Consider the following 114,133-nt stretch of genomic DNA (forward strand, 5'->3'; position numbering starts at 1 on the left):
CAGGTGCAGGATAAGGATCTGTCTCATTTTTTGCACAGTAAAAATAGAACAGCGCCTTTTCAAGCTCAGGAATGCTTACGCTTTCAGTTTCATTTAAAAGATAATTAAATGCAAACGACCATTCATTTTCAGATAAAAGCAAATCATTAAGACAGAGCGCTTTAAAAAAAGAACTGTCAACATGCTTTGCCTTCAGTGTCTTTTTACACATATCTTCAGCTAATCCAATATCTATTGAAAAAAGAGCATTGAGGTAATCAACCACCTCACTAACTGGATCTTCAAAAGATTCAATATCGGCACAGCCATTAATTAAATAGCTGTTTATACCTTTTATTAAAGCTTCTTTGTCCTTATTGCTTATCATTTGAATGCTCCTGTTTTAACAGTAGCTAATCGCTTTGATCCATCAGGTAGAAGTTTCCACGTCGCATATATCCTGACATTTCCACCTGGACCAGAGACTACAATAGATGTTTCTCGATTAGATGGTGTAACACCACTCGCAGAATTCAATAAGTTATCCATAATCATGGCATTGTTCTTTGCATTATCTTGTATCCCTGCATTATTCAAAACTCGAGCCATTTCTTGTGATCTTTCAACATTATGAATTTGATCATTGAGCTTGTTAAGTTTCTCTCTCGCACCAAGTGTTTTAGCAAACTCTTTCTGATTGCTAATCTGCAAATCCTTTAATGAGTTATATTCTTTCTTCAATAACTCCAAATCACCAGACGCTTTTCCACGCATATACAGTTCAATTTTATCAACAGGTATTTTTGCATCGCCTTTTACAGCAGTGATGTGATTTTTCCCATTAGCATCTGGAAGTGAGCTAACTTCAAAACTATTAGACAACCGTTGTTTACCAGCCAGAGCTTCTATCTTACTGGCCGCAGCAGAACCTATTACCGGCGTCATCGAAGCGGCAACAATTTTCATCCCGTCATAAGTCGAGACGTATTGCTCGGCCTTTGCCTTGTCCAGACCAAACTGCGACATGGCATAGTTAACCATCGCATCCTTAACCTGCTGCTGATTCTGCGCATCAACACTGGTGATATTCAGCAGGCTGACAATCTGCCCGTAAGCATCCGGATACATATCGCTTACTTTGTTATTGTAGTTTCCGGTTTCATACTCATTTTTGGCCGAATAAGCTTCGAGCCTTGCCGAAGCACATCCGGGACTGGCAGCCCTGCCATTACCACAGGCATCCATCACTTTCTTATCACGACTGATGTCTTTCTCACGAAGGTCGTTTATCTTCTGCTGTGCCTGCTCACGCTCTGCCGGGTCGTTGCTCCTGAGTTTTTGCTTCGCTATCTCAAGCTCTGTCTTTTCGTTAACGTGCAGCCAGTTATTCTCAACCGCATTTTTACCCGCCTGCGCGCCCGCCACCGCACCGCCCGTGCTGTCTCCGGCCACGCCGCCCGCAAGGCCCGCCGCCAGCGTCCCCAGCGCGCTGATGGTCTGCCGCTGCTCCTCACTCAGGTCTTCGCGCTTAACTCCCGGATACATCTGCTGCGCGATGTACTCGCCCATCGCCGCGCCAGAAGCACCCGCAAGTGCAGGATTACCCGACGCGTATGACGTCACCGCGCCCACCACCGCATGCGCAATCAGGTTCGCCTGAACGTTCACCACCTCTTTGCCGTCCGGGCCTTTCGTGGTCGTCAGCGTATGTATCTGCTCCGCCAGATACGAGGCGGCCGCCCCGCTCACCGCCTGGGCAATGTTGCCCCCCGCCAGCCCCTGAATCGCCGCCGTCGCCGCGCTGATGCCCTGCTGCACCGGCCCGCCGGTTCCCATTCCGCCGGCCAGCATCTCCCGGTTGTACAGCGTCTGATAGACCTGTCCGGTGATGTCGGCCGCGGTCGGCTCCTGACCCGGATTCGCTTTGCGCCACTGCGCTTCAGCGTCCTTCTTCTGGTCCGGCGAGATGTTCTTCATCTTCTCCGTGGCCGCTCTGGTCGCCGCAATCTCGCCCTGCGTCCGCGCGATGTCGCCCGCCTGGCTGCCGATTTCCGCCAGCAGCTGCGCCGTCTCCATCCGCCGCTGCTCTTTCTCCTTATCGAAGATTTTATCCAGCCCCGGATCCGCACCCGCCGCGTCGCGGCTCAGGTCCGCCACGTCCATAGCAGATCACCGAGTTTATTCAGGTGATCGCAGGGCCGCAGAAGAGGACGGATAAGGTATAACTGACTGAATGAACAGTAAAATCCCAGCCTGATGGCTGGGATTTTTTTTAATTATCTCATTAAGGTATTCCACTGAACGGATATATAAGGTTTTAACCTAATCTCTATTCGTGTTACGGATTCTCCAAAGGAGATATCAGATGACAGATATTCGCCTTTTATTTCATTCTTTATTTCAAAATAGCTCACACCTTCGCTAAGGTGTTGAGATATTTTCTCTCCGTTAAATTCAATGATAGTTTGGATCCAGCCTTCTAAAGCGGCGTATGAGAAGATCAATTTCATACCATTACTGTCGGTATATTCATATCCATAATGATGATCTATTTCATTAGAAAAAAAAGGCTCACTTTCAAAAAATGACAAGAGATCTATAGGATCTGGAAGTTTTTCGATAAAGTTCATTTTTTGCCGTCCTTCGGTATTGTAGTTACAAATCGACGTGAGCCATTATCCATTATTTGGAATGATGTTTCTAACTTAGCAGCTTTACCTGATGGCCCCATTAGCAATGATTCCCTGACTTCAAATTTACCGAATTGATTAGTATAAATATTTACAATATTACCCGATATTTTAGGAACCTGAGAAATATGCTCCATTATTAACCTGGCCCCTGCATCATCCAAAGGTATACCAAGACGATACATTGATTGGGCTATCCGGTGAGACGGCGCGGATCACCGGCGTAATTGGGAAAACAAATCAAAGGCAGGTTAACGCGGGTTCACAGCATGAAAGTCCACCCGTAACAGTTAATACAGAAGGCTACACGATGAAAAAATGAACGAAAGCCAGACCCGAGAAAACTATCTGCTTTTCAGAGACAGCTCGCAATTTATTACTTAGCTTTCAGCGAGTTCACCTGGCAGGTGGTGTATATTTAAACAGGTAAAAACAGAACAGGAAGCACATAACGAGAGATTTTTTAGCGCGGGCTGAAGGTGCTACCAACACCAACAACCCGCTGACCACAACCAACTAAGCAGGAGTTGATCATGGCTGCACACGATACTAAGCCAGAAGTGAGAATTTCCAAAGGATTACGCCACTATAAAGTCGGGTACGTCAGTGTCCAGCATATTAAGCGGGCTACCGGTATGACCACGTACTACAGCCGCACGCCCAGCCTGCACCTTAAGGGCGACTGGCTGGCAGAGGCAGGGTTCAGGACCGATACTCCGGTTATCATTGCTGTTGAACGCGGGCAACTGGTGATCCGGCCTGCTGAGTGACGGGTAAAAAGATCCCGGCTCGGCCGGGATCTTTAGTTTATTTGCCTGATTCTTTTTTGTCTTTATGCTCTTGAAGTCTGGCTTTTATCCAGAGGCTTATGCCCAGAATAAAACCAGCAATACATCCTTTTTTTAAAGCGATATTTAGCGCATCTCCCCATAAAAAAAGAAATTGACCGTCGCTAAAATAAAAAACTGCTGATACCCCTAACTGGCATATAAAAAGAACTGTAGATACCAGAAAAGAACAATAAAAGAGCAAAAAAAACAGCCACGCAATGCCTACTTTTTTAAAGGTTTTCATTGCGCTTTATCCCTTTTATCCAATTCGCTTTTTACAGCATTTCCGGTTAGCTCTGAAGTGGCAGATCCCGTAACGGCACCAACAACATCCTTTGTTACTTGATTAGTTACTGGAGACAAGGCGTCAACAACTTTGCCGCCAACACTACCAGCCACACTACCGAAGCCAGCCCCAATGACAGAGTTAGTTGGATCTTCTCCTTTGATTCCACTACCAATGGCTGCACCGCCCATATTTATTACAGCCGATGCTCCGATACCTTTTCCTGTTGTCGCAGCCGCTGTGACTCCCGCCATAATCGCATCCACATAACTGAACGGATCTTTCCCGCCAAGCTGAGATACTGAATTAACGGTGGTTCCTATGGCTGCATTGATTGCAATAGTTTCTTTTATCGTACTGCCGAGAACCGAACCACTAAATGTCAGTGGTAAATCACCAATACTGGCATTCGATTTATGGTAGCCCCAGGTATTCATTATTTTCTGAGCGCTGGCCATCGCCTCTGAATGAGGAGTTCGTTTTATATAATCCTGCCCGGACAGCAACCCCTTAACCAGCTCCTGCGAGATGGCTGAACCATATTCTTTCTCCATCTCAGCCGCATAGACCCGCAGATAACCCGCCAGTTCAGCGCGTTCCGTGCTGTTCATCTGTGAAGGGTCTCTGGTGAATTTAGATACCAGCGCATCACTGCGCTTATCGGCATTTTCCAGCTTAATAAGCTCATTTGCAGCAGCCAGCGATTTATCGCCCTGTTTGATTTTTTCAACGGCTTTATCGAGTTTGTCAGAGGATGTCGCACCGAGGAAATTATTCTCAGTCGAATTCTTACCTGCCTGCGCCCCGGCAACCGCGTTACCGCTGCCGTCTCCCACAACACCGCCTGCAAGACCTGCCGCCAGCGTTCCCAGCGTGCTGATGGTCTGCTTCTCCGTTTCCGTCAGGTCGCTCACTTCCCTGCCCGGATACAGCTGCTTCATCACCAGCCTGGCCATCTGTTCCCCACTGACCGCGCCCGCGGCACCCGCCAGCGCACTGTTACCGGCAGCATATGACGTTACCGCCCCGACCACCGCATGGGCCATCGCTTTTGCTTCCGGGTTGCCTTCCGTCAGCTTGTGTATCTGCTCCGCCAGATACGGCGCTGCCGCGCCGCTTACCGCCTGGGCAATGTTTCCGCCCGCCAGGCCCTGCACCGCCGCCGTCGCCGCCTGCATTCCCTGTTGCAGCGCGCTTCCCGTGCCGAACGGCGCCATCGCGGTGTTGTAGGCCTGCGTCGCCACGTCCGCATCCGTAAACGGTTTGCCCGAAGCCGCAAGCTCTTCTCTGGCCGCCTTCAGCGCTTCCGAGTCTTTCTTCGCCTTCTCCCCGGCTATCTGCCCTTCCGTCCGCGCGATATCCATTGCCTGACCGCCGATTTCCCCGATAAGCTGCGCCTCCTTCAGCCGCTTCTGCTCACGTTCCTTATCAAAGATAGCATCCAGCCCCGGATCCGCACCCGCCGCGTCGCGGCTCAGGTCCGCCACGTCCTGCGTCTGCTTCGCCTTATCCCGGATAATGAGGGTGCCGTCGCTCACCGCCGCCTTCGTCACCGACGAGGCGCTGCCGCTGCCGTTCAGCCCCGCCAGCAGGCCGTTCGCCATGTTGCCTTCGAACTGGCTGCCGATGCTGCCGCCGGTGCTCATGCCCACGCTCTGGTGCTCGGTTTTATAGTCCGCGTGGTTCTCAATATTGCTGAAGCCCAGCGTGCCGGTGTCGAGACGGTTCTTATCGGCGGTGGCGGTGGAACTGATGACCGCGCCGTTCAGCTGGGTGTGCTCACCCGCCGTCACGTCAAAGCCGCCCTTCCCGGCAAAGATGCCGGTCTGCCAGTTGCTGTGCATCTTATCCTGGCTGAGGTTGACGCTCGCGGAGCCGGTCATCGAGCCGAAGGTGAAGCTGCCGCCCGCGCTGGCGTTCTGCTGCCTGCTGTCGTAGCGGTCGCTGTCCTGCTCCGAGGTCAGCGTCAGGTTGCGGCCGGTATCCACCTTCACGCTGTCCCCGCGCACCTGTGCGCCGGTCAGCGTGGTGTCGCGCCCGGCGTTCAGGCTCAGCCCGTTGCCCGCCGTGAGCGTAGTCTCGGTATGGGTCAGCCCGCTGCCGTTCTCCCGGCCTTTGCCCGCGTTGACGCTGGCTGAAACGCTGATGCCGTAGCCGCCCGACCCGGCGGTCAGGCCGATACCCAGGCTGCCACCCTTGCTGCTGTTAGTGCTGTCGGTGCGCTCGCTGTTCTGCGCTGAAAGCAGGCTGATGTCGTTTTTCGCCGTCAGCCCGAGGTCGCCGCCCGCCTGAAGCTGGCTGCCCTGCACGAGGATGTTGCCCGCGCTGCCCGGCTGTGCGCCGGTGGCGGTGATGTCCAGGTTACCGCCCGCACCCAGCGTACTGCCCTGTGCCTCGTGGCTTTCGGTGCGGGTCTCGCTTTTCGACGACTGGCTGCCGTAAGAAAGACTGATGCCGACCGAGTTGGTGGAGCCTTCTTCATAACCTTTGTCGCCCGGCTTCAGGCCTGCGGCGGTGTTTCTGGCGTTCGCCGCACCGGTCTGCGCACCGTCCATCTGATACGCCTGCGCGGCCTGGGCCGCCGTCAGCGCCGCTTTGGTGCCCTGCAGCGCCTTCAGCCGGTCATCGCCGCTCTCATCGGCGGTACGGGCGGTCTGCACTGCCGTGTTCAACGCCGCGCCCACCGTGCCGGACAGCGCCAGCGTCAGCCCGCTCTGCTTCTGCTCGGTTTTTGTCAGCGCGGTGTGGCTGTTTTCGGCCGCACTGAGGGTCACGTCGCTGCCGCTCAGGGAGAGATCTTTACCGGCGATCACGTCGCTGCCGTGCACGGTAAGCTGGTTACCGGCGCTGAGGGTAACGCTGCCGTCGCTGCTGCCCACCGTGCTGCCGCGGCTGAGTGCGCCGCTGGCGTCGGTGCTGCTCTTCTGCATCGCCTGACCCACGGTGAAACCGATGCCGCCGGTGCCCATCAGGCCCGATTTTTTCTCCTCGCGCTGATGCACTTCATCACGCGTTTCTGTGGCGGTCGCGATGCTGAGATCGCGGCCCGCGGTCAGGGCAACATCCTGCGTACCGGCGACGTTGCTGCCGGTCACGGCAATGTCGCGGCCCGCCTGAAGCCGGACGCTGTCGCCGCTCAGCGTGGTACTGAGCGCCTCGCTGCTGTGCAGTTCGTCGTGGGTTTCCAGACTGCTGCCCGACAGCAGCCCTTTGCTGGACTGCCTGCTGTGTTCGGTGAGATCGGTATGGCTGTTGCCCGCGCTGAGCACGATGTCGCGTCCGGCGCTGGCGGTCAGTGCCCCGCCCGCCGTGACGTCCGCTGCCGTAGCGCGGATATCCTGTCCGGCACTCAGCTGCAGCGCGCCGCCGGCGGTGATGCGCGTCCCGGCATCGCTCTGCTGTGACAGGCGACGGTAGTTGCTGCTGTTCCAGCTGTCATTTTCAGTGTGCTGCGTGCTGAGTGTGCCGAGCGTCAGGTCATTGCCCGCCTGAATCTTCGTGGTGCTCTTCTCTCCGGCGTTGCCGATATCGCTAGCGGCCAGGGTGATGTTGTTCAGCGCGCTCAGCGTCAGCGCACCGTCGGTGCCCTGCACGTAGATACCGGCCGGACGATCTATCCAGCGGCCGGTGCCGTCGCCGCGCAGCGTTGACTGGCTGATAATATCCCGACCGGCCAGCAGCGATACCTGCTTATCACCGCTGATGACGCCGCCCAGGTTAGTGATATCCTGACGGGCGGTGAGACTGACCGTGTTGCCGCTGATGTAGCCGCTGTTGGTCAGCGACTGCGCCGTCAGCTGCGTCACGTCGCGGCCCTTAATGGCCCCGCTATTAGTGATGTCGTTGCGGGCATTCAGCGCCACGCTACCGCCCCCGATCAACGCGCCGTCGCCGGTTAAGTCACCCTGCTTCACCTTCGCGTAAACCTGCGGTACCAGCACGGTCTGCTGTGTGCCATCCGGCAGCGTCACGGTCTGATTCACCAGCCAGACGATATCGCTGGTGAGCAGCGCCATCTGCGCCGGGGTCAGCGCCACACCGAGTTCCAAGTCGTAGGCTTTGCCGAAGACTACCCCATTATTCATCAGTCCGCGATACTGATCTTCATCACTGCCATACCCGCTGATATAGCGGTTGCCGGTCAGCTGGATAATCTGATCGCGCACCAGTCGCTGCTCGTAATAACCATCGCCCAGCCGCTTCAGGATCCGGCTGCTGTCGGTGGTCAGAGCGTTCTGCATATAGTCGCTGCTGAGCCACTGCTTCTGATTCACAAAGCGCGGATCGGTCTCGACCAGGTAATGGCTGTCACTGCCAGGTTGCAGCTGGTACAGGCTGTTATCCGGCAGCCGGATATCAGGTGAGACGGCGCGGATCACCGGCGTAATCGTCTGTCCGTCGACGACCGTTGCTGGCAGCGTCAGCGAGAACTGCTGCCCGGCCGGTAACAGCAGCGGCCGGTCTTTAAGGCTGCCGAGCTTATCCAGCGTCAGCGCACTGTCATAGCGTAATCCGGCTGGCAGTAACGCACTGCCGCTATCCGTGGCACTCAGCGCAACCGCCGCAACCGTCTGCTGGACGGCTGGTGTGCCGATGCGGTCAGCCTGCGCGGTGACGCCCTGCAGCTGGCGGTTGCCGGTCTGATAGCCATTACCCTGCGGCGCAGCATTCGCCTGCCAGCTCAGCGTCTGTAAATCGATGGTTTCCGTCACGGGCGCAGGGCGATACGTTTTCTTGTCTTTGCCCTGCGACGTTTTGGTTCCACCCAGTTTCTTTTTCTTCTTCTTCGCGTACCAGCGAACCGATTTCCCGTCGTCCGTGGTAACGCGCGTTCCTTTTGTCGCCTGATTATTCAGCTCGCCTATCTGACCGCCCAGCATAGCACCCGCGACAATCTGGCTGTCGTGATTGTTAAGACGGCCGGCGCTAAAGGTCATGTTACCGCCCGACAGAATTTTGCCCGGATCGCTCTCTTTGATCTGGGTTTCCTTCACTATCCGCCGGTAGTCATATTCATAAAACTCGCTGCCGCTGGTGCCGTCCGGCATTTTTGCCGTGTGCACGCCATATTTGTTTTTTTTGCTGGTATCCACGTCGGCCCAGTCAAAACGATCGGTGTGGCCTTTAAGTACCGCTTCATGATGCTGGCTATCTTCGGTCGTAACGACCTGCGTGGTCAGATGACGGTTGGTATTGTTGATTTCCGCCATGCTGATCGTGGCATCCTGCCCGGCCTCAATTGTTGCCCCGTCATTGTTGAGCTGCTGCCCCTGTCCGGTGGCCTGATTGTTCGCGTCCAGCTGGCCGCCTATATGCAGATCGCCATCACTGTAGATCAGCGCGTGGTCACGGTTGTTCAGCGTGCCAGCCGCAATATCCAGTCGCTGCCGCGCCGCAATCACCGCTGATTTGCCCGCTTCGCTGAGGTTGTTGAGCAGCGTGGCTGCAATGGCAATGTGATCGCCATAGATACGGCCGGTGCCGCTGTTATTCAGGACGCCCGCTACCAGGTGTGTCAGTCCGCCGTCAATCAGACCGCGATTGTTCAGGGTGTCAGTTGCCGTAATTTCAGTCTGCCCGCCGCTGATCTCGCCATTTGCCTGATTACTGATATTTTGCGCGATAAGGAATAGCGCCTGCTGAGCAGCGAGGGTGCCATCGTTGGTCACGTTTCCGCCCGCCGTCAGGCGCAGCGTGCCGTTGGCTTTGACCTCTGAGAGATTATGAAAATCACCTGCCAGCGTGATGCCAAGATTCCCCTGCGACAAAACCTGTCCGTCGCCACTCAGGGAAGCTGCGTTGATCTGTGCCTCTTTATCAGCAATCAGCGTACCCTGCTGATTGTTGATGGCGAGCGCCTGCCCCTGGGCTGAGTCCTGAATAGTCAACGTATCCGCTGACGAGATCAGCCCGCTGACGTTATCCAGCGCCTGTTGCACTGTGAGTGCCAGCCTCTGTTTTGCGCGCAGAGCACCCTGACTGTTGTCCAGCGTGCCGGTTTCGAGGGTTAAACTATCCGCTTCAATCCCTTTGCCGCTCTGTCGGGTATCGCGGTTGATTAGCGATGGCGTAGAGATCGTCATCTGCTGGCCGCCCTGAATCAGCCCGCTGCGGTTATCCAACTGCTGGCTCAGAGACAGGGTGCCGTTGCCGACGCTTTGCACCAAGCTGTCATTGTTGACCAACTGACCCGCCGTCAGCGATAGCGTGCCTGCTGAAAGGAGTTTACCCGACTGATTGTGCAGTGCGTTCTGTCCCGCATTGAGCGTCAGATCGGTGCCACCCTGGATCTGTCCCTGCTGGTTATCCAGCGCGCCGCTTTCAATATTGAGGTTACCGGCACCGGCAATGAGTCCGTGCTGGTTAGTCAGCGTCTGACCTGCCGTGGTGAGGGTGATATCCCCCGCCGACTGCAGTTTACCGTCATTGTTGTTCAGCGCCTGACCGTAGAAAGTCAGCCCGCCATTGCCTGCGATCTGCCCCTGGCTATTGTTCAGTTCACTGGCACTGAGTGATGCCTGCTGTCCGGCGGCAATGAAACCCGTCTGGTTATCAATTGCCCCGCTGCGCAGATGCAGACTGTTGAGGGCAACGATACCGCGCTGGTCACCACTGTCGCGATTGATCAGGGCGTGACCCTGAGTGTCCAGCGTCATGTCGCTGCCAGCCTGTAACAGGCCACCCTGGTTTTGCAGCTCCCCGCTGGTGAGATCGAGCCGCCCTTTGCCACCCGTCAGCGTGCCGGACTGGTTGTTGATATCGCCCGTCACAATCTGCGCGCCGCTATGACCGGTGATGAAGCCGCGCAGATTATCCAATGCGCCGCTGTAGAGCTTCAGCATGCCCGCACTGAACAGGCCGCCTGCGGCTCCGCTGTCACGGTTGATCAGGCTGTTGCCGTGGGTGTCCAGATGCAGATCGCCACCCGACTCAATCCTGCCTGCCCGGTTGTTGAGGAGTCCGCTATCCAGTTGCAGGGTGCCTTTAGCACCCAGTTGACCCTGCTGGTGGTCGAAGGTCTGCTGATGAGTATCGATGCGAATATTCTGTCCCAGCATCACCCCGCTACGGCCATCAATCTGGCCACTGGAGAGCAGCAGATCGCCGCCTGCAATAATACCGCCGCGTTCGCCGCTGTCGCGGTTATTCAGTTCGCCGCCCTGGGTGTTGACTGACAGCGCCTCACCCGACTGAAGCAGGCCGCGCTGGTTATCCACGCTGCTGCTTTCCAGCGTTAGTCCATGATCGGCATTAATAATCCCATCGACGTTGTTCAGTCCACCGCTGGTGAGCCGCATAGTGCCCGCAGAGACCAGCGAGCCCGTTCTGTTATCAAGATCACCACTGCTGATATGCAGATTAGCCCCAGCAATAACGCCGCCTGATGCCGTGTTATTCAGCACCTCTCCGTGCGTATTAAGCTGCATATCACCGCCGGACTGCAGTCGTCCGCCGCTGTTATCCAGCGCGCCACTGTTCAGCAATAATTCACCCCTGGCGCTGAGCAGAGCAGCTCTGAAATCAGCGGACTGGCCCTGCGTATCGATCACCAGGTTTTGTCCCTGAATGACGCCGTGATCGCCCGCTAACTTTCCGGTTGAGAGTTGCAGATTGCCACGCGCCACAATGCCGCCGCGATCGCCGCTGGCGCTGTTGTTCAGCTGTGCGCCGTGAGTATCCAGTGAGAGCGCCTGACCCGATTGTAATAAACCTCGCTGATTGTCGAGCGCGCCGGTCTTCAGCGTCAGCGCCTCATCAGACATCAGTGTGCCGTCAATGTTGGTCAGCAGGCCGCTGCTGATACTGGCCGCCGAGGCAGCGGCGATAACGCCGTTCTGGTTATCCAGGTCGCCACTGTTAAGGGCAAGTGCGCCACCGCTGATTATCCCTGCTTTACCGCTGTCACGGTTAATCAGCGCCTGGCCGTGGGTATCAAGTGTCAGACCGCCGCCTGACTGGATCAGACCGGTGTGATTGTTCGTTGTCCCGCTGGAAATGCTGAGATCGGTACGGGCGACCAGGTTGCCGCCAGTATTGTTCAGTTCACCCTGCTGCGTGTCGATGGTCACGCCGCGGCCGAGCAGGGTTCCACGCTGATTCTCCAGCGCCTGACTGCGCAGGGTGACCTGCTGACCCGCTTCGATGCGACCCTGGATGTTATCAATAGCCTCACGGGTTAACAGTGCAGCCTCACCGCCAGTTGAAGCAATCAGGCCCTGCTGATTATTCAGGCTTGCGCTGGTGAGCTGCAGATTGCGACTGGCCTGCAGCGCACCCTGCGTGTTCGTCAGGGTCTCCTGAACCTGCAGTTGCAGATCACCGCTACCCGCAGCCAGCAGCGTGCCCCCGCTGTTATCCAGGCTGCCTGATGCAAGATGCAGATTACCGCCGCTCTCAATCCGTCCACCACGGTTGTCTGTGTCACCCGCAACCGCAATCGCCATCTCGCCTGCGCCACGCTGCGACAGCAGACCCTGATGGTGATCCAGCGTGGCCGCCGTCAGCGTCAGCGCCTCTGCCTGGGTGTGTCCCTGTGAGAGATCGAGCCTGTCGCCGCTGAGCGTTAACGCACCCGCTGACAGCAGATTGCCCTGATTGCCCTGCAGCCGGGCAGCATTGAGGGTCAGCGCGCCATTATTGCCCGCCAGCTGCACGGTGCCGCCCTGATTATCCAGCCATGGCGTATCAAGCTGCAGTGAGTCACCGTTACCTGCGATGAGTCCGCTGCGGTTTTCAATATGCTCTGCCTGCAGCCGGGTATCGCCTTCATTGCTGAGCGTGCCCTGATTGTTAAGCAACGAACCCGTGGAGATCGTCAGGGCTTCGCGGTTTTGCTGGCGCAGCAGGCCGCGATTGTTACTGATGTTGTGTGCTGCGACAGCGAGGCTGCCCGCCGCCAGTTTGCCGTCATCATTGTTAAGTGCTGTCGCAGCCTGAATCCCGAGTGTACGGCCCGCCACCGTGGCGCCCTGAGTGCTGATATCCGCCTGCGTAGAGGTCAGCGCGATGGCATCTGCAGAGGTCTGGCTCCCGGCAAGATCGACCCGGCTGCCCCGCGCCTGAATCTGGTCGTGCGCCAGGTTTTTACCCCGCGCTTTAAGCTCACTCTGGCTGGTCAGCAGCAGATTACCGGGCTGGCTCAGCGTCTCATTGCCGCCAACGCCTGCCGCCAGCGTACTTTCAGCGGTGCTCTCAATGGTACTGGCGGAGAGCGTAGCATTACGGCCTGCGCTCACCAGCCCGCTGTTGCGCAGCATGCCGCTGGAGGTCAGCGTGACATCCTGCTGTGACACGATTTTCCCGCGGTTTTCCTGGTCGCCAGTGTTGGCTATCTGCATTGATGCCTGACTTTGCAGCGTGCCGCTGTTTTCCAGTCTGCCATCCACGGTCAGGTGCAGCTCACCGGCGCTGGCACCCAGTTCACCGGCATTACGCACGCCAACGCCCTTTTCAGTGCCGGTCAGGGTGATTTTATGGGCATACATGCCGCCAATGGCCGCGACGTCGAGCGCAAATTCAGGCCGTGTCGTTCCATTATCCGCTTTCACCGTAGTGACGGTACCTTCAGCCGCAACCTGGTTCCTGCCTGTGACCACATTGAGTTCGCGGGCATGAACTTTTGCGTTAACCGCTACCGACTGCGCAATGATCTGGGTGTAGTCAGCATCGCTGTCATTCAGGCCCTGACCTTCGATATTGATTCGGCCGCCATTAACATCGAAGCCTTTGAGCTGGCCGTTTTCAATCAGTGCCTGTCCGGTGGTCAGCGTATTGCGGCTGGCGTTGATAAATCCGCAACCATTACAGGTAATCCCTGACGGGTTAGCAATCACCACCGCCGCCCGCTTGCCGGCCACTTCGATAAAACCATTTAGCTGGCTGGGATTACGGCTGTTGACTTCGTTGAGGATAACGCTGGCTTCCTGCTTTGAAAGCCACGGGTTAGCCGCGACCATACCGCCAATCTGCGTCTGGCTATTCTGATGGCTGTTGTTCAGGATAGCGCCCCGCGCATCCACATCCAGCTGACTATACTGGTTGCGCGATACGCCCTGGCTGTTTGGCGTCTGGATATTGATCTGCGGCAGTCCGTTAGCCGTAGACATGACCGTTGGCTGCTGGCTGGCTGGCGCGTGACTGTCCGCCACGATATTCGCCTGCACCGGCAGGCTGACCATGCCCGCGGCTAGCCATAGTGAGAAGCTCAGCGGTGAGATACGCAGTCGCGCTTCTGCACGTGCGGCGCGTTGGCGGCGACGGGCCACCGGTGAGTAACCGCTGCGGGTGATATCAGACACCACCATCAGCATGCCGCGAACCCGGTTGAAGATAATGCGATAGCAAAGTTTATTCATAATGCGCACAGTCCATTGTCAGCAAGAGAGATAAGAGGCCTAATAGTTCCAGTTAACACTGAAACCAAAGGTGACCGGATCGGTTTTAAAGCCATCGGGTTTAGATAACGGCATACCGGCAAAAAAGTCATAGCTGAGACTGGCGGGCGTGATTGCGCCGCGCAGGCCGACAACGCCGCCGGCAAGATGACGTCCTACTGGCCCGCCCTGGGTTACGCTGTTGCCCCCGACCTCGCCGTAGTCAACACCCAGGTAGAGTTCCTGGGCAGGGAGCGGTGTCTGCCAGGCCAGGGTGTTTTGCACCGTCCAGCCCCGGCTGGCGCTGAGGGTGCGCTCACCATCAAAACCGCGCACCGTCCAGCGGTTGCCAATCGCGAATTCATCCTGCGCGGTCAGCGGGGTATTGCTCATCTGCCGCCGATATTGGATGTTGTAACTTAAACGCTGTTTACCCAGCGTAAACGGGGTAATCAGCCCGGCCTGCCAGGTGAGAATTTTTGATAGCGCAGTGGCATACGTTGAATCCTGCCATGACTCTTCCCAGGCAGGCAGCGCGCCGAACCAACGCGTACCGCGCTGATAGCTGACGCCTGCATCCAGCGTCGCCGGACCGATATAGTGACGGTGCGACAGCCCCAGTCGCCAGGCACTGGTGCGTCGCTGCTGGCTGACTATCTCCGTGTCATCAATGAAATTACGTGACTCCCTCACCAATACATCTGCGCTGACGGTGGTTTTGGACGCAGCGTTGCGGTGCAATACCCGGCTGACCTGGAGATCCAGCGAGCGGCTTTTACCGGCGTAGAGAAAGTCGCGGCTGTAACCGGCCACCGTCTGATGATAATCGTAATCGCTGGCGGTCACGCCCAGCAGCCAGTAGCCCAGCGGCACCGAATAGTGTCCCGACAGGCTTTTGCTGCTTTTTCGGCCAGCAAAGCCGAGATCGCGGCTGGCAGTGAGATAAAAGAGATCGCTGAGTGAGGTGGGATTATCCAGCGCCAGCATCAATCCGCCCTGATAACGTCCGGTGCTTTCGGTACCCGAATCGTCCACCCAGGCACCTAAACGCCAGAAGCGGCGCTGTGTACGCTCGATAACGATGTCGCTTTCACCTGGAATATCGCCCGGACGGAGCGCCATGTGCGCTTCCACACTGGGCAGTCGCTGCAGATTCTCCAGCCCTTGTTCTATGTCTCGCAGGTCCAGCAGATCGCCCGAGTGCGCCGGTACGGCAGACCACAGGCTGACATAGTGTGAAGAGGACGGTGACAGCTCTATCCGGCGAACTTTACCGGGCACAATCAGAAAATGCAGTTCACCCTGACGCAGATCCTGCTGCGGTGCCAGCACACGTGACGTCACCCATCCGTGGTTTATCAGCCGGTTCTGCAGGGTAGCCATTAACTGACTGATGCCCTTTACGCCCAGGCACTGGCCATTCGCCTGACTGGCAAGGCGCTGCAACGGCACCCAGTGCGGCAGAGCCTCCTGACCGGAGAGCGTGACGTGGCGGATCACAAAACAGGGAGATTCCTGCGGGAAACGGAGATGAGAAGGCGACGGAACCAGCTCAGACAATCGGATGTCCGGTGCCTCAGGCTGTAAACGTTGCTGTCGCGCTTTCTGTTGTTCCTGCTGATGCTGCAACTGCGCATCGCCTGGCGCAGCCTGGGTAATACCGGTGAACATTCCGCATAGCAGAAGCGCTGTCGCTGAAAATCGTCCTTTATTTTCTGGCTGCATAATAGGTCCATTTAATAGCTGTAACCGAATATGTCAGTCCGCATATTCGCTGTTTATTATGCAGCCAGCCGGTAAAATCTCAAGAAAAATAAGCAGAAAACTTACACAAAATTTACAATAAATAACGAAACTCGTTACTGATAAAAGTACCAGTAATTACCAGCAATAGCGGTTGATCGCCCATTACGACGTAAAAGCGTCCTCAATACTAACCCCTCTCACCAGGTGCTTTTTGATATGTCCGATTCCGATAACCGCCCTTGACTCCGCTGCCTGTAATATCGGCTAATTCCCTATCTACTGGCGGACCTGAAATACGCCTTCCGCCCTTCACACGCATGTACGAAAGGTTAAAATTCGCTAATCAACCGGGTTTTCTGCCACTGATGCCAGGGTGGATCGGTTTCCTGCCCGTAAAACGCTTCAGAAAGTGTCAGCCCACGGCAAAAAAAAAGCCCCCTGGTATGGGGGCTTGATAGTACGCAACAGACAGCGATTTGAATCACCGGCGTCCGGAGATCAGTGCAGTTTTAACCGCGGGCGGATCACCCGGTTGATACTGCCAACCAGCATCATCAGGCCGGTCTTAAAATAACCGTGCAGGGCAATCTGGTGCATACGATACAGCGAGATGTAAACAAAACGCGCAATACGTCCTTCGACCATCATCGATCCGCGCATCAGGTTCCCCATCAGGCTGCCTACGGTACTGAAGCGTGACAGCGAGACCAGCGATCCGTGATCTTTATAGACGTAGGCTTTCAGCGGCTTGCCCTGACGTTGCGCCAGAATGTTTTCCATGGCGCGTGACGCCATCTGGTGCGCAGACTGGGCTCGCGGTGGCACGAACCCGCCGCCTGGCAAGGCGCAGGAGGCGCAGTCACCAATCGCATAGATGTCATCATCCAGCGTGGTTTGCAGCGTCTCTTTGACCACCAGCTGATTGATGCGGTTGGTTTCCAGCCCGCCAATCTCCTTCAGGAAGTCTGGTGCCTTGATGCCGGCGGCCCAGACCATTAAATCGGCCTCAATAAACTCACCGCTTTTGGTATTCAGGCCGTGACGTTCAGCGCTGGTGACCATGGTCTGCGTCAACACCCGCACGCCCAGCTTGGTCAGTTCCTGATGTGCGGCAGCCGAAATGCGTGGCGGCAGTGCAGGCAGAATGCGCTCACCCGCCTCGACCAGCGTGACGTTCAGCGCTTCACGGCCCAGGCCCTTGAAGCCATAGCTGTGCAGCTGTTTTACCGCATTGTGCAGTTCCGCCGATAGCTCAACGCCGGTCGCGCCACCGCCGACAATCGCGATGTTAACCTTCTCGACCTTGCCTTCGCTGGCCGAGAATTTCAGAAACAGGTTAAGCATCTCATTGTGGAAACGACGGGCCTGATGTGGGTTGTCGAGGAAAATACAGTGATCTTTGACGCCCGGCGTACCGAAGTCATTGGAGGTACTGCCCAGCGCCATCACCAGCTGGTCGTAGGCCACTTCACGTTGTGGCACCAGCACGTCACCGTTCGCATCCAGCACTTCTGCCAGCTGGATCACTTTGCGCGTGCGGTCAATATCGGTCAGCGATCCCAGCTGAAACTCAAACCCGTGATTACGCGCATGCGCCAGGTAGCTTAACGCGTCAATGCCTTCATCCATTGAGCCAGTCGCCACTTCATGCAGCAACGGTTTCCACAGGTGGCTGTGGTTACGGTCGACCAGAATGATTTCGGCTTTCTTTTTACGGCCGAGTTTATGACCCAGCTGCGTCGCCATTTCCAGGCCGCCAGCGCCCCCTCCAACGATAACAATTTTCTTAACAGATGTAGTCAACAAAGACCCCCTCAAATTGTGAACCAAAAGTTAATCAATGGTTAAAATAAACCTTAATAAACATAGGGTTGGCGAAGTTAAAATCGCAATCTGATGGCAGAATAACATGACGGGAAGAGGAGAACATAAGAAAATTGATATACATCAAAGCAGGCAGATGAAACTCAGATAATTACGCAGTGAAAACAGGCACCTTGCGGTGCCTTATCGCTTAACTCAATGTTTTAAAAGCTTTTATCCGCTGAAGATGTGGGGATATATTTTTGAATTTATGCCCTTCGTCCTCATCCCAGACAATTTCATAGTAGGGACGCAGTTGATCGGCGATACGCTGACTGTCGAGCGCCTCATCCTGCCGGGAGAGAAAGGTCAGGCAGCGCTCGCGGTTACGTTCGCGAAAATCACTGACGCACTTAGTGGCGATATCCTGATACTCCTCAGGACGATCGATCTTCCCTTCCATATTTTCATACGGATAGAGATTAGGATTAAAAATCGCCTGGCGGATACCACACAGAAAACCGATGCGCTCTGACCAGTAGCCACCCAGACCGACACCGCAAATCAGCGGCCGGTCGTCGTCGCACAGGCTCAGCATTTTATCGGTCTCTTTCAGCAGAAACTGCATGTCATGTTTAGGATGACGGGTGCTGTAACTGATTAACCTGACATCGGGATCGATGAACTGCAGCTGCAGCACCTTTTCGTGATTGCCCGGACTCGTGGAATCAAAACCGTGCAGATAGATGATCATGATAATCCTCAAGGTAAAGATGGCGCCGGGCAGTCACTGCTTACCGCGACGCTTTATAAGCCAGCCAGCGTTCCTGAAGCGCACTCAGTTGCTGTGCATTGCTTTTCCAGCGACTGCTTGCCTGCAGGCTGTCGCGGGTAAAAGTGCCCCGATGATACAACTGTGTCACCCGCTCTGCCCCGATCAAGGTCAGGTTATCTAACACACTGATCGCACCCTGACGATGATTGCAGACCAGAATCATGTCACATCCGGCGGAAAGCGATTGCTGCGCCCGCTCCGGATAGCTTCCCATCACCGCCGCGCCCTCCATTGACAGATCGTCGGAGAAGATCACCCCATCAAAGCCCAGCTGCTGACGTAACACCGTTTTGAGCCAGTAAGGCGACCCGCTGGCGGGCAACGGGTCGATCTCGCTGTAGATCACGTGCGCCGGCATAATCGCATCCAGCACCTGCTCACTAATCAATGTGCTGAAGATCGACATGTCATGCTCACGCAGCGTCGCTTCATCACGCGGATCGCGTGGCGTCTCTTTATGCGAATCGGCACTTACTGCACCGTGACCGGGAAAATGTTTACCGGTGGTTTTCATGCCGGCTTCCTGCATTCCGGCGATAAAGCGACGGGCAACCGCCAGCGCAATTGCCGGATCGGCATGAAACGCCCGATCGCCGATCGCCGCGCTGATGTGGCCAATGTCGAGTACCGGCGCGAAGCTGATGTCGATATCCATGGCGATCATCTCGGCCGCCATCTGCCACCCCGCCTGCTGTGCCAGTTCCCCGGCGCTGGTGAGATCGTGTAACGCGGCAAAAGATTGCATCGCGGGTAACTGGGTAAAGCCGTCACGGAAACGCTGTACCCGTCCGCCTTCCTGATCGACCGCCACCACCAGCCGGGTGTGCGATGCCGCGCGGATTTGCCGCACTAACTCCGCCAACTGCGTCGGATCGTGATAATTACGGGCAAACAGAATTAATCCGCCCACCAGCGGATGCTGCAAAATCTCGCGTTCTTCGCCGTCCAGCTCGTAGCCTTCAACGTCGAGCATCAATGGGCCGGGTAAATGTGATGTCATAACCTGAATCCTGTAGCTTTGCGTCACAGCGCAAAACGATTAAATCTGTTCCCAGCTCTGTCGAGCCATCTGTTGCAAAGTTTCATCGCCACTTTGCTCGGCGCGCAGTTGATACCAGCTGGCCATCAATAGCCGCAGCCACGGCTGCCAGCGTGCCACCTGCCGCTGTAGCGTACTTAACGGCAGCCGTGCTGCCTCGGCATACTCACTCAGCCAGTCAGCCTGATGATGCGGATCGGCCGCGCACACCGCCGCCAGTTCCAGCGCCACATCGCCATCTGCCGCATACTCCCAGTCGATTAAACGCAGCCCCTGCTCACCATCAATCAGGTTGCCAGCGTGGACATCCATATGTAGCGGTGCCAGCCTCAGCGGCTGGGGTTCGCCGTGGCGGGTTAATGCCTGCAGCGCACGCAGCCAGCGGGAATGGCGCAGCTGACACTGCTGCCAGTAGTGCCACAACAGCGGTTGCAGTAACAGGCGATAACCGGTCAGCGGCTGCTGATGTAACTGCAGTAGCAGCGCGATAATTGCCGGACGCTGCTGGCTGAACGCCGCGCTATCCAGCGCCTCGCCAGTCGACCACGCCAGCAGCACGCCATGACGATCGCCCGCGATCGGTCGCACCGCTCCACCAGCCGGCTGCAGTTTGCGTAACAGACGAAACTCACGCTGCCGATCGACAAACGGAATGGCGGGCTGTGGCGCAGGCCGCGCGATAAAGATGCCGCGCGGCGTGACAATTTTCTGGCTCTGACCGGTCAGGCCAGCCAGCGGTGTGACCGATAGAGAATCGGTCTCACCCATCACCTGCTGAATAATCCGCTGGAAGGCCGGATTAATTCTGTGCAACGCCGTTGCCGGACCAGATGATCTCGCCAGTCTGTACCAGCATCAGCTGCATCTGCAGCGTTGGCGTTTTCACATCGCCCTGCGCATTGCTGTAAAGCACATACTGCGCGTTAACGTTGCGCGCCAGGCCGATCGCTTTACTGCGCGAATTGAGACTGTCATCGGGCGATAAGCCCAGCGTCTGCTTGGCCTGATTCAGTTGATCAGTCGACACCAGCGTGAACTTACCGTTGTTGTTGAGCGCATTCTGGATCGCATCCGTGGCTTTCTCACTTTGCAGTGCGCCGTTGGTGCTGTTTTTGATGCGATCCACCAGCAGTACGCTGCCCGGCTCGGCGCTGGCGGCACGCAGCATTTGCGCCACTAAAGGCTGCACGCTGGCATCCCAGTTAATGGTTTTCAGCTTCGGCGGCTGCGGGATAGGCTGCGGCTGCGGCACCGGTTCAGGTTGCGGGACCGGCTGTACCGGCGGCTCAGTCGGCTGCGTCGGTTCGACCGGCGCAGGTTGCTGCTGTTTCACCACACAACCGCTCAGAATGAGCGCCATCAGTAGCGCTCCAGTACGATTAACACTGCGTATCACGTAAACAATCCTTAAAGATAGAGATAAAGGCGAACCTTGCTGGCAGTCAGGTTACCCAGTTGCGACATCACGACAATGCTGCCCTGCGCCGGAACACTGACGGTTTGTGCCGGTTCCTGCGGGGTAATTTCCAGCCCTTTGTCGTCGTACCAGTAGTAACGATAGTGCACAATCACCGGCGTTTCGCGCTGATTATAGAGCACGCTGGCGGCACGCATCTGGCCATCCTTCTCATCCAGCGTCGGTTCATCGGTAATAATGCCCGCCGATAAGACGGATGACTCCATCACCAGTGACTGCGAGGTATTGATCATCGGTTTATCGCTGCTGCAGCCGGTCAGGCTGAGCAGGAACGGCAGGCCAATCAGCCAGGATCGCATAGCACGTTTCCGTTAGAGGTTCAGTTTGACAGCATCGGGCCCAGCGGTTCGCCGCCCAGCAGATGCATATGAATGTGGTAAACCTCCTGACCGCCGTGTTTGTTGCAGTTGACAATCAAACGGTAGCCATCCTGATCGATGCCTTCCTGACGGGCAATTTTGGCGGCGATGGTGAACATGCGGCCCAGCGCATGTTCATGTGCAGCCTCCACCTCATTGACCGTCGGGATCAGCACATTCGGTACGATCAAAATGTGGGTCGGCGCTTTCGGCGAGATATCGCGAAAGGCGGTGACCAGTTCATCCTGATAAACCACATCAGCGGGGATTTCGCGACGGATAATTTTACTAAAAATGGTTTCTTCAGCCATGGTGCAATTCCTTTAGCCAGGGTCGTAATCAATCAGTATGCGGGAGAAATTTGTTTTCTTTCAACCTCAGGTCCACTTTTCTTGCATTGTTCGTCTCTCTTTACAGCAACCTCTGCTGCCTGCGCTTCCGCTCACCTTTACAGGTCGATATTGATGCGCGCCACCGCACAAAAATGAAACGCCGTTTTATAAATTAGATTTTAGCCGCCCTTTTCTTTGTATCATTGCCACATCATCCCGGACCCTTGCCAGATTACGAAGGTTAACCCGGCGTCGCAGTTCTACTTTGCTATTCAGTCCGGCTGAGATGCCCGGCGTCGTCATGAGGGATTTACCGACATTCACCATCAAGGAGCACGCACCATGCGCTCACGTAAGATTGGTCTTGGCCATTATCTGGCCTACGGGTCCGGGGATTTTCTTGGAGCAGGCACCACGGCGCTGACTGCCGCCTGGCTGCTCTATTTCTATACCACTTTTTGTGGGTTGACCCCGATTGAGGCGACCCTGATTTTTGCTGCCGCCCGGGTACTGGATGCGGTCGTCAGTCCGCTGATGGGCTTCCTGACCGATAACTTTGGTTCGACCTGGCTGGGCAAACGCTTTGGCCGCCGCCGCTTTTTTATCCTGCTGGGCATACCCTGTGTCTTTAGTTACAGCCTGATGTGGATCAGCGACATGAGTTTCTGGTGGTATCTCTGCACCTATCTGCTGTTCGATATTATCTACACCATGATTCTGGTGCCTTATGAAACGCTGGTCCCTGAGATGACCGACGATTTCCGGCAGAAAACCCGCTTCTCTGGCGCACGGATCGGCCTGGCTCAGCTTTCGGCGATCCTGGCGGCTTTTTTACCCGGCATCCTGCTGGGGGCGCTTGGCAAAGACAACCCGCACTCCTTCTTTTATGCCAGCCTGGTGTTCTCGATCATCTGCGCCCTGGTGCTGACGCTGGTGTGGTTCTTTACCTGGGAACGTCATCCGGATGATTTCTCCGCCGAGTCACGCCGGGCAGAACAGGAAAAACAGCAGCTGACGCTGCTGCAAAATCTTAAACGGCTCTATGTTGAGCTCTCCTCGACCTTACGCGTTCGTATCTTCCGTCAGCATCTGGGCATGTATCTCGGCGGCTATATCGCTCAGGACGTGTTTAACGCGGTCTTCACCTGGTACGTGGTGTTTGTCCTGATGCAGAGCGCCCAGATTGCCTCAAACCTGATGGGCACCATGGCGGTTCTACAGTTTATCGCGGTGATGGGGATGATTCCGCTTTGTATCCGCATGGGACCGGCTCCCGCCTATCGCCTGGTGGCGGTGCTGTTCGGGCTGGCGGCGCTCTCGTATGCCGGGCTGTGGTATGCCGGGATGAACGATAACCTCGCGCTGCTGTTACTGATCTCCGCAGTAGCGGGTCTGGGCCGTGGCGGCATCAACTACGTCCCCTGGAACACCTATACCTATATCGCCGATGTCGATGAGGTGATCACCGGTCAGCGTCGTGAAGGCATTTTTGCTGGCATCATGACCTTAACCCGCAAAGCTTCGCAGGCCGGTGCGGTGATGCTGGTAGGTATTGTGCTGCAGCTCTCTGGTTTCGTCTCGGGTCAGGCGACCCAGGTACCGGGCGTCAGTCATACCATTCTGGCAATCCTCAGCCTTGGCACCGTGGCGGTACTCACCTGCGGTTTCCTGGTTTCACTGCGCTTCAAGCTGAATCTGCAGACGCATACCGTGCTGCGTGAAGAGACCCTGAAGATGCGCGAAGCGGGACGCATTGTGCCGGAAAAAATCACGCCTGAAGCGCGACAGATCGTCGAAACGCTGGCCGGCATGCCCTATGAAAACCTGTGGGGCAACAATAACATTGGCTTCCTCAATCGCATGAAGCCCGCTGCGCCACCGTTACCCTCGCATCGCCCTTTACTCTCATCTATCAACCCGACCTTAAAATGACAGGAATAAACCATGACTGTATTTCCCGTTAAACACAGCGCGCTATTGTGCCAACCTGAACATCTGCTGCCACGCAGCGAACTGGTCCAGCTGATCCACAAGCTGACACAAAATCTGGTCAACATCACCGACGAAACCGGCGAATTTTTGCTGCGGCTGGACGATGGCCGGGTGATCGATACTAAAGGCTGGGCGGGTTGGGAATGGACACACGGCATCGGCCTGTATGGCATGCTGCACTACTATCAGCAGACCGGTGATCGGCAGACGCTGGCGATCATTGATGACTGGTTCGCCCAGCGTCTGGCGGAGGGAACGCCCACCAAAAACGTGAATACCGTTTGCCCTTTTCTGACGCTGGCTTACCGCTATGAGGAGACCGGCAATGCCGCATGGCTGCCGGTGCTGGAGCGCTGGGCAGAATGGGTGATGTATGAAATGCCGCGCACGGAACAGGGCGGGCTGCAACACATTGTCTATAACAATGAAAACACCCAGCAGCTTTGGGACGACACCCTGATGATGAGCGTGATGGCGCTGGCGAAAATTGGTCAGTTACTGAAGCGTGACGAGTGGGTTGAGGAAGCGAGCTACCAGTTCCTGCTGCATACCCAGTATCTGATGGATCGTGAAACCGGGCTGTGGTTCCACGGCTGGAACTTTGACGGTCGGCATAATTTCGCCAATGCTCGCTGGGCACGCGGCAACAGCTGGCTGACCATCGTTATTCCCGATTTTCTGGAGATGATGAACTGGCCTGAGCATCATGCTACCCGCCGCTTTCTGCAGCAGGTGCTGGCGTCGCAGGTGAAGGCGTTGCAGGCGTGCCAGCACAGCAGCGGACTGTGGCATACCCTGCTCGATGACCCGCAGAGCTATCCGGAAGCCTCGGCTACCGCAGGATTCGCCTATGGCATTCTGAAAGCGGTGCGCAAGCGTTACCTGCCGGCGGAATATCGTGAGATGGCGGAAAAGGCGCTGCGCGGCGTGATTGCCAACATCGATGCCGACGGTGAGCTGAAGCAGGTATCGTTTGGCACGGCGATGGGCAGCGATCTGGACTATTACCGCACCATTCCACTGACCTCAATGCCGTACGGCCAGGCGATGGCGCTGCTGTGCCTGACCGAGTATCTGCGCGTCTATCTGTAAATCACGCGCATAAAAAAAGCCCCGCTGAGCGGGGCTTTTTATCATTCCGCTGGCATTACATGCTGCGGATATAATCATCCATATCGGTTTTCAGGTTATCGGATTTGGTACCGAAAATCGCCTGAACACCTGAACCTGCCACTACCACGCCACGTGCGCCGAGGTTTTTCAGTTCAGTCTGATCCACCTTCGCGACGTCAGCCACGCTGACACGTAAACGGGTGATACAGGCATCAAGGTTGGTGATGTTCTCTTTACCACCAAACGCCGCCACCAGTTTGCCCGCCATTTCAGTGCCGGTCGCAGTGGACTGCTCGCTGCTGGTCTCTTCACGGCCTGGTGTTTTCAGGTCCAGTTTAGCGATCAGCACGCGGAAGATGGTGTAGTAAACCAGACCGTAGATGATACCGATAATCGGGAACAGCCAGATTTTACTGCTGTTACCGCTCAGCACGATAAAGTCGATCAGACCGTGCGAGAAGCTGGTACCGTCACGCATTCCGAGCAGAATACAGATTGGGAAAGCCAGACCGGCCAGCAGCGCATGGATTACGTACAGGATCGGCGCAACGAACATGAATGAGAATTCAATCGGTTCGGTGATACCGGTCAGGAATGCAGTCAGCGCAGCGGAGATCATGATACCGCCCACTTTGGCGCGATTTTCAGGCTTCGCTGAATGCCAGATAGCAATCGCTGCCGCTGGCAGACCGTACATTTTGAACAGGAAGCCACCGGAGAGTTTGCCCGCGGTCGGGTCACCCGCCATATAACGCGGGATATCACCATGGAACACCTGACCTGCCGCATTGGTGTATTCACCGATCTGCATCTGGAAAGGAACGTTCCAGATGTGATGCAGGCCAAACGGCACCAGCGAACGTTCTACCACACCGTAGATACCAAAGGCGACAACCGGGTTCTGATAGGCGGCCCACTGTGAGAACTCCTGAATCGCGGAACCTATCGGTGGCCAGATAAAGGAGAGCAGTACGCCGAGAATGATGGCTGCCAGACCGGAGATAATCGGTACGAAACGCTTACCGGCAAAGAAGCCGAGATATTCCGGCAGCTTGATGCGGTAAAAGCGATTGAACATATACGCGGCAATCGAGCCGGCGATAATACCGCCCAGTACCCCGGTATCCGCCAGGTGTTTCGCCTCAATTTCTGCCGCTGGCAGATGCAGCACCAGCGGAGCCACCACCGCCATGGTTTTCACCATGATGCCGTAAGCGACTACCGCGGCCAGTGCTGATACACCGTCGTTATTGGTAAAGCCCAACGCCACACCGATGGCAAAAATCAGCGGCATATTGGCGAACACCGATCCGCCCGCTTCTGCCATCACATGCGAAACCACTGCAGGCAACCAGCTGAAATTGGCCGAACCGACACCTAACAAAATCCCGGCAATCGGCAGAACCGATACCGGTAGCATGAGCGATTTACCGACCTTTTGCAGGTTGGCAAAAGCATTTTTGAACATAGCGTGAAGCTCCTGAGTATGAGTGCATTTTTTCGCGCATTGCGCGTGGCAAAGAGGGAGGATTCTTTACCGGGTTGGCGGTGACCGCCTTTTGATTTATTACGAAGGGTAAAATAAATCGTTATTTGTTACTTTGACGGTTATCACGTTTCGACAATCGCAAGCGTGCACTTTACGAAATTTCTTACTGACCCGCACGAATAATCAGCAATAAAAAGCTGGCCTTGTTGGAAAAACAAGGCCATATGTGCAGATTACAGATTAATTACAGAGTATGAAATAAACGAGCGACTCAGGCACCCAGCCGGCTCATTGGGATGTGGAACAGCGCCGAGAAATTGCGGGTCGTGGTGGCGGCTAGCGTGTCAATATCCACGCCTTTCAGCACCGCCAGATAATCGGCGACATCGCGGGTGTAGGCGGGCTGATTCTCTTTGCCGCGATAAGGAACCGGGGCCAGATAAGGTGAATCGGTTTCAACCAGCATCCGATCCAGCGGAACGTAACGCGCCGCTTCACGCAGCTGCTCCGCATTACGGAAGGTGACGATGCCGGAGAACGAAATATAGAATCCCATATCCAGCAGTTTAGCCGCGGTAGGCTGATCCTCGGTATAGCAGTGCAGCACGCCGCCGCAGCGCTCAACCTGTTCCTCACGTAAAATTGCCAGCGTGTCTTCCCGCGCATCACGGGTATGCACAATGATCGGTTTGTTCAGGGCGATGCCGGTACGGATGTGCTCACGGAAGGAAGCCTGCTGCTGCGCTTTGGTCTCCTGCTGATAGTAATAATCGAGCCCGGTTTCCCCCAGCGCCACCACCTGTGGATCGGCAGCCAGACGGCGAAACTCCTCTACGTCATACGCCTCCTCCTGATTCAGCGGATGAACACCGCAGGAGAGCGCGATTTCGGGGCGGTTACCAACCAGCGCTTTCAGGGTATGAAAACCGGGCAGCGTGGTGGCAATGGCCAGCATAAATTTCACATCACGCGCAGCCGCTTTGGCGATCACATCATCCAGGTCGCGATGGTTTTTCTCATAGTCCAGGCCATCAAGGTGGCAATGGGAATCAACAATAAACATAGTTACTCTCAGAAGGTTTAGCCGATCAGCGCAGGCTTCATATTATCAGCCCAGCTCAGGAGCTGATCGGTCAGCAATAATTCGCGGTTAACCGCCGCCACGTGCAGCAACTGCTCGCGACAGCGCATCCAGCCCTGCGCACTGCTGTTCAGCGCAGTCGGGGTAAAGTGTTCTGCCAGCAGCGTCACCACGTCCTGACGATCGACGTTACTCAACCACTGTCCTGCATTCTGCTGCCATTTCATCGCATCCAGCAGCAGCGAGAGCAGCCAGCCAATGCGCACCGCCGCGTCGTCGCCATTGAGCACCGGCAGCAGTTGCAGAATGTCCTGCTGCAGTGCCGCGGGCAGCGCATCGCACAATTTCTGTCGCGCCTGCCACGGGCCTGCCGCCAGCAGATTGAGCGCCGCTTCCGGCGCGCCAGCGCTGAGTCGCAACGCGGCGACCAGCATCGCTTCATCCTGCGACGTCTGTTTCTTCAGCCAGTTCAGGCTGAGTCCTTCCTCCGGCGGTGAAAGATGCAGCGTCATGCATCGGCTGCGCAAGGTCGCCAGCAGGCGCGACGGGTCACGGCTACTGAGGAAAAACCAGCTATTGGCCGGCGGTTCTTCCAGCGTTTTCAGCAGGGCGTTGGCCGCAGCTTCAGAGAGCTGAGCCGCATCAGGCAGCCAGACAATTTTGGCACCGCCCTGCTGACCGAAATGATACATTTTCTCGGTCACCTGACGAACCGCATCAATGCCGAGGGTATTTTTACCTTTCTCTGCTTCCAGCCGGTACCAGTCCGGATGGGTATTGGCCTGCATCAGCTGGCAACCGTGGCATTGCCCGCAGCTTTTCAGGCCATCGGGCTGCTGGCACATCAGCCAGCGGCTGATTCCCCACACCAGCGCATCATCGCCCATCCCGGCCATCGCCTGAATCAGCAGCGCGTGATGACTCCGGCCCTGCTGATGCTGCGTGATCAGCTGGCGATAGGGCTGGTTGAGCCACGGGAACCAATTCATCACGCCTGCTCCGCCAGCCAGCCCTTCAGGGTGGACTGAAGTGACGCCGTCACTTGTTGCAGCGACTGGGTGGCATCAATTGTCAGAATAGTGGGATCGTCCGCCGCCAGCGCCAGATAACGGTCGCGGGTGCGCTCAAAAAAGCGCAGCGACTCCTGCTCAATGCGATCCAGCGCGCCACGGGCACGGGCGCGTTGCAGGCCGATGTCTGGCGTTACGTCGAGATAGAGCGTCAAATCGGGGCGAAAATCGCCCAGTACTGCATCGCGCAGGGTACGCATCAGTTCACTGTCGAGTCCGCGTCCGCCGCCCTGATAAGCCTGCGAAGAGAGATCGTGCCGATCGCCAATCACCCAGGCCCCGCGAGCCAGCGCCGGTTTGATCACCGTTTCGACCAGCTGCACGCGCGCCGCGTAGAGCATCAGCAGTTCCGCTTTATCGGTCACCTGTTCACCTTCAATGCCCTGCTTGACCAGCACCCGCAGCTGCTCCGCCAGCGGCGTTCCACCAGGCTCGCGGGTGAAGACGATATCTTCAATCCCGCGTTCGCGCAGCGTGGCGACAATCGCATCGCGCGCCGTGGTTTTACCGGCGCCTTCCAGGCCCTCAATGACGATAAACTTACTGTTCATTTTTTTCCTTCAGCGTTTGCCGGTAAACCTGCACCGCCCGGTTATGGCTGGCAAGATTGGTGGTAAAGGTGTGTCCGCCCTTTCCATCCGCCACAAAATAGAGATAGTTGCTCTTTTCCGGATGAGCCGCCGCCTGCAGCGACGCTTTGCCCGGCATGGCAATCGGGCCTGGCGGCAGACCATTAATGATATAGGTATTGTAATCGGTTGCCGTCTCCAGATCTTTACGCGTCAGGGTACCGTTATAAGCCGGGCCCATGCCGTAAATCACCGTCGGGTCGGTTTGCAGTCGCATGCCGGTTCGCAGTCGATTAATAAACACCGAGGCGACACGGGCGCGCTCTTCACTGACGGCAGTCTCTTTTTCAATGATCGAGGCCATGGTCACCAGATCCTGCGGCGTTTTATACGGCAGATTATCCGCCCTTTCCTGCCAGACCTGATCGATGGTTTTCTTCATCCGCTCATGGGCGCGCTGCAGGATCGCCAGATCGCTGGTATTAGCGGTATAGAGATAGGTATCCGGGAAGAAGTTGCCTTCCAGCTGCTGCGGATCAACCTTCAGCTCGCTGGCCAGCGTCGCAAACTGGTCATCTTTCAGCGTATGCCGGATATAGGGCGCTTTGCGCAGCTCGCTCAGCCACTCCGTCAGGCGCTGACCTTCGACCAGGCGCAACGGAAACTGTGCCTCTTTGCCGCTGGCCAGCAGCTGCAGCAGCGAACGCACCGTCATGGTCGGTTCGAGGCGGTAGGTCCCGGCTTTGAAAGTCGCCAGTTCGGGTTCTACCTTCAGTAACGCGCCAAACCAGATGCTGTGCGGAATGATGTTCTGACTTTCTAACTGCGCTTCAAGCGCCACCCGGCCAGTACCGGCGGGCAGCGTGTAGATCGTTTCCTGGTGCAGGGTTAACGGGGTGGACGCGAACTGTTTTATCTGCCAGTAACTTAAGGCAGCCGCGACACCCACTATCGCCACAATGCTGGCGAGAATTTTTTTACTTCGGCTCATGATGCATCCATTATCTTTTTACAGCTTGCGTGCAACTGATTAAACAGCGTGCGTTGAGTAAAGTTCACCGCCTCCAGCTGTCGTACCGGTAAAACCGGCATCAGGGCGTTACATATCACGATTTCATCGGCAGCCAGCAACGCGTCAGGTTCACACTGAACAACCCGGCAAGCCTGCCCTGCAGCGGCGAGCTGTGCCATCAGACTGCGTCGCATAATGCCATCGACGCCCGCCCAGCGCAGGTCAGGGGTAAAAATCTCCGAGCCCCGGCGCCAGAATAAATTGGCCGCACAGCATTCCACCACCCAACCTTCAGTGTCAAGCACCAGCGCTTCGTCGGCGTCTGTCTGGTCAAGATGAGCCCGGATCATCACCTGTTCCAGCCGGTTGAGATGCTTCAGACCGGCAAACTGCGGATTGCGCGCCAGCCGAATCGGGCTGAGAGCCAGCGACGCGCCGCGCTGCTGTAAGTCAGCATAATGTTGCGGCCACGCTGCCAGCGAAACGATACGCGTCGGCTCACCTCCCCCTTTCCGGCTGTAACCGCGTCCGCCGCTGCCGGCGCTGAGTATTACTTTCAGCACAGCCTGCCTCTGATCCCGGGCTGCCTGACGCATTTCATTTTCCAGCTGCAGCCAGTCGATGCCGTTGATTAACAGCCGCTCACAGCCCTCTCTGAGACGCTGAATGTGGCGTTCCAGTAACAGGATCTTGCCCTGCTGCACCGCCGCGGTGGTAAAGCAGCCATCCCCGAACTGCAGTCCGCGATCGCTGGCCGCCAGAGTTGTTTGTTCGATGCCGTTAATCCACATGGTTATCTCCGGTTGGGCAGCGATCGGCTGCGCCGATGCTGACTGTTTTGAATTATCAGGATAAAAAAAGGCCCGCATTGCGGGCCTTTTTAGCAATCAACTGCGATTACACTTTACGGAAAATCAATGATCCGTTGGTGCCACCGAAGCCGAAGGAGTTACACAAGGTGTACTCCAGTCCGGAAACCTGACGCGCGGTATGCGGCACGAAATCGAGATCGCAGCCTTCATCCGGGTTGTCGAGGTTAATGGTCGGCGGTACCGCCTGGTCACGCAGAGCCAGAATCGAGTAGATCGATTCAACGGCACCCGCAGCACCCAGCAAATGCCCGGTCATCGATTTGGTTGAGCTCACCATTACCGTACTGGCTGCTGCCCCGAATACCGATTTCACTGCACGTGTTTCCGCTTTGTCACCGGCTGGCGTCGAGGTGCCGTGCGCGTTGACATAGCCGATTTGCTCTGGCGTAAGCTGAGCATCACGCAGCGCATTGATCATCGCTGCTGCTGCGCCCGAGCCATCTTCCGGCGGAGAGGTCATGTGGTAAGCATCGCTGCTCATACCAAAGCCGACAATTTCCGCATAGATTTTCGCGCCGCGCTGCTTAGCATGTTCGTACTCTTCGAGTACTACAATACCGGCACCGTCACCCAGCACAAAACCGTCACGATCTTTATCCCATGGGCGGCTTGCTGCCTGTGGGTTGTCGTTACGGGTGGAGAGTGCACGTGCTGCGCCAAATCCGCCAACGCCTAATGGCGTACTGGCTTTTTCAGCACCGCCTGCCAGCATCACGTCAGCATCGTTATAGGCGATGATACGTGCGGCGTGGCCGATATTGTGCACGCCAGAGGTACAGGCAGTCGCAATAGAGATGCTCGGACCTTTCAGGCCGTACATGATAGTGAGATGACCCGCTACCATGTTTACGATAGTCGAAGGCACAAAGAACGGGCTGATTTTACGCGGGCCACCGTTTACCAGTGAAGTATGATTGTCTTCAATCAGACCTAAACCACCGATGCCGGAACCAATCGCTGCGCCCATACGACCTGCATTTTCTTCGGTCACAACCAGACCGCTATCCTGCATAGCCTGCATGCCGGCAACAATGCCGTATTGGATGAAGTCATCCATCTTGCGCTGATCTTTGCGCGAGATGTAGTCATCACAATTAAAACCTCTTACCAGACCTGCAAAACGGGTTGCATAGGCACTGGTATCAAAATGGTCGATCAGGTTAATGCCGCTCTGACCGGCAAGGAGAGCACTCCAGGTAGACTCTACGGTATTGCCGACAGGAGACAACATGCCAAGACCGGTCACAACTACACGACGCTTAGACACGTTCGTCCTCCAGGGAGGGGAAATAGGGAACTATGTGGGACAAACATAAAAATCAGGCGGTCGAGCGACCGCCTGAAGATATTCATTAGCCTTTGTGGCTATTGATGTAGTCGATCGCTGCCTGAACGGTAGTGATTTTCTCAGCTTCTTCGTCTGGAATTTCAGTATCAAACTCTTCTTCCAGAGCCATTACCAGCTCAACGGTATCAAGAGAATCGGCACCCAGGTCTTCTACGAAAGATGCAGAGTTGGTCACTTCTTCCTCTTTCACACCCAGCTGCTCACTGATGATTTTCTTAACGCGTTGTTCGATATCGCTCATACTATTTAATTTCCTATCAAAACTCGCTTACGCGATGGTTTTCGTAGTGTATAAAATGGTGAAAAAGATGCAACAAAATCCCGGCTGGTCGAACCACGATTTTACGCTATTTTGCGGTTTTAGCCGCAAATAATGCAAATGTTTTCGTGATTTATCAGACCATGTACATGCCGCCATTGACGTGCAGCGTTTCACCTGTGATGTAGGCTGCTTCGTCAGAGGCTAAGAATGCCACAGCATTGGCGATTTCTTGCGCTTCGCCTAAGCGACCCGCAGGTACTTCCGCCAAAATACCAGAACGTTGATCTTCGTTCAGTGCCCGCGTCATGTCTGTCTCAATAAAACCTGGAGCCACGACGTTGACGGTAATGCCACGTGACGCGATTTCGCGCGCCAGTGATTTGCTAAAGCCAATTAAACCCGCTTTTGCTGCCGCGTAGTTTGCCTGGCCCGCGTTACCCATGGTTCCAACAACGGAACCGATGGTGATGATACGGCCCACGCGCTTTTTCATCATGGCACGCAATACCGCCTTAGAAAGGCGGAAGACAGAAGTGAGGTTGGTATCAAGGATATCCTGCCACTCATCGTCCTTCATGCGCATGAGGAGATTATCACGCGTAATGCCTGCATTATTGACTAAAATATCCACTTCGCCAAATTCTGCGCGAATATTCTCTAAAACACTGTCGATCGATGCAGCGTCAGTCACGTTCAGTAACAGGCCTTTACCCTTGTCGCCAAGGTAAGCACTGATGGCGTCAGCGCCATTCTGGCTGGTCGCGGTACCTACAACTTTAGCGCCTTTTGCCGCCAGCGTCTCTGCAATCGCACGACCAATGCCGCGACTCGCGCCGGTTACCAGCGCAACTTTACCTTCAAAGCTCATGATTTTCCTCTTATTCCTTTCCGAGTGCAGCCGTCAGTGATGCACTATCGTTGACGGCAGCCGCTGTCAGGCTATCCACAATGCGTTTGGTCAGACCGGTCAGCACTTTGCCTGGACCGATCTCCAGCAGTTGGGTCACACCCTGTGCCGCCATCGCTTCCACGCTTTCGGTCCAGCGAACCGGACTGTAGAGCTGGCGCACCAGCGCATGGCGAATCGCGCCAGCGTCAGTTTCGGCTTTGACATCGACGTTATTGATCACCGGCACCGCAGGCGTATTGAAGGTGATGGACTCCAGCGCCACGGCCAGTTTGTCCGCCGCTGGCTTCATCAGCGCGCAGTGAGACGGCACGCTGACCGGTAACGGCAGCGCACGCTTAGCTCCGGCAGCCTTACAGGCTGCGCCGGCACGCTCTACCGCTTCTTTGTTACCCGCGATGACCACCTGGCCTGGCGAGTTAAAGTTAACCGGCGAGACGACCTGACCTTGCGCACTCTCTTCACAGGCTTTGCGGATTGATGCGTCATCCAGGCCAATAATCGCCTGCATTGCGCCAGTACCTTCCGGCACGGCTTCCTGCATCAGTTGGCCACGCAGCTCAACCAGCTTGATCGCATCGGCAAAATCCAGCACGCCAGCACATACCAGCGCGGAATATTCACCCAGGCTATGACCGGCCATCATTGACGGCTGCTCACCGCCCTGCTGCCGCCAGACACGGTAAATAGCGACCGAGGCGGCTAACAGCGCTGGCTGGGTCTGCCACGTTTTGTTCAACTCTTCAGCCGGCCCCTGGCTGACTAACTGCCATAAGTCATATCCCAGTACCGCAGAGGCTTCACGGAAAGTCTCTTCCACCTGCGGATAGGTAGCGGCTAAATCAACCAGCATACCGACCGTCTGTGAACCCTGGCCTGGGAAAACAAAAGCAAATTGCGTCATCTTACGTTCCTGTCAATCAAAAGCGAACCAGTGCAGAACCCCAGGTGAATCCACCACCAAAGGCTTCCAGCAAAATAAGGTGTCCGGGTTTGATGCGGCCATCACGGACCGCTTCATCCAGTGCGCTTGGCACCGATGCGGCAGAGGTATTGCCGTGGCGATCAAGGGTAACCACTACTTTATCCATGGTCATACCCAGTTTCTTCGCCGTCGCGCTGATAATGCGCAGGTTGGCCTGATGCGGTACCAGCCAGTCCAGCATTTCGCGGTCGAGATTATTGGCCTGCAGCGTCTCATCAACGATGTGCGCCAGCTCGGTGACCGCAACTTTGAAGACTTCGTTGCCAGCCATGGTGACGTAGGCGGGTTGGTCCTGATGCGCGCGATCCTGATAAGGCAGGGTCAGCAACTGGGCGTAGCGGCCATCGGCGTGCAGGTGGGTCGAAATAATCCCCTGCTCTTCACTCTGGCCAAGTACTACCGCGCCGGCGCCATCGCCGAACAGAATAATGGTGCCGCGATCTTCCGGGTCCAGCGCACGTGCCAGCACGTCAGCACCAATCACCAGCGCATGCTTAACCGCGCCATTTTTGATGTACTGATCGGCCACGCTCAGGGCGTAAGTAAAGCCCGCACAGGCGGCAGCAAGGTCAAACGCCGCGCAGTCTTTGATCTCCAGCATTTGCTGGATCATGCAGGCGGAGCTGGGGAAGGCATGGCTGGAAGAGGTTGTGGCGACAATAATCAGCCCAACATCGTTCGCCTCAATGCCGGCCATTTCGAGGGCGCGTTGAGCCGCGCTGAATCCCATGGTGGCGACCGTTTCATCAGGCGCAGCAATACGGCGCTCACGGATGCCGGTGCGGGTGACAATCCACTCGTCCGACGTCTCCACCATTTTTTCCAGATCGGCATTGGTGCGAACCTGGCTAGGCAAATAACTGCCCGTACCGATAATTTTGGTATACATCTAGGCTTTGTCACTCCTGGCTAATACAGCATCAAGGCGCGCAGCAATTCGTTCGGGAACCTGCTGCCGCACCGCCTGCTCTGCCTGTTCTATCGCCACGGTGAAAGCATGTTGACTTGCTGCACCGTGACTTTTGATCACTGTCCCGCGCAATCCTAACAGACAAGCGCCATTGTACTGGTCAGGGTTGAGATGCCCGAAACGCTTCGCCAGTCGTTTCTGGATCCAGCGTCCCAGCAATCTCAGCCACCATGACCGTTTTTTGCCTTCCCCCGACGACTTCAGCAGGGAAAGGAACATTCTTACCACGCCTTCCATGGTCTTCAGCGTGACATTACCGACAAACCCGTCACAGACCATCACATCCGTTTTACCGGTGAGTAGCTCATTACCTTCAAGGTAACCAATATAGTTGATCTGCGGTGATTCTCGCAGGATTACCGCTGCGTCGCGAATGGTTTCCAGCCCTTTGGTCTCTTCATGACCAATATTGAGCAGCGCGACACGCGGCCGGGCAATGCCGAGCACATGTTCCGCCATCACCGATCCCATCACCGCAAATTGCACCAGCATCGCACTGTCTGAGCCGACGTTAGCCCCCAGATCCAGCACCACGGTTTTACCCTGCTGCTGATGCGGTAAAACGGACATTAACGCCGGACGTTTAATGCCATCCAGCGGCTTTAATATCAGCGTGGCCAGTCCCATCAGGGCACCGGTATTGCCTGCGCTTACGCAGGCCTGCGCACGTCCCTCTTTGACCATCTCCAGCGCCACACGCATTGAGCTGCCGCGACTGTTTCGAATAGCCTGAGCGGGTCGCGCATCACTTGCAATAACCGATTCGGCAGGAATGACCTGCAAACGCCCCAGTAAGGAGGAATCCGCTTTGGCAAGCAATGGCGTGAGAATGTCGGGATTTCCGACCAGAAGAAGGAATAGCTGCGAATGAGAGGCCAGTGCCTGCAATGCTGCAGGCACTGTCACGCAAGGACCGAAGTCCCCGCCCATGGCATCAATAGCCAGGGTCAAACGTGTCAAGGTATCGCCTTGCTAAGCAAGAAACTTACTTAACGATAACCTTGCGACCGCGGTAGTAACCATCCGCAGTAATGTGGTGACGCAGATGAGTTTCGCCAGAAACTTTATCTACTGACAGAGCAGCAGTGGTCAGCGCATCGTGCGAACGACGCATACCACGCTTAGAACGGGTGGGTTTATTCTGTTGTACGGCCATGGACCTTACTCCTATTACTTACGCTTTAAACTGGCTAATACGGCAAATGGATTTGGTTTCTCCGCCTCTGCAGGCAGTTTGCCAAAGACCATGTCCGCCTCGGACACTTCACAGTGTTCAGAATCATGTACCGGAACGACCGGCAGCGCGAGAATGATTTCGTCCTCGACGACTGCCAGCAGATCGATCTCACCAAACTCGTTGACATCGATCGGCTCGTACGCTTCCGGCAATGCCTCGGCCTGCTCTTCAGAAGAGACAGGACTGAAGCAATAACTTACGTGTACGTGATGAGGAAAGGTCTGGTTGCAGCGCTGACAACGCAACGTCACTTGTACTTCAGCTGTACCCGTCAGTACCGCCAGACGTTGACTGTCAACCGCAAACGACATGGCACAATCCACATCACTGTCCACACTAACCACTGACTCGGCCACGCGCTCCACCTGTGCAGATGTGTAGACACCTTGATAATCAAGGCGTTTTTGAGCGGTGCGGACGGGGTCCAGTGTTAGGGGTAATTTTACCTTTTGCATAGGGCGCGCATATTAACTTTGTAATGTCATAGAGTCAAAGAAAAAGGCCGTTAAACAGCATCTTTCAACCACTATTCGCATCCAGTGCGGCGCACAGTTTAAAATGACTGTCACCAATTCGCTATCACTATTGAAAAAAAATGACCACATCGATTCTTTTAGCCTCAACCTCGCCCTTTCGCCAGGCATTATTGCAAAAGCTGGGCCTGCCCTTTATCACCGCCGCGCCCGAGGTGGATGAAGCCCCGTTGCCCGGCGAAACCGCGTCAGCGCTGGTGACACGCCTTGCGATAGCAAAAGCGCAGGCGCTGGCGCAGGCCTTTCCCGATCACTGGATCATCGGTTCCGATCAGGTCTGCGTGCTGGATGGGGTGATTACCGGTAAACCGCACAGCGTGGAGAACGCCCGGGCGCAGTTACGCGCCGCCAGCGGTAACCGCATCACCTTTTACACCGGCCTGGCGCTCTATCATCCTGCCAGTCAGCAACTGATGCACTGCTGCGAACCGTTTGTGGTGCATTTCCGTGAAATAACCGACGCGGAGATTGCGGCTTATATAGAGAAGGAACAGCCGCTGCACTGCGCCGGCAGTTTCAAAAGTGAGGGACTGGGGATTTGTCTGTTTGAGCGGCTGGAAGGACGGGATCCCAACACGCTGGTGGGACTGCCGCTGATCGCGCTGAACGGCATGTTACGGCAAGCCGGCATCAATCCGCTGTCGGACTGATGCCGGGATAATTATGCTTTCAGCTGGCGTAGCCTGATCAGACACTGCTTCAGGCCGTCATCCAGCGGCGCTTCCACCCGCATCACTTCGCCGGTGCCAGGATGGGTAAAGGTCAGCGCCGCGGCGTGCAGGAACAGCCGCTTTAAGCCGGTTGAGGCTAACTGGCTATCAAACTCACGTTCGCCGTAGCGATCGTCGAAGGCGATTGGATGACCCGCATGCAGGGTATGAACGCGAATCTGATGAGTACGACCGGTTACCGGGCTGGCTTTCACCAGCGTAGCAAAGGCAAAACGCTCCTCAACCTTAAAGCGGGTTTCAGAAGGCTTACCTTCACTACTGACGCGCACAATACGTTCGCCGCTCTGCAGAATATTCTTCAGTAACGGCGCCTGCACCACTTTCAGATGTGAAGGCCAGTTACCGCGCACCAGCGCCAGGTAATCTTTCTGCATCCCTTTTTCGCGCAGCTGTTCGTGCAGGGAACGCAGCGCTGAGCGCTTCTTCGCCACCAGTAAAATGCCGGAGGTATCACGATCCAGTCGATGCACCAGCTCCAGGAAGCGGGCTTCGGGCCGCAACGCACGTAATCCTTCGATCACCCCGAAGCTCAGCCCGCTGCCGCCGTGTACCGCGGTGCCTGACGGCTTATTCATCACCAGCAGGGATTCATCTTCATACAGGATGGCGTCAGCCAGCGAGGCGACTTTGGCCAGCTTCGGCGACACCGCATCTTCATCACGCTCCGCCACCCGCACCGGCGGAATACGGACCTCATCGCCCGCCTCCAGCTTATACTCCGGCTTGACGCGTTTTTTATTCACCCGCACCTCGCCTTTACGTACGATGCGATAAATCATGCTTTTTGGCACACCTTTCAGTTGGGTGCGCAAAAAGTTATCAATTCGTTGTCCGGCATTTTCAGCCGTGATGGCGACAAGTTGTACGCCCGGATTCTCTGTTTTCATGGCGGCGATTCTAAATAGTGTCCCCTGATAGCGCCACCCCTTTTTCTGTGCTTAACTCTGGGGTTAGTGTCGCGATAAGCGCTTCGGCTGCTGGCTTTTTCAGCAACCGGATGTTTTCCCCGACACCGTATAGCGTTAAATGTAAAGAAACTTCACAAGCTGGCTAAAGTCGCCTTGCTATATGAAGGTTAGCAATGGAATAATGCTTAAGTTTCTTACCTGAAGGGTTTCAGGGCAGAAAAAGAGCGAAATTGTCATTTTGCCGGATCGAGCAGACACGCAGCAATGGCGTAAGACGTAATGCGAAATCAGGCACTTAGCGGGCTGCGGGTTGCGGCCTGGACAGCAGTATGGAGTGCACGAGTTTTTTATTTGTCTCAGGCATTTCCACTATCTGGTGCTGTTTTCCCTTATGAAAAACAGGCCACCGACGTTATTTGCGCCCCTCGCGCGGTCGACAGCCGTGAGGTTGACGACATTGCACTAAGTCACGGGGCCATCGGTTGATACTCGTCCAGGGTAACTATGCCCGCAGCTGTAATCACTCATGAAAGAATAACGAGTAAGTCACGATGAAAAGAATGTTAATAAACGCAACTCAGCAGGAGGAGTTGCGCGTTGCCCTGGTTGACGGTCAGCGTCTGTACGATCTGGATATCGAAAGCCCAGGACACGAACAGAAAAAAGCCAACATCTACAAAGGTAAAATCACCCGTATTGAACCCAGCCTTGAAGCTGCGTTTGTCGATTATGGCGCAGAGCGTCACGGTTTCCTCCCCTTAAAAGAAATCTCCCGCGAATATTTCCCCTCCAGCTACAACGCGCACGGTCGTCCAAATATCAAAGACGTCCTGCGTGAAGGTCAGGAAGTCATTGTTCAGATTGATAAAGAAGAACGCGGCAATAAAGGCGCTGCGCTGACAACCTTTATCTCTCTGGCGGGCAGCTATCTGGTGCTGATGCCGAACAACCCACGTGCCGGAGGGATCTCCCGCCGCATTGAGGGTGACGATCGTACCGAACTGAAAGAAGCCCTTTCTGCGCTGGAACTGCCGGAAGGCATGGGATTGATCGTGCGTACCGCCGGCGTCGGCAAATCAGCCGAATCGCTGCAGTGGGATTTAAGCTTCCGTCTTAAGCACTGGGAAGCGATTAAAAAAGCCGCTGAAAACCGCCCTGCTCCGTTCCTGATCCATCAGGAAAGTAACGTGATCGTGCGTGCATTCCGCGACTACCTGCGTCAGGACATCGGTGAGATCCTGATTGATAATCCAAAAGTGCTTGAGCTGGCGCGTCAGCATATCGCGGCGCTGGGCCGTCCGGATTTCAGCAGCAAAATTAAGCTCTACACCGGTGAAATTCCGCTGTTCAGCCATTATCAAATCGAATCGCAAATCGAATCCGCTTTCCAGCGTGAAGTGCGCCTGCCTTCCGGCGGCTCGATTGTGATTGATAGCACCGAAGCGTTAACCGCGATCGATATCAACTCAGCACGCGCTACGCGCGGCGGCGATATCGAAGAAACCGCCTTTAACACCAACCTTGAAGCGGCAGACGAGATTGCCCGTCAGCTGCGTCTGCGTGACCTCGGCGGACTGATCGTTATCGACTTTATCGATATGACGCCGGTACGCCATCAGCGCGCAGTAGAAAATCGTCTGCGTGAAGCGGTCCGTCAGGATCGTGCGCGTATCCAGATTAGCCATATTTCCCGCTTCGGCCTGCTCGAGATGTCACGTCAGCGTCTGAGCCCGTCGTTAGGCGAATCCAGCCATCACGTCTGCCCACGCTGTAGCGGCACCGGCACCATCCGTGATAACGAATCGCTGGCGCTCTCTATTCTGCGTCTGATTGAAGAAGAAGCGCTGAAAGACAACACCAAAGAAGTCCACGCGATCGTTCCGGTTCAGGTGGCCTCTTACCTGCTGAATGAAAAACGTGAAGCCGTGAACGCCATTGAAAAGCGTCAGGGTGGCGTGAAGGCGATCATCGTACCTGATGACAAGATGCAAACCCCGCACTATTCGGTGCTGCGCGTGCGCAAAGGTGAAGAGACTCAGACCCTGAGCTACCACCTGCCGAAGCTGCATGAAGCAGAAATGGCGCTGCCATCTGAAGAAGAGCATGGCGAACGTCGTCGTCCTGAACAGCCGGCACTGGCGGCATTCGTGATGCCAGATGCCCCACCGGCTCCGGTAGAAGTCGCGCCTGAAGCGCCACGCGCCGAAGCGCAACCGGCAGCGAAAGCGGCCCCTGCCGTCGCAGCGCCGGCCACGGTCAGCACCGGCTTCTTTGGCCGCCTGTTTGGTGGTCTGAAGAAAATGTTCGGTGGCGAAGAAACCCCTGCAGTGACGCCAGCCGCCACTGAAGCAGCGGAACCACAGAAAGCGCCGGAAAGCGAAGAAGAGAACGCCAGTCAGCGTGGCGAACGTCGTAACAACAACCGCCGCAATAATAACCGTCGTGAGCGTACGCCGCGTAACGGTGAGAACGGTCAGGCGCGTGAAAGCCGTGAACCACGTGAGCCACGTGAAAGCCGTGAACCGCGCGAAAGTCGCGAACCACGTGAAAATCGTGAGCCGCGTGAAGGCAATGATAACCGTCGCAACAAACGTCAGTCTCAGCCTAATGAAGCGCGTGAAGAGCGTCCGGCACTGAGCGAAGAAGCCCGTCAGCAGCGCGACGAGCAGCAGCAACAGCGTCGTGAGCAGCGTGCTGAGCGTCAGCGTCGTCGTCAGGAAGAGAAACGCGCCCAGCAGGAAGCGGCCAAAGCCGCCGAGCAGCCGGTTGTGGCTGAAGCAGTTGTGGAAGCACCCGAAGCGCAGGATGACGATCGCGTGCAGGTTATGCCGCGTCGTAAGCCGCGTCAGCTGAGCCAGAAAGTCCGCGTTGATGATAACCGTCAGCCACTGCCAGCAGAAGCCACTGACATTGCCGTGCCGACCGAAGCGCGTGCAGTACAGCAGCCAGCGGCTGAAGTGCTGCCGACGGAAGCGCCGCAGATCGAAGAGCAGGATGATAACGATAGCCGTGACAACGCCAATATGCCGCGTCGTTCACGTCGTTCGCCACGTCATCTGCGCGTCAGCGGTCAGCGTCGTCGCCGTTATCGTGATGAGCGTTATCCGACTCAGTCCGCTATGCCACTGGCTGCGGCAGCCGCGTCGCCAGAGATGGCATCCGGTAAAGTGTGGGTACGTTATCCGGTGAGCCAGGCCAGCGAAGAGCAGGTTGTGCAGGATGCGGTTCAGGAAACGCCAGATTACACCCGCGAAGAGACAGCAGGCGCCATTGCGCTGCCGGTTGCTGCTGCGGTTGAATCAGCAGCGTCACAGGACGCGCCAGTACAGCAGGCTGAACCACAGGCAGAAACGCCGGTAACCGTGGTTAACACTGACGATACCAGCGCTATCGACGCGCCGGTTGATCATCAGCCTTCGGTGATCCCGGCTGCGGCTGAAGCGATTGCTGAAACTGTTACTGCTCAGGCACAGCCTGCTGAGCCGGTCAGTGATACGCCAGCGACCGCTTCTGTTGATGACAGCGCACAGCCGACAGAGATTGCGCAGCAAGCGCCAGTTGAAGTCAGCCGCGAAACGGAAGCACAGGTAGAAGAAGTGCTGAACGCCCCGGTCGCTGCCGCAGCAGAAACGGCACCGGTCAGTGAACCGCATGCACCTGTCGCTGCCCGTGATATCGAGCCGGCCGCGGTAGCGCAACCGGCCGCCACGCCAGCACCTGCTGCTGAGCCAATGGCCGCCGCGGACGTCACGCGCTGGAAGCACTTCGCTTCTGCCCCGATGACCAAAGCGCCGGCGCCGGTCTGGCAGCCAGAACCTGCACGTCACAGCGATTGGGTACGTTCGGCGTACGAGTTCGACGGTCGTGGATCTGCTGGCGGTCACGCGGCAACCCATCAGGCCACTGCGCCAGCAACCAAGCCATAACGCTGACCCTGACCTGAACCTGACCCCGGCCTGCAAGCCGGGGTTTTTTTATGCCTGTGGTGCGGGATTCAGCCCGAATTCAGGCAAAAAAAATCCCACCCTCTTTTATCAGGAGGGTGGGAGAAACTAAGCGCACCCGGTTAAAGTACGCTCAAATTTTCAGGTCAGATTATGAATTCAGCTGGAACAGTGACATCTTGGACATATCGGTAAAGGTCTTGTACGACGCCTGCAGCGCCGTCTGCTGCATGGTGTAGCTGGAGACCGCAGCGGTATAATCGACATCCACCAGATCGCTCATCTGCGAACTGTAAATCACATTACGATCGTCGCCCTGCGCATCCAGCGTATCGAGTTCCGACAGCTGGGTACCAATCTCGGAGCGTACGGTTAACACGTTATTCAGCGAGTTGCCCAGACCACGGTTGGTTTTATCCATCGCAGCCTGGAAAGTCTGTTTAGTGGCAGCATCAGCGTCATCCTGCGGCACTTTCAGCGCTGCAATTGCGCTGTCGAGCATGGCGAACAGGTTGGTTTCGCTGGCGCTGCCGTCCGGCTCTTTAGTGGCATTGCCGGTGATCGCCATGAAGATGTCGTCACCGGTATGACCAACGGTCATGGTGCGGCTACTGTCCACCTTCTGGGTGATCGCATCGGTTCCGCCCGCATAGCTGACGCCGGTGCCGGTGCCATCGACAAACGGCGCGCTGTCCGTTTTGTAACCCGCAAAGATATAGCGACCGTTCGCATCCTGGCTGTTGGCCTGGTTAAGTAACTGGGCGCGGATGCCTTCAAGCTGGGTTGCAATCGAGCCACGGTCATCGTCACTCAGCGTACCGGTTGAACCGTTAACGATCAGGGTTTGCGCATCCTGAATACTGCTGGTCACGCCTTTCAGCGCATTCTCTTCCAGCGATAATCCCTGGTTAGCAAAGGTACGTGCCAGCGCATACTGGCTGCTTTGCGCCTGAGTCTGTGACAGCACCACTGCGCGTGACGCGGCAATCGGATCGTCAGATGGATTGGTGACGCGGCGGCCGCTGGAGAGTTGCTCGCCCACTTTCAGCCAGGAGGCTTGCGAGTCGGTAATCCCGCGCACCTGCTGGTTAAACATCATATTTGTACTGATTCGCATGCTTTACCCTACCCTTAGCGAATATTGATCAATGCATCAAAAATGGTGCTGGCAGTCTGCAGCACCTGCGCATTTGCCATGTAATATTGCTGATATTTTGTCAGGTTAGCGTACTCCTCATCGAGGTTGACGCCAGAAACTGACTGCTGGCGATCGGTCAGCTGACCGACCACGCTTTTCTGCGTGGTGCTGGTAGTTTCCAGCGAGCTGGTTTTGTTGCCGACGGTACTGACGATGCTGGCATAAGCCTGCGCCAGCGTGGCGTTGCCGCCTACCAGTTTGGCATCCTGCAGGTCCAGCAGCTTTTGCGCATTACGGTTATCGCTTTCGCCACCGGTCGCACCGGCAGCGGCAATCTGTGATTCACTGGTGATCGCCACCGACATATCGTTAATGGCGTTCTGTACCGGTTTCACCAGAAAACTGTCTTTCGCAGCCGGCGCAGGCGTAGCGGCGACGGTCAGCTTCATGCCATCAAAACTCAGCGTGGTATTGCCGTTCGCATCGGTACCTGGGGTAATCGGGACGGAGATGCTGTCAGACGCGCGGGTCGCGGTCCAGTTGCTGCCGTCATAGCTCAGGGTATAGTTTGACGCTTTCAGAGCGCTGGTATCGGTCCACTCGGCGGTGACCGAAGCGGCAGTGCTGTTTTTACTGTTGCTGACCACGGTCGGGGTGCCGATATTAAAGAAATCGACGCCCTGATCGCCGTTGCTGTCAAAGCCCTGCTTATGCACGGCGTTGAAGCTGCTGGTGAAGGTGGCGGCCAGCTGGCCGAGCTGATTCTGCGCCAGATCGAGATCCTGAGAACGGAACGCCAGCAGACCACCCAGTGAACCGGTGGTAATCAGCTTCTCCGGGATCTCAACGTTACCCGCCTGTTTATCAACATAGCCGATGGTGGTCTGGGTTGGATCGCTGCTGGAGGTCATCGCCACCAGCTGGTTTGATTTGGTGCCATTGACCAGCGTCAGGCCGTTAGCCATCGAGACGCTGTAGCTACCATCCTGCTCTGAGACGGTCACGCCGACCACGTTGTTGAGGTCGCTGACCAGCTGATCGCGCTTATCCAGCAGATCGTTTGGTGCGGTGCCGGTACCGGTAGTCAGCCTGGCGATCTGCTTGTTGAGATCGGCAATCTGAGTGGTATAGGTATTGACCTGATTGACGCTGGAACCGATGTCGCTGTTTACGCTGTTCTGCATGCTGGTCAGATACTGCGAGGTGGTCTGGAACTGGCTGACCAGTCCCTGGGCGTTACTCAACATCGACTGGCGCGCCGACGGATCGTTGGCGTTGCTCACCACGTTCTGCAGGTTGGTAAAGAATTTCTGGATGGAGGTTGCCAGGCTGGTGGTCGAGGTTGACAGCAGATCGTCGATATTGGAAATCTGGCTGTACTGGGTGTTCACCGCGCTGTAGTTTGCGCTGGAGCCACGCAGCTGGGCGGCGATAAAAGCATCATATTCGCGCTGTACGCCGGTCACATTAACCCCGTTGCCGTAGTAGCTATTGCCCTGCAGAGTACTGTTTGCCTGGGCAAGGATGGTGGTCTGGCGTGTATAGCCCGCCACGGTGTAGTTAGTAATGTTATTACTGGTAGTACTCAGGGCGGCCTGCGCGGCACTCAATCCGCTCATCGCGGAGTTAATTATGCTGGACATCTCGGTTCCTTACATTCCCCGTCAACCGGGCTGGCAGTCATCAAAGTGGGCACCAGCAGGCGAAAACGCATCTGGCTTATGATGGTGTTATCGGCGTGCTTAAGTGAAACTTGAGGCTGAATTATCAGAACAGGTCGCCTAAATCCTGACTGTAGGCTTTTACGACTTTGTCGCCCATGCTCTTGAATTGCTGAATCATTCCCACCAGCTTTTGCGCATATTTAGGATCGGTAGCATAGCCTGCCGCCTGTAGCGCCTGTGCACCCTGCTCGGCACTCGACGCGTTAGCGACCGCCGCGTAGCGTGGGTTATTGCTGATCAGTTTGACGTAATCGGTCAGAGCCTCGAAATAGGAGTTGTAGACCCGGAAGCTGGCACGCACTTTCTTCGCTTCGCCCTGCTCATATTCGGTGGTCATGATGTCGGTGGTGTCGCCTTTCCAGTCGCCGCTGGCCTTGATACCGAACACGTTATAGCTCGGTTTACCGTCGCGGGTCAGGATCTGGCGCTGGCCCCAGCCCGACTCCAGCGCCGCCTGCGCCAGAATCAGATGGTGAGGAATGCCGCTCTGCTGACTGGCCGCCTGGGCTGGCTGGGTCAGCTGGGCGATAAACTCACGGCTGTCGGACGGCAGGCCGGTCGGTGACGAGACCGGCAGGCGCGGCATGGCTTTACGCACCAGCTGCTCCAGCTGCTGCGCCGGCTGTTGTACCGCGCCGACGGTGCTGAGAATAAAGCTGTTATCCAGCTTCATCGGCACCGTGCCGGCTTTTTCATCCGGGGCGGTGGCGGGCTGCATCTGCTTAACGATGGTTTCCGCCAGCCCGAGTCCACGTTTACCCATCTCCTGCGCAATCTGCTGATCGTACATTGAGGTGAAAAGTTTGGTTTGCTCGTTGCTCATCATGCCGTCCTGCGGCAACGCCTCACGCATGCTTTTCAACATCATCTGTACAAACATCCCTTCGACCTGGCGAGCCACCTGCAGCGCTTTGCCTTTCGGATCGCTGCTGGCCTGGTGTTTCAGTTCGTTCAGTGAGCGGCTGTCGTAAGCCGCACTCATCAGAGATTGCGTATCAGTCATCAGATAATTTCCAGTTTGGCGCGCAGACAGCCGGCGCTCTGCATTGATTGCAGGATCGACATCAGCTCGATTGGCGATGCACCCAGCGCATTCAGTGCGCGCACTACATTGTTCAGGTTGGCGCTGGCATTCACACGTTGCAGTGCCCCGCCGCTCTGACGCAGATCGATCTGGGTCTGGGTGGTGGCTACCGTCTGCCCACCGGCCAGTGGCGTATCAGGCTGGCTGACGTTCTGCTGCTGATTCACCGTCACCGACAGGTTGCCCTGCGCCACGGCACATTGATTCAGCGTTACCTCGCGGTTCATCACTACCGAACCGGTACGGGAGTTGATGATCACTTTCGCATCTTCGACCGGAATCGAGACGTTGATGTTCTGGATATCCGCCAGCAGGCGTACCTGAGCCCCGTTATTCGGCGATACGCGGATCTGAACGGTACGCGCATCCAGCGGTTGGGCGGCACCGTAACCGCCACGCGCGTTAATCGCATCGGCAATGCGCTGCGCCATCGAGAAATCTTCATTGTTGAGCTGCAGGTTAATGGTGTTCTGCGAACCAAAGTTACTTTGCAGTTCACGTTCTACCGTCGCGCCGCCGGTAATCCGGCCACCGTTCAGCTGGTTAACCTGTACGCTGCTGCCGCCTGCCGACGCACCGGCACCGCCGACCAGGATGTTCCCCTGAGCCAGCGCATAGACCTGGTTATCCACCCCTTTCATCGGAGTCATCAGCAGCGTTCCGCCGCGCAGGCTTTTAGCGTTACCCAGTGACGACACCACCACGTCAAGCGTCTGTCCCTGACGGGCAAATGCTGGCAGTTTTGCCGTCACCATCACCGCCGCCACGTTTTTCAGCTGCATGTTGGTGCCGGTCGGCACGGTAATCCCGAGCTGTGACAGCATGTTGCTCACCGTCTGGGTGGTAAACGGCGTCTGAGTGGTCTGGTCACCGGTACCGTCCAGTCCCACCACCAGTCCGTAACCGAGCAACTGGTTTTCCCGCACGCCCTGTACGGTGGTTAAATCACGGATCAGATCGGCTTTTGCCAGCAGGCTGACGCCCAGCAGCAGCGCCAGTCCGACGCGTAACAGCGTTAACTTTTTCATTGAAACCTCTTACATCGGCGAGATGTTCAGGAAGAAACGCTGTAACCAGCCCATGGTCTGCGCCTCATTGATATAACCGTTTCCGACGTACTCAATACGTGCATCGGCGACGGCAGTAGATAACACGGCGTTGCTGGCGCTGATGGTGCGAGGGTTAACCACGCCCGAGAAGCGAATGAACTCCGTGCCCTGATTAATGGCGATCTGTTTCTCGCCCACCACGTGCAGGTTGCCGTTCGACAACACCTGATCCACGGTGACGGTAATGGTGCCGGTAAAGGTGTTGTTAGCGGATGCGCCACCTTTACCTGCGAAATCGTTTTTGCCTTCGGCGCCAAAGTTGGCTTTTTCACCACCGGCCCCAACCAGCCCTGCCAGCCCGGTCGGAACCGCGCTTAAGCCGAAGCTGTTGCTGCCATCACGACTGGCATTCGCCGAGGAGCTTTTGCTGGCGCTGACGTTTTCCTGCAGCGTAATCGTCAGGGTGTCGCCAATGTTACGTGGGCGACGATCTTCAAACAGCGGCTGATAGCCGTAGTTGAGTGGCGCGACGCCCTGGAAAATCGAACCGTTAACCACCGGTGGCGCGGACGGCATCGGCTGCGCCGTCGTCGCCCCTTCTACCAGCGGTGTACGCGGTACCAGTGCACAACCGTTAAGGGTTAGCAGCAGCGAGGCGACTAACCAATGTCCAGGCTTGAGAATCTGTTGCTTCGCCACGGAGTCACGACCTTATCTGTGTCTGTTCTTCAGGCCAGCCGGAACTGGCCCTGTTGGGGATTAAAGCTGAGTCAGTTTCGCCAGCATCTGATCGGAAGTACTGATCGCTTTGCTGTTGATTTCGTAAGCGCGCTGAGTCTGGATCATCGTTACCAGCTCTTCTGCCACGTTGACGTTCGAGGTTTCGGTATAGCCCTGATAAAGCAGACCGGCGCCGTTCTGGCCTGGCGTGCTGTCAGTTGGCGCACCCGAAGCCTGCGTTTCCTGATAGAGGTTTTCACCCACGCTATCGAGACCGGCATCGTTCATAAAGGTGCTCAGGGTCAGCTGGCCGACCTGGGTCGCCTGCGCCTGGCCCTGCTGCGTCACGCTCACCACCCCGTCACGCGCCACGGTAATGCTGGTGGCGTTGGCCGGAATCGTGATGCCGGGCTGCACCGGGAAGCCAGAGTTGGTCACCAGCTGACCGTTCTGATCGACCTGGAACGCGCCGTCACGGGTATAGGCAGAAGTGCCATCCGGCATCTGAATCTGGAAATAACCCTGACCATTAATGGCGATATCTTTTGAGTTGCTGGTCTGCGACAGGTTGCCCTGCGTATGCAGACGCTCAGTGGTGACCGGACGAACACCGGTACCAATCTGCAGGCCGGACGGCAGCGTGGTCTGTTCAGACGACTGGGTGCCGGGCTGACGCATGGTCTGATACATCAGATCTTCAAACACCGCACGCGAACGCTTAAAGCCGTTGGTGCTGACGTTTGCCAGGTTGTTGGCAATCACGTCCATGTTCATCTGCTGCGCATCAAGACCGGTTTTAGCGATCCATAAAGAACGAATCATGTTGTTATCCTCGCGCCTTAGCTGCTCATGTTCAGCAGCTGGTTGGCTTTTTGTTCGTTTTCATCAACGTTTGTGATGACTTTCATCTGCATCTCAAAACGTCGGGCGTTGGCGATCATGTCGACCATGGTTTCAACCGGCTTAACGTTGCTGCCTTCCAGCACACCCGGCATCACCTGCATGGTAGCGTCAGCCTGCAACGCCGCGCCGCGGGTGTTCTGGGTGGCTGCCGTCGGGCGGAACATGCCGTCATCGCTGCGCTGCAACTCCTGACCGGTGGCCCGCACCAGCTTGAGCTTACCCAGCTGGACCGTGGCATTCGGTGCATCGCCGGCATTCAGGCCGGTGATTGAACCGTCAGCGGCAATGGTGATTTCCGATCCCTGTGGGATCACAATCGGACCGCCATCGCCCATTACAGGATTGCCCTGAATCGTCAGCGTCCCGTTCGGGCTGATTTGCATGTTGCCGTTGCGGGTATAAGCTTCGCTGCCGTCAGCAGTACGCACCGCCAGCCAGCCATCCTGCTGTACCGCGACGTCGAGTGGGCGCTCGGTGTAATCCATCGAGCCCTGACTCATATCGGCGCCCGGCGTGGACGCGGTCACCAGCGTGCGGGTTGGCAGTGACCAGCCATTGACCGGCACTGCGCGCAACGCATTAAGCTGCGCACGAAAGCCTGGCGTTGAGGCGTTGGCGAGGTTGCTGGCGGTGACCGCCTGCTGATCCAGCGTCTGGCTGGCCGCGCCCATCGCGGTATATATCGCGTGATCCATAAAGCAATCCTGTTAGCGAATTAACGTAAGTTAACCAGCGTGTTAAGAATCTGGTCCTGAGTTTTGATGGTCTGCGCATTCGCCTGATAGTTACGCTGCGCCACAATCATGTTCACCAGCTCTTTACTCATGTCGACGTTAGAAGCTTCCAGCGCGCCAGCGGTCAGAGAACCGAAGGTGCCGGTGTTCGCCAGACCAATTGCTGCCTGACCGGAGGCATTCGACGCCGACCAGACGTTGTCGCCCTGTGACTGCAGGCCTTCCGGGTTAGAGAAGCTCGCCAGCACGATCTGACCCAGCAACTGGGTTTTCTGGTTGGAGTAGGTGCCGGTGATGGTGCCGTCATCGTTAATGGCGTAGCTGGTCAGATCGCCAGGCGCATAACCGTCCTGGGTCGGGCTGCCGAAAGTGGTGGCACCGGTGTTCTGCTGCAGGCTGCCCAGCATGCTCAGGGTGATCGGCTGGTTAGCTACTGCACCGTTGGCTGCGGTAGTCTGGCCGGCTGCCGGCACGTTCAGGGTTAACCCGACGGTGCCATCAGTACTGCTGCTGACAACAGCGCCGGTCGCATCCAGCTTGTCCATGTGGGTCAGCTTGCCGCTGATGTCGAACGCCATTTTGAAGTCACCCGCAGATGAACCGGTGTTGGCATCAATCGCGTGCACGGTCCAGCTGTTGCTGGCAGTGTCTTTGACAAAGTACATATCGAGCGCGTGATCGTTACCCTGCGAGTCATAGACGGTCGCGGTGGTCTTCTTGTTGTAGCTGTCGGCGTTAGCAGTAGAGAACGTCGTCACTGTCGGTGCGGTGTCGGTTGAGTTCAGGTTCGCGACCAGGCCAGTGGTGGTGGTTGCGCGAGCCGGCATCTGCTCGGTCGGAATGCTGATCGCCACCGGGTTAGCACCCGCCTGGATAGTCGCTGGCGAGCCGCTGGCCGGATAACCGGTCACGTTCAGGCCCTGGGTGTTGATCAGGTTACGGTTAGCATCCAGCGTGAACTGGCCATTACGTGAGTAATAAACTGCGCCGCTGGTGTCGGTCATACGGAAGAAACCGTTGCCGCTCAGGGCGACGTCGAGGCCGCGGCTGGTGGTGGTGGTCGAACCGTCGTTAAAGTTCTGGATCACTGCCGCCACTTTGGTACCGAGGCCGACGTTAGAACCGGCGAACATATCAGCAAAGGCGATGGTGCTCGATTTAAAACCCGCTGTCGCGGAGTTGGCGATGTTGTTGCCGATGACATCAAGGTTACTTGAGGCAGCGCCAAGGCCGCTGACCGCTTGGGAAAATGACATGTGTGTGTCTCCTGTCTACAGGTTAATCAGAGAATCTGACGTACTTCGTCAAGGGAAGCGGAGCCCATGGTGCCGAGATCCAGTTTTGTGGTGTCGTTCGCGGTACTCACCCCATTGACGTAGGCGTAGTTAAGCGGTTGTGCCACCAGTTGTGTGCTGCCATTGCTTGCGGCAATCGCAACGCTGTATTTACCGTCTGGCGCGGTTGAACCGTCGCTCAGTTTGCCGTCCCACGAGAAGGTATGAACACCCGCGCTCAGTGCGCCGAGGTCAACGGTATCGATCACCGTGCCATTCGCATCTTTAATCGTGGCGGCGGTAGCGGTGGACGCCGAGGTCAGTTCAACCCCAAACGGCGTGGTCGTGCCGCTGCCAACCAGAACCTGCGAGCCGTTAACCATCACGCCGTGCCCAATCAGGGTCGAGCTTTGCAGCGACTGGCTGGTGCTGATCTGGCCGGAAATCGATCCCAGCGTGGTATTGAGTTTCTCAATCCCGCTCAGGGTGTTGATCTGTGCCAGTTGGGTGGTGAGCTGGCTGTTATCCATCGGATTGGTGGGATCCTGGTTCTGTAACTGGGTCACCAGCATGGTCAGGAACTGATTCTGCAGATCCTGCGCGCTGTTGCCGGTGCCACTGGTGCTGGAGGAGCTGAGGACCGTGGGGTCCAGCTTCTCATTAACGCCTACCGCGATAGCCATAATTGTTCTCCGTTATTGCCCGATCGTCAGGGTTTTCATCATCATCGACTTCACGGTGTTGAGGACTTCAACGTTCGCCTGGTAACTGCGTGACGCTGACATGGTGTTGACGGTCTCAGAGACCACATCCACGTTGGGCATTTTGACGTAGCCTTTGGCATCGGCCATCGGGTTACCCGGGTCATACACCAGTTTGGCGGGGGTCGGATCGTCCACCACCTTCGCCACTTTCACGCCGCCGGTGGCTGCGCCAGGCGCGGCATCGGTCTGGAATACCACCTGTTTGGCGACGTAAGGTTGCCCATCCGGGCCGGTTACGCTGTCGGCGTTGGCCAGGTTACTGGCACTGACGTTTAATCGCTGTGATTGCGCGGTCATCGCTGAGCCGGCAATGTCAAAAATGTTCAGCAAGGCCATAATTATTGCCCTTGTAACACGCTCATCATGCCTTTGATCTGGCTACTGATAAGGGTGAGATCGGTTTGATATTTCAGGCTGTTATCCGCGAACTGAGTACGTTCACGGTCCATATCTACAGTGTTGCCGTCGGCGGCTGGCTGATCGGGAATGCGATAGAGCATGTCCATCGACGGTGCCGAGTTGGTCTGCGCTTCAATGTGGCGAGCTGACGTGACTTTTAACGCCATGCTGCTGCCTTCCGCACGACCATTGGCCATCACCCGACTCAGCTCGCTGGCAAAGTCGATATCCCGGGCCTGATAACCAGGGGTATCGGCGTTGGCAATGTTTGACGCCAGGATCTCCTGACGTTGAGCACGCAGGTTGAGGGCTTCCGTACCAAATTTCAGCGCCGCATCCAGTTTGTCGAGCATGGTTCCTCCGCGAATGAGAATTTCGAGCTGGCAGCTTAATTTGGAAAAGCAAGAGGTGATCGTCTGAATAAGGCCAAAAACCCACGCTATTTTGGCTCTTGAATATTTTTTGCTGCGCGTACACTCGTTGCCATCATCAGTGAGGAAAAGCACCATGCGTGGATATCAAACCCTGCTGGCCAGTCTGCTGGTCCTGATCGCCCTGCCGGTTACGGCCGGCGATCTCAGTGCACAACTGAACCAATTTTTTAAAGCGCGTGACGCCCAGCATGCCGACGGTATGACCGTGGTGGTTCGCACGCCGCAGGCCCAGTGGCCCGATTGCGACGCGCCAAAATTTACCCTGCCGGGCAACAGCCGCCTGTGGGGCAACATGAGCGTGGCCGCCAACTGCGGTGAGAATCGCCGCTACATTCAGGTGCAGGTGCAGGTCACCGGACCTTACCTGGTCGCAAACCGGCTGTTAACGCGCGGCAGCAGCGTCAGTGCGGCTGATTTCAGCCTGCAGACGGGCCGGCTCGATACCCTGCCGGCGCGTGCGCTGCTGAACGATGAGGCGATAGCGGATGCCGTGGTGCTGCGTGACATCCAGCCGGGACAGCCGATTAATCCGTCGATGCTGCGTCAGCCGTGGCGGGTGAAGGCGGGTCAGAGCGTGATGGTGATTGCCAGTGGTGACGGTTTTGACGCCAGCGGCGAGGGTAAGGCACTGAACAATGCCACCCAGTCTCAGTGGGTGCGGGTGCGGATGGGAAATGGGCAGGTTGTCAGCGGTCGGGTGCGGGATGATGGGAATATTCTTATAACACTATAAAGCGTTAAAGAAGCCAGTTGTTCTGCCGATAGAAGAATCAACTAAGCAATTACGCTATTCTGATTCAGGTGGCAGACTCCCCTGACCGTACAGGAGCCCGAATATGAGCATCGACAGAACGCAACCGCTGAAACCCGCCAGCACCGTACAGAGCCGCGACACCAGCGAGCCCGCCAGCACCAAAGTGCGTCAAAGCACCACGCCGGCGGCCAGCACGCCAGCCGCCGCCCAGGTTAGCCTGAGCAGCGCGCAGTCACAGCTGATGCAGCCAGGCAGCCAGGACATCAACGTCCAGCGGGTTGAACAACTGAAAACCGCCATTCGTAATGGCGAACTTAAAATGGATACCGGCAAGATCGCCGACGCGCTGATTGCCGACACTAAGGCGTATTTAGAGGGTAACTAGTCCCCATGAGTAACTTGCTGACCACATTAGATAAGATGCAGGATGTGCTGGCATCGCTGTCAACCTTGCTGGAAGAAGAGCAGCAGCAGTTGGCAGCCGGAAACATTAACAGCAACCTGTTGCAGCGTATCACTGAAGATAAAGGTGCGCTGCTCAGTACGCTTAACTATCTGGATGAGATGCGCCGTACCGCCGAGCAAAGCCTGGCAACCTCGGCACCTTATCGTGGTCAGAGCGACATGGCGAGCCGCTGGCAACGTATTCAGCAGCACACCCGTCGCCTGCAGGATGCCAACGTGCATAATGGCCTGCTGCTGCAACATCAGATTCGTTACACCCAGGATGCGCTGGAGGTGCTGAAGCCGCACCAGACCCAGGCGTTTTATGGTCCCGATGGGATGGGTAAAGGCCAGGCGACACTCAGCCGCAAAGCCTGACGAGTGACTGAGCAAAAAAATCCCGCCAGCTTGCGGGATTTTTTGCATGCCTGTTTTTTATCAGACAGTTGTGCGTCGCGCATAATCGCGCAGCCGGAAGCCGAGCAGCCCGAGCGTCACGAAGTAAGCACCGCCCCCGACCGCACACACCGCCGCCAGTCGCAGCAGCCGCCACAGCATCGAACCCTGTTCCCAGGCTGGCATCCACTGCAGCATCGCAAACAGCGCCGCCGCCATCGCCAGCACCGCAATCAGCAGGCGAACCAGAAACCCTGTCCAGCCGGGCTGGGGCATAAAGATCTGCTTTTTACGCAGTTGCCAGTAGAGCAGTGCCGCATTGAGACAGGCCGCGAGACCAATCGACAGCGACAAACCGGCATGCTTTAGCGGACCAATAAACGCCAGGTTCATCAGCTGAGTCATAATCAGGGTAACAATCGCGATCTTAACCGGCGTTTTGATGTCCTGCCGCGAGTAAAAGCCCGGTGCCAGCACTTTGACCACAATTAAGCCCATCAGCCCGACGGAATAAGCGATCAGCGCCCGCTGGGTCATCGCCGCATCAAAGGCGGTAAACTTACCGTACTGGAACAGCGCTACGGTCAGCGGGCCAGAGAGCATCCCCAGCGCCACCGCACTCGGCAGCGCCAGCAAAAAGCAGAGGCGTAAGCCCCAGTCCATCAGCCGGGAATATTCATCGTGATTACCGCTGGCAAAACTTTTGGCCAGCGAAGGCAGCAGGATGGTGCCCAGCGCCACGCCGAGCACGCCGGACGGAAATTCCATCAGCCGGTCAGCGTAATACATCCACGAGACCGATCCTGATACCAGAAAGGAGGCGAAAATGGTGTTGATGATCAACGAGATCTGGCTGACCGAGACACCGAGAATCGCCGGTCCCATCTGACGCATGACCCGCCAGACGCCAGCATCACGCAGGTTCAGGCGCGGCAGCACCAGCATGCCGAGCTTTTTCAGGTGCGGCAGCTGATAACCGAGCTGCAGCACGCCGCCTGCCACCACCGCCCACGCCAGCGCCATCACCGGCGGATGGAAATGCGGTGCAGCAAACAGCGCGAAACCAATCATGCTGATATTCAGCAGGGTCGGGGCAAACGCCGGAACCGAGAAGCGGTTCCAGGTGTTCAGCACTGCACCCGCCAGCGAGGCGAGCGAAATCAGCATGATATAAGGAAAGGTCACCCGCAGCAGCGAACTGGTCAGCGCGAACTTATCGGCGCTGTCGGCAAAGCCCGGCGCCGTGACCATAATCACCCACGGCGCGGCGATCATCCCCGCCACCGTGACCAGCGCCAGCGCCAGCGTCAGCAGTCCGGAGACGTAGGCGAGGAACAGCCGCGTCGCTTCATCGCCCTGCTTACTCTTGTATTCCGCCAGAATCGGCACAAATGCCTGTGAGAAGGCGCCTTCAGCAAAGATACGCCGTAAAAGATTGGGCAACTTAAAGGCGACGAAAAATGCATCGGTCGCCATTCCGGCGCCAAACACCCTGGCCACAATGGCATCTCGGGCAAAGCCCAGTACGCGGGAAAACAGGGTCATGGAACTGACCGCTGCCAGCGATTTCAACAAATTCATAATTGACGGCGCATCCTGAAAAGAATCGGCAAAATGAGAGACTTAGCGCGGGCATCCGGATGATGCCCGGCGATAGTCTACTGCCACGGCGGGAAATGACCAGCACGGAGTGTTACAAGGCATTATTGTTGAGTGGCGTCACGCCACAGTTTTTCCACCACGCGCTGCGCCAGCAGGGCCTGTTCACCGCTGGTTTCGGGCATCGTCTGATTTTGCACGCACTGGATAAAATGGTGTGCCGCGCCGCTGAAACCGCGCTGCACCAGATGACTTTGCCAGGCGGGTGGCGGCGCGATCAGCAGGCCGCCTGCGGTTTCCTCCTGCCAGTCGCGCATTTCGCTGATATCGATGCATTTGCGCTCACACACCGCGCTGACCCGCTCACGCTGGCTGCCGGCACGCCGGTGCATGCTGGTGGTGATCGGCACGCCGCCCACGTTAAAGTGGTGTTCCGCGTAAAGCATCTCTCCCTGCGCGGTAGTGGTAATGCGCCCCTGCACTTCACTAAACGGCTGACCGCCGAGCCACAGCGCGGTATCCACCACGTGCAGATAGTCATCCAGCAGGGTAAAACGCAGATCGTGCGGTCCGACGCTGTCGCTGCGGTGCTTTTCAATCCGCAACGAGGCGACGCTGCCCATCTCAGCTTTAAGCTGCTGATAGCGTGGAGCAAAGCGACGATTAAAACCCACCATCAGTTTGCGCTGCTGCCGGCCGGCAAGCTCAACCAGCGCTTCCGCCTGATCGAGGGTTTCCGCCAGCGGCTTATCGACGCAGACATCTTTGCCGGCCAGCAGCAGCGTCCTGACCACCTGATAGTGGCTCGCGGTGCTGCTGTGGACAAACACCGCATCGCAGGCGGCGGCCAGTTCGTCAATCGAGCTGAAACAGCGGATGCGAAAACTGTCGCAGACTGGCCGGGCTTTGGCCTGATTGGGCGAAAAAGCCCCCACCAGCGTCCAGTCAGTCGCCGCCGACAACACCGGCAGCCAGGCTTTCTGCGCGATGCCGCCCAGTCCCACCACGCCAATACGTAACGTCATTTCAGCTCTCCGTTTGCAGCAGTTGGGTGAGTTGCGCCTGCAGTTGCGCCACCTGATGTTCCAGCGCCGTGACGCGTGCAGCCAGATCGTCCGGCTCTGCGGCGTCACTCTCGTGTGGCAATTCCGCCTCATCGCTCAGCAGATGGATAAAACGGTGTTCGCGCCGACCCGGTTCCCGCGGCAGACGCATCACCGTGGCGCTGTCATCACGCTGCTGCAGCGCGTTGAGCGTCTGTTCCACCTCACTAACGTCGGTAAATTCATGCAGACGTCCGCTACGGGTACGCAGTTCACCCGGCGTCTGGGCACCGCGCAACAGCAGCAGTGTCAGCACCGCCACTTCCGCGCTGTTAAGCTTTAGCGTGCCAAAGGCGGAGTTGCAGAAGCGCTGAGCATATTTAACTACCCGCTGGCCCGATGCGCTGCTGGCGGTCACCAGATGCAATTTTTCCAGCTGATCGAGCTGATTTTGCACCTCGGTCTCGCTCAGGTTCATTACCGGCTCACGGTTCGATTTCTGATTACAGGCGCTGACCACCGCATTCAGGGAGAGCGGATACTGTTCCGGCGTCGTGACCTCTTTCTCCAGCAGACAGCCCAACACGCGCAACGCCTGCGCCGACAACGTCAATTTCATGCTGACTCCTTGTTATTATCCACGCCGATCAGACGTCCATTCCCGCCAGGTTAATGCCGTCAGGACGTGATCCTGCCAGCGGCCGTCGATCAACAGATAATCTTTGGCGTAACCCTCTTTTTCGAATCCGAGCCGCGCCAGCAAATCGCCGCTGCGCTGGTTGTGTGGCATGTAGTTGGCCATAATGCGGTGGATATGCTGCTGACGCTGCATATAGCGGATAGCCGACTGCAGCGCTTCAAACATCATGCCCTGCCCCTGCCATTTCTCGCCGAGTGAGTAGCCCAGATAACAGGCGTGGAACGAGCCGCGCAACACGTTGCTGAAATTAGCCACGCCGCGCACCTCGGTTTCATCGCTGTCCATCAGAATGAAATAGAATGCCGATCCCTGCTTATGCATATCGGTAATCAGCCCTAGACGCGCCTGCCAGCCTGAGGGATAGCAGTGGCTTTCATCGCGCACCGGCTCCCACGGCTTTAAAAACAGGCGGTTTTCTGCGTAATAATCTGCCAGCCGCCAGGCATCACGCTCGTGAACCAGACGGACCACCAGCCGGTCGGTGGTTAATCGCACCCTTGGCGCGGCAGAACGATAGCCAAACATCCTGACTCCTGAAATCAAAGGCTGATAAAGATGAGCCGTAATTACCCTGCTTTCACTATAACCGTCGCCTGGGCTGCGGTAAAACGTTACCCGCGATCAAGCTGCAAACACCTTGATTTTGCTCTGATATCGCCATTGATTTTGACGGTGATTACCGGCCCGGACCCGCTCTGACGCCGATCGGTTCCGCATCCGGCGCGGGTGGGTTTGCCCTGCCGCTTAATCTCTTCCATACTTTTTGGCGAGTCCGAAAACAGGATGAATTGATTCATGCTGTCAACAAAGGAGATCAGGATGAAGCTGTATATCTATGAACACTGCCCTTTCTGCGTTAAGGCGCGGATGATTTTCGGCCTGAAAAATCTGCCGGTTGAGCTGGTGGTGATGCTCAATGACGACGAAGAGACGCCCAAACGGCTGATCGGTCAGAAAATGGCCCCGATCCTGCAAAAACAGGATGGCAGCGCCATGCCGGAGAGCATGGATATCGTGCATTATATCGATCGACTGGAGGGCGAACCGCTGATCACCGGCGCCCTCAATCCGGCCATCGCTGACTGGCTGCGCCACATGAACGGCTATGTTAACAAACTGCTGTTACCGCGCATCGCCGAGGCCCCTTTTGCAGAATTTGCCACACCGGAAGCGCGCGACTATTTCCGCAACAAAAAGCAGGCCAGCATTGGAGATTTCACCGAGCTGAAAAGCCATGCTGCCGGGATGATCAAAAATGTCAGCGGCGATCTGCGCCAGCTCGATAAATTAATTGTTCAGCCTAATGCGGTGAACGGTGAACTCTCTGAGGATGATTTTAACCTGTTCCCGCTGCTGCGCTCGCTGACGCTGGTTGCCGGTATCGACTGGCCGGCCAGAGTCGCAGAGTACCGCGATAACATGGCCAAGCAAACCCAGGTCAATCTGCTCTCCTCGATCGCCCAGTAACCCCTAACGGATGAGAAACCGAATACGTTTCTCATCCCTTTCCTGATGACACCTGAGATGCATTCAGGCACGCTATGCGCTGTTCAATTAGCTTCGTCATTTAGGATGAATATCGATGAAAAAGGGTTTTTCCGGCCTTGCCGCTCTGTTACTGGTGCTGCTGGTTAGCGGCTGTAATCAACTGACGCAGTACACCATCAGCGAACAGGAAGTGAATCAGGCGCTGCAAAAGCACAATAACTATGAAAAAGATATCGGGCTCTCCGGACTGGTTAATGCCCATATCGTGCTCAATAATCTCACCAGCCAGATTGGCCGCGAAGAGCCGGGCAAAGTGACACTTTCCGGTAACGCGAAGATCAATGTTACCTCCCTCTTTGGGCCACAGCAGGCCGATATGCAGCTGAAGATGCGCGCTCAGCCGGTGTTCGATCAGCAGCAGGGCGCCATCTATCTGCGCGATCTGGAGATTGTTGATGCGCAGGTCACACCGGAAAAAATGGCCTCGATCATCAAGACGCTGACGCCTTATCTGAATCAGTCGCTGAAAAGCTATTTCGATCAGAAACCGGCTTACGTGCTGAGTACCGATCGAAGTAAAGGTGAGTCGCTGGCGAAGAAATTTGCCAAAGGCCTGGAAGTGAAACCGGGTGAGCTGGTGATCCCGTTTACTGACTGATCAACCGCCGCGCCTGACGGCGCGGATTTTCATCCGGCTGCAAAAAGCAGGTGCAAACGGTTGCCTGAATCCTTATGCTTAGACCCCGGCCTAAACGTGCCTTTCGTTTCCTTTCTGCCGGAGCCTCATTAATGACTGCACAACCTCAGCAACTTACTATCCGCCGCCCTGACGACTGGCATATTCATCTGCGTGACGATGAAATGCTTAAAACGGTGCTGCCGTATACCAGCGCGGTGAATGGTCGTGCCATTGTGATGCCCAATCTGGTGCCGCCGGTGACCAGCGTGGCGGCAGGTGAAGCCTACCGCGATCGGATTCTGGCGGCGCTGCCCGCTGACCACGCCTTCACACCGCTGATGACCTGCTATCTCACCGATTCGCTTGACCCGGATGAGCTGGAGCGCGGCTTCACTGCCGGCCTGTTTACCGCCGCCAAACTTTATCCGGCGCATGCCACCACTAACTCCAGCCACGGCGTTACCAACATCGCCGACATCGCCAGCGTACTGGAGCGGATGCAGCGACTCGGTATGCCGCTGCTGGTGCACGGTGAAGTTACCGACGCTCACATTGATATTTTCGATCGCGAGGCGCGCTTTATTGAGACGGTGATGATGCCGCTTCGCCAGCAGTTTCCGGCACTGAAAGTGGTGATGGAGCATATCACCACCCGTGAAGCAGCGGAGTACGTTGCCGCGGCCGATGAGACGCTGGGCGCGACCATCACCCCGCAGCATCTGATGTTTAACCGCAACCACATGCTGGTCGGCGGCATCCGTCCACACCACTATTGCCTGCCAATCCTCAAGCGCAATGTGCATCAGGAGGCGCTACGCAAGGTGGTGGCCAGCGGCCATCCCCGCTTCTTCCTCGGCACCGATACCGCGCCGCACCTGCGTCACCTGAAAGAAGCGAGCTGCGGCTGCGCCGGCGTCTTCAGTGCGCCGACGTCGTTAGCGGCCTACGCCACGGTATTTGAAGAGCTGGATGCGCTGTCGCATTTTGAAGCATTCTGCTCTGAAAACGGTCCACGCTTTTACGGCCTGCCGCTCAACGACAGCCGCATCACGCTGGTACGTGAATCGTGGCAGGTGCCAGAGAGCATCGCACTCGGCGCGCATTCGCTGGTGCCGTTCCTCGCCGGTGAGACGCTGAACTGGCGTATCGCATAATTTCGCTTGCCTCCAGCCTGTTGATACTGTAAATATATACAGTATCTTATCTGGAGGCTCCCATGCGTGTTGAAATTACCGTATCGAATACCCGACCTCTTCCTGCGGGCGCGATAGAAGCGTTGAGCGACGAGCTGTCGCGCCGCATTGACGAACAGTTCCCGGACAGCACCAATCAGGTTAAAGTGCGCTACGCCAGTGCCAATAACCTGAGCGTGCTGGGCGGGGGCAAAGAGACTCGCGATCAGATCAGCGAAATCCTGCAGCAAACGTGGGAAAGCGCTGACGACTGGTTCATTACCGATTAACCGCCTCTGTGCTGTTTTTACCGGGTTTCGCCACCCGGTTTTTTTATCTTTTCTCCCCTCTCGCACTTCCCTATTCCTGCATCTAGACTCTGAATGATCAATGCCCTATCCTTGCGCTCGTCATGCATAACAGGAGGTGCGATACCATGACTACTGATAAACCGGAAGAGGCGATGACCTTTGGTGAGTTGTTAGCACTGATTGGTGATCAGCAACGTCGGCTGACGGTGCTGGAAAATGCCTTTTCCAGTCTGATTTTCTGTCTTGACGATCGTGCCAGTCAGTTGCTGGTGCACAATCTGTCGCTGGAAGCCCAAAACCAGAACCATGATGAGCAACTGCAACAGCATTTTGCCCGTCTGGCTGAAGCGCTGCAAAAGCGCGGTGGCGGCATCGCACCGGAAACTCCGGCGCTTTAACCGCAGCCCCAGGCTCTCTCCCTCGCGTTTCTGGTCCTGAAGAATCACTGATTAAAATGCCTGATCGTCAGGCATTTTATTTTTTCATCCGCCACCTTTTAAACACAAATATTCTGTGAGAAGCTGAGTGCAGGCATTTTTTCATCAGTAATAGCCCGCTTTACTGTTATAATAGTTTCGCTATTGGAATAAAAAAGCCGCATTGAACCTCATCATGCACTTCGTTTAACGAGTAATAAGGAGGTTATAATGGACAGAAGAAAAGATGTGATTCAGACCCATCCACTGGTGGGTTGGGATATCAGTACCGTTGACAGTTATGATGCCATGATGATCCGCCTGCACTCGTTATCGTCGCAGGATCAAAAAGAAGAAGAAGCGGATGTTGGCCCGACCTACTGGCTGACAACGGATGTGGCAAGGCAGTTCATCTCGATCCTCGAAGCGGGTATCGCTAAGATTGAATCAGCCGAGCAAGTAGAACGACTCCTTAAGAAGCACTAATTCCTGCCACATCAAAGAGGCGCCCTCAGGGGTGCCTTTTTCGTTTCTGTTTCTGTTATGCTTTTGATTATCTGTCTTTTTCAGGAGCAGGGTTACCATGATTTATGATCTTATCGTTGTCGGCAGCGGCTCAGTGGGCGCGGCGGCGGGCTTCTATGCAACCCAGGCGGGCCTGTCGGTTTTGATGATCGACAGCGCTCATCCGCCGCATAATCAGGGTACGCATCACGGTGAAAGCCGGCTGATTCGCCACGCATACGGTGAAGGCGAACGTTATGTCCCGCTGGTGCTGCGCGCGCAGACCCTGTGGGATGAGCTGGAACAGCACGCCGGTGAACGTATCATGCACCGCAGCGGCGTGCTGAACCTGGCACCGATTCAGTCAGCGTTTATTCAGAACGTTATCGACAGCGCCAGGCAATGGCAGCTGAACATTGAGGTGATGCAGCCTGATGAGGTGCGCAAGCGCTGGCCGCAGATCAACGTACCCGAAGGCTATCTGGGCGTCTTTGAGCCGCAGTCGGGCTACCTCAAATGCGAACAGGCGGTCCGCAGCTGGATCAAGCTGGCAGAACAGGCAGGCTGTGCCCAGCTGTTTAACTGCCCGGTGTCCGGGATTGGGCGCGACGGCGATCTGCAACAGGTGACCACGCTAGACGGCATTTACCGTGGCCGCAAGATGCTGATCAGTGCCGGCACCTGGGTCGGCAAACTGGTGCCCAACCTGCCGGTTGCGCCGACCCGTAAGGTATTTGCCTGGTATCAGGCGGATGGTCGCTACAGCGAGAACAACAAGTTCCCGGGCTTTACCGTTGAAATGGCGGATGGCAGCCAGTTTTACGGTTTCCCGGCGGATAACAACGCGCTGAAAGTGGGACGTCATGATGGCGGCCAGCTGATGCAGCAGCCTGAAGATCGCAAACCCTTTGGCACCGTTGCGGCAGATGGCAGCGAAGCGTTTGGTTTCCTGCGTCAGTTTTTGCCGGGTGTTGGCGTGTGTCTGCACGGCGAAGCCTGTAGTTACGATTTCAGCCCGGACGAAGATTTTATTATTGATACGCTGCCAGACGAACCGAATCGGTTACTGATTACCGGTTTAAGCGGCCACGGCTTCAAATTCGCCAGCGTACTGGGCGAACTGGCAGCCGAGTTTGCTCAGCAAAAACCGTTCTCGTTTGATATTTCCCCCTTCCGGCTTTCGCGTTTCTGACTCTTGTTGCGGGTGGTATCGTCTGATAGCACCCGATTGACAAAAATTGAAGAAAATTGAATATTACTGACATTCACAGCCTGATTAATTCGCACTGAAAGTGAATTAAGCGCTTTTTTGATTGACGTATCGCGCGGTGAAAATAACTTATTCAGTAATATTGCGCATCTGTCGCGATTTTAATTCACCCTTTTCACTATCCCGACAGAAAGTTATAGAAGCGTAAGGTCGATTGCTTTTATATTTCATAATGTAGATGCTTATTTCAGATTATTTCACCTGAATAAACAGACTATGTTACGAAATACCTCTCATCAGTTTGGTCTGATCGCCGTGCTGCTGCACTGGTCGATGGCGCTGGTTATCTATGCCATGTTTGCGCTGGGATTATGGATGGTCGGACTCGGTTATTACGATAGCTGGTATCACGATGCGCCGGAAATCCATAAAAGTATTGGCGTGATCCTGTTGCTGACATTAGTGATTCGCCTGTTGTGGCGAATTATTTCACCGCCGCCTCAGCCGTTAAGCAGTTATTCCCCACCGGTGCGGATCGGGTCGATGGTTGCGCACTGGCTGCTCTATACGCTGCTGTTGGCCATCCTGCTCAGCGGCTATTTCATCTCCACCGCCGATGGCAAGCCGATTGCGGTATTCAACCTGTTTTCTCTGCCGGCCGTTCTGAGTGGCGCAGGCGCACAGGCCGATCTGGCTGGCGATATCCACCTGTGGCTGGCCTGGACGGTGGTGATCCTGTCGCTGCTGCACGGTCTGGCGGCGTTAAAACATCACTTTATCGATCGCGATACCACCTTAAAACGGATGTCAGGTTTGCGCATCCCTTTACCCGCTGAAAAGGAGAAGTAATATGCTAAAGAAGACGCTACTGGCCATGACGGGTGCCAGCCTGCTGCTGGGTTCACTGACCGCTAACGCCGCTGAGTATAAAATTGATAAAGAAGGCCAGCATGCCTTTATTCAGTTTCGTATTCAGCATTTAGGCTACAGCTGGCTGTACGGCACCTTTAAGGATTTTGACGGCCGTTTTAGCTTTGATGAGAGTAACCCTTCAGCCGATAAAGTCGACGTCACCATTAACACCAACAGTATTGATACCAATCACGCTGAACGTGACAAGCATCTGCGCAGTGCGGATTTCCTAAACGTCGGCAAAAATCCACAGGCCAGCTTCAAATCAACCTCAGTGAAAAAAGAGGGTGATGAGCTGGAAATTACAGGCGATCTGACGCTGAATGGCGTTACCAAACCGGTTACGCTGGAAGCGAAACTGCTGGGTGAAGGCAAAGATCCGTGGGGGGGATATCGCGCAGGCTTTGAAGCCGAGGGTGAAATTACGCTGAAAGATTTTAATATTACCAAAGATCTCGGCCCGGCCTCGCAAAAGGTTCAGCTGATGATTTCGGTAGAAGGTGTGCGTCAGTAAACGGCTAAACCGCCTGAAGCCGGGCTTCAGGCGGGATCACTTATTTTTTAACCGGTGACGGGATGGTCATGTTTAACAGGCCACGCGACTTGTTAAAGATCTTATTGCCGTTTTCACGCCCGGCGCGACGGGCACGCTGCTCTTCCGGCGACAGTTTTGCCTCTTCCTGACACAGCGGGCTACAGCAGTTCTCAAACTTCTCTGCGCAGCTTTTACACTGAATAAACAGCAGATGGCAGCCATCGTTGACGCAGTTGACGTGGGTGTCGCACGGCTCACCACACTGATGACAGTTCGACAGCACATCATCAGAAATCCGCTCGCCCATCCGCTCGTCAAAGACAAAGTTTTTACCTTTGAATCGGACCGGTAACCCCTGCTCTCGAGCACGGCGGGCATACTCGATAATGCCACCTTCAACGTGGTAAACATCTTCAAAACCGTTATGACGCATCCAGGCGCTGGCTTTCTCACAGCGAATTCCCCCGGTGCAGTACATCACGATCTTTTTGTCTTTCTTATCCTGCAGCATATCAACCGCCATCGGCAGCTGGTCGCGGAAGGTGTCGGCCGGCACTTCCAGCGCGTTATCAAAGCGTCCGACTTCATATTCGTAATGGTTACGCATATCAACGAACACTGCATCCGGATCGTCCAGCATGGCGTTCACTTCTGCGGCTTTGAGGTATTGCCCCACATCGCTGGCATCGAACGTGCCGTCAGCAATGCCGTCTGCTACAATCCGGTCACGGACTTTCAGGCGCAGCACCCAGAAGGATTTACCGTCGTCGTCCAGCGCAACGTTCATTCGCAGATTATTCAGCGCAGGATCAAAGCCGTAAAGATAGGCTTTCATCTTTTCATACTGGCTGGCGGGAACGCTGATCTGGGCGTTAATCCCTTCATGCGCAACGTAAACCCGGCCAAACACCTTCAGGGCGGTCAGACCAAGATAGAGCGCATCGCGAAACGCTTTAGGATCGGCAATCTGGAAGTACTTATAAAAAGAGACAGTGGTGCGCGGCTCGGTTTCAGCCAGCATGCGCGCCTTCAGCTCTTTATTGGAAACGAGGTTATGTAACACTGGCATGGTGTTCGTTCCTGTCATCAATAGAAGAAATTTAGCGCGCACATGATACCTGATTTCAACGGGATGCAAAGACCACCGGCCAAATTGATCGCCGGTTGGCTGTTTTTCCCGCACTGCCGGCTCGCTTATAATACTTACCGGGTGAATTGCCGCCGACAGTAATATTTATGCGCAGGATAAAAACTGGCACAATAGTGAAAATCAACGAGATATCAGCACCGCACGGTGCGCGACGCAGGAAAAAACAATTTCACATGACCCAGTTGCCTCAATTTTCACGAGAACTGCTGCACCCCCGCTATTGGTTAACCTGGTTGGGCGTGTTCTTCCTTTATCTTTTGGTGCTACTTCCTTATCCCCTGCTTTATGTGCTTGGCTGTAATATTGGCCGTATTGGCATGCGCTTTATGAAGCGACGCGTCAACATCGCACGCCGTAATCTGGAATTAAGCTTTCCGGATATGCCGCCCAACGATCGTGAAGCGATGGTTAAGCACAACTTCGAATCCGTCGGCATGGGCTTGATTGAAACCGGCATGGCATGGTTCTGGCCCGACTGGCGGATTAACAAATGGCATAAACCTTCTGGCTTAGAGCACATTCAGCAGGCGCGCGACACGCAGCGCGGCGTGCTGTTGATTGGTATGCACTTTCTGACGCTGGAGATTGGCGCCCGCATGTTTGGTATCCATAACCCGGGCATCGGCGTCTATCGGCCGAACGACAATAAGCTGATTGACTGGCTGCAGGTGCATGGCCGGATGCGTTCCAACAAAAGCATGCTCGATCGTAAAGATCTCAAAGGGATGATTCGCGCCCTGAAGCGTGGCGATATCATCTGGTACGCGCCTGACCACGATTACGGTCCGCGCAGCAGCGTGTTTGTGCCGTTTTTTGGCGTCGACAAGGCAGCTACCACGGTCGGCACCCATCTGTTGATCCGCATGGGTAAACCGGCAGTGATTCCGTTTGTACCGCGCCGTCTGCCAGAAGGCCGTGGTTATGAACTGATGATTCTGCCTGATATCAGCGACAGCTTTACCCTGGCAAGTGAGGAAGAGACCGCTGCCCGGATGAATAAAGTGGTCGAGGAAGGCGTCTTACTGGCACCCGAACAGTATATGTGGCTGCACCGCCGCTTTAAGACCCGCCCGGAAGGGGAACCTTCACGCTATTAAATTACCGGCGCTAAACGGTGGCAGTGATGCCGTTTAGCGCGTTTTTCGCTGTTTTCCTCTCCTGCTAAAACAATCCATTCCTCCCGCCAGCCCGCGCCGGTCCGATTACCGGTCCAGTGATTAATCAACGGCGCGCCAGACGTTACTGATAACCGTGCGATATAATTAGCATCCTTAACCAATCTACCGGCCATTATCTGCGCTGACGCCCTTTTAGCGGCCGGATAAATTAATTCCCCATTATTTTATTATATTCACTGGCGGTGCTAATTTATTAAAAAGCCAGGCCAATTCCTATTTAGCCAGGCTTAATCATTTCCCGCTGCTTATTAATCCAGTAAAATTAACTTAATTTACAAGCAATTGTAGCTACATCGCAGGTTATATTCCTTTTTACAAAATTTTAACGTTCTGATAGACCGTTATTGCATTTGAAGTTATGGGTGCTTGTCGGTAATTTCAGCTGTGACAGTTAGATGCTTAACTGCGAAGGCAAAAAACATAAAAAGATGACACACAGCAACCTTCTTAGCAGGACTTATAATATGAATAACGGTCTCTACTATTATGTGACAATCAGCACCGATCAGGACAATTATCATGCGCTTCACCGGAAAGGATGCCGCCGGATGCCGGATAAAGAAGACATAATATTTATCGGCACCTTATATAATCTGAGTCAGGCATTATCGATCGCCCGCATTAACTTCAAAAAAGTTAAGCCCTGTATAAAATGCTGTATTCGCTACTCCGCACCGGTAATTCATGAATCGGTGCGCCCGGTCCTGCACTTCCCGCAAAAAGGAGTCTGACCGTGAATGGCGGGAAGTGCGTTATTTCCCGCCAATCAAACTGCCCCGCCCTTTCCCTCCGCCAGATTTCGTCTATTCTTCACTGAAATCAAATCAACCAGGCAAGGAGAAGAGCGATGAGCATGTACAGTACCTTAGAGGAAGCGATTGATGCTGCACGTGAAGAGTTTCTCGCTAACCACCCGGAACTTGAGGAAGGCGATGCATCGGTAAGCCAGTTTGGCCTGCAAAAATATGTCATGCAGGACGGTGATATTATGTGGCAGGCGGAGTTTCTGGCTGACGAAGGTGATGCGGGTGAATGCCTGCCGATTCGCAGCGGTGAAGCGGCCCAGGCGATTTTCGATGCTGACTTCGATGAGGTAGAACTGCGTCAGGAGTGGTTAGCGGAAAACACCCTGCACGAATGGGACGACGGTGAGTTCCAGCTGGAGCCGACGCTGGATACCGAAGAAGGTGAAGCCGCTGCGCAAGAGTGGGAAGATGATAACAGCGACTCCGATCGCGGTTATTCGTAAGGACCGTGGCTGGAGTCGACCGGTAACAGCAGGGTGTCCACCACCAGCGACAGCGGCAGGTCAAGGATAGTCAATACCCGCCAGGCGCCGTCGCGCACATCCCACTGTACGCCCGGATAGTACTGATTACCGTGCCCCTGACCGGGCACGGTACGGCTGATAATACTGCCGCAGCCGCTCAGACAGATCACCGCCAGCGCTAACACACCTGTTTTCAGACACCGTTTCACCACTGATACCCGCCCTTTACAACCATTATCGTTATCCTGCGCTACGCGCTCTGTTGGCCCGATTTAGCCTGCCGCAACAGAGATCTCCCCTGCTGCTCTGACCGCAAATAACCGGCAAAAAAAAGCGGCATCGCTGCCGCTTTTTCATTTTACGCGTTTTTGACCAGCGCATTGGGGTTGAGGGTGAGTTTTTGATAACTCTCCACCCACTGATGATACTTCTCAGCGTTCTCCCATAGCCGGGTATGCACACGTGCCAGCACCACCGGATCGCTGATCAGCTGTAAGCGCTGTTCACGATTCAGTTTTTCTGGCGAATCGCTCAGCGCCTGATCGACGCGGCGATCGCGGGCATAGTCGAGCAACTGACTCTGCTTATGACGTGACGTCGCCAGTGCCGTCGCCAGCGCGTTAAACGCCGGATGGAACAGCGCGTGCATAAAGCCATTTTCCAGCGCCCGCTCACGGTTAAGCTGCAGGTAGTGATCGGTATCCACCAGCTCTTTTGGCGGCTCATACTCTTCCGGGATCAGGAACAGTCGGGCCTTCTTGCTCTTGATACCGATGGTTGCCCGGCTCGACATCACCGACACAAACGGCGACAGAATCAGCGAGAAGACAATCGGTGACAACCACCACAGGAAGTTGAGATCCAACAGTCCCATACCGATTGCCCACACCAGTCCCAGTGCCATCTGCGAACCGTGACGTTTAAACGCCTCGCTCCACGGCGTGGCATCATCGTCACGCTGTGGCGAATTCCATACCACTTCCCAGCCGAGGAAGGCGCTGACCACGAACACGGTGTGGAACAGCATGCGCACCGGTGCCAGCAGCACGGAGAACAGCATTTCCAGCATCAGCGAGATGAACAGACGGATCGCGCCACCGTAGGATTTCGCCCCCTTGCACCAGATTAATATCACGCTCAGCAGTTTCGGCAGGAACAGTAATATCAGCGTGGTGGAGAACAATGCTATCGCCAGTTCAGGACGCCACTGCGGCCACACCGGGAACAGCTGCCGCGGTTGCAGGAAGTAGGTCGGTTCCATCAGCGTATGCACCACCTGCAAGGCGGTAGAGAGCGCCAGGAACATGAACCACAGCGGTGCTGACAGATAAGACATCACACCGGTCAGGAACACCGCACGGTGAACCGGGTGCATCCCTTTCACCAGGAACAGTCGGAAGTTCATCAGGTTACCGTGGCACCAGCGACGGTCACGCTTCAGCTCATCCAGCAGGTTCGGTGGCAGCTCTTCATACGAGCCCGGCAGATCGTAGGCAATCCAGACGCCCCAGCCGGCACGGCGCATCAGCGCAGCTTCAACAAAGTCGTGCGACAGAATCGATCCGGCAAAGGAGCCTTCACCCGGTAACGGTGCCAGCGCACAGTGCTCGATAAACGGTTTCACCCGGATAATCGCGTTGTGCCCCCAGTAGTGGGATTCCCCCAGCTGCCAGAAGTGCAAGCCAGCGGTAAACAGCGGACCGTAAACGCGGGTGGCAAACTGCTGACAGCGCGCATACAGCGTGTCCATACCGGATGCTTTCGGTGACGACTGAATAATACCGGCGTTCGGGTTGGCTTCCATCATGCGAACCAGACCGGTCAGACATTCACCGCTCATGACGCTGTCGGCGTCCAGCACCACCATGTAGCTGTAGTTGCTGCCCCAGCGACGGCAGAAGTCATCGATGTTGCCGCTTTTACGCTTCACACGACGACGACGACGACGATAGAAAATCTTGCCCGCACCGCCGACGTCACGCACCAGCTCCATCCAGGCTTTCTGTTCGGCGATGGCGATATCGGCGTCGTAACTGTCGCTGAGGATATAAACGTCGAAATGCTCAGCGTTGCCGGTCCGCACCACCGATTCCCAGGTGGCACGCAGGCCAGCGTAAACGCGCTCAACATCTTCGTTACAGATCGGCATGATCAGCGCGGTACGGTGCGCAGGGTTAAGCGGCTCATCCCCCACGGTAGAGTAGGAAATACTGTATTTGTCACGACCAATCAGCAACTGCAGGAAGCCCATCAGCGCGGTCCAGAAACCGGCCGAGACCCAACAGAACAGAATGGCGAACAGGAACAGGATGCCTGTCTGCAACACGTACGGCAGGATCTGCATCACCGACTGCTGCCAGTTCTGATTGATCATCTCCATCGGATCCAGCAGCGTCCAGCCCTGATACGGCAGAATGGTCTTCATGTACCAGGTGGCAACCACGGTCTGCATGATGGTGAGGATCAGCAGAATATAGCGGCGAATCGATCCGACATGACGCCATTTTTCTTCGGCACGCTGCTCTTCCGCGTTAGCGTAGCGCGGCACCGATTTATGGCCACGCAGTGAGTCCCAGGCGCGAGCGACCGGGTTGGTCCGCCAGGCTTCCGGGAACATCAGGGAGCGTTTGACCTTCGGCATCGCCTTCAGCGTGGTACGATCCAGGTCATCTTTACCCAGCTGCTGACCATTGGCGAGCGAGTCGGGCCAGGCCATTTCGACCCGCGATGACACCGATTTTAACGGTGCATCGTCGGGACGATCGCTGGCGGCCACATCCTTGCCCAGCGCATCATGAATGAAGTGAAACGCTGCAGCATGCTGCAGCGAGGCGCTAAGGCGCGCCTTCCCCGCCGCATCCAGCGGCAGGGATTCCACGTAACGTTGAGGTGTAAAAGTCGATTTATTCATTGGCAGGTAACTGATAGCTCCAGGTTTCCGTCAATGTCTTGTCGCCGCTAACCAGCGCCGCACGCATTTCGGTGGGCTGCTTGTTGTCTTTCACACGCAGACGCAACACCAGACGCCAGCCTTTAGTGACCGGGTTATAACGTACGCTCTGCTCAACCACGTCCGCGTTTTTACCCACGCTGACCTGCGGTGCCACCTGACTGTTCTCCGCCATCTTGCTCATGTCTTTACCCACGAAGTCGATGGTGAAAGCCACGGTGCCATCAGGCTGACGCACCAGATTAGACTGCTTCACGTCACCTGCAGAACGCAGGGTGTTTTTCACCCATGCCGTGTCGTCAGAGTGCAGTTGATTTTCATCACGTGAGAAGTGCAGGCGATATTTGAAGTTCATCTCTTTGCCCGGCTCCGGCAGCGTCTCCGGAGTCCAGAACGCAACGATGTTGTCGTTGGTCTCATCAGCCGTTGGGATCTCAACCAGTTCTACCCGGCCTTTACCCCAGTCGCCTAATGGCTCAACCCAGCCGCTTGGGCGCAGATCGTAGCGGTCGTCGAGATCCTGATAGTTGTTAAAGTCACGCCCGCGCTGCAGCAGACCAAAACCTTTTGGACTCTCGATGGTGTAGGTGCTGACCGCCAGATGACGCGGATTGTTCAGCGGACGCCAGATCCATTCACCGTTGCCGCTGTGAATCGACAGACCGTCTGAGTCATGTAATGCCGGACGGAAGTTGTTCACGGTGGACGGCTGGTTCTGACCAAACAGGAACATACTGGTCAGCGGCGCAACGCCCAGCTTACCAACGTTGTCACGCAGGTAGACTTTTGACTGCACATCAACGGTCGACGCCTGGCCCGGACGCAGCACAAAGCGATAGGCACCCGCCGCACGCGGCGAATCGAGCAGTGCATAGATCACCAGCTGTTTATCCTGCGGCTTCGGACGCTCAATCCAGAACTCTTTGAAACGCGGGAACTCTTCACCGGACGGTAGCGCAGTATCAATCGCCAGGCCACGGGCTGACAGACCATACACCTGGCCGGCACCGATCACCCGGAAATAGCTGGCACCGAGGAAGCTGGCGATCTCATCGTCTTTACCCTTGCTGTTTAACGGGTAGAGCACTTTGAAACCGGCAAATCCGAGGTTTTTCACCGCGTCGGCATCATGTTTTACATTGCCGAAATTAAAATAATCGGGGTTATATTTGATCTCACGCACCGCGTTAGCGGTCACTTCATTGATTTGCACCGGGGTGTCGAAATACATCCCCTGATGGTAAAATTCCAGCTTGAACGGCGTGCGCAGCTTGCCCCAATACGCTTTATCGTGGTTAAACTGGATCTGCTGGTAATCAGCAAATTTCATTTCACGAAATTGAGAGGGTAAATTGCTTTTTGGCGCTTCGAAGCTTTTCCCTGCCAACGCTTTGGCTTGTCTGGCAACATCATCGATGTTAAACGCCCAACTGTTATTGGCGTATAACGCCAGCAGAACCGCAGTACCAATCCAGCGTACCTTCATCAGTCCGGCTTTATTTTTTTCTTTAGTCAGCACATCCCCCCCTTTCGTGTGCTTAAATCAAACCCGCTTATCTTAAAGGATTATTCGGTTTTCCGACAGCTTATGCGCAACTTTGTTCCCGCATTTCGTCAGGTAAAGAGCCGCTTTTAGGACAATTAAACACTACGGATTCCACTGATAGTATACCTTGTTTATCGCAGGTAGAATTCCGCCCGAGCATAATCCGGTTTCAGGGCGAAACCGGTCAAACGTACTAACGAACTGGAACTTTATGAGTACAGCAAAACCTGAACGTGAATACTTCCTCGACTCAATCCGGGCGTATCTGATGTTACTGGGGGTGCCGTTTCACGTCTCCCTGATCTACTCGACGCAGAAATGGGCAGTCAACAGCCAGGAAGCCTCGCTGTGGCTGACGCTGTTCAATGATTTTATTCATGCGTTTCGTATGCAGGTGTTTTTCGTCATCTCGGGCTATTTCTCCTACATGCTCTATCTGCGCTACCAACCGCGACGCTTTCTGAAGGTGCGGCTGGAGCGGGTTGGCATCCCGTTACTGACCGCTATTCTGCTGATTACCCTGCCGCAGTTTTTTATGCTGAAAAACTGGACCAGCAAGCTGGCCGACTGGCCGCGCTTCAGCCGGTATGAAAAATTTAATAACCTGATGTGGGAGCTGATCTCGCACCTGTGGTTTCTGGTGGTGCTGGTGATGCTGACCACGCTGGGGATGGTGACGTTCCGCTGGTTGCGCGATCAGCACCGCAGCATTGATTACAGCCGGGTCGGCTGGGGTTCGCTGGCTGCCGGCGTAACGGCCTGGGCGTTGCTGTGGTGTCTGTTCCGCCGCCTGATCTTTCTGTTCCAGCCAGCCTGGCTGATGGATGGCCTGTTCAGCATTATCGTGATGCAAACCCTCTTCTACCTGCCATTCTTTATGCTGGGCGCGCTGGCGTGGAAACATCCGCCGCTGAAGCAGTTGTTTGTCCGTTTCAATCCGCTGATGTGGGTCGGCGCGGTGGTGATGTTTATCGCCTACTGCGCTAATCAGCGACTGAGCAGCGGCGAAGGCTGGCTGTATGAGCTGGATGCACTGATTTCAACGCTGATGGGATTGTGCATGCTGAGCGTCTGCTTCTGCTTTGGCCACAAGCTGCTGAATGCACATTCGCCGCGTATCATGTACCTGGTCAATGCGTCGTTGTTCATCTATCTGGTGCACCATCCGCTGACCCTGCTGTACGGCATCTACGTGACCCCGCGCATCGAAAACAACACGCTGGGCTTCTTCCTGGGCCTGCTGATGGTGTTCGGAATCGCCTTCCTGCTGTATGAGATTCATCTGCGGATACCGCTGCTGCGCTTCCTGTTTTCCGGTAAGTTTGAGCGCAAATAACCTGGCGTCAGGTGATCGATGGGTTTGGCTTCCGTCTGCTGACGAGTTCAGGCGATTGATGGGAGCAGGCCCCCAATAGTGTTAGCCAAAGATAGCTGACAAACATAAAGCGATGGGAACATACGCCAGTAGCAAAGCATAGCGGACCAGGGACAAAAACGCCGGGAGCGTTTTTGAACAACGCAGAGCGTTGGCCCGGCGACGGGCGCACCTCAGGAATGAGGTGCGTAACCGTCCGCGCTGAGCCCGCCAGGGGTGGCGGGTTTCGCGTTTTTGCGCACGGCGTAGGCTGCCTGAGCCTGAGCCTGAGCCTGAGCAGCGTCCAGCTTACAGCAGCCACTCAATCGGCAAGCGCCACACCAGCCGCACCTGCAGCCGCTGCCACCACGAGCAGCCGGGCTCGTGCTTATGCACCACCTGCTGCGCTTCATCCGGATACTCCAGCCAGTTGACCCGTCCCCACTTATCCAGCCGCAGCGTCCAGGCACGATCGCGCATCGACAGGCTGAAACGCTGATGGGTTTCCTTCGCCAGCGCCTCGCTCTCAATCACCAGCCCCATTTCGGTATTGAGTACCGCCGAGCGCGGATCAAAGTTGAACGAGCCGATAAACAGCGTTTGCTGATCGACCGAAAAGGTTTTGGCATGCAGGCTTGAGCCAGAATTACCGGTTAAACCGCGGTCGTGAGGCGCATCCTGCAGCGCCGCCTGCGGCTTCAGTTCATAGAGAGCGATGCCGTGCCGCAGCAGCTTCTTGCGCCATTTAGCGTAGCCGGCATGCACAATCGACACATCATTAGCGGCCAGCGAGTTGGTCAGAATGGCAATCTTCACCCCTTTGCGCTTCAGCGACAGCAGCTGCGCCACGCCCGCGCGGGTCGGGACAAAATAGGCGGAGATGATGTCAAACTGCCGCTGCGGCGTACCGATCACCTCCAGCATCCGTTGTGGCAACAGCGTTTTCCGACGCGCTTTGCCCAGCCCTTTACGCGGATCGTCACTCAGCAACCGGGTTCTTGCCCAGGTCAGCGCTAACCTGCCCTGCTCCAGCTCCTGGAGCAGCGAAGCGCTTTCAAGGCGCTGCAGATAACGCTGCACCGCCTCGCTGTGACGCCATTCGGCCGGCAGGCTGACGCTGTCTTCCTCCAGCTCATGCTCGTCCAGCACCTGCTGCAGCGGCGAGACCGGGCGGCTGTTCCAGTAGCGCTCAAAATCCTGTGCTACCTCATCGACCACCGGGCCAATCGCCAGCACGTCGAGGTCGGCAAACAGCGGCTCATTGCCGGTACCGAAATATTCATCCCCGACATTGCGCCCGCCGACCACCGTGGTGACGCCATCAACGGTGAAGCTTTTATTGTGCATGCGGCGATTCAGCCGGGCGAAGTCGGTCAGGTAGCCCAGCGCCCGCAGGGTGCGAAATGAGAAGGGATTAAACAGCCGCACCGCAATATTGGGGTGACGGTTGAGCTGAGCCAGCGTTTCATCCAGCCCCGGCGTATTATTGTCATCCAGCAGCAGGCGAACTTTAACCCCACGCCGCGCCGCCTCCAGCATCGCGCTGAACAGCAGCCGGCCAGAGAGGTCGTTTTGCCAGATGTAGTACTGAATATCGAGCGAACGCTCCGCTTTTTGCATCAGCAGATAGCGCGCCGCAAAGGCATCCAGCCCGTCGCTGAGCGGATAAATCCCGCTGAGTCCCGGATGGCGCTGGCACTGCGGCACCAGCTGCGCTTCCAGCCAGCTGGGCTGTTCGGATTGCTGAGACAGCTCAAACGCTTCGGTCATGACCATTCCCTGTAAAATGCAGTTATTTTTATTATTCCCCGGCCCGCGGTCTGACGCTATACGATCCTTCCGACTTCGTAAAAACGCTGCGACAGTTTTTTAGTCTAGACTTAGTCGGACGATCTGTGACCGGCATCGGCCCGGCAGGAGAGGAATATGTCACATCAACCCCTTACAGACGCCCGCCAGCGCCATCATCCCAGTCTGTTCCGCAGTTTTTTCCAGGGCAGTTTTCCCTGTTCCACCGCCTGCCGCACGCCGGGAAAACGACTCGACATGGTGATCAGCAGCGGCCACGATATGCTGCTGGAGAAGGATTACGCCGCCCTGGCAGAACAGCATCTTTTCACCGCGCGTGACGGCGCACGCTGGCACCTGATTGAAAAAATTCCCAATCAGTACGACTGGCAGAGCTTTTTGCCGATGATCGCCGCGGCGCAGCGCCAGAATTTACAGATTATCTGGGAACTGGCGCACTTCGGTTATCCCGATCATCTTAATATCTGGAAAGCGGAATTTGTTGACCATTTTAGCCGTTTCGCCCGCGCGATGGCGCAGCTGATGCGCGATGAGGGCATCGAACAGCCGTTTTTCACACCAGTTAATCAAATCTCTTTCTGGTCGTGGGCCGGTGCCGATGTCGCCTGGTTTAATCCACACGCGGCGGGACGCGGCAAAGAGCTGAAGCGTCAACTGGTTCGCGCCTCGCTGGCGGCCATTCATGCCATTCGTGAGGTCTACCCGGATGCGCGCTTTGTGCTGACCGATCCGCTGGTGCAGATTGCCCATCATGCCGACAATCCGGACAGTAAACCCTACGCCGACGCCCAGCATCAGGCGCAGTTTGAAGCCTGGGACATGCTGGCTGGCCGCCTCGACAAAGAGTTAGGCGGCAGTGAAGATTGTCTCGATATCCTCGGTCTGAATTACTATCCCGATAATCACTGGTTCTTCCCCGATCGGCCGATGTCACTCGACGATCCGGCGCGGGTGCCGCTGCATATTTTGCTGGCACAGTGCTGGCAACGCTTTCAGCGGCCGATGCTGATTGCCGAAACCGGTGCCGAAGGCGAGGCGCGTGCGCCCTGGCTGCAGGAGATCAGTGAGAATGTGGCAGTGGCGCTGGATCAGGGCATTGCGGTGGAGGGAGTGTCGCTCTATCCGGTGGTGGAATACCCGGCCTGGGCTGACGATCGGCGTTCACCCGGTCCGCTGTTCGGCCTGGCCGATCCCAACGGTAACCGTAATCTGCATGAGGCGCTGGCGCTGGTGTTGCGCAGTCAGCAGATCAAATTTACCCGGCGCGATCAGACCGGCTGAGACGGTGGTTTTTTCGGGTAACAGGACTGGACATCAAGGGAAGGATCGGTGGGATGGCGCACATCGGTTAACCAGGTCATGGTGAACAGAAACGTGACGCCAATCAGACAGGCCGCCAGCAGGCCGATAATTGCGATCAGTTTGTCATCTCTGGATTCCATCGCCTTCTCCTTTTCCATTCCCTTGAATTACGCCGGGGTCAGCTCATCCAGAGCGTAATCATCAGGACAAAGATTATAAGCGTAACCGAGGTCACCGCAAGCACCACAATCGCAAAGTGAGCATCGTCGAGCGACTGGCGAATTGGCTCATCCTGATCGTCGGGTGGCGAAGGTAACGACATGGGCTTCCTGTAAAATTCGGTGAACGGGTCAACTAAGCAGCGCGTCACAGTGTAGATGAAAGCCTGTTTTTCGTCCGGTTCTTTCGCCCGAAAAAAAAACGGAGCGCGTGCTGCGCTCCGTTATCCTTTCAGCCACGCCGATCAGAAGTCGTAGGTGACCCCGACTTTCAGCGTGCGGCCATCGCCCTGCGACAGATAAGTGCCGGTATCGTCAACGTTGGCCCAGTACTTCTCATTGGTCACGTTTTCGACCCCGACGCGCCACACCATCTCATTCTGGTTAAGCCGGGTGCGGTAACGCAGTCCGAGATCCAGCGTGGTATAGCTGTCGATTTTTTTACTGTTCGCCGCATCAGCCCACTGTGAACCGGTATGGGTGATCAGCGCGGTAGCGGTCAACCCGTCCAGCGGTTTGATGTCATATTCGGCTCCCAGCGTGTAGTTGTCACGTGGCACCCCCACCGCCTGTTTGCCGTCATAGGTGCCGCCGGACGTTTTGGTCATCACCGGATCCAGCCAGGTAGCGCTGGCGTTAAGGCGGAAGCCTAATACCGGCTCGCCAAACAGGTTGGTTTCAATGCCGCGATGTCGCTGCTCCCCGTTCATGCCATACGCCCCATCCGCGCCAATCATCCCCGACGGTTTTTTAATCTCAAACAGCGACAGCGTGCCGCCGATTCGACCGAAATCCCCTTTCACCCCAACTTCATTCTGTTTTGAATGGGCGATGCCGGTGATGGCTCCCGGATTGGTTACCGTACCATTACGCGGCGCGACCGCGCCTGGCTGCAGCGCTTCGGTATGGTTGGCATACAGTGAAATCGACTGCCACGGCTTGTAGACCACGCCATAGGTCGGCATCCAGCGGCTATTGGTGTAGCGTGACGCGGTATCCTCTGCACCGCTGTTGTAGTCGTAGTTACGCACCCACACTTTCTGATGGCGCGCGCCGACCGTCAGCAGCAGCGAATCATCAAACAGGCCCAGCGTGTCGCTCAGCAGATAGCCCTGGGTGCGCGAACGTGCAGTGGTCAGCGGATCGGAGAACTTTCCGCCGGCAAAGTTCGCCGGCGGCGCGGCAACGTCATCCGGATGATAGATGTTGGTGTTCGCACTGGTCAGCGACATGTTGTAGGCATTTTTCGCATTGGTGGTCAGCGCGGAATAACCAACGTTGACCTTGTGCGAAATAAAGCCGGTATCGAAATTGCCGCGTAGCCCTGCCATGCCGCTCATGTTGTCCTGCACGCGGTTGGTATTGAAGGTACTGATGGTGGCGTCGCCTTCACGGTTAAGCAGCTTTGGCGTGCCGTAGTTACCGGTTTCATGGGCATGCTGCGCGCCTAAACCGGCATACGCGGTCCAGCGATCGCTGAGATCGTATTCCGCCCGGGCAATACCAAACTCCGACTCCATGTCGCTGTAGACCCATTTCTGGCTGTAGTTACGCGAGTTGGACGGCACGGCGGGAAGAAAATCGACGCCGCTAATGTTGATGCCCTGCAAACCGTCATGGAAGGTCTTTTTCTGGTAGCCAGCATCCAGCGAAGTGCGTAACCGGTCACCGTGGTAGTCGAGACCGATTGAGGCGGCGGTGGTACGCTTTTTCTCGTCTTCCACCCCGGTTTCACCCTCACGATGCACCAGGTTAACCCGCACGCCAAACTGGTCGTTATCACCAAACCGGCGTCCCGCATCCACCGTTGTGCCGATCTGCGCATCGGAAGTGTAATCCACACCCACTCGCACCTGCGGCGTAGCGCCGGCATGTTTAGGCTCAAGGTTGATAATGCCGCCGACCCCGCTGCTGGCCGCGCCGTTCAGCAGGCTGCTAGCGCCTTTGAAAATTTCGACCCGATCCACCAGCGAGGCATCCATCACCTGACGCGGCACCACGCCCGGCAAGCCGCCATAGGTCATATCATCGCCATCCAGCAGGAAGCCGCGGATACGATAGCTTTCGGCGAAGTTGCCGTAGCCTTTGACGTTCTGCACGCCGGCATCATTCCGCACCACATCAGCGATAGTTTTGGCCTGCTGGTCCTCAATCATTTTTGCGGTAAAGCCGATAACGTTGAACGGCACATCCATTGCCTTTTGCTCACCCAGCATGCCCAGCCGGCCGCCGTGGGCAACCTGCCCTTCCAGATAAGCCGGGACCGGTTGATCGCCGCCCGGCGTAAAGTCATCGTCGGCGCTGGCGGTTACCGTCATGGTTTGTCCGCTTTGGCTGGCGTCCTGCGCGGCATCACGCGGAGCGGCAGATGAGGCTGGGGTTGCCGCCATCACGGGCAGACAGCTGGCACCGATCAGCATTGCCAGCAGTGTCGGTTTACATCCTGGGGTTAAAAGGCGCTGACGCATGGTTGTTCCCTGATTTGAATTAGACTGAGAATCATTATTATTGCGGTTTGCGATTATGCGCAGGGCGTTGCCAATTGCAAGCAAAATCAGCAGTCAGCCCAGGCAATAAACAGACGGGAACAGCCGCGGTATGGCGAAGGCAGAATGCCCATGCCCGAGCGGCATGGGCGGCGGATCAGACGCCGCGCCAGCGTTTGAAGATCAGAGAGGTATTGATGCCGCCAAAGGCGAAGTTATTGCTCTGGATGTAGTCAGTCTCAATCTGCCGTGGCTCAGCCATGATGTAATCCAGCGCGCCGCAGCTGTCAGCCGGTTGCGAAAGATTAAGCGTCGGGGCGAACCAGCCCTCACGCATCATCTCAATGCTCATCCACGCCTCCAGCGCGCCACAGGCTCCCAGCGTATGGCCGAAGTAGGATTTCAGTGATGAGATCGGCGTGGTCACGCCAAACACCGCGGCGGTCGCCAGGCTCTCGGCCATGTCGACGCGCTCGGTCGCCGTGCCGTGGGCATTGATATAACCGATCTGAGCTGGCTCAATCCCGGCGCTTTGCAGCGCCCGCTCGATGCAGACCTGCATGGTTTCACGCTGCGGCTGGGTGATGTGGGCCGCGTCGCAGTTGGTGTGAAAGCCGGTCAGCTCAGCGTAGATGGTGGCACCACGCGCCTGGGCATGCTCCAGCGATTCGAGGATCAGCGTGCCAGCACCCTCGCCAATCACCAGGCCATCACGCTGTTGATCGAACGGCGCTGGCGTGGTGTGCGGCGCATCATTGCGCTGGCTGGTGGCAAACAGGGTGTCAAACACCGCCGCTTCCGACGGACAAAGCTCTTCCGCCCCGCCCGCGACCATCACCGTCTGGTAACCGTGACGAATGGCCTCCCACGCATAGCCAATCGCCTGGCTGCCGGAGGTGCAGGCGCTGGAGGTGGGGATCACCCGACCGCGCAGGCCGAAAAACAGCCCGGCATTGACGGCGGTGGTGTGCGGCATCATCTGCACATAGGTGGTGCCGGTAATATTGTTGGTATGCTTCTCGGTCAGCATGGTGGCGAACTCACTAACCGGGCCGGTGCTGCCGGTCGAGGAGCCGTAGGCGATGCCGGTATCACCGCTGGTTAATACCGGATGATCGATCAGCCCCGCCTGGGTCAGCGCCAGCTCGGTGGCGCGCGTCGCCAGCAGCGAGACGCGGCCCATGGCGCGAATGCGTTTGCGGGTGTAGTGCGCAGGCAGCACAAAGTCATCCACCGGTGCGCCTAATAATGTATGCAGGCCCTGATAAATCTGCCATTCCGGCATAAAGCGCACCGCATTGCGGCCAGCGCGAATACGCGCCGAGACCTGCGACCAGCTTTCACCAAAGGCGGTCACGCCGCCCATGCCGGTTACCACTACGCGCTGGATCACAGCATGCCTCCATTAATTGAGATCACCTGTCGGGTCACGTAGCCGGCGATGTCAGACATCAGATAACTGGCCAGCCCGGCCACCTCTTCTGCTGCGCCCATCCGCTTCATCGGAATGATCTTCATCGCTTCATCGATCACCTGCGGTTCCAGTCCCTCCATCCCGGTATCAATCAGGCCTGGGGCGATGCAGTTGACGGTAATCTTGCGTTTCGCCAGTTCGATTGCCAGCGCTTTGGTCGCGCCGATAATGCCAGCTTTGGCCGCGCTGTAGTTGACCTGACCGCGATTGCCCATCATCCCCGACACCGACGAAAGCGTGATGATCCGCCCGCCGCGCCGCAGTCCGATCATCGGCATGACGCAGGGCTGAATCACGTTATAAAAACTGTCGAGGTTGGTGTGAATGACGCTGTCCCATTCATCATCAGTCAGCGCGGGAAACGCTGCATCACGGCTGATACCGGCGTTACTGACCACGCCATAATAGGCACCGTGCTGTTCGATGTCGCTCTCCAGCGCGCCGCGAGCCGCCTTCCGGTCAGCCACATCAAAGCCCAGCAGTCGGCCGCTGCCGCCCGCCGCCGTCAGCTGTTGCAGCGTCTGCTCTGCTCCCGCCCGATCGCGGTTAAAATGTACGATGATCTGATAACCATCCCCGGCGAGGCGCAGCGCAATCGCGCGACCAATGCCTTTACTGGCGCCGGTCACCAAAACGGAAGCTGTCATGGCTGTTTTCCTTGTGACATCAGTTGCTGTAACTCTGCTTCATTTGGTTGATATGTGTTGAGACGCCCGCTGGCTAATCGCTGTGCGCCGTGGCAAATTTCGCCCTCAAAACTGCCCATGCGATCGTCGCGCATCAGCAGGGTCATGGTGATATCCAGCGTGGCGTCAGCCGGAAAGCGAGGCTGATGCGCTTTCCAGCCGCGTCCGCCCAGCAGCATACCGGGTGGGATCAGGGTGACGCCGCGCTGGCTGGCGTGCCAGCCCGACCATACGCCAACCGTCTGGGCCATGATTTCGACGCCAAACCACGCCGGTAATTCACCCTGTGGCGTCAGGAACGGCGCCAGTACGCCGGTGCGGCAGGTCGATACCTGACAGTGAACCTGCTCATCAGTTACCGCAATCAGCTGATCAAGCAGCATCATCGGCGAACCGTGCGGCAGCCAGACGGCGGCAGGTGAATTAATCAACATCATGGCGTCCTACTATCAGACAGGTGTTATTGCCGCCAAAGGCGAATGAGTTCGAGGCGATCACCGGCCGCTGCAGCGCCTGCGGCTCAGTCAGCAAACCGCAGTCAGGCAGCGTCTCATCCCGCGCGGCACAGCTAAAGTCCTGCGCCGGCAGCAGCAGGTTTTGCTGCAGTATCAGCGCACTGAGCGCAGCTTCACAGACCCCGGCGGCTCCCAGGGTATGGCCGGTCAGGTGCTTGGTCGAACTGCAGGGCACGCTGTTGCCCGTGACACGCTGGATGACTGCCGCCTCCATCTGATCGTTCAGCGGCGTCGCGGTGCCGTGCAGGTTGATGTAGCCAAGCTGCTGCGGCGTGAGGCCGGCCTGTTGCAGCGCCATGAGCATTGCCCGTTCCGCCCCTTCCCCCTCCGGATGCGGGGCGGACATATGCCAGGCATCCGACGATTCGCCCGCGCCCAGTAGCGCCAGCGGCTGAGGTTCACGCGTCAGCAGCATCAGTGCCGCGCCTTCTCCGATTGAAATCCCATCGCGGTCCCGGCTAAAGGGCGCGCAGCGGCGGCCGGATAGCGAGGCCAGGCTGTCGAATCCATTAATCGGCATCCGGCTCAGCGAATCGGCACCGCCGACCAGCGCCACATCAGCCAGACCGGCGGCAATCAGCCGTTGTCCGCTGATAATGGCGCGGGCGCTGGAGGAACAGGCGGTTGAAATGGTGTAGGCCGGCCCATTGAGCGCCAGATAGTGCGCCAGAAAGCGCGACGGATCGCCCAGCTCCTGCATCTGGTAATGGTACGCAGCCAGTTCGCCACGCACCTGACGATCACCTTCGTCGACGCCGGAGGTGCTGGTGCCCAGTACAATCGCAACCCGCTCGCTGCCGTAACGCGTTATCGCCAGGTCAAGTGCCGGACGGATCTGCGCCAGCGCCGCCAGTAGCAGTTGATTATTACGGGTGTTGTGGGCACTGAACGCCGACGGCACCGCTGGCAGCTCGCCGTCGACCCGGCCGAGCCAGCAGGCTTTGTCGCCGTTCAGCCAGCCGTGACACAGCTGCATACCCGGCGCAACGCCGTTGCTGAGGTTGGCGGCAATCTGTTGGTTGTCATTACCCAGGGCGTTAAGCATGCCCATGGCAGAGATGTAAATCATGAAGCGTCCAGATGTTGAATGCGGATCAGATAGCCAAACGCATGCTGCTGAATAGCGATCGGCTGACGCTGGTTGCCGCGTTGCAGATAATCAATTTCGGTCACCAGCTGGTTATCGGCATCCCTGAGCTGGCGCTTTAACGGCTGATCCTGCAGGGTCCAGCCTGGCGGCAACTGTTTACGCCAGGCCTCAATCGGCCAGTAGCTGAGCATGATGTCCGCCAGCACCTGACTGGCGGGCGGCAGCTGTGGCAATGGCATCAGCTGCTCGGTGTGAATACCCTGGCCATCGTAGCGCAGGCTAAACAGACGAATCCCGACCGACGATAGGCCCGCCAGCTTAATCTGTTGTTGATCGGCGCTCAGCAGTACCAGCAGCGACTGGCTCCGGCCCTTTACCTGACCGGTCAGCAACTGCTGCTGCTGAAAAGCGGGCTGAATGCCGGGCGGCGGCAGCGTGATCTGCACGCCCGGCTTGAGCCAGGCGGTAGGACGGCTGTTGTCCGGTGCCTGCTGCGCGCAGGCAGTCAGCAGCAGGCTGGTCAACAAAATCAGGGCGGCGCGCATCATCGTTTGCTCCTCGATCGGGTGGGTCGCATCGCCAGCGGCGACAGCAAAAAAGCGGTAAAAATGCCGCTGCACAATACCGTACCAAAACTGGCAATCGCACTGGTGCTGCTGAAGACCAGCATGCCCAGAGTTAATAAGGTGGTGATCATCGCCAGCGAGACCGCCAGTAAGGAGGTCAGCGGCGTGCCCTGGGGGTTGCTGAAAAACAGGCTGTAGTTAATTCCAATCCCCAGCACCAGAATCAGCGCCAGTAGCGCAAACAGATTGAGCGAGGCCCCAATCCAGCCGAGCGTCGCCAGTGCCGCCGCCAGCGATAGCAGCGAGGGCAGCGCGCTGCGCAGTCCTGCCCGGAGCCCAAGACGCAGCACAAAACTCAGGGCGATTAGCGCCAGCGCCAGCATCAGCAAGCCACTCAGCAGGGTGCGCCAGAAGCTAAACAGCGTATCGTAACTGGCTTTACGGTCGATCCAGCTCACGCCGGTGTGACGTTGCGCCAGCGCATTGAGCGCGGGGCTGTTTTTTACCCCGCTGGTCGGTATCAGCACACCGCTGCGTCCGTCAGGCAGGGTCAGCCACAACAGACGCCAGCCTTCGCTTAACGGACTGGCGAGCCAGACTTGTGGCATAACCGGCATTGCACTGAGATCCGGCGCGGGCAGCGTAATCCCCGCCTGCTGCAGCCGTGTGGCGATAGTCGGCGCCGCCTGACGCAGCAGTTTCAGATCCTGTTGCTGCTGCATCAGCGAACGTAAAGGTAACAGCCGATAGCGCTGCAGCCAGCCCTGCTGCTGCGCCTGTTGCAGATCCGGTGCCAGCCGGGCCAGCCGTTGCAGGGTCTGCTGCGCGTCGTCTCCCCAGACCACAAACCAGGTCTGGTCGGCGCGCTGACCGGTTAAGACTGCCAGCTGACGATCCTGTTCCAGCAGACGCGCCGGGGCGCTTTGCAGGTGGGCGATATCATCATCAACCCGCAGCTGCGCGATGCCCGTCACGGCAAACACCGCCACGGCCAGCGGTAATCCAACCCGCAATCCGCGCTGACGTCGCCACGCCGCCAGCCAGCGGGCCAGCGGTACCATCAACGGCACCGGACGCACCGGCAAACCGCGCACCAGCCACGGATAGAGCAGGATCACCGTCAGGCAGGAGGCGGTTAAGCCGCTGGCGGCAAACACCGCCAGCTGACGCAGGCCCGGAAACGGGGCCAGCAGCATCAGCAGCCAGGCGATAGCGGTGGTTGCCAGCGCTAACAGTAAGGTGCCGCGCACTTTGTGCAGGCTCTGCCACGGCGTCTGTTCACCGCCGTGAACCATCCGTTCAGTCAGATAGTAGAGCGTGTAATCGGCCGAGATACCGACGATGCTCAGGCTCATTACCAGCGTCATCAGGTGCAGTTCACCGAAACAGATCAGCGTGATGACCGTTCCCGCCATCGCCCCGATCGCGACGGAGGTGATGCACAGCAGCAGCGGCCGCAGCGAACGGAACACCAGCAGCACCAGCAGCAGTACCCCGCCCAGCGTCAGGCTGCCGAGGGTTTTTACGTCGTGCTGCGCGCGCTGGCTGGCGTCATCGCTGAACAGTACCGTGCCGCGGGTCAGTAATTTCGCCTGCGGAAAGCGGCTTTTCAGCTGCTGCTCCAGCGCATTGAGCTGGCTGACCAGCGCGTGACTTTGCTGCAGGCTGAAGGCGTTAGTAGCCAGTTCGCCATGCAGAAAATACCAGCGCTGTCCCTGCCGATCCTGCGCCGTCAGCCAGCCGTTATGGAGCATCATGCGATCGGCATTCTGCTGCAACGCCAGCTGCGATCCGCGCACCAGCATCAGCGGATCGCCCTGCAGCTCTTTGCTGCCGACGCCGGAAAAGGCAGAGAAGAGCTGCGCCAGCTGCCAGTCCGCCTGGGCGTTGCCGCCGTCCTGTAGCCGGTTGCGGGTCGCGTCATCGATCAGGCCGTTACGATGTTGCCAGGCAAAGCGTCCCCACTGTTGCTGCTGCTGCGCATCGAGATCGCCCTGCACCTGTTTCAGTGCCGGCAAGGCGCGCAGTTGTGACAGCCACCATGCCGCCACCTGCGGATCGTCAGTCGGACCCGGTGACACCAGCCACACCAGCTGGCGATCCAGCCGCTGTAAAAAAGCCTGCTGTAGCGCAGGCGGGGCCGCGCCCAGATTCTGCTGCGGCAGCAAGGCCAGCACGCTGCTGTTGAGCTGGCTGCGCGGCAGCAATAGCGTCAGCGCCACCGCCAGCAGCAGGCAGAACGCAATCCACAGTGCGGCCAACCGGCGTGCGTTATGGCCCGGCAAAACGCGCCTGCTCCTCATCGCTTAACTGCGACGGCTCAATCCGGGTATGGCTTAACAGGATCTGTGTCCGATCGCCCTGCTTATCATCAAGGTCGATCCGCTCCAGAAACTCGCTGCCCGCGAGGTCGATGCGGTTGAAAATTTTGTTCAGCGGCGCGGCTTTCGGCGTCAGGCTCAGCGTCCAGTGGCCGTTACCGCCATCGCTGAAATCGACCCGGAAGTTTTCATTCAGCACCTTTTGGTCGGCCTGAAACAGCGCGCGCAGCAAATGGTTAAACTGGAACATCTGCGGATTGCTGTCGGCCGTGATGACCTGCGGCGGCTGACCGCTCAGGCTCTGCACCATGCGCTTATCATCCAGCAGCAGTGTCATCACAAACGGCGTCTGCTGATGCCACCACAGCCCCTGTTGGCGGGCGATCAGCATCTGTCCATGCGACACCAGCGGCTGACGCATCCCGGCAATGTTTCGGGTCTGGGTAAAATCGGCACGGATCACCGGCTGGCTGGCAAATCGCTGCTGCAGCTGGTCGAGCGTCACCGCGCTGGCAGCGCTGGCCCACAACAGCAGGCCGGTAAGCATTACTTTTAGCATCCCTTCACTCCTAAACGTTCCAGTAAAATGTCTGGTGAGACAAAGCAGAGCGCCTGGGTCGCCTGCTCCACCGCCACCTGCAGCGTATGTGCTTTGGTGGTGATCTGACCGGCCGCGTTACGGACCTCGTAGTCAATGCGCAGGCGATTTTCATACTCAGTAATGCGCGCGATGACCGAGATGGTCTCTTCACAGCGCAGCGGCTGACGGTATTTCACCCGGGTATCGACCACCGGCCAGACGTAGCCGCTGGCGGCCATCTCGGCGTAGCTGTAGTTGATGCTGCGCAGTAACGCTTCGCGTGCCTGCTCAAAATAGCGAAAGTAGTTACCGTGCCAGACCACGCCCATCGGGTCGCAGTCGTGAAAGGAGACGGTCAGCGCTATTTCAGCACGATGTTCAGGCATGGTCGGACTCCTTGTGGCAGGTCTGCGAATCAGGCAGCGTCCAGAAATCGAAAAAGTTAAACCAGTCAAGCGGGGCCAGCAGCGCGTAGTGCGCCAGCCGCGCCGCATAGCGATCGACCGCCTGCTGCAGCGCCTGCTGTCGTTGTGCCCGCGGCAGCAGCAGCGGGTCAGCGAACGCTTCGCAATGAATGCGCAATTTACCCTGCTGACGCAGGGCAAACATCAGCAGTACCGGGCAGCGTAAAGCGGCAGCCAGCACAAACGGTCCCTGAGGAAACGGCGCAGCCCGGCCAAGAAACTCACTCCAGATCACCCGGCGTTCGCCACCGCGCTGGCGATTAACCGCGGTGCGATCGCCGACAATCGCCACCCATTCGCCAGCATCCAGCTTTTGCTGCAGCAGAATGGCGGTATCCGGGCCGATATCGCTAACCGGCATCAGGTTTACTCCGGCCTGCGGTGCAATGGTTTCCAGCACCGCGCGAAAGCGCTGAGCATTGTCGGTAAACACCAGCGCATTGATGACCAGCCCGCTCACCTGCTGAGCCATGGCGCGACAGGCTTCAATGTCGCCAAGGTGCGAGGCCAGAATCAGCTTGCCCTGCGGCGACGGCGTGCGGATCACCGCTTCGGCACCGGGTGCAAAATCGATATCGCGCCCCCAGTGAAGATCGCCCCGCCAGCTGGCAACTTTATCCAGCATCGCCCCGGCAAAACGCAGAAAATGACGGTAGCTGTTGAGCGGCGCAGGCAGGGAAATCTGCCGCTGCTGCGCAATCAGACGAACCTGGCTTAGCCACTGCTGCGAGGCGCGACGGGCACGCTGTCCACTCAGCCAGTAGACCGCCACCACCGGCCATAACAACAGCATAAACGGCAGGCGGCCGCCGTAGCGATAGACCGCCAGCATCAGACGTAATCCCCACTGCCCGCGGCGTTCCGGTTCGGCCGACCAGTGAGCTGTCTGCCGGCGCATCGCCAGCAGACGCGGGATTCGCGGCAGCATGCCGAAAAAGAGTCGGGTATGCATCCAGGAGATGCGCAGGTTGTCATAGAGCGCATCAAAGTGCGACAAACCACTGGCCGGATAGGTCACCCGGGTGGAAATAAAGCGGCTGCGGGTGCCCTGCCAGTAGAGCCGGACCATGATCTCGGTGTCGAAATCCATTCGCTGGCCGATCGCGCGGCGATCGCACAACGCCAGCGCCGGCGCCAGCGGGTAGACGCGGAAGCCACACATGCTGTCGCGGATCGACAGCGACAGCGTCTCAACCCAGACCCAGAAATGGGTGATGTAGCGGCCATAGAGGCGTGATTTGGGAATCGAATCGTCATACAGCGGCTGACCGGAGATCAGCCAGTCAGGATAGCGCTGCGCTTCGGCCAGCATCAGCGGCAGGTCTTCTGCCTGATGCTGGCCGTCAGCGTCGATCTGTACCGCGTGGGTAAAGCCCCGTGCGGCGGCGGCACGCAGGCCGTGGATCACTGCTGCGCCTTTACCCTGATTGCTGTCGAGACGCAGCACGCTGAGCTGCGGGGCGTGCAGCGTCGCCAGCTGGAGCTGAGTGGCGGCATCGCTGCCGTCATCAACAACGATCACCGGTAAATTAAACGGTGCCAGCCGCGTCAGCACCGAGGCCATCATCGCCCCGTGGTTGTAACACGGGATCACCACGCAGGGAGAGAATGTCGCCCCTAACACAGCGTAATTTTCCCGCTGCTGGCGCTCTGCTCCGTGCCCTCACCCAGCAGACTGTAGCGAAAACTGAGGCGTGATTTTTCCGCATCCCAGTCAAGACGCAGTTGCAGCAGCGAATCGGGCGGCACCGGCTGCTGGAATTTGATGTTATCAATGGCGGCAAACTGTTTGCCGGGCGCCAGAATGCCGACGCCGTAGTGCATAACCCAGTCGAGCTGGGCGACACCGGGCAGAATCGGTAAAGTGGGAAAATGGCCCTGAAACCAGAACAGGCTGGCATCAATCTGTAGCGTCAGCGTGACGCTGTTATCCTGCAGCAGGCGATTGCGTTCAATCGGCAACATCGAAAAGCTCCTCAATTTGCAGCCAGGCGCGTTTGCTTTGGCTGGTCACCGGAATGGCGGCGACCACCCGCCAGTAGCGCGGTATCGCCAGCGGTTCCAGCCACTGCTGCAGCTGTCGTTTCCACTGCTGCTTGTGCTGATGCAGCGCGGCGTCATCCAGCACAGCGTTGAGCGCCACCACCACGCCAATCGCCTGTCGTCCCTGTCGCGTCACCGCCAGCGCCGCCGCATCAGTGATTTCCGGCAGGCTTAACAGACGCCGTTCAACCTCACTCAGCGAGACGCGCTTATCGCCGATTTTGACAATCCGATCGTGGCGTCCCGCCAGCTGAAACTGGCCGTCCGGCTGCATCAGCAGACGATCGTCAAGCCGCCAGCCGTCAGATCCGGCGATCAGCGGCGACCAGACCTGCCAGCGGTCGGGCGTGACGGCTGCCAGTCTGACCTGGGGCATACAGCGCCAGGCCGCGTCGGGCCGGTCAAACTGCCGTGCAGCGATCACCCCGGTTTCGGTGCTGCCGTAAATCTCGCTGACCGGGCAGCCGAATCGTTGCCGGACGCGTGCGGCATCAGACCACGGCAGTGCGCCACCGGCCGAGACGATCAGCGCACAGTCGGGCGCATCGAGTCCGTCATCCAGCCGGGATAAAAACGCCGGGCTGCTGATAAAGGCGTAGCGCCATTGACGCGTCAGTTGCGCCAGCTGTTCGCCATAAAACACCGGCTGCGCGGCAAACGGCAAGCCAAGCGCCATCGGCAAAAAAATGCGAAACGATAAACCATACAGATGCTGATGACTGACCGAGGCGATAATCCGACACTGCTGCAGAGGCGTGCCCCACAGATCGATCAGCCAGCGGGTTTCCTGCTCCATTATCGCTAGTGATTTCACTACCTGACGTGGCGCACCGGTGGAGCCGGAGGTGTAAAGCACCAGCCCGGCCTGCGCCGACAGCGGTGGCAGGATGCCTGGCGCTTCCGCATCGTCGCAGTGCCAGAGCGGCAGGTCGAGGCTCAGCGGCATATCGGCGATAACGCCATCCAGCCGATCGCGCATCTCATTGAGCAGCGCGGCGCGACAGTGCCCCGGCAACACCGGGGTTTTACCGGCGTACCAGCAGGCCAGCAGCGCCACGCAAAAACGGTAGCTGTCATCGAAGCAGAGCGCCCAGCGCATCCCGGGGTCGGCGGCCAGACGCTGACTCAGCGCCCGCACCTGCGCACGCATAGTGCTGAGCATTAACGGCCGATCGCCGCGCCACGCGACTTCGCGTTCGGGCCCGCTCAGCCATTCGGCTACCTTCATGCTTTTCGCCTCACCCGCTGACGCACCAGCCACTCCCCCGCCATCAGGGTGCCGATCAACAGGTAGCTGATCGCGCCGTTCCACAGCGTCCACAGCCGCAGATCGCCCAGCAGGCAGGTCACCAGCGCCATGCTGCCGTTGCCGATAAAAAACAGGCACCACAGTTGGGTAACACGCCGGGTGTAGCGCACCGCCGCGAGCGGCAGATGCGGTTCACGCAGCCGCGCGATGCGTTCCACCAGCGGCATGGCACTCCACAGCGAGGAGCCAAACACCAGCAGCATCGCCAGATTCACCGCCAGCGGATACCACAACAGCAGATGCTGACTGCGCAGTAACTGGCTGCTGATACACAGCAGCGCGCCCGCCAGCGCCAGCCAGCCCATCACGTGACTCAGCGCATTGTGCTGGCGACGCAGCACCTGCCAGCGCAAGCCAAACAGCAGCGCCAACAGCCAGAACAGCCCTTGCCAGCGCGGTTGCGTCAGCGCCAGCCAGACCAGCAGCGGCCAGGCCAGCAGGGTGAGCAGATTCAGCAGTCGGAGGGCGGCAAGCACGGCGGATCAGGCGTCTTCGCGCATCAGTTGTTCAACCGCATCCACCACATCCTGCACGGTACGCACCGCGCGGAAGGTTTCCGGTTTAATTTTACGGCCGGTACGTTTCTGCAGGTGAACCACCATATCAACCGCATCAATGCTGTCGAGTTCGAGATCTTCATACAGACGCGCCTCCGGATGAATCTCAGCCGCATCAATTTCAAACAGGCTGGTCAGCAGTGACGCAACTTCCTGGTATATCTGGTCTTGGGTCATCATAATTTTGTCTCAGCGTTCAGGCGCGTTGTTGATCAACAAACGCGGCCAGAGAGGCAACAGAGAAGAAGTGCGCGCGCAGGGTTTCACTCTCGGCGGAGAGGGCCACACCGTAACGATTTTTTACCGCCAGACCGAGTTCAAGCGCATCGATTGAATCCAGCCCCAGCCCCTCGCCAAACAGCGGGGCCTCGGTGTCGATATCATCGGGACGGATATCTTCCAGGTTGAGGGTGTCGATAATCATCTGTTTGATATCGTTGATTAATGAGTCCATACCGGTTTTCGTATTACCTATTCAGGGGAACCAGCGCCTGTTGTAAATGGCGGGTCAGGCGACGCGCGGCCAGCGGCTGTGCATCTTGGTTGCTTTCGCAAAACGACTGGCTGTCGATTCGCGCTTGTACGCGCACGGTAAACAGCGGTTTAACCGGCGGAATTTGATACCAGCGACTCTGTTTATCGAGCATACGCTGGCTACAGGTGATGTGAACCACCCGCAGATCGCACCCGGCACGGACCGCGATATTGGCGGCACCGCGCTGCAACTTCAGCGCCTCGCCATAGCGGGTGCGGGTCCCTTCCGGGAAGATCAGGATGTTGTCGCCGCGCGCCAGCCGTTGCTGGCTGTCAGGCAGTAAGGTTTCGGCTTCGCTATTGATCAGATAATCGGCGGCGCGGATCACACCCTGTAAGAACAGGTTATTTTGCAGATCGGCTTTCACCAGACAGTCCATCTCCGGCAGCACCGAGGCGATCATTACATAGTCGATCAGCGACGGATGATTGGCGACGATCAGGCAACCGCGATCCTGCTGCAGCAGTTCTGCCCCTTCAATCCGGTAGTCGTAGACGCCGACCCCGCGGCAAAAGCGCAGAAAGCAGCGGAAGCTGCAGGCGATCGCGCGTCGGGCCAGCTGGCGGCGACGCAAGGTGTCGCGCTGCACCAGCAGCAGCAGATTAAAGCCGATCAGCGACAGCAGCAGGCCGCCGAGGCTGAAAAGGGTAAAACTGACCGCCGTCATCACCAGCCGCCAGTAATAGTTGATGCTGCTGCAGCGCGGCTGCGCCGGTTGTGAGCAATCAGCCATGATTTTTCTCCCAGTGCCACTGCAGGCGCTCGCCTGGCAGGCTGAACTGCGTCGATCCAGCGAGAGACTGTTGCAAAAAGCAGAGACTTTGCGGCAACGCGGCGGGGATCATCTCGCCGGGCTGAGGCTGACTGTGGCAGCGCCACTCATCGCCAGTGGCCAGCAGCAGCGCCACCGCATACGGCGCGTTAAGGGGGTTTTCGGCTAACCACGGCAGATAATAATCGGGCAGCAGACCCTCGAAATCGACCAGCAGTACCTGCTGATAGCCCGCCTGATGTAAGGCACTGACTTCAATCAGCCCTTGCTGAAAAGAGTCGATCCCGGCCGCGATGGAGGTCGATACCAGCGGTGCTTTCGCTGCGATAGTGAGGCTGCCAACGGCAGAATTGTGTACCGACATCGCAAAATCAGTGGGCGACAGTGGCTGCTGACTGGCCAGTGCGGTCAGGATACGCAGATTACGCTCCAGCTCGCCGTGACGGCTGGTGAACACCACTGCATCCACCGTCTGACGTGCCAGCAGTGCCAGACCGCACTCAACTGCCGCACGACTGCCGCCGCTCAGACGACGCGCGGTCATCATCGGTAAAAATTGCGGCTTTGCCATGGACTGGTTGGGGTCGATTACCGCGCCCTGTAGCGCCCAGCGTTGCCAGTCATCGTGTCCGGCCAGCCCGGGAGCCAGCGCCTGCCAGTCGACCAGAGAGTAAGCGAGTCTCATTTCAATTTTCTTTTAGCAAAACGGGTGGCGTTGCGTCCATCAGGTCGTCAACGCCTTCCTTGCGTTAGCAAAGATTCATCCCTGAAATATCTGCCGACCCGGCTATTGCCGATCACGGTAGTGGTTTAGCCGGCGATGCAGCAATAGCAGGTCATCTGATTTGTCGGCCGGCAGCGAAAGATCTTTATTTTATTGTTCAATACCGACAGATAAGTGCGACAACGCGCGGCTTATTGTGCCGCCAGCGCTGACAGGCGTAGCTGAATGTCCTGATCGAGGTTGGTGATCCAGCGGTTATAGTTATTGTGGATCTTGCCCTCTCCCGCTTTCAGGTTTTCGCTGCTGAGATAATCGATGCGGTAACTCTGGCTGGTGTAGGAGATGCGAATGTTGGCTGCGAAACCACGCTGTGCCAGTCGACCGTTGATAACACCCGGCGAAACCGGCGTCATCACCCACTTGCGGCTGATGCCCGCTTCGATGATCGCGGTTTTCATCTGATTATCACTATAACGCTGTGAGAGTGTCTGATTCACATTGTGAATCGGCGCAGTGCGGGCACAACCGGTTAATAAAGCTGCGGTCACCACCAGTGTAAAAATTAACTTTTTATTCATCACGATTCCCTTTCATTCCCCTGTATTATCAGGCGGTTAAAAATACAACTCGCCTGGCGCAGCATAAACAATCCGTGCGCTTTTCCATCTGGCCAGTCTAAAACCCGCGCATGATACCACCTAATGTAAAGACAGGTAAGCGGAAGTATGCGGGGCTTATTTAACCGATAAGAGTGTCAGGCGGAACACAGCGGCGCGGGACGCAACAGCGCCGATCCGGCGAGCAGAATCTCTGACTGCTGCTGGATCGGAACCGTATGAAGGGAAAGGGTTATTCAGAAGATGACGTGGCGTTTGCTGACCAGCCGCCACCCAGCGCACGATAGAGATCAATCTGCGCCAGCAGCAGATTATTTTTCACCGTCACCAGATTTAGCTGAGTTGTAAACAGGGTACGCTGGGCATCCAGCTCATCAAGATAGGAGGCGTAACCGTTCTGATAGCGGTTACTGGCGATGCGCAAGGCTTCAGCTACATAGTTCTCCTGCTTTTGCAGCTCTTCCAGTTGTGCCTCACCCTGCCGGATCGCATCCATCGCATCGTTCACTTCTGAGAAGGCGTTACGCACCACTTTCTCATAGCCATAGAGCGCCTGGTTACGGGTGGCCATTGAGACATCCACTTCTGCGGTCAGCGCTTCACGGTTGAGCAACGGCGCCAGAATACTGCCGCCGACGCTCCACAGGCGGAACGGATTATCAGCCAGCTGATGCAGCACCGAACTCTGTAACGTGCCGGTCGCAGTCAGGTTGAGATTGGGCAGCAGCTGCGCTTTGGCCGAAGCCAGACTGGCATCGGCGGCCAGCAGCTGGCGCTGCGCCTGAACGATATCCGGTCGGCGATTGAGCAACTGGGACGGCAGCAACGACGGTAACTGCTGCGGCGATATTTGATCGAACTGCTGTCGGCGAGCAATTTCGCGTGGATTCATCGCCACCAGGATACTCAGCGCATTCTCCTGCCGGGCAATCTGATGCTTAAGCTGCGGTATCTGTGCTTTGGCTGACTGGTACTCCGAGGCCGCCTGCATCCACTCCAGCCGTGAGGTGTAGCCGGTTTCAAACTGGCGCTTCGCAAGGGTCAGCGAATTATTGCGGGTGATCAGCGTCGCTTCGGTAACGCGCAACTGCTCATCGAGAGCACATAAGTTGAGATAACCCGAGGCCACCGAGCTGGCAATGGTCAGCTCCGCCGCCGAGGCTGCAGCCTGTTGCGCCGCCAGCGAGGCTTGCGCAGCGTCAATCGAACTGCTGCGCGCGCCCAACAAATCGACATCGTAATTCGCCTGCAGCAGGCCCTGAAAAACGTCGGTTTCATAAGGCTGGCCGGTAACCGAGGAGAGCGTACGTTCACGGGTTGCCGCCACGCCGGCGCTCAGAGTCGGAAAATTATCGCCCTGCGCCGCACGCAGCTGAGCGCGATACTGATCCACCCGTGAACGCGCGGTGAGAATATCGGGATTATTGCGTAACGCCTGCGTCACCAGCCGGTTGAGATGCGCATCGCCAAAGGCGCGCCACCAGCCCGCTTCTGGCGGAGCAGCCGGCCCGACCCGATCGCGCCAGGCAGGCGGAATCGGCAGTGACGACGGTGCTTTTTCAACCTGGGTCGCGCAACCGGCCAGCGTCAGTGTCAGTGCGCCAATCAGTAAACGGCGGACGATCATGGTGCGCCCTCACCTGCCGGCTGTGCGGCGGTATCGATGCTCACTTCCACCGACATGCCGGGTCGCAGTTGCTGCATATCCTGCTCGTCGATGCGGATACGAACCGGAATACGCTGAGCAATTTTGACGAAGTTACCGGTGGCGTTGTCAGGCGAAATGGCGCTGAATTCCGACCCGGCAGCTGGCGAGATAAATTCAACCTGACCGGTAAAGCGTTTGCCATCCAGCGCATCGACCCGGATGGTCACTGGCAGACCGGGCCGGATCCGCGCCAGCTGCGTCTCTTTCAGGTTGGCGATGATCCACTTGTGGTTAGGTACCACCGAGGTCAGCCGCGTTCCGGCCGTGACATAAGCGCCGGTTCGCACAGACAGCTGGCCGAGCTGACCATCATCCGGCGCGATAATCCGGGTGTTGGCCAGATCGATCTCCGCCAGTTCCAGTGCCGCCTGCGCACTGGCGACGTCTCCTTCCAGCGACGCACGGTTGACGATTACCGTTTGCAGATTTTGCTCTGCGACCGCGATCTGAGCCGCAGCCTGACGGACCTGCGCCTGTGCCTGCGCGTTAGCCGCGCGGGCGGCATCCCGTTCGCGCACCGACAGCGAGCCGTCAGCGGTCAGGTTCTCTACGCGTTTCAGGTCAAAGCCGCTTTTCAGCGCCTGTGCTTTGGCGTTTTCCAGCACCGCTTTATTACTTTCAATCGTCGCCTGGGCACTGCGTCGCTGTTGCAGGTTATTGCTGAGCGCCGCCTGCTTCATAGCCAGTTGTGCCTGGGCCTGATGCACCCGCTGACGATAGATACGATCGTCGATGGTCATCAGCAGCTGACCCTTTTTTACCGGTTGCAGATCGATGACTTCAACCGAGGTCAGATAGCCGCTGACCTGCGGACTGATAAAGGTCACCTGGCCGCGGACATAGGCATTTTCAGTAGTTTGCACTGAGCTGGTAAAGGGCCAGAGTTGCCAGGCGTAGAGAATGACTAATACGCCAATCACCACAATGCCGCTGCCGGCGGCAATAGAAAGAATACGGCGGCGGTTCGCACGGTCGCGTTCGGCTGCCTGAAGTTCGTCCTGCTGACTCATTGTTTCTCCGTGTTTTCCTGTAATGCGGCCAGCTGATGCTGCTCACGCAGGTTAAATTGCGCCTGGCGCCAGTCGAGATAACGCCGACGCGTTAATCGCCAGATCACCCACATCAGGGTGATCAATGCCAGCGCCGCCGTTAACAGATAGGTGTCGTTATAGGCCAGTACGTTGGCCTGTAATGTCGCGACAGTTTGCAGCTGGCTGCTGCTTTGCGCGCCGAGCAGAATGTTATCGCCGACCAGGCTATTGAACAGCGCATTGTACTGGCTGAGACGTTCGTTGACGTTGGGGTCAAGCAGCGAGAGTTGATCGCTGAGCAGGCTGGAGTGATATTTTTCCCGCCAGGTCTGAAAAGTCCCGAGGATCGCCGAACCAATCAGTCCGCCAAGGTTCTGGCTCATGCCAAACAGCACCACAAAACTCACCAGATTTTTCGGCTGGGTGACCACGCTGCCAATCCCCATCAGCATCGCTGGCGCCATAAAGAAGGCGCTGCTGAAGCCCAGCAGAAACTGGCTGAAGTACATATTGTTGGCGCGGGTCAGCGGACTGGAGTGCGCATCCATCAGCGACGCGATAATCATCACCACCAGTGAGGTGACGATTGGCCAGTTGAGGTGGTTAGGCTTGATGGTGAGCGCACTGGCGGCGATACCGACAATCACGCCGGCAATAATCGCCAGCGCCAGCCCGCGCATCTGATCGTTCTGTAAGCCAATCTGCTGTAAAAAACCGACCGCGCCGGTGTTCTGTTCCGCCAGTACGATGCGGATCATGATCATCACAATCCCCAGCCGGACCATCATGCCGCTGCTGAGCCAGCGGGTATTGATCAACGGATTGCGCCGGTTGTGCTCAATCACAATCGCGGTCACGATCAGCGTTAATGCGATGGCGGTGCAGATGCCGAGCCACGGCGTAGTAAACCACCACTCAATCCGCCCCAATGACAGCACGCCGCACAGCAGCGCCATGCCCGGAGCCAGCAGCATAAAGGTGACGAAATCCATTTTTTCAAAGGTCTTGATGCGGTCGCCGGGCGGCAACTTGACCAGCAGTACCCCGCCCAGCGCAATCATCGCCAGGCCAAGCTCAAACAGATAGAGACCGCGCCACTCGTTAAGCTGCAGCAGTTCCGAAGAGAACAGACGCGCCAGCGGAATCGCCAGTTGCGACACCGTCAGCCCAATCACCAGCGCTTTCAGACGATGCTTCGCTGGCCATGCCTGCACCTGGTAGTAGATACCCAGCGAGCTGAGCGCTGCCGCTACCATGCCGTGCGCGGTACGCACGATGATCGCCGAACTGAGGTCGTTGGCGAACAGATGAAAGAACGCCACCAGCACATACAGCACCAGAAACGCTTCGGTGAAGGCACGCAGGCCAAACTGCTGACGAAATTTCACCAGCAGCAGGTTGATGGAGATATTACCCATCACGTAGACCGCCGGCAGCCAGGCAATCTCATTCGAATAGGCGCCGAAGGTGCCCTGCAGATTGATCAGATTGGCGGTGACCAGCGCATTACTTAGCGCCCCGGTCAGCGAGATCAGCAGGCCGATCAGACCAAACGCCACCCGCTTCGGCAGCGGATGCAGCGGGGTCGAGGGTGACCCAGGCAGCATCGGTTTTTCATGCGGTAACCACTCGCGCGCGGCATAGGGATTGCGCTTCGCCACCTTTACATGCTTCCCATTCGCGTCAGTAGTTGCTGTAACACTCGCTCGGTCACGGCCAGGTCCTGCGGATCGATGTCCGCCAGCATTTCACTACGCAGCGCGTCGGCCTGGGTTTTTACTTTAGCGAACGCCTGGTTGCCCTTTTCAGTCAGCACCAGATGGCGTTTTCGCCGATCTTCCGGCGGCTGGACCCGCGACAGCAGCGATTGTTTGACCAGCCGATCGACCAGCGGCACCATGCTGGCATCTTCCAGTCCCAGCAGCTGCGCCAGCTCGGTCTGGGTCATTCTTTCAGGTTCACTGGCAATCAGGCCAATCGCCATCCAGCTGCTCATGCTCAGACCACTATCTTTCAGATGGCGATCGACGGCCAGGCGCCAGGCGTGTGCGGTCAGATGCAGGAGATGGGTAAATGTACGAGTATGCGATAACAAATGTTAGCAACCTAATTGTTAGACTTCTAATTAAATGAAGGCGTTATTATACGCAAAGCCAAACGCGATTGGAAAGCGCCCGATCTGTTAAAAATTAGTGGATCGCGGCAGAATGTCCAGAGGCCGCAACCGGGAGTCGAACACCATGATAACAGCTGCGAAAAACTGGGTGGATTTGCGCCGTGATGCTGCCAGCGGTATTGAGTCGCTGCGCGCCCATTTTACCGGACACGCTTACGATCCGCACTGGCACGACAGTTACCTGATTGGTGTAACTGAGCAAGGTGTACAGCAGTTTCATTCGCGACGCAAACAGCATCAAAGCCGACCCGGTACGGTGTTTATGCTGGAACCGGAAGAATTACATGATGGCGACGCGATCAATGAGCAGGGCTTCACCTATCGCATGCTCTATCTTTCACCCCAGCAGATTGAGCTGCATCTCGCTCCGCTGCTGGCGGAGGGACCAGAGCAGCGTGAGTTAGGCTTCGCGGATACGCTGCGCGACGACCGGCCGCTGGCTTATGCGGTCTGGCACGCCTTCGACGCGTTGTGGCACGATCATCCGACATTAATCAAAGACGCGGCACTCGACCGACTGTTTGGCCAGCTGACGCAACACCGGTTGTGGCGCGCGTCCGGGCCGGTATACCCGGATGCCCGGCTGGCGCTGCAGGCGCGGGACTGGCTGATTGCTCATCATGCTGAAAATCCGGGTTTGCAGCAGATGGCGCTGAGTCTGAAACTGGATCGCTTTCGTCTGTCGCGGCTGTTCCAGGCCCACTGGGGATTGCCACCTCACGCCTGGCTGGTGCAGTGGCGGCTGAGTCAGGCCCGGCGGCGACTGGCTCAGGGCCAGCCGGTGGCCGATGTCGCCGCCGCGCTGGGTTTTGCCGATCAGAGCCATCTCGGCCGCTGGTTTAAGCGCGCCTGCCAGCTCAGTCCGGCACGTTATCAGCGTGCCTGCACAAATCTTCCAGACCCGGCCTGATCCGCCTGCCACAATGCGCTTTTTAGTCAGGAGAAGCGCAATGCAGGACTTACGTTGTGTCATGATTTTGAATGCCAGTTTGCCGCCGGGCAAAGCAACCAATGCCGCTGCCGTTATGGCGTTAACCCTCGGCCAGCGTCATCCGGCGCTGGTCGGCGAGGCGCTGGAAGATGCCAGTGCCCATCCCTGCCCCGGCCTGATCCCGGTCGGTATCCCGGTACTGGCGGCTACCACCGATCAGCTCAGCCTGCTGCGGGAAAACGCCGAACAGGCTGGCTGCGATATGGTGCTGTTTCCGGAAGAGGGCCAGTCCACCACCGACTATCAGGCGCTGAGTGACGCGATGCGGCAGAAGCCACGTCAGGAGTGGCGTTTGCTGGGCATGGCGGTGGTCGGTGAGAAAAAAGCCCTGCGCAAGCTGACCGCCAGACTCGCACTTTTCAGTTAAGGTTAACGCGGGAAGTTGTCGCACGCTTTCCGCATCATTTAAGTCAACTTTCCAGGCTGTACACATTTTCTGTACAATTTTGTTCTCAGAATATTCCTTATAAGCCCCTGTTAATGCTCAAATAGCACATTTTGCTTAGGAATCCGATTGTACAGATTGGACTTCATTGTATAACTTTATCCCCACGAGTTGTTTTGCGACTCTGTAACAAATGATGCACTTGCGTCGCCTCTGAAGGTGTCAGTGGATTTCCACCTTCAGAGGTTATTTTTTTATCCGTTTATTTATGACGTTGGGTTCCTTCGCATCTGTCCATGCGGAGGTTTTTTTAATGTCTTTTTGTCCTGACATCCGAAAGGGAATCGGGCTGTTTTGAAGGGCTTACACATGCAAAATCAGAATAGGGTTCCCAGAACCGATCAGGAAATTGCCGACTACTTTAATGCTGCCGCCAATAAACCGGCCAGTGATATGGAGATGCTCGGCTTAGTGGTCGCGGAGATCCTGCAGTCCGGCATGCCGGTCAGTAATAAGGCGATTATTTCTAAACTGATTCATCGTCTGGAACTGGAAAGCAACCGGGAGTCGCTGGAAATCTATCGGCAGCTGCTTGAGCTGGTCGTCCACAAAACCCCGGATGATTTCTCGTTATAATCCCGACTCCATGGAGGGAGTCACCCCGCCTTTTTCTGGTATCTTCGCCCTGCGCCCGGTAACATCTGCCCTCACTTTTATCCCGACTTTCTCGCCCTTCGTGCGGGAGCAAAACAAAAAAGAGCCTGCAATCCTTTATGACTCAATCGAATGATGTCGCTGCAACGCCGGTTGTGGCGAGTGATATTAGTGTCGGACGCGTATTACGCTCTCCGGCGCTGCTGACCCGCGAATGCCTGGCCGGGGTGATTACCGCGCTGGCGCTGATCCCCGAAGTGATCTCTTTTTCGGTTATTGCCGGCGTTGATCCTAAAGTCAGCCTGATTGCCTCGGTGGTGCTCTGTCTGACGCTGTCGATTCTCGGTGGCCGTCCGGCAATGGTGACCGCTGCCGCCGGTTCAGTGGCGCTGGTGATCGGTCCGATGGTGCATCTGCATGGCGTTAACTACATTTTGCCCGCGGTGGTGATGGGCGGCGTGATTCAGATCCTGTTTGGTCTGGCCGGGCTGGCACGCATGATGCGCTACATTCCACGCTCGGTGATGCTGGGATTTGTGAATGCGCTGGGCGTGCTGATTTTCTTTGCTCAGGTTCCGCACGTCTGGGGACAATCATCGCTGGTGTGGATCTTCTTTGCCGTGACGCTGGCGATTGTGCTGCTATTGCCGCGGCTGGTGAAAAGCGTTCCCTCACCGCTGGTGGCGATTGTGGTGGTAACCGGCGTTGCCCTGCTGATGGGCTATCGCATGCCGAATGTTGGCGACGAAGGCCCGATGAGCCCTGGCCTGCCCGGCTTTAACAGCCTGATGGTGCCGCTGAATCTGCAGACGCTGCAGATTATCTGGCCGACCGCGCTCAGTATCGCCTTTGTCGGGCTAATGGAGTCGCTGCTGACCGCCAAACTGGTGGATGACCTGACGGATACGCCGTCCAGCAAACGTCGGGAATCCTGGGGACTGGGCGTGGCAAACATTTTTGCCGGTTTTTATGGTGGTATCGCCGGTTGCGCGATGATCGGCCAGACCATCGTTAACGTCGAGCTCGGCCGGGCGCGTAGTCGGGTTTCTACCGTGGCTGCCGGACTGGTGCTGCTGCTATTGGTTACCGGTCTGAGCCAGATTATGGCGCAAATCCCGATGGTGGTTCTGGCAGGGATCATGATGGTAGTGGCGGTGAAAACCGTCAACTGGCACAGCCTGCAACCGGCTACGCTGAAGCGCATGCCGTGGTCTGAAACGCTGATTATGGTGCTGACCGTGGTGGTGACCGTGTGGACGGGTAACCTGGCGCTGGGGGTGCTGGCCGGCGTGATTGTCGCTATGATGCTGTTTGCCCGCCGCATTGCCCACGTCATTCACGCCGAGCGTCAGCTGAGCGAGGATGGCGAATCGGTACGTTATACGGTGCGCGGGCCGCTGTTTTTTGCGAGCAGCAACGATCTGTTTGAACATTTCGATTACGCCCACGATCCGAAAAACGTCATTATCGATTTAACGCATGCGCAGATCTGGGACGCATCAAGTGTGGCGGCGCTGGATGGCATTGAGCATCGCTATCAGCGCTATGGCGCGCAGGTGAAGATTGAGGGGCTGGATCACCGCAGTACTGATTTTCATCGCCGGTTAACCGGTAATTTCGGCTAACCCGGCGATTTATTCTGGCTGACCGGCGGCCTGCAACGCTGCCGGTCAGGCTCAGGCCTGTTGCCGGCGCGCTTTGTAGCGGGCCACCATCGTCATTAATGCCTGATAGATCAGACCGGCGTAAAGACTGGTCAGAATCGCCAGCCCTATCTCTTTGCCCTGCTGCTGCCATGACATAAACCACATGAACACGCCCCACAGAACAGAGAACACCAGCCAGCCGCGGACGAACTTCACGATGCCATTCATAACCACTCCTCTTCAATGATGCGCTACCTTAGCGGGGTTCAGCACAAAACGCATTGCCGGCACGCCGGAGATGAGAGGCGTCTCAAATAATCGGCCGCAATTTCTGCTCTGGCTGGCACAAGACGCCGTATCAGGTGATTCCACCGGACTTTTCTATACTAAAAGCACCGTTTAACTTTCAGGATACCTTGATGAAACGTTGCGCCTTATTGCTGTCAGCTTTTGCCGTTATCACTACCCTTTCCGCCTGTGCGCCTCAGTCGCCGGGCCGAGATGCGCCGCCGCCGCCGTCACCGCCAGGTGGTCAGCAGCCGGTCGGTGCGCCTGGCGGCAGTGGCCCGGTTGGTCAGCCACAATCCTGAACCTCTAGCCCTGAGTTCAGGATCTTCCGCCCGGATCACGATGCATCCGTCGCCGGGCGGACTAGTGCCGATGGGCGCACCCGCACTCAGACATCTCTCCCGGTCGCTGTTTGCCTAAATGGGAGTGACGACGCTTTAACCCCCCTTCGCCGCCCGTTTCACCTTGTGCTGCACAGGGTCCCAGCAGGCGGTTCAGCGCGTCGTTAATTGCCCGCTCGATATTGACTGACCAGCTGGTCAGATGCCAGGTTGAGGATTGTGCTTCATCAAGATCACCGAACCCGACTACCGCTACGTGCGCGCCCTGACCAAAATCCCGGATTGCCTGCATTGCACCAAACGCCAGCAGATCAGATTCACAGAACAGCGCCTGGATGCGCTCGGCGGCGCGGGTCTGTTTCAGATAATCGGTCATCGCCTGCCAGCCCTGTTCACGATCGTTGCCGCCCGCCACCAGATCGACGCAGATCGCTTGATCTGCCGCCATCAGGCTGGCGCTGTAGCCTTGTTTCTGTGGCGATGACCCTGCCTGGCTCTGCAGATAACCCAGCCGCTGATGACCTTCTGCCAGCAGCAGTCGCCCGATCGCTTCGCCCGCCTGCCTGGCACCCTTCTGCATTACCTGCTCTGCATCAAGCTGCAGCACCGGCAGCGAGACCTTGGTCAGGATGCTTGCAGGCGGTGAGTCACTGAACGCACCCGGCAACAGCAGTAAACCACGCAGCCCGAGCGGGGCCGCCTGAGTCAGCTGTGCTGCGAGCGCCTGTTCAGTGGCGGCATTCAACAGGAGCATCAACACGCCACGCGCGTTGAGCTGGTGCGTCAGTTGATGGAGGATTTTCTGCTGCCAGGAATTCAGTAACGGGCTGGAGATTACGCCAATCATCGGCGGAAATGCGGTATCAGGCTGCTGGTCAGTGGAAAGCGTCATTATAAAGGGTCCCGACTTCTTTTGCGGCTGAGAATGGATAACCTTACCATACGGTAAATGAATAACTTTCAACAGGTTACAAAGACCGACTCAGGCCGCAAAATTGAGTGAAAAGCGATGTAACAGAAGTCTGCCATTGTATCAGTGGTGGGTAGGCACTCAGTAGCAGGATGGGTATAAGTACCTGTGCGGCTGATCTGCACGTTGATGATGATTTCTGCAGCGGGGTTAAAACCATAAGTCGACTATTAAGGCTTATATATTCCACCACAACGAGCAGCCATTAAGCGTTTTTTAAACATATCGCCCTGCGCGGCGTAACAGACACACGAATATCCGTAAACGGGTAAGCCGATACAGCAGGAAATTGTTCTGTCAACATAAAGCGGAATAGCGTGGCCAGCCGACTGGTTAATATAATAATTTCAAATATCGGCTCATCTCTAAACTGATTAACTATTCAGCCGGATTATTTCCAGCAGGCTAACCCCGGCTACGGTTATTTTTATCATCAGGCAGATAGCAGCACGACCGGGCAGCAGGAGTTGAACCTGCATCGGCAATCCCCGAAGAATTGCAATAATACCGTTATACTATGCCCGTGTTTCCCCGCCCTGCACCTCACCCTGCCTCGCGTAACCCTTTGCCACAGCGCGCTGCCCGTTGCCTTGCTTAACCAGCATTCAGGCTGCCTGCCCGGCGTAATCGACCGCCTTCCCCTTCGAAGATCTGCCCGTCACCTGGCGGGATATTTCAGCCTGGGTACTGCAGTAATAACGGCGGATTAAGTAAGGGTAGTGCCGGCTAATAAGGCTGCAAGCGCAAGCGGTGAATATTTGATAAAATAGCGGAAACCATAAAAATAGATTGCTAATGCTTTTAATCACGCATTCTTCAGCTAGCCTTAAAAGCCAGACTGTCGGGGGAAACGCTTCCGGCGTTCAGCAGACTGAAATAAGCGAAGAGGTAATGACTATGCCCTCAGGACAATTTTATATTCTTGATCATCCGGATCTGACATTCACCGCCAGTTACCATATCGATACGGTGAATGAAAAGCCCTTTAAATCACGCATCGTGCTTGAGATCCAGAAACAGCTGCAACCTACCGAGGCATTTGATGCTGTCAGTATCGGCCAACAGGTGACCTTTGTCTCATCCAGCGGTGAAGCGCAGCGAATGTATCTGATCAGTAACGCTGACGACCAGCTGGTTTTCAGCTCGCGCGCCTGAGGCCGGAATTTGCAGAGAAAGGGGGAAGGATAATCGAGCACGAGGACACGGTCTGTCTAACCGTCGTCTTCGCCACCCTGCAGAAACAAAAAAACCACCTTTTGAGGTGGCTTACGACATTGCTTACTGCTTGTTTTTATTCGGTTTCAATATGGTGCCCGGGGCGGGACTTGAACCCGCACAGCCTTACAGCCGAGGGATTTTAAATCCCTTGTGTCTACCGATTTCACCACCCGGGCAGGGTGTAACTGGAGGCGCGTCCCGGAGTCGAACCGAGGTACACGGATTTGCAATCCGCTGCATAGCCACTCTGCCAACGCGCCTTAAACTGATGTGCCGCCAGGTTAACCTGACCTGCGAATCTGGAGCGGGAAACGAGACTCGAACTCGCGACCCCGACCTTGGCAAGGTCGTGCTCTACCAACTGAGCTATTCCCGCATTTCAGCAACTGCATCGAACTTGCTGATTTTATTTATCTTCTGGCAGGCTGGCTGCCGTTCGATGCGATGCATTCTACTGACCTGACGCAGTGAGTCAATAAAATTATCCTCACTGTGTGTCTGTTTGCTGCTTTTTAAATCGCATCGATCACGGTTCGAGCAGATCGCCGCGCGCCGCGCTTAAATACTGAAACATTGACCAGAAAGTCAGCACCGCAGCAATGTATAACGCCACCACGCCAATTCCGACTACCGTGCTGTCAGGACGCCACAGCAGGGCAAACAGCGACAGCATCTGGGCGGTGGTTTTCACTTTGCCAATCCATGAAACCGACACGCTGCTGCGTTTACCAATCTCAGCCATCCACTCACGCAACGCAGAAATGATAATCTCGCGGGCAATCATGGTGGCGGCGGGCAGCGTAATCCACCAGGCATGGAAATATTCTGCCACCAGCACCAGCGCCATCGCGACCATCACTTTATCGGCCACCGGGTCAAGAAATGCCCCGAAGCGGGTGGTCTGTTTCCAGCGGCGCGCCAGAAAGCCGTCAAACCAGTCGGTGACGGCAGCGAAAATGAAGATCAGTGCAGTAGCCAGCGGTGCCCAGTGAAACGGCAGATAGAAAGCCAGCACGAAGAACGGGATGAGGACGACTCGGAACAGGGTGAGACACGTCGGGATGTTAAATTGCATATGCCGGTAACTGTCTGGAATGGGTAGAATTTAACGTATGTTCCTACATTGCCCCCCCCGTTTCAATGCTAGTGTTTCAACGAGTAGTATATTTTTTCTGCCAGGGCGTGTGAGATACCCGGTACATTGGCGATCTCCTCCACTGATGCATTCATCAGCGGTTGCAGGCCCCCCATGTACTTAAGCAGTTGCTGACGCCGTTTCGGCCCCACTCCTTCGATGCTTTCCAGTGCGCTGGTGTTCTTTACTTTAGCGCGTTTTTTACGGTGGCCCGAGATTGCATGATTGTGAGCATCGTCACGAATATGCTGAATTACATGCAGCGCCGGGGCATCCGGCGGCAGAGAAACGCCCTCGCCTTCCGCTTCAAAGAACAGTGTTTCCAGTCCCGCTTTACGATCGCTGCCTTTGGCTACGCCCAGTAAAATCGGTCGGGATTTATCCCACGGCACATCCAGCTCGGCGAATACCTGTTTCGCCTGGGCAAGCTGTCCTTTGCCGCCATCGATCAGGATCACGTCCGGGATCTTGTCCTCTTCGATCGCTTTACCATAGCGACGGCGCAGCACCTGATTCATCGCGGCATAGTCATCGCCGGGCGTAATACCGCTGATGTTGTAGCGGCGGTAGTCGGCACGCAGCGGACCGTTCTGATCGAACACCACGCAGGAGGCGATCGTCTGCTCACCCATGGTGTGACTGATATCGAAACACTCCATGCGCGTGATCTTGTCGAGCTGAAGAAACTCAGCCAGAGCTGCCAGACGCTGATGAATCGTCGAGTGTTGCGATAGCCGGGTGGTTAATGCGGTCGCGGCATTGGTTCGCGCCAGCTTCAGATAACGGGCGCGATCGCCGCGCGGTTTACTCTGAATCGAGACCCGACGACCAGCCAGCTCGCTCAGCGAGTCGGCCAGCAATTCGCGCTCTGGCAAGGTAAAGTCGAGCAGGATGTCGCCCGGCAAGGTGCGCGCTTCACTGCCCTGCAGGTAGAACTGTCCGACAAAGGTTTGCACCACTTCGGCCAGATCGGTATCCGCCGGCACTTTCGGGAAGTAGCTGCGGCTGCCTAACACTTTACCCTGACGAATAAACAGCACGTGCAGACAGGCCATACCCGCCTCGTAAGCCACGCCCATCACATCCAGGTCATCGCCCTGATTGGAGACAAACTGTTTCTCAGTGACCCGCCGCACCGCCTGAATCTGATCGCGCAGGCGGGCCGCTTCTTCAAATCGAAGTCCGACGCTCGCCTCTTCCATCCGCTTCACCAGCAGATTGAGGACCTGATCATCTTTGCCCGCCAGGAACAGGCGCACATAATCGGTTTGCTGGGCGTACTCCTCTTCACTCACCAGTCCGGCCACGCACGGCCCCAGACAACGACCAATCTGGTATTGCAGACAGGGACGTGATCGGTTGCGGTAAACGCTGTTTTCGCACTGACGGATCGGGAAGACTTTTTGCAGCAGCCCGAGGGTTTCGCGTACCGCATAGCCGTTGGGGAACGGCCCAAAGTATTCCCCTTTCGCGTGTTTAGCACCACGGTGCATCGCCAGTCGCGGATGGGTGTCAGCGCTCAGGAAGATGTAGGGATAGGATTTATCATCGCGCAGCAATACGTTGTAGCGCGGCTGATACAGCTTGATGTAGTTATGCTCAAGCAGCAGCGCTTCGGTTTCGGTGTGGGTTACGGTGACATCGATGTGCTGGATATTGCTTACCAGCGCTTCGGTCTTGCGGCTGCCGACCTGAGTGCGAAAATAGCTGGTCAAACGCTTTTTCAGATCTTTGGCTTTGCCAACATAGATGACGGTGCCTGAGGCGTCATACATGCGGTAGACGCCGGGCTTACTGGTCACCGTACTCAGAAAGGCTTTGGAATTAAAAACGTCACTCACTACTGATTAACGGCTCCGCATTATAGAGGCCATGTCGAATGGCCAGATGCGTTAACTCTACGTCACCACTGATGTTCAGCTTACTGAACATACGATAACGGTAGCTGTTAACGGTTTTAGGACTGAGATTCAACTGCTCGGAAATTTCCGTCACCTTTTGTCCTTTGGTGATCATCAGCATAATCTGCAATTCCCTTTCCGACAAACAGCTGAAAGGTGATTCGGCTTTCTGCGGCTCAATCTGGCTCAGCGCCATCTGCTGCGCAATGTCCGAGGCGATGTAGCGTTGTCCGGCGTTAACCGAACGAATCGCGTTAATCACTTCCTGCGGCGCTGCCCCTTTACTGAGGTAGCCAGCGGCACCGGCCTGCATCACTTTGGCCGGTAATGGATTCTCGGTATGGATTGTCAGCATGATGATTTTGATGTCGGGATTGTAGCGCACGATCTTGCGTGTCGCCTCAAGCCCGCCAATGCCTGGCATGTTCATATCCATCAAAATCACATCGACCTGATTGGCACGACACCATTTGGCCGCGTCCTCACCACAGTTAACTTCTCCGACTACCACCAGACCTTTGACATCCTCCAGGATGCGGCGGATACCAGCACGGACCAGTTCATGGTCATCAACAAGAAGCACACTGATCAACGGGAAGACTCCAGAGGCTAAAAAGAGGAAGCAATTAACGATTTCAGGCGGTAATCATACCCGTTTTTACCTCAAAAGCACATCAACAAAGTAAAACTGTAGCGGCGATACCTGATTGAAAACCGATGATCATGCTTATCTGAGTCGCGGTGAAACCGCCACCTATCCCACCTGAAAAATAAAATTAAAAAAGTTATTTTTCATTTACTTAAACAGAATTCGATGCGGGATTTATGTGGGTGTGCAACACCGTCAGGAACATCGTTAAGCGCTATGATAACTTTCCGCGATTGATTAGCCCTGCTGGATTGATAACCTTTTCGGCCAGAAGCGAACCGGCCCGATCAGCAACTTAATCGCCCTGTGGTATACTCACGCATTGCTGTACGGACGAGATTGCCGACACGTTGTTATTCACCAAGGAGAAAATCATGAGCGATGAAGACTTTGCAACTTCGCAGGAAGCGCGCAAATTAGCGGATGAAATAGCGGGTCTGAAAATGATGATCACGCTGATTCTGAAAGGCATGGGTCAGGCGGATGCCGGAAAAGTCATTATCAATATGGAACGCTACGTGCAGACGCTGGGCGATAAGCCGCAGGCGGAAGTGTTCAGCAACACCATTAAGCAGATCAAAGCGGCCTACCGCCAGTAAACGTTTTGCCCCCGGTTGCGGGGGCAAATTAGTTAGCTGTGTGACTGCCAGTTAACTGACACACCCAGCGACGGCAGTACTTCTTCCGGACTGAAACGCCGGGTGCCGCGATACTTCTCCGCCAGCGCAGGCTGCACCACCGGAATGCGAATCGCGAACAGATTATCTTCCGACAGGATCAAGCCCGGCGTCAGCGGCTCATACACCACCCGATGCTGCTCAAACATCTTCTCCAGCATCGGTGTGGCTGAACTGATGATGTACTCCATGCCATTCAGCTCTGCCAGCTGCACCGCGTGCCAGAGAATGTTCAGTGGCAACTCAGGATCCACCTCCAGCCGGGCCGAGAAGCGCGACATCTCCCACACCTTTTCATGGCTGAAGGGCAACACAATGCCTTCACTCTGTTCCGGTTCGAACCACGGCATAAGCCGGGCGCAGCCGCTGATCCCTTCCCGCGCATTCCAGGCAATCAGCCAGGTCACGTCTGAGCGATCGAAGCGATCGTATTCCTGTCCCGGCGTGCTAAGACGTGGCGGAATAGACCAGCCTTCGCCGCGCGCAAATACGCTATACCGGTAGCTGCCAAGTTCGGCAAGCAAAGAGGATGGCATATCCTTTAATTGCGTTTGAACTATTTTCATCATGCGCCTCTGACATCCCCATGTTTGCAATGATTTCTTTGCGCCAGCCTGGCAAAGCCCCGGCGCAGGGTAGACAACTGACATGGACGAGGGAACTACTAAAACTGGTAGTTGCTTTTCGTCTAAATCAGCCCGACTGCTGCTGCATAACAGGCAATCTGGGTTTTATTGGAAACATTGAAACGCTTTTGCATATTTTTTTGGTGAAAGTTAACGGTATGTTCAGAGATGGATAAAATAAGTGAAATTTCCACCGCAGTTTTTCCCTCTGCAGTCCATTTCAAAATTTCCAGCTCGCGCTGACTAAACTCTTTTTTTAGTACCATCATTGCATCATCGCTAAAGCGTTCCAGCGTATCTAAGCTTAGCTCCGCTAAAAAGTGTAGTTTGACTTCCAGCTCAATGCGGCGCTGCTGAATAGGAAGCGGCTGTTGCGATGATATAGATAATATACCAATGACGCGATTTGGTGCCATTGCAGAGCAAGAAAAACCGCTACGCAGGCCGTGCTCTGCCGCCTCCTGCCACAGGTTACCGGCCTCGGTAAACAGTTCACGCGTCCAGACCATTCCCCGGCCGGGCCGCTGGCACTGTTCCAGCACCGGATCGACCGCGTAATAATTGTTCGCTTCATAATGCTTAACCCACTGCGTGGGATAACTGCTGTGTAAATGAATGCGCGGTCGGGTGAAAGGCACCGGATGCTGAATCAGGAAGGCAAAATAGTCGAAGCCTAATGATTCAGTAAAGCAGTGCAATAACGTCTTCAGCTCAGAAGAACAAGTTAATGCCCGAAATTTTTCTTCTGCGTCACCCCGCCAGGCGAAATAATCCCCGCTACTCATATTGCCTCGGCATTATTTTTACGCATTTGCGCATTATTATTCATTTTGGTTATTCAGATAAAAAATAAATTATCAGGAGTAAATTAATTTATTGTACAAACCGGCATCGCCACAATAAAGATGTCATTTAATTCTCTGAACCTCAGGCTCCCCACAACCGCCTTTCAACGTCAATATGAGGCCGTCCGGTGTAACTTTCAATCATTAGCGGAGAATAAGATTTTTCCGATGGAATTTCAATCATTGTGTTTCATTCGATTTTTTCAGCAGCGTTGCAAAAGTCTCAGTCCAGATAAAAAGTTATTTCCTGAGCGCCAGTAATTTATGGTTAAACAGCAGGTTAAATAGGTGCTGAATAAGCGAAGCGGTAAAGGTTGATGTTCAACATATTTTTCATCAGGAAATAAGCATGCATTTCACTCTGGTAATCCTGAGACTACGCTTAATCTGCGGTCACCGTGACTAATCGCTTAAGATCCGGGACGAAAACAGCCGTCAGACGCGCGTTTCAACACGACATGGATTAACCCGCCACGGGAGCATACGATGCTAAATCAGTGGGCTTTACTCTTTCTGGTGTCCGGCGTTTGCACCGCGCTGATGATTACCAAGGATATTTTCCTTTACCGTCAGCCGGGCAGACTGATGAACCTGATCTGGCCACTCACCGGGCTTTATCTGCCGTTTATCGGCTGGCTGGCCTGGTGGTATCTCGGCCGGATTCCCCGACATCAGTTAAAAGCAGCGTTACTGATTTCGCCCAAATCGTCCCGCTATCGTGGCTGGCAAGCGCTATTTATCGCCACCGCCATCTCAGCCGCCGCCTGTATTTTAGCTGAGGCGCTAACCTTACCAATTATCACGCTGCTGAACTATCTGAAAATACCGCTGTTGATCTGGCAACAGGCAGCAATTTCGCTGTTACTCTCTTTCCTGTTACTGCTGCTTTTTCAATTTTTCTCCCTGCCTCAACATGAAAAAAAATCATTCTGGCAGCGCTTGTCGCTGGCATTTAAACGCAGCGCCTTTCCGCTGCTGATCTGTCAGGCCGGCATTTTTTTCTTTATGGCGCTGGCCCTGAAATTTGTGCTGCATCAGCAGATCAATCCGTCGCGGACCCTCTTCTGGTTTATGCTGCAACTCGCGATGATGACTGGATTTGTTTTTTCGTGGCCAGCGAATCATTTCATAATCAAACGCGGTATTAATCCTGTTTTATGATTTATCGACAATACCCCGCGCCGCGCATGCCCAGATGAAAATGGGTGGTATGGGCGGCGTTATAGTCGGGTCCCAGCGCATTGCCAAACACCTGGCAACCGCCACGCCATAGCGTATGCAGCATTGCGGCTTTGTCCGTAGGCTGCTGCCAGTGCTGGCTGACAGTAAGCCGCTGACCATTGGCCAACTGAAAGCCGGTCACATCCCAGGCATCAGCCGTCGCATGTTCGCTCAATCGCCCTTCGGTCCGATGATAAATATTGCGACAGGCATAACTGCCGACGTGGCTAATCCGCACCAGCGGGCTCTGCATCTGCTGCAGGGTTTGTTCACGGCTGCGTAAGGCGTACATGGTGCTGGCAACCGCCATTGGGCAGCTGGCAAGGAAACTGCTGCTCAGGCTGACCGGGCCAAATTTCTGGATACGCAACGGATCGGCAAGGGGACAGTTGCCCCGTAGCGGCGGTCTTTCGCTGAAGCTGACCCAGCCCGCCTGCTGCGCGCGCCGCATCACCGCCAGACAGGCGGCAGGATCGCCGGCCAGCCGTTTCATTTTGAGTTGCGTCATCCAGCCCGGCGGGTCGGTCACCGACAGCGGAATAAAGGGATTAAATTGCGGCGGCAGATGCTGTTTTAGCCAGGGTAAACTGACCCATCCCAGCGCAATCAACAGCAAAAACAGAATAAGCGTGCGCATAGTCCCTCTCGCAGCGTGATGAATAACCAACAAAAAGTGTAGAAGTACAATCCTCGTCACGCCCTGAACCTGACACAACGTGATGGAAAATTACCCAGTCTGACGCAGGATTAACCCGCGTAACGCTTTGCTGCCACCTGATTGAGCGGCAATGGTCACAATTGATAAAAAACCGTTACCGGCTTTAGGGTGACTTCCACTATCTTATGCCGGCTTGCCTTCGGGCAACGCCATTCAGTAACAGCCAGCAGAGCTGACACAACATCAAGAAAGGAAAGACAATTCCATGGTTGATCAATCTAAAGACGCGCCACTCGCGCAGGAAGGCCCGGATAAGCTGCGGCGCAACCTGCATAATCG

111 protein-coding genes, 4 tRNA genes and 1 pseudogene (2 of these 116 running past the window's edge) are annotated in these 114,133 nt (G+C 56.5%); 31 read left to right on the forward strand and 85 right to left on the reverse strand.

All coding sequences use genetic code 11. The features are described from left to right. The 4 genes and pseudogenes from ACLIBF_RS13365 to ACLIBF_RS13380 all read right to left on the reverse strand — a co-directional run. A protein-coding gene (locus ACLIBF_RS13365) for a hypothetical protein (RefSeq protein WP_316552335.1) crosses the window boundary here: on the reverse strand, positions 1–367 show its 5' portion. 122 nt of this gene lie to the left of the window's left edge; 367 of the gene's 489 nt are visible here — the first part of the coding sequence; it begins with the start codon at positions 365–367; its stop codon lies off the left edge, out of view. Next, positions 364–2,139: pseudogene (locus tag ACLIBF_RS13370) on the reverse strand (VENN motif pre-toxin domain-containing protein); the annotation flags it as partial. The gene ACLIBF_RS13365 and the pseudogene ACLIBF_RS13370, both read right to left, overlap by 4 nt. A 116-nt stretch (positions 2,140–2,255) precedes the next feature. Further along, positions 2,256–2,609 carry a hypothetical protein gene (locus ACLIBF_RS13375; protein ID WP_448309955.1) on the reverse strand — a complete coding sequence of 118 codons (354 nt, stop codon included), beginning with the start codon at positions 2,607–2,609 and terminating at the stop codon, positions 2,256–2,258. Beyond that, a complete protein-coding gene (locus ACLIBF_RS13380; RefSeq protein ID WP_448309956.1) occupies positions 2,606–2,854 on the reverse strand; it encodes a hypothetical protein in 249 nt (82 codons plus the stop codon). The genes ACLIBF_RS13375 and ACLIBF_RS13380 overlap by 4 nt, the downstream gene beginning before the upstream one ends. 348 nt (positions 2,855–3,202) lie before the next feature. Between ACLIBF_RS13380 and ACLIBF_RS13385 the strand changes: the two genes are divergently transcribed. Beyond that, entirely contained in the window at positions 3,203–3,439 is a 237-nt protein-coding gene (locus tag ACLIBF_RS13385) for a SymE family type I addiction module toxin (protein WP_069728177.1), read from the forward strand. 37 nt (positions 3,440–3,476) lie between these two features. Here ACLIBF_RS13385 and ACLIBF_RS13390 read toward each other — a convergent pair whose 3' ends face one another. From ACLIBF_RS13390 to hinT, 10 genes are all read right to left on the reverse strand, one after another. Further along, complete coding sequence (locus ACLIBF_RS13390) at positions 3,477–3,743, reverse strand: hypothetical protein (protein ID WP_069728176.1); 267 nt, start codon at positions 3,741–3,743, stop codon at positions 3,477–3,479. Beyond that, positions 3,740–14,140: a hemagglutinin repeat-containing protein gene (locus ACLIBF_RS13395; protein WP_448309958.1), complete on the reverse strand. Its 10,401-nt coding sequence runs from the start codon at positions 14,138–14,140 to the stop codon at positions 3,740–3,742. The genes ACLIBF_RS13390 and ACLIBF_RS13395 overlap by 4 nt, the downstream gene beginning before the upstream one ends. A 39-nt stretch (positions 14,141–14,179) precedes the next feature. Beyond that, positions 14,180–15,829 carry a ShlB/FhaC/HecB family hemolysin secretion/activation protein gene (locus ACLIBF_RS13400; protein ID WP_279810341.1) on the reverse strand — a complete coding sequence of 550 codons (1,650 nt, stop codon included), beginning with the start codon at positions 15,827–15,829 and terminating at the stop codon, positions 14,180–14,182. Positions 15,830–16,402: 573 nt separating this feature from the next. Further along, complete coding sequence (locus ACLIBF_RS13405) at positions 16,403–17,707, reverse strand: NAD(P)/FAD-dependent oxidoreductase (protein WP_084227771.1); 1,305 nt, start codon at positions 17,705–17,707, stop codon at positions 16,403–16,405. A gap of 211 nt (positions 17,708–17,918) precedes the next feature. Continuing rightward, positions 17,919–18,461 carry an alpha/beta hydrolase YcfP gene (ycfP, locus tag ACLIBF_RS13410; protein ID WP_069728172.1) on the reverse strand — a complete coding sequence of 181 codons (543 nt, stop codon included), beginning with the start codon at positions 18,459–18,461 and terminating at the stop codon, positions 17,919–17,921. A gap of 40 nt (positions 18,462–18,501) precedes the next feature. After that, positions 18,502–19,542: a beta-N-acetylhexosaminidase gene (nagZ, locus tag ACLIBF_RS13415; protein WP_448309959.1), complete on the reverse strand. Its 1,041-nt coding sequence runs from the start codon at positions 19,540–19,542 to the stop codon at positions 18,502–18,504. A gap of 39 nt (positions 19,543–19,581) precedes the next feature. Then, positions 19,582–20,364 carry a thiamine kinase gene (gene thiK, locus ACLIBF_RS13420; protein ID WP_448310402.1) on the reverse strand — a complete coding sequence of 261 codons (783 nt, stop codon included), beginning with the start codon at positions 20,362–20,364 and terminating at the stop codon, positions 19,582–19,584. Between the two features lie 16 nt (positions 20,365–20,380). Next, positions 20,381–20,977, reverse strand: coding sequence for a penicillin-binding protein activator LpoB (lpoB, locus tag ACLIBF_RS13425; protein WP_046288392.1), 597 nt, complete (start codon positions 20,975–20,977; stop codon positions 20,381–20,383). 11 nt (positions 20,978–20,988) lie between these two features. After that, positions 20,989–21,357 carry a YcfL family protein gene (locus tag ACLIBF_RS13430; protein ID WP_031377254.1) on the reverse strand — a complete coding sequence of 123 codons (369 nt, stop codon included), beginning with the start codon at positions 21,355–21,357 and terminating at the stop codon, positions 20,989–20,991. Positions 21,358–21,377: 20 nt separating this feature from the next. Further along, complete coding sequence (gene hinT / locus ACLIBF_RS13435; RefSeq protein WP_031377253.1) at positions 21,378–21,728, reverse strand: purine nucleoside phosphoramidase; 351 nt, start codon at positions 21,726–21,728, stop codon at positions 21,378–21,380. A gap of 363 nt (positions 21,729–22,091) precedes the next feature. Here hinT and ACLIBF_RS13440 point away from each other — a divergent pair, with 363 nt between their 5' ends. After that, the gene (locus tag ACLIBF_RS13440; protein WP_448309961.1) at positions 22,092–23,681 is read left to right on the forward strand and encodes an MFS transporter; all 1,590 of its coding nucleotides are present in this window, start codon (positions 22,092–22,094) and stop codon (positions 23,679–23,681) included. A 12-nt stretch (positions 23,682–23,693) separates the two neighbouring features. Beyond that, positions 23,694–24,833, forward strand: coding sequence for a beta-galactosidase BglB (gene bglB, locus ACLIBF_RS13445; protein WP_069728169.1), 1,140 nt, complete (start codon positions 23,694–23,696; stop codon positions 24,831–24,833). 55 nt (positions 24,834–24,888) lie between these two features. On the opposite strand, the gene ptsG is transcribed toward bglB, so the two are convergent. The 14 genes from ptsG to yceD form a co-directional block, all read right to left on the reverse strand. Continuing rightward, complete coding sequence (gene ptsG / locus ACLIBF_RS13450) at positions 24,889–26,322, reverse strand: PTS glucose transporter subunit IIBC (RefSeq protein WP_031377250.1); 1,434 nt, start codon at positions 26,320–26,322, stop codon at positions 24,889–24,891. Between the two features lie 292 nt (positions 26,323–26,614). Further along, positions 26,615–27,406, reverse strand: a complete 792-nt coding sequence (locus ACLIBF_RS13455) for a metal-dependent hydrolase (RefSeq protein ID WP_448309963.1) — start codon at positions 27,404–27,406, stop codon at positions 26,615–26,617. A gap of 17 nt (positions 27,407–27,423) precedes the next feature. Beyond that, entirely contained in the window at positions 27,424–28,413 is a 990-nt protein-coding gene (gene holB, locus ACLIBF_RS13460; protein ID WP_046288393.1) for a DNA polymerase III subunit delta', read from the reverse strand. Next, positions 28,413–29,045, reverse strand: a complete 633-nt coding sequence (gene tmk / locus ACLIBF_RS13465) for a dTMP kinase (RefSeq protein ID WP_279810339.1) — start codon at positions 29,043–29,045, stop codon at positions 28,413–28,415. Before tmk ends, holB begins: the two co-directional genes overlap by 1 nt. Then, positions 29,035–30,054, reverse strand: a complete 1,020-nt coding sequence (mltG, locus tag ACLIBF_RS13470; protein ID WP_031376573.1) for an endolytic transglycosylase MltG — start codon at positions 30,052–30,054, stop codon at positions 29,035–29,037. Before mltG ends, tmk begins: the two co-directional genes overlap by 11 nt. Next, complete coding sequence (pabC, locus tag ACLIBF_RS13475; RefSeq protein ID WP_448309965.1) at positions 30,051–30,866, reverse strand: aminodeoxychorismate lyase; 816 nt, start codon at positions 30,864–30,866, stop codon at positions 30,051–30,053. The genes mltG and pabC overlap by 4 nt, the downstream gene beginning before the upstream one ends. Positions 30,867–30,972: 106 nt before the next feature. Then, positions 30,973–32,214, reverse strand: a complete 1,242-nt coding sequence (gene fabF, locus ACLIBF_RS13480) for a beta-ketoacyl-ACP synthase II (protein WP_031376572.1) — start codon at positions 32,212–32,214, stop codon at positions 30,973–30,975. 85 nt (positions 32,215–32,299) lie between these two features. Next, positions 32,300–32,536, reverse strand: a complete 237-nt coding sequence (gene acpP, locus ACLIBF_RS13485; RefSeq protein ID WP_003849865.1) for an acyl carrier protein — start codon at positions 32,534–32,536, stop codon at positions 32,300–32,302. Positions 32,537–32,690: 154 nt separating this feature from the next. Further along, positions 32,691–33,425: a 3-oxoacyl-ACP reductase FabG gene (gene fabG / locus ACLIBF_RS13490; protein WP_031376571.1), complete on the reverse strand. Its 735-nt coding sequence runs from the start codon at positions 33,423–33,425 to the stop codon at positions 32,691–32,693. Positions 33,426–33,435: 10 nt separating this feature from the next. After that, positions 33,436–34,368, reverse strand: coding sequence for an ACP S-malonyltransferase (gene fabD / locus ACLIBF_RS13495; RefSeq protein ID WP_279810338.1), 933 nt, complete (start codon positions 34,366–34,368; stop codon positions 33,436–33,438). Positions 34,369–34,384: 16 nt separating this feature from the next. Then, positions 34,385–35,338, reverse strand: a complete 954-nt coding sequence (locus ACLIBF_RS13500; protein WP_031376570.1) for a beta-ketoacyl-ACP synthase III — start codon at positions 35,336–35,338, stop codon at positions 34,385–34,387. Continuing rightward, entirely contained in the window at positions 35,339–36,379 is a 1,041-nt protein-coding gene (plsX, locus tag ACLIBF_RS13505; RefSeq protein ID WP_069728168.1) for a phosphate acyltransferase PlsX, read from the reverse strand. It lies immediately after the preceding gene. Between the two features lie 25 nt (positions 36,380–36,404). Beyond that, positions 36,405–36,575, reverse strand: coding sequence for a 50S ribosomal protein L32 (rpmF, locus tag ACLIBF_RS13510; RefSeq protein WP_003849870.1), 171 nt, complete (start codon positions 36,573–36,575; stop codon positions 36,405–36,407). 14 nt (positions 36,576–36,589) lie between these two features. After that, on the reverse strand, positions 36,590–37,111 hold the full coding sequence (gene yceD, locus ACLIBF_RS13515; protein WP_069728167.1) for a 23S rRNA accumulation protein YceD: 522 nt from the start codon (positions 37,109–37,111) through the stop codon (positions 36,590–36,592). Between the two features lie 140 nt (positions 37,112–37,251). Here yceD and ACLIBF_RS13520 point away from each other — a divergent pair, with 140 nt between their 5' ends. Further along, on the forward strand, positions 37,252–37,839 hold the full coding sequence (locus tag ACLIBF_RS13520; protein WP_069728166.1) for a Maf family protein: 588 nt from the start codon (positions 37,252–37,254) through the stop codon (positions 37,837–37,839). Between the two features lie 11 nt (positions 37,840–37,850). Here ACLIBF_RS13520 and rluC read toward each other — a convergent pair whose 3' ends face one another. Next, positions 37,851–38,807 (reverse strand): 23S rRNA pseudouridine(955/2504/2580) synthase RluC, encoded by a 957-nt coding sequence (gene rluC / locus ACLIBF_RS13525; RefSeq protein WP_089561045.1) that lies wholly within the window; start codon positions 38,805–38,807, stop codon positions 37,851–37,853. 572 nt (positions 38,808–39,379) lie between these two features. Here rluC and rne point away from each other — a divergent pair. Further along, positions 39,380–42,754, forward strand: coding sequence for a ribonuclease E (rne, locus tag ACLIBF_RS13530; protein ID WP_448309969.1), 3,375 nt, complete (start codon positions 39,380–39,382; stop codon positions 42,752–42,754). 169 nt (positions 42,755–42,923) lie between these two features. Here the strand turns inward: rne and flgL are convergent, their stop codons facing one another. From flgL to flgB, 11 genes are all read right to left on the reverse strand, one after another. Further along, positions 42,924–43,889 (reverse strand): flagellar hook-associated protein FlgL, encoded by a 966-nt coding sequence (flgL, locus tag ACLIBF_RS13535; RefSeq protein WP_031376565.1) that lies wholly within the window; start codon positions 43,887–43,889, stop codon positions 42,924–42,926. Between the two features lie 14 nt (positions 43,890–43,903). After that, on the reverse strand, positions 43,904–45,553 hold the full coding sequence (flgK, locus tag ACLIBF_RS13540) for a flagellar hook-associated protein FlgK (protein ID WP_448309971.1): 1,650 nt from the start codon (positions 45,551–45,553) through the stop codon (positions 43,904–43,906). A 124-nt stretch (positions 45,554–45,677) separates the two neighbouring features. Continuing rightward, a complete protein-coding gene (gene flgJ / locus ACLIBF_RS13545) occupies positions 45,678–46,637 on the reverse strand; it encodes a flagellar assembly peptidoglycan hydrolase FlgJ (RefSeq protein WP_031376563.1) in 960 nt (319 codons plus the stop codon). Beyond that, positions 46,637–47,746, reverse strand: coding sequence for a flagellar basal body P-ring protein FlgI (locus tag ACLIBF_RS13550; RefSeq protein ID WP_069728161.1), 1,110 nt, complete (start codon positions 47,744–47,746; stop codon positions 46,637–46,639). Before ACLIBF_RS13550 ends, flgJ begins: the two co-directional genes overlap by 1 nt. A gap of 9 nt (positions 47,747–47,755) precedes the next feature. After that, positions 47,756–48,466 (reverse strand): flagellar basal body L-ring protein FlgH, encoded by a 711-nt coding sequence (locus ACLIBF_RS13555; protein WP_031376561.1) that lies wholly within the window; start codon positions 48,464–48,466, stop codon positions 47,756–47,758. 60 nt (positions 48,467–48,526) lie between these two features. Further along, entirely contained in the window at positions 48,527–49,309 is a 783-nt protein-coding gene (gene flgG, locus ACLIBF_RS13560) for a flagellar basal-body rod protein FlgG (RefSeq protein WP_046288395.1), read from the reverse strand. A gap of 17 nt (positions 49,310–49,326) precedes the next feature. Continuing rightward, the gene (locus ACLIBF_RS13565; RefSeq protein WP_046288396.1) at positions 49,327–50,085 is read right to left on the reverse strand and encodes a flagellar basal body rod protein FlgF; all 759 of its coding nucleotides are present in this window, start codon (positions 50,083–50,085) and stop codon (positions 49,327–49,329) included. A 20-nt stretch (positions 50,086–50,105) separates the two neighbouring features. Next, positions 50,106–51,380, reverse strand: coding sequence for a flagellar hook protein FlgE (flgE, locus tag ACLIBF_RS13570; protein WP_448309974.1), 1,275 nt, complete (start codon positions 51,378–51,380; stop codon positions 50,106–50,108). A gap of 26 nt (positions 51,381–51,406) precedes the next feature. Next, on the reverse strand, positions 51,407–52,081 hold the full coding sequence (flgD, locus tag ACLIBF_RS13575) for a flagellar hook assembly protein FlgD (RefSeq protein WP_031376558.1): 675 nt from the start codon (positions 52,079–52,081) through the stop codon (positions 51,407–51,409). 12 nt (positions 52,082–52,093) lie between these two features. After that, the gene (gene flgC, locus ACLIBF_RS13580) at positions 52,094–52,498 is read right to left on the reverse strand and encodes a flagellar basal body rod protein FlgC (protein WP_031376557.1); all 405 of its coding nucleotides are present in this window, start codon (positions 52,496–52,498) and stop codon (positions 52,094–52,096) included. A 2-nt stretch (positions 52,499–52,500) separates the two neighbouring features. Continuing rightward, positions 52,501–52,914 (reverse strand): flagellar basal body rod protein FlgB, encoded by a 414-nt coding sequence (flgB, locus tag ACLIBF_RS13585; protein ID WP_031376556.1) that lies wholly within the window; start codon positions 52,912–52,914, stop codon positions 52,501–52,503. Positions 52,915–53,068: 154 nt separating this feature from the next. Here flgB and flgA point away from each other — a divergent pair, with 154 nt between their 5' ends. The 3 genes from flgA to flgN all read left to right on the forward strand — a co-directional run bounded on the left by flgA (position 53,069) and on the right by flgN (position 54,571). Further along, a complete protein-coding gene (flgA, locus tag ACLIBF_RS13590) occupies positions 53,069–53,728 on the forward strand; it encodes a flagellar basal body P-ring formation chaperone FlgA (RefSeq protein ID WP_279810336.1) in 660 nt (219 codons plus the stop codon). A gap of 103 nt (positions 53,729–53,831) precedes the next feature. Beyond that, a complete protein-coding gene (gene flgM, locus ACLIBF_RS13595; protein WP_031376554.1) occupies positions 53,832–54,134 on the forward strand; it encodes a flagellar biosynthesis anti-sigma factor FlgM in 303 nt (100 codons plus the stop codon). A gap of 5 nt (positions 54,135–54,139) precedes the next feature. Then, positions 54,140–54,571 (forward strand): flagellar export chaperone FlgN, encoded by a 432-nt coding sequence (flgN, locus tag ACLIBF_RS13600; RefSeq protein WP_031376553.1) that lies wholly within the window; start codon positions 54,140–54,142, stop codon positions 54,569–54,571. A gap of 60 nt (positions 54,572–54,631) precedes the next feature. Here the strand turns inward: flgN and murJ are convergent, their stop codons facing one another. The 4 genes from murJ to rimJ all read right to left on the reverse strand — a co-directional run bounded on the left by murJ (position 54,632) and on the right by rimJ (position 58,456). Further along, positions 54,632–56,170 carry a murein biosynthesis integral membrane protein MurJ gene (gene murJ, locus ACLIBF_RS13605; protein WP_031376552.1) on the reverse strand — a complete coding sequence of 513 codons (1,539 nt, stop codon included), beginning with the start codon at positions 56,168–56,170 and terminating at the stop codon, positions 54,632–54,634. 122 nt (positions 56,171–56,292) lie between these two features. After that, entirely contained in the window at positions 56,293–57,213 is a 921-nt protein-coding gene (locus ACLIBF_RS13610) for a Gfo/Idh/MocA family protein (RefSeq protein ID WP_279810335.1), read from the reverse strand. A gap of 1 nt (position 57,214) precedes the next feature. Continuing rightward, positions 57,215–57,850 carry a YceH family protein gene (locus ACLIBF_RS13615; RefSeq protein ID WP_279810334.1) on the reverse strand — a complete coding sequence of 212 codons (636 nt, stop codon included), beginning with the start codon at positions 57,848–57,850 and terminating at the stop codon, positions 57,215–57,217. Between the two features lie 15 nt (positions 57,851–57,865). After that, positions 57,866–58,456, reverse strand: coding sequence for a ribosomal protein S5-alanine N-acetyltransferase (rimJ, locus tag ACLIBF_RS13620; protein WP_046288397.1), 591 nt, complete (start codon positions 58,454–58,456; stop codon positions 57,866–57,868). Positions 58,457–58,750: 294 nt separating this feature from the next. Between rimJ and grxB the strand changes: the two genes are divergently transcribed. The 9 genes from grxB (at position 58,751) to ACLIBF_RS13665 (ending at position 65,137) form a co-directional block, all read left to right on the forward strand. Continuing rightward, positions 58,751–59,398: a glutaredoxin 2 gene (gene grxB / locus ACLIBF_RS13625; protein ID WP_046288398.1), complete on the forward strand. Its 648-nt coding sequence runs from the start codon at positions 58,751–58,753 to the stop codon at positions 59,396–59,398. A 115-nt stretch (positions 59,399–59,513) separates the two neighbouring features. Then, entirely contained in the window at positions 59,514–60,077 is a 564-nt protein-coding gene (locus ACLIBF_RS13630) for a lipoprotein (RefSeq protein WP_031376549.1), read from the forward strand. Between the two features lie 131 nt (positions 60,078–60,208). Next, complete coding sequence (gene pyrC / locus ACLIBF_RS13635; RefSeq protein ID WP_279810333.1) at positions 60,209–61,252, forward strand: dihydroorotase; 1,044 nt, start codon at positions 60,209–60,211, stop codon at positions 61,250–61,252. 62 nt (positions 61,253–61,314) lie between these two features. Then, a complete protein-coding gene (gene dinI / locus ACLIBF_RS13640) occupies positions 61,315–61,560 on the forward strand; it encodes a DNA damage-inducible protein I (RefSeq protein WP_031376547.1) in 246 nt (81 codons plus the stop codon). Between the two features lie 146 nt (positions 61,561–61,706). Further along, entirely contained in the window at positions 61,707–61,979 is a 273-nt protein-coding gene (locus tag ACLIBF_RS13645; protein ID WP_031376546.1) for a hypothetical protein, read from the forward strand. Positions 61,980–62,228: 249 nt separating this feature from the next. After that, positions 62,229–62,483 (forward strand): biofilm formation regulator BssS, encoded by a 255-nt coding sequence (gene bssS, locus ACLIBF_RS13650; protein WP_031376545.1) that lies wholly within the window; start codon positions 62,229–62,231, stop codon positions 62,481–62,483. A 97-nt stretch (positions 62,484–62,580) separates the two neighbouring features. Beyond that, positions 62,581–63,693, forward strand: coding sequence for an N-methyl-L-tryptophan oxidase (solA, locus tag ACLIBF_RS13655; RefSeq protein WP_279810332.1), 1,113 nt, complete (start codon positions 62,581–62,583; stop codon positions 63,691–63,693). Positions 63,694–63,987: 294 nt separating this feature from the next. Further along, complete coding sequence (locus ACLIBF_RS13660; RefSeq protein ID WP_279810331.1) at positions 63,988–64,560, forward strand: cytochrome b; 573 nt, start codon at positions 63,988–63,990, stop codon at positions 64,558–64,560. Between the two features lies 1 nt (position 64,561). Further along, entirely contained in the window at positions 64,562–65,137 is a 576-nt protein-coding gene (locus tag ACLIBF_RS13665; protein WP_046288399.1) for a YceI family protein, read from the forward strand. 40 nt (positions 65,138–65,177) lie between these two features. On the opposite strand, the gene trhO is transcribed toward ACLIBF_RS13665, so the two are convergent. Beyond that, the gene (trhO, locus tag ACLIBF_RS13670; RefSeq protein ID WP_031376542.1) at positions 65,178–66,227 is read right to left on the reverse strand and encodes an oxygen-dependent tRNA uridine(34) hydroxylase TrhO; all 1,050 of its coding nucleotides are present in this window, start codon (positions 66,225–66,227) and stop codon (positions 65,178–65,180) included. A 254-nt stretch (positions 66,228–66,481) separates the two neighbouring features. Between trhO and ACLIBF_RS13675 the strand changes: the two genes are divergently transcribed. The 3 genes from ACLIBF_RS13675 (at position 66,482) to ACLIBF_RS13685 (ending at position 68,735) form a co-directional block, all read left to right on the forward strand. Further along, entirely contained in the window at positions 66,482–67,405 is a 924-nt protein-coding gene (locus tag ACLIBF_RS13675; protein WP_031376541.1) for a Kdo(2)-lipid IV(A) acyltransferase, read from the forward strand. A 545-nt stretch (positions 67,406–67,950) separates the two neighbouring features. After that, positions 67,951–68,217, forward strand: coding sequence for a hypothetical protein (locus ACLIBF_RS13680; RefSeq protein ID WP_031376540.1), 267 nt, complete (start codon positions 67,951–67,953; stop codon positions 68,215–68,217). Positions 68,218–68,333: 116 nt separating this feature from the next. Next, entirely contained in the window at positions 68,334–68,735 is a 402-nt protein-coding gene (locus ACLIBF_RS13685; RefSeq protein ID WP_448309979.1) for a MysB family protein, read from the forward strand. Here the strand turns inward: ACLIBF_RS13685 and ACLIBF_RS13690 are convergent. The 3 genes from ACLIBF_RS13690 to ACLIBF_RS13700 form a co-directional block, all read right to left on the reverse strand. Then, positions 68,726–68,965, reverse strand: a complete 240-nt coding sequence (locus ACLIBF_RS13690) for a YceK/YidQ family lipoprotein (RefSeq protein WP_279810329.1) — start codon at positions 68,963–68,965, stop codon at positions 68,726–68,728. The genes ACLIBF_RS13685 and ACLIBF_RS13690 overlap by 10 nt on opposite strands. Before the next feature lie 149 nt (positions 68,966–69,114). Continuing rightward, on the reverse strand, positions 69,115–71,667 hold the full coding sequence (mdoH, locus tag ACLIBF_RS13695; RefSeq protein ID WP_046288400.1) for a glucans biosynthesis glucosyltransferase MdoH: 2,553 nt from the start codon (positions 71,665–71,667) through the stop codon (positions 69,115–69,117). Beyond that, positions 71,660–73,195 carry a glucan biosynthesis protein G gene (locus tag ACLIBF_RS13700; protein ID WP_176035886.1) on the reverse strand — a complete coding sequence of 512 codons (1,536 nt, stop codon included), beginning with the start codon at positions 73,193–73,195 and terminating at the stop codon, positions 71,660–71,662. The genes mdoH and ACLIBF_RS13700 overlap by 8 nt, the downstream gene beginning before the upstream one ends. A gap of 268 nt (positions 73,196–73,463) precedes the next feature. On the opposite strand from ACLIBF_RS13700, the gene mdoC reads away from it, so the two are divergent. After that, positions 73,464–74,588: a glucans biosynthesis protein MdoC gene (gene mdoC, locus ACLIBF_RS13705; protein WP_448309981.1), complete on the forward strand. Its 1,125-nt coding sequence runs from the start codon at positions 73,464–73,466 to the stop codon at positions 74,586–74,588. A 327-nt stretch (positions 74,589–74,915) separates the two neighbouring features. Here mdoC and ACLIBF_RS13710 read toward each other — a convergent pair whose 3' ends face one another. Further along, positions 74,916–76,376, reverse strand: coding sequence for a phospholipase D family protein (locus ACLIBF_RS13710; protein WP_031376535.1), 1,461 nt, complete (start codon positions 76,374–76,376; stop codon positions 74,916–74,918). A gap of 156 nt (positions 76,377–76,532) precedes the next feature. Between ACLIBF_RS13710 and ACLIBF_RS13715 the strand changes: the two genes are divergently transcribed. After that, positions 76,533–77,696 (forward strand): beta-glucosidase, encoded by a 1,164-nt coding sequence (locus ACLIBF_RS13715; RefSeq protein ID WP_031376534.1) that lies wholly within the window; start codon positions 76,533–76,535, stop codon positions 77,694–77,696. On the opposite strand, the gene ACLIBF_RS13720 is transcribed toward ACLIBF_RS13715, so the two are convergent. The 24 genes from ACLIBF_RS13720 to ACLIBF_RS13835 form a co-directional block, all read right to left on the reverse strand. Next, positions 77,684–77,857 carry a hypothetical protein gene (locus tag ACLIBF_RS13720; RefSeq protein ID WP_162836817.1) on the reverse strand — a complete coding sequence of 58 codons (174 nt, stop codon included), beginning with the start codon at positions 77,855–77,857 and terminating at the stop codon, positions 77,684–77,686. The two genes, ACLIBF_RS13715 and ACLIBF_RS13720, sit on opposite strands and share 13 nt — an antisense overlap. Positions 77,858–77,895: 38 nt before the next feature. Then, positions 77,896–78,039 (reverse strand): hypothetical protein, encoded by a 144-nt coding sequence (locus tag ACLIBF_RS13725; protein WP_162836818.1) that lies wholly within the window; start codon positions 78,037–78,039, stop codon positions 77,896–77,898. Between the two features lie 141 nt (positions 78,040–78,180). Beyond that, on the reverse strand, positions 78,181–80,403 hold the full coding sequence (locus tag ACLIBF_RS13730; RefSeq protein ID WP_279810327.1) for a TonB-dependent receptor: 2,223 nt from the start codon (positions 80,401–80,403) through the stop codon (positions 78,181–78,183). Between the two features lie 175 nt (positions 80,404–80,578). Next, complete coding sequence (locus ACLIBF_RS13735) at positions 80,579–81,814, reverse strand: beta-ketoacyl-ACP synthase (protein WP_448309984.1); 1,236 nt, start codon at positions 81,812–81,814, stop codon at positions 80,579–80,581. Continuing rightward, positions 81,811–82,542, reverse strand: a complete 732-nt coding sequence (locus tag ACLIBF_RS13740; protein ID WP_279810325.1) for a 3-ketoacyl-ACP reductase FabG2 — start codon at positions 82,540–82,542, stop codon at positions 81,811–81,813. Before ACLIBF_RS13740 ends, ACLIBF_RS13735 begins: the two co-directional genes overlap by 4 nt. Continuing rightward, the gene (locus ACLIBF_RS13745) at positions 82,539–83,015 is read right to left on the reverse strand and encodes an ApeP family dehydratase (protein WP_089561184.1); all 477 of its coding nucleotides are present in this window, start codon (positions 83,013–83,015) and stop codon (positions 82,539–82,541) included. Before ACLIBF_RS13745 ends, ACLIBF_RS13740 begins: the two co-directional genes overlap by 4 nt. Further along, entirely contained in the window at positions 83,005–84,165 is a 1,161-nt protein-coding gene (locus ACLIBF_RS13750) for a beta-ketoacyl-[acyl-carrier-protein] synthase family protein (RefSeq protein ID WP_279810324.1), read from the reverse strand. The genes ACLIBF_RS13745 and ACLIBF_RS13750 overlap by 11 nt, the downstream gene beginning before the upstream one ends. Then, the gene (locus ACLIBF_RS13755) at positions 84,162–84,734 is read right to left on the reverse strand and encodes a DUF3261 domain-containing protein (RefSeq protein WP_031376529.1); all 573 of its coding nucleotides are present in this window, start codon (positions 84,732–84,734) and stop codon (positions 84,162–84,164) included. Before ACLIBF_RS13755 ends, ACLIBF_RS13750 begins: the two co-directional genes overlap by 4 nt. Beyond that, positions 84,731–87,037 (reverse strand): MMPL family transporter, encoded by a 2,307-nt coding sequence (locus ACLIBF_RS13760; RefSeq protein WP_279810323.1) that lies wholly within the window; start codon positions 87,035–87,037, stop codon positions 84,731–84,733. The genes ACLIBF_RS13755 and ACLIBF_RS13760 overlap by 4 nt, the downstream gene beginning before the upstream one ends. Continuing rightward, a complete protein-coding gene (locus ACLIBF_RS13765) occupies positions 87,024–87,632 on the reverse strand; it encodes a LolA family protein (protein ID WP_069728150.1) in 609 nt (202 codons plus the stop codon). Before ACLIBF_RS13765 ends, ACLIBF_RS13760 begins: the two co-directional genes overlap by 14 nt. Continuing rightward, positions 87,626–88,039, reverse strand: coding sequence for an acyl-CoA thioesterase (locus ACLIBF_RS13770; RefSeq protein ID WP_031377669.1), 414 nt, complete (start codon positions 88,037–88,039; stop codon positions 87,626–87,628). The genes ACLIBF_RS13765 and ACLIBF_RS13770 overlap by 7 nt, the downstream gene beginning before the upstream one ends. After that, positions 88,032–89,741: a glycosyltransferase family 2 protein gene (locus tag ACLIBF_RS13775; protein WP_279810322.1), complete on the reverse strand. Its 1,710-nt coding sequence runs from the start codon at positions 89,739–89,741 to the stop codon at positions 88,032–88,034. Before ACLIBF_RS13775 ends, ACLIBF_RS13770 begins: the two co-directional genes overlap by 8 nt. Next, a complete protein-coding gene (locus tag ACLIBF_RS13780; protein WP_031377671.1) occupies positions 89,735–90,082 on the reverse strand; it encodes a 3-hydroxyacyl-ACP dehydratase FabZ family protein in 348 nt (115 codons plus the stop codon). The genes ACLIBF_RS13775 and ACLIBF_RS13780 overlap by 7 nt, the downstream gene beginning before the upstream one ends. Beyond that, the gene (locus tag ACLIBF_RS13785; RefSeq protein ID WP_089561059.1) at positions 90,069–91,388 is read right to left on the reverse strand and encodes a class I adenylate-forming enzyme family protein; all 1,320 of its coding nucleotides are present in this window, start codon (positions 91,386–91,388) and stop codon (positions 90,069–90,071) included. The genes ACLIBF_RS13780 and ACLIBF_RS13785 overlap by 14 nt, the downstream gene beginning before the upstream one ends. Continuing rightward, positions 91,385–91,945, reverse strand: a complete 561-nt coding sequence (locus tag ACLIBF_RS13790) for a COG4648 family protein (RefSeq protein ID WP_089561060.1) — start codon at positions 91,943–91,945, stop codon at positions 91,385–91,387. Before ACLIBF_RS13790 ends, ACLIBF_RS13785 begins: the two co-directional genes overlap by 4 nt. A gap of 6 nt (positions 91,946–91,951) precedes the next feature. Beyond that, positions 91,952–92,206 (reverse strand): acyl carrier protein, encoded by a 255-nt coding sequence (locus ACLIBF_RS13795; protein ID WP_031377674.1) that lies wholly within the window; start codon positions 92,204–92,206, stop codon positions 91,952–91,954. Positions 92,207–92,222: 16 nt separating this feature from the next. After that, the gene (locus tag ACLIBF_RS13800) at positions 92,223–92,480 is read right to left on the reverse strand and encodes a phosphopantetheine-binding protein (RefSeq protein WP_031377675.1); all 258 of its coding nucleotides are present in this window, start codon (positions 92,478–92,480) and stop codon (positions 92,223–92,225) included. A gap of 13 nt (positions 92,481–92,493) precedes the next feature. Continuing rightward, a complete protein-coding gene (locus tag ACLIBF_RS13805) occupies positions 92,494–93,294 on the reverse strand; it encodes a lysophospholipid acyltransferase family protein (protein ID WP_279810321.1) in 801 nt (266 codons plus the stop codon). Then, positions 93,287–94,018 (reverse strand): beta-ketoacyl synthase chain length factor, encoded by a 732-nt coding sequence (locus ACLIBF_RS13810; RefSeq protein ID WP_279810320.1) that lies wholly within the window; start codon positions 94,016–94,018, stop codon positions 93,287–93,289. The genes ACLIBF_RS13805 and ACLIBF_RS13810 overlap by 8 nt, the downstream gene beginning before the upstream one ends. A 230-nt stretch (positions 94,019–94,248) precedes the next feature. Further along, positions 94,249–94,635, reverse strand: a complete 387-nt coding sequence (locus tag ACLIBF_RS13815) for a hypothetical protein (protein WP_448309987.1) — start codon at positions 94,633–94,635, stop codon at positions 94,249–94,251. 271 nt (positions 94,636–94,906) lie between these two features. After that, positions 94,907–96,301 (reverse strand): efflux transporter outer membrane subunit, encoded by a 1,395-nt coding sequence (locus ACLIBF_RS13820; RefSeq protein WP_448309989.1) that lies wholly within the window; start codon positions 96,299–96,301, stop codon positions 94,907–94,909. Then, positions 96,298–97,392 (reverse strand): HlyD family secretion protein, encoded by a 1,095-nt coding sequence (locus ACLIBF_RS13825; RefSeq protein WP_031377680.1) that lies wholly within the window; start codon positions 97,390–97,392, stop codon positions 96,298–96,300. Before ACLIBF_RS13825 ends, ACLIBF_RS13820 begins: the two co-directional genes overlap by 4 nt. Beyond that, the gene (locus tag ACLIBF_RS13830) at positions 97,389–99,074 is read right to left on the reverse strand and encodes an MFS transporter (RefSeq protein WP_031377681.1); all 1,686 of its coding nucleotides are present in this window, start codon (positions 99,072–99,074) and stop codon (positions 97,389–97,391) included. Before ACLIBF_RS13830 ends, ACLIBF_RS13825 begins: the two co-directional genes overlap by 4 nt. Positions 99,075–99,076: 2 nt before the next feature. Beyond that, complete coding sequence (locus ACLIBF_RS13835; RefSeq protein ID WP_031377682.1) at positions 99,077–99,508, reverse strand: MarR family winged helix-turn-helix transcriptional regulator; 432 nt, start codon at positions 99,506–99,508, stop codon at positions 99,077–99,079. Between the two features lie 145 nt (positions 99,509–99,653). On the opposite strand from ACLIBF_RS13835, the gene ACLIBF_RS13840 reads away from it, so the two are divergent. The 4 genes from ACLIBF_RS13840 (at position 99,654) to ACLIBF_RS13855 (ending at position 103,244) form a co-directional block, all read left to right on the forward strand. Beyond that, positions 99,654–100,499 (forward strand): AraC family transcriptional regulator, encoded by an 846-nt coding sequence (locus tag ACLIBF_RS13840; protein WP_046288404.1) that lies wholly within the window; start codon positions 99,654–99,656, stop codon positions 100,497–100,499. A 40-nt stretch (positions 100,500–100,539) separates the two neighbouring features. After that, entirely contained in the window at positions 100,540–100,947 is a 408-nt protein-coding gene (locus tag ACLIBF_RS13845) for a DUF2000 domain-containing protein (RefSeq protein WP_031377900.1), read from the forward strand. Positions 100,948–101,334: 387 nt separating this feature from the next. Beyond that, the gene (locus tag ACLIBF_RS13850; RefSeq protein WP_031377899.1) at positions 101,335–101,601 is read left to right on the forward strand and encodes a biofilm/acid-resistance regulator YmgB/AriR; all 267 of its coding nucleotides are present in this window, start codon (positions 101,335–101,337) and stop codon (positions 101,599–101,601) included. A 137-nt stretch (positions 101,602–101,738) separates the two neighbouring features. Continuing rightward, positions 101,739–103,244 carry a SulP family inorganic anion transporter gene (locus ACLIBF_RS13855; protein WP_159223677.1) on the forward strand — a complete coding sequence of 502 codons (1,506 nt, stop codon included), beginning with the start codon at positions 101,739–101,741 and terminating at the stop codon, positions 103,242–103,244. A 51-nt stretch (positions 103,245–103,295) separates the two neighbouring features. Here the strand turns inward: ACLIBF_RS13855 and ACLIBF_RS13860 are convergent, their stop codons facing one another. Further along, positions 103,296–103,493 carry a DUF6404 family protein gene (locus tag ACLIBF_RS13860; RefSeq protein WP_031377897.1) on the reverse strand — a complete coding sequence of 66 codons (198 nt, stop codon included), beginning with the start codon at positions 103,491–103,493 and terminating at the stop codon, positions 103,296–103,298. Positions 103,494–103,684: 191 nt separating this feature from the next. On the opposite strand from ACLIBF_RS13860, the gene ACLIBF_RS13865 reads away from it, so the two are divergent. Further along, positions 103,685–103,855 (forward strand): hypothetical protein, encoded by a 171-nt coding sequence (locus ACLIBF_RS13865; RefSeq protein ID WP_162836819.1) that lies wholly within the window; start codon positions 103,685–103,687, stop codon positions 103,853–103,855. A 61-nt stretch (positions 103,856–103,916) separates the two neighbouring features. Here the strand turns inward: ACLIBF_RS13865 and ACLIBF_RS13870 are convergent, their stop codons facing one another. Both ACLIBF_RS13870 and ACLIBF_RS13875 read right to left on the reverse strand, forming a co-directional pair. Then, positions 103,917–104,786: a substrate-binding domain-containing protein gene (locus ACLIBF_RS13870; RefSeq protein WP_031376082.1), complete on the reverse strand. Its 870-nt coding sequence runs from the start codon at positions 104,784–104,786 to the stop codon at positions 103,917–103,919. Between the two features lie 530 nt (positions 104,787–105,316). After that, positions 105,317–105,389, reverse strand: a tRNA-Arg gene (locus ACLIBF_RS13875). 372 nt (positions 105,390–105,761) lie between these two features. Between ACLIBF_RS13875 and ACLIBF_RS13880 the strand changes: the two genes are divergently transcribed. Then, on the forward strand, positions 105,762–106,019 hold the full coding sequence (locus ACLIBF_RS13880) for a hypothetical protein (RefSeq protein ID WP_031376083.1): 258 nt from the start codon (positions 105,762–105,764) through the stop codon (positions 106,017–106,019). A gap of 152 nt (positions 106,020–106,171) precedes the next feature. On the opposite strand, the gene ACLIBF_RS13885 is transcribed toward ACLIBF_RS13880, so the two are convergent. From ACLIBF_RS13885 to uvrY, 6 genes are all read right to left on the reverse strand, one after another. Then, a tRNA-Leu gene (locus ACLIBF_RS13885) sits at positions 106,172–106,258 on the reverse strand. A gap of 10 nt (positions 106,259–106,268) precedes the next feature. Continuing rightward, positions 106,269–106,342: transfer RNA gene (locus tag ACLIBF_RS13890), tRNA-Cys, on the reverse strand. 40 nt (positions 106,343–106,382) lie between these two features. Beyond that, positions 106,383–106,458, reverse strand: a tRNA-Gly gene (locus ACLIBF_RS13895). A gap of 150 nt (positions 106,459–106,608) precedes the next feature. Next, positions 106,609–107,157 carry a CDP-diacylglycerol--glycerol-3-phosphate 3-phosphatidyltransferase gene (gene pgsA / locus ACLIBF_RS13900; protein WP_031376084.1) on the reverse strand — a complete coding sequence of 183 codons (549 nt, stop codon included), beginning with the start codon at positions 107,155–107,157 and terminating at the stop codon, positions 106,609–106,611. Positions 107,158–107,225: 68 nt separating this feature from the next. Beyond that, positions 107,226–109,058 (reverse strand): excinuclease ABC subunit UvrC, encoded by a 1,833-nt coding sequence (gene uvrC / locus ACLIBF_RS13905; RefSeq protein WP_031376085.1) that lies wholly within the window; start codon positions 109,056–109,058, stop codon positions 107,226–107,228. Next, entirely contained in the window at positions 109,051–109,710 is a 660-nt protein-coding gene (gene uvrY, locus ACLIBF_RS13910; RefSeq protein ID WP_031376086.1) for a UvrY/SirA/GacA family response regulator transcription factor, read from the reverse strand. Before uvrY ends, uvrC begins: the two co-directional genes overlap by 8 nt. 431 nt (positions 109,711–110,141) lie before the next feature. Between uvrY and ACLIBF_RS13915 the strand changes: the two genes are divergently transcribed. Next, complete coding sequence (locus ACLIBF_RS13915; RefSeq protein WP_031376087.1) at positions 110,142–110,366, forward strand: DUF2594 family protein; 225 nt, start codon at positions 110,142–110,144, stop codon at positions 110,364–110,366. A 32-nt stretch (positions 110,367–110,398) separates the two neighbouring features. Here the strand turns inward: ACLIBF_RS13915 and ACLIBF_RS13920 are convergent, their stop codons facing one another. Both ACLIBF_RS13920 and sdiA read right to left on the reverse strand, forming a co-directional pair. Next, positions 110,399–111,010, reverse strand: coding sequence for an acyl-homoserine-lactone synthase (locus ACLIBF_RS13920; protein ID WP_031376088.1), 612 nt, complete (start codon positions 111,008–111,010; stop codon positions 110,399–110,401). A gap of 122 nt (positions 111,011–111,132) precedes the next feature. Continuing rightward, a complete protein-coding gene (gene sdiA / locus ACLIBF_RS13925) occupies positions 111,133–111,855 on the reverse strand; it encodes a transcriptional regulator SdiA (RefSeq protein WP_069728140.1) in 723 nt (240 codons plus the stop codon). A 546-nt stretch (positions 111,856–112,401) separates the two neighbouring features. Here sdiA and ACLIBF_RS13930 point away from each other — a divergent pair. Next, entirely contained in the window at positions 112,402–113,076 is a 675-nt protein-coding gene (locus ACLIBF_RS13930; protein WP_046288405.1) for a DUF4396 domain-containing protein, read from the forward strand. A 1-nt stretch (position 113,077) separates the two neighbouring features. Here ACLIBF_RS13930 and ACLIBF_RS13935 read toward each other — a convergent pair whose 3' ends face one another. After that, entirely contained in the window at positions 113,078–113,773 is a 696-nt protein-coding gene (locus ACLIBF_RS13935) for an extensin-like domain-containing protein (RefSeq protein WP_069728139.1), read from the reverse strand. A 286-nt stretch (positions 113,774–114,059) separates the two neighbouring features. Between ACLIBF_RS13935 and cycA the strand changes: the two genes are divergently transcribed. After that, positions 114,060–114,133, forward strand: partial view of a D-serine/D-alanine/glycine transporter gene (gene cycA / locus ACLIBF_RS13940; protein ID WP_069728138.1) — the 5' end (the start) only. It continues 1,324 nt past the right edge of the window; the window shows 74 of its 1,398 coding nt (coding positions 1–74); it begins with the start codon at positions 114,060–114,062; the stop codon falls past the right edge of the window.

It is taken from the genome of Pantoea sp. PGP6, assembly GCF_053474785.1.

What these genes read in the sequence shown, in the direction of transcription:
- rpmF (WP_003849870.1), bottom strand. Translation starts at nt 36,575, where the DNA reads ATGGCCGTACAACAGAATAAACCCACCCGTTCTAAGCGTGGTATGCGT.
- flgK (WP_448309971.1), bottom strand. Translation starts at nt 45,553, where the DNA reads ATGTCCAGCATAATTAACTCCGCGATGAGCGGATTGAGTGCCGCGCAG.
- ACLIBF_RS13750 (WP_279810324.1), bottom strand. Translation starts at nt 84,165, where the DNA reads ATGATTTACATCTCTGCCATGGGCATGCTTAACGCCCTGGGTAATGAC.
- ACLIBF_RS13785 (WP_089561059.1), bottom strand. Translation starts at nt 91,388, where the DNA reads ATGAAGGTAGCCGAATGGCTGAGCGGGCCCGAACGCGAAGTCGCGTGG.
- ACLIBF_RS13385 (WP_069728177.1), top strand. Translation starts at nt 3,203, where the DNA reads ATGGCTGCACACGATACTAAGCCAGAAGTGAGAATTTCCAAAGGATTA.
- sdiA (WP_069728140.1), bottom strand. Translation starts at nt 111,855, where the DNA reads ATGAGTAGCGGGGATTATTTCGCCTGGCGGGGTGACGCAGAAGAAAAA.
- ACLIBF_RS13390 (WP_069728176.1), bottom strand. Translation starts at nt 3,743, where the DNA reads ATGAAAACCTTTAAAAAAGTAGGCATTGCGTGGCTGTTTTTTTTGCTC.
- ACLIBF_RS13860 (WP_031377897.1), bottom strand. Translation starts at nt 103,493, where the DNA reads ATGAATGGCATCGTGAAGTTCGTCCGCGGCTGGCTGGTGTTCTCTGTT.
- ACLIBF_RS13755 (WP_031376529.1), bottom strand. Translation starts at nt 84,734, where the DNA reads ATGATGCGCGCCGCCCTGATTTTGTTGACCAGCCTGCTGCTGACTGCC.
- ACLIBF_RS13610 (WP_279810335.1), bottom strand. Translation starts at nt 57,213, where the DNA reads ATGACGTTACGTATTGGCGTGGTGGGACTGGGCGGCATCGCGCAGAAA.
- trhO (WP_031376542.1), bottom strand. Translation starts at nt 66,227, where the DNA reads ATGCCAGTGTTACATAACCTCGTTTCCAATAAAGAGCTGAAGGCGCGC.
- mltG (WP_031376573.1), bottom strand. Translation starts at nt 30,054, where the DNA reads ATGAGCCGAAGTAAAAAAATTCTCGCCAGCATTGTGGCGATAGTGGGT.
- flgJ (WP_031376563.1), bottom strand. Translation starts at nt 46,637, where the DNA reads ATGACTGATACGCAATCTCTGATGAGTGCGGCTTACGACAGCCGCTCA.
- ACLIBF_RS13740 (WP_279810325.1), bottom strand. Translation starts at nt 82,542, where the DNA reads ATGACAGCTTCCGTTTTGGTGACCGGCGCCAGTAAAGGCATTGGTCGC.
- ACLIBF_RS13840 (WP_046288404.1), top strand. Translation starts at nt 99,654, where the DNA reads ATGATAACAGCTGCGAAAAACTGGGTGGATTTGCGCCGTGATGCTGCC.
- ACLIBF_RS13430 (WP_031377254.1), bottom strand. Translation starts at nt 21,357, where the DNA reads ATGCGATCCTGGCTGATTGGCCTGCCGTTCCTGCTCAGCCTGACCGGC.
- ACLIBF_RS13615 (WP_279810334.1), bottom strand. Translation starts at nt 57,850, where the DNA reads ATGAAATTGACGTTGTCGGCGCAGGCGTTGCGCGTGTTGGGCTGTCTG.
- rne (WP_448309969.1), top strand. Translation starts at nt 39,380, where the DNA reads ATGAAAAGAATGTTAATAAACGCAACTCAGCAGGAGGAGTTGCGCGTT.
- tmk (WP_279810339.1), bottom strand. Translation starts at nt 29,045, where the DNA reads ATGAACAGTAAGTTTATCGTCATTGAGGGCCTGGAAGGCGCCGGTAAA.
- ACLIBF_RS13520 (WP_069728166.1), top strand. Translation starts at nt 37,252, where the DNA reads ATGACCACATCGATTCTTTTAGCCTCAACCTCGCCCTTTCGCCAGGCA.
- ACLIBF_RS13865 (WP_162836819.1), top strand. Translation starts at nt 103,685, where the DNA reads ATGAAACGTTGCGCCTTATTGCTGTCAGCTTTTGCCGTTATCACTACC.
- flgD (WP_031376558.1), bottom strand. Translation starts at nt 52,081, where the DNA reads ATGGCTATCGCGGTAGGCGTTAATGAGAAGCTGGACCCCACGGTCCTC.
- pgsA (WP_031376084.1), bottom strand. Translation starts at nt 107,157, where the DNA reads ATGCAATTTAACATCCCGACGTGTCTCACCCTGTTCCGAGTCGTCCTC.
- holB (WP_046288393.1), bottom strand. Translation starts at nt 28,413, where the DNA reads ATGAATTGGTTCCCGTGGCTCAACCAGCCCTATCGCCAGCTGATCACG.
- nagZ (WP_448309959.1), bottom strand. Translation starts at nt 19,542, where the DNA reads ATGACATCACATTTACCCGGCCCATTGATGCTCGACGTTGAAGGCTAC.
- bglB (WP_069728169.1), top strand. Translation starts at nt 23,694, where the DNA reads ATGACTGTATTTCCCGTTAAACACAGCGCGCTATTGTGCCAACCTGAA.
- ACLIBF_RS13815 (WP_448309987.1), bottom strand. Translation starts at nt 94,635, where the DNA reads ATGAATAAAAAGTTAATTTTTACACTGGTGGTGACCGCAGCTTTATTA.
- flgG (WP_046288395.1), bottom strand. Translation starts at nt 49,309, where the DNA reads ATGATTCGTTCTTTATGGATCGCTAAAACCGGTCTTGATGCGCAGCAG.
- ACLIBF_RS13805 (WP_279810321.1), bottom strand. Translation starts at nt 93,294, where the DNA reads ATGGCTGATTGCTCACAACCGGCGCAGCCGCGCTGCAGCAGCATCAAC.
- ACLIBF_RS13455 (WP_448309963.1), bottom strand. Translation starts at nt 27,406, where the DNA reads ATGTTTATTGTTGATTCCCATTGCCACCTTGATGGCCTGGACTATGAG.
- rimJ (WP_046288397.1), bottom strand. Translation starts at nt 58,456, where the DNA reads ATGTTTGGCTATCGTTCTGCCGCGCCAAGGGTGCGATTAACCACCGAC.
- ACLIBF_RS13880 (WP_031376083.1), top strand. Translation starts at nt 105,762, where the DNA reads ATGCCCTCAGGACAATTTTATATTCTTGATCATCCGGATCTGACATTC.
- ACLIBF_RS13800 (WP_031377675.1), bottom strand. Translation starts at nt 92,480, where the DNA reads ATGGACTCATTAATCAACGATATCAAACAGATGATTATCGACACCCTC.
- dinI (WP_031376547.1), top strand. Translation starts at nt 61,315, where the DNA reads ATGCGTGTTGAAATTACCGTATCGAATACCCGACCTCTTCCTGCGGGC.
- ACLIBF_RS13730 (WP_279810327.1), bottom strand. Translation starts at nt 80,403, where the DNA reads ATGCGTCAGCGCCTTTTAACCCCAGGATGTAAACCGACACTGCTGGCA.
- ACLIBF_RS13665 (WP_046288399.1), top strand. Translation starts at nt 64,562, where the DNA reads ATGCTAAAGAAGACGCTACTGGCCATGACGGGTGCCAGCCTGCTGCTG.
- flgC (WP_031376557.1), bottom strand. Translation starts at nt 52,498, where the DNA reads ATGGCCTTGCTGAACATTTTTGACATTGCCGGCTCAGCGATGACCGCG.
- ACLIBF_RS13745 (WP_089561184.1), bottom strand. Translation starts at nt 83,015, where the DNA reads ATGTTGATTAATTCACCTGCCGCCGTCTGGCTGCCGCACGGTTCGCCG.
- ACLIBF_RS13845 (WP_031377900.1), top strand. Translation starts at nt 100,540, where the DNA reads ATGCAGGACTTACGTTGTGTCATGATTTTGAATGCCAGTTTGCCGCCG.
- ACLIBF_RS13765 (WP_069728150.1), bottom strand. Translation starts at nt 87,632, where the DNA reads ATGCTAAAAGTAATGCTTACCGGCCTGCTGTTGTGGGCCAGCGCTGCC.
- ACLIBF_RS13820 (WP_448309989.1), bottom strand. Translation starts at nt 96,301, where the DNA reads ATGATCGTCCGCCGTTTACTGATTGGCGCACTGACACTGACGCTGGCC.
- mdoC (WP_448309981.1), top strand. Translation starts at nt 73,464, where the DNA reads ATGAGTACAGCAAAACCTGAACGTGAATACTTCCTCGACTCAATCCGG.
- ACLIBF_RS13630 (WP_031376549.1), top strand. Translation starts at nt 59,514, where the DNA reads ATGAAAAAGGGTTTTTCCGGCCTTGCCGCTCTGTTACTGGTGCTGCTG.
- acpP (WP_003849865.1), bottom strand. Translation starts at nt 32,536, where the DNA reads ATGAGCGATATCGAACAACGCGTTAAGAAAATCATCAGTGAGCAGCTG.
- ACLIBF_RS13395 (WP_448309958.1), bottom strand. Translation starts at nt 14,140, where the DNA reads ATGAATAAACTTTGCTATCGCATTATCTTCAACCGGGTTCGCGGCATG.
- flgN (WP_031376553.1), top strand. Translation starts at nt 54,140, where the DNA reads ATGAGTAACTTGCTGACCACATTAGATAAGATGCAGGATGTGCTGGCA.
- ACLIBF_RS13780 (WP_031377671.1), bottom strand. Translation starts at nt 90,082, where the DNA reads ATGTTGCCGATTGAACGCAATCGCCTGCTGCAGGATAACAGCGTCACG.
- ACLIBF_RS13930 (WP_046288405.1), top strand. Translation starts at nt 112,402, where the DNA reads ATGCTAAATCAGTGGGCTTTACTCTTTCTGGTGTCCGGCGTTTGCACC.
- ACLIBF_RS13380 (WP_448309956.1), bottom strand. Translation starts at nt 2,854, where the DNA reads ATGTATCGTCTTGGTATACCTTTGGATGATGCAGGGGCCAGGTTAATA.
- flgE (WP_448309974.1), bottom strand. Translation starts at nt 51,380, where the DNA reads ATGTCATTTTCCCAAGCGGTCAGCGGCCTTGGCGCTGCCTCAAGTAAC.
- ACLIBF_RS13825 (WP_031377680.1), bottom strand. Translation starts at nt 97,392, where the DNA reads ATGAGTCAGCAGGACGAACTTCAGGCAGCCGAACGCGACCGTGCGAAC.
- ACLIBF_RS13915 (WP_031376087.1), top strand. Translation starts at nt 110,142, where the DNA reads ATGAGCGATGAAGACTTTGCAACTTCGCAGGAAGCGCGCAAATTAGCG.
- ACLIBF_RS13770 (WP_031377669.1), bottom strand. Translation starts at nt 88,039, where the DNA reads ATGCCTGAACATCGTGCTGAAATAGCGCTGACCGTCTCCTTTCACGAC.
- ACLIBF_RS13550 (WP_069728161.1), bottom strand. Translation starts at nt 47,746, where the DNA reads ATGAAAAAGTTAACGCTGTTACGCGTCGGACTGGCGCTGCTGCTGGGC.
- fabD (WP_279810338.1), bottom strand. Translation starts at nt 34,368, where the DNA reads ATGACGCAATTTGCTTTTGTTTTCCCAGGCCAGGGTTCACAGACGGTC.
- ACLIBF_RS13675 (WP_031376541.1), top strand. Translation starts at nt 66,482, where the DNA reads ATGACCCAGTTGCCTCAATTTTCACGAGAACTGCTGCACCCCCGCTAT.
- ptsG (WP_031377250.1), bottom strand. Translation starts at nt 26,322, where the DNA reads ATGTTCAAAAATGCTTTTGCCAACCTGCAAAAGGTCGGTAAATCGCTC.
- ACLIBF_RS13715 (WP_031376534.1), top strand. Translation starts at nt 76,533, where the DNA reads ATGTCACATCAACCCCTTACAGACGCCCGCCAGCGCCATCATCCCAGT.
- fabG (WP_031376571.1), bottom strand. Translation starts at nt 33,425, where the DNA reads ATGAGCTTTGAAGGTAAAGTTGCGCTGGTAACCGGCGCGAGTCGCGGC.
- rluC (WP_089561045.1), bottom strand. Translation starts at nt 38,807, where the DNA reads ATGAAAACAGAGAATCCGGGCGTACAACTTGTCGCCATCACGGCTGAA.
- ACLIBF_RS13645 (WP_031376546.1), top strand. Translation starts at nt 61,707, where the DNA reads ATGACTACTGATAAACCGGAAGAGGCGATGACCTTTGGTGAGTTGTTA.
- yceD (WP_069728167.1), bottom strand. Translation starts at nt 37,111, where the DNA reads ATGCAAAAGGTAAAATTACCCCTAACACTGGACCCCGTCCGCACCGCT.
- ACLIBF_RS13870 (WP_031376082.1), bottom strand. Translation starts at nt 104,786, where the DNA reads ATGACGCTTTCCACTGACCAGCAGCCTGATACCGCATTTCCGCCGATG.
- flgM (WP_031376554.1), top strand. Translation starts at nt 53,832, where the DNA reads ATGAGCATCGACAGAACGCAACCGCTGAAACCCGCCAGCACCGTACAG.
- ACLIBF_RS13810 (WP_279810320.1), bottom strand. Translation starts at nt 94,018, where the DNA reads ATGAGACTCGCTTACTCTCTGGTCGACTGGCAGGCGCTGGCTCCCGGG.
- ACLIBF_RS13855 (WP_159223677.1), top strand. Translation starts at nt 101,739, where the DNA reads ATGACTCAATCGAATGATGTCGCTGCAACGCCGGTTGTGGCGAGTGAT.
- hinT (WP_031377253.1), bottom strand. Translation starts at nt 21,728, where the DNA reads ATGGCTGAAGAAACCATTTTTAGTAAAATTATCCGTCGCGAAATCCCC.
- murJ (WP_031376552.1), bottom strand. Translation starts at nt 56,170, where the DNA reads ATGAATTTGTTGAAATCGCTGGCAGCGGTCAGTTCCATGACCCTGTTT.
- ACLIBF_RS13920 (WP_031376088.1), bottom strand. Translation starts at nt 111,010, where the DNA reads ATGAAAATAGTTCAAACGCAATTAAAGGATATGCCATCCTCTTTGCTT.
- ACLIBF_RS13795 (WP_031377674.1), bottom strand. Translation starts at nt 92,206, where the DNA reads ATGATGACCCAAGACCAGATATACCAGGAAGTTGCGTCACTGCTGACC.
- ACLIBF_RS13720 (WP_162836817.1), bottom strand. Translation starts at nt 77,857, where the DNA reads ATGGAATCCAGAGATGACAAACTGATCGCAATTATCGGCCTGCTGGCG.
- ACLIBF_RS13850 (WP_031377899.1), top strand. Translation starts at nt 101,335, where the DNA reads ATGCAAAATCAGAATAGGGTTCCCAGAACCGATCAGGAAATTGCCGAC.
- pyrC (WP_279810333.1), top strand. Translation starts at nt 60,209, where the DNA reads ATGACTGCACAACCTCAGCAACTTACTATCCGCCGCCCTGACGACTGG.
- bssS (WP_031376545.1), top strand. Translation starts at nt 62,229, where the DNA reads ATGGACAGAAGAAAAGATGTGATTCAGACCCATCCACTGGTGGGTTGG.
- mdoH (WP_046288400.1), bottom strand. Translation starts at nt 71,667, where the DNA reads ATGAATAAATCGACTTTTACACCTCAACGTTACGTGGAATCCCTGCCG.
- grxB (WP_046288398.1), top strand. Translation starts at nt 58,751, where the DNA reads ATGAAGCTGTATATCTATGAACACTGCCCTTTCTGCGTTAAGGCGCGG.
- ACLIBF_RS13685 (WP_448309979.1), top strand. Translation starts at nt 68,334, where the DNA reads ATGAGCATGTACAGTACCTTAGAGGAAGCGATTGATGCTGCACGTGAA.
- ACLIBF_RS13440 (WP_448309961.1), top strand. Translation starts at nt 22,092, where the DNA reads ATGCGCTCACGTAAGATTGGTCTTGGCCATTATCTGGCCTACGGGTCC.
- pabC (WP_448309965.1), bottom strand. Translation starts at nt 30,866, where the DNA reads ATGTGGATTAACGGCATCGAACAAACAACTCTGGCGGCCAGCGATCGC.
- ACLIBF_RS13935 (WP_069728139.1), bottom strand. Translation starts at nt 113,773, where the DNA reads ATGCGCACGCTTATTCTGTTTTTGCTGTTGATTGCGCTGGGATGGGTC.
- ACLIBF_RS13500 (WP_031376570.1), bottom strand. Translation starts at nt 35,338, where the DNA reads ATGTATACCAAAATTATCGGTACGGGCAGTTATTTGCCTAGCCAGGTT.
- flgA (WP_279810336.1), top strand. Translation starts at nt 53,069, where the DNA reads ATGCGTGGATATCAAACCCTGCTGGCCAGTCTGCTGGTCCTGATCGCC.
- ACLIBF_RS13710 (WP_031376535.1), bottom strand. Translation starts at nt 76,376, where the DNA reads ATGACCGAAGCGTTTGAGCTGTCTCAGCAATCCGAACAGCCCAGCTGG.
- ACLIBF_RS13375 (WP_448309955.1), bottom strand. Translation starts at nt 2,609, where the DNA reads ATGAACTTTATCGAAAAACTTCCAGATCCTATAGATCTCTTGTCATTT.
- ycfP (WP_069728172.1), bottom strand. Translation starts at nt 18,461, where the DNA reads ATGATCATCTATCTGCACGGTTTTGATTCCACGAGTCCGGGCAATCAC.
- ACLIBF_RS13680 (WP_031376540.1), top strand. Translation starts at nt 67,951, where the DNA reads ATGAATAACGGTCTCTACTATTATGTGACAATCAGCACCGATCAGGAC.
- ACLIBF_RS13400 (WP_279810341.1), bottom strand. Translation starts at nt 15,829, where the DNA reads ATGTTCACCGGTATTACCCAGGCTGCGCCAGGCGATGCGCAGTTGCAG.
- solA (WP_279810332.1), top strand. Translation starts at nt 62,581, where the DNA reads ATGATTTATGATCTTATCGTTGTCGGCAGCGGCTCAGTGGGCGCGGCG.
- ACLIBF_RS13725 (WP_162836818.1), bottom strand. Translation starts at nt 78,039, where the DNA reads ATGTCGTTACCTTCGCCACCCGACGATCAGGATGAGCCAATTCGCCAG.
- ACLIBF_RS13565 (WP_046288396.1), bottom strand. Translation starts at nt 50,085, where the DNA reads ATGGATCACGCGATATATACCGCGATGGGCGCGGCCAGCCAGACGCTG.
- flgB (WP_031376556.1), bottom strand. Translation starts at nt 52,914, where the DNA reads ATGCTCGACAAACTGGATGCGGCGCTGAAATTTGGTACGGAAGCCCTC.
- ACLIBF_RS13660 (WP_279810331.1), top strand. Translation starts at nt 63,988, where the DNA reads ATGTTACGAAATACCTCTCATCAGTTTGGTCTGATCGCCGTGCTGCTG.
- flgL (WP_031376565.1), bottom strand. Translation starts at nt 43,889, where the DNA reads ATGCGAATCAGTACAAATATGATGTTTAACCAGCAGGTGCGCGGGATT.